95 protein-coding genes, 1 tRNA gene and 4 pseudogenes (2 of these 100 running past the window's edge) are annotated in these 115,343 nt (G+C 51.0%); 65 read left to right on the forward strand and 35 right to left on the reverse strand.

Annotated elements, in window-relative coordinates:
- From pspA to BZG72_RS04210, 7 genes are all read left to right on the forward strand, one after another.
- Positions 1-207, forward strand: the final stretch of a protein-coding gene (pspA, locus tag BZG72_RS04180) for a phage shock protein PspA (protein ID WP_077666150.1). It extends 462 nt beyond the left edge of the window; the window shows 207 of its 669 coding nt (coding positions 463-669); its start codon lies off the left edge, out of view; its stop codon occupies positions 205-207.
- Between the two features lie 20 nt (positions 208-227).
- Positions 228-458: an envelope stress response membrane protein PspB gene (gene pspB / locus BZG72_RS04185; RefSeq protein WP_046073483.1), complete on the forward strand. Its 231-nt coding sequence runs from the start codon at positions 228-230 to the stop codon at positions 456-458.
- Positions 455-844: an envelope stress response membrane protein PspC gene (gene pspC / locus BZG72_RS04190; protein WP_077579243.1), complete on the forward strand. Its 390-nt coding sequence runs from the start codon at positions 455-457 to the stop codon at positions 842-844. Before pspB ends, pspC begins: the two co-directional genes overlap by 4 nt.
- A gap of 50 nt (positions 845-894) precedes the next feature.
- The gene (locus tag BZG72_RS04195) at positions 895-2,286 is read left to right on the forward strand and encodes a YcjX family protein (protein WP_077666151.1); all 1,392 of its coding nucleotides are present in this window, start codon (positions 895-897) and stop codon (positions 2,284-2,286) included.
- Between the two features lie 11 nt (positions 2,287-2,297).
- Complete coding sequence (locus BZG72_RS04200; protein WP_077666152.1) at positions 2,298-3,320, forward strand: YcjF family protein; 1,023 nt, start codon at positions 2,298-2,300, stop codon at positions 3,318-3,320.
- 318 nt (positions 3,321-3,638) lie between these two features.
- Positions 3,639-5,180 (forward strand): transcriptional regulator TyrR, encoded by a 1,542-nt coding sequence (gene tyrR / locus BZG72_RS04205; protein ID WP_046073479.1) that lies wholly within the window; start codon positions 3,639-3,641, stop codon positions 5,178-5,180.
- Complete coding sequence (locus tag BZG72_RS04210; protein WP_241832514.1) at positions 5,161-5,784, forward strand: GNAT family N-acetyltransferase; 624 nt, start codon at positions 5,161-5,163, stop codon at positions 5,782-5,784. The genes tyrR and BZG72_RS04210 overlap by 20 nt, the downstream gene beginning before the upstream one ends.
- 134 nt (positions 5,785-5,918) lie before the next feature.
- On the opposite strand, the gene pyk is transcribed toward BZG72_RS04210, so the two are convergent.
- Positions 5,919-7,364 carry a pyruvate kinase gene (gene pyk, locus BZG72_RS04215; protein WP_077579246.1) on the reverse strand — a complete coding sequence of 482 codons (1,446 nt, stop codon included), beginning with the start codon at positions 7,362-7,364 and terminating at the stop codon, positions 5,919-5,921.
- Between the two features lie 157 nt (positions 7,365-7,521).
- Positions 7,522-8,376: a MurR/RpiR family transcriptional regulator gene (locus BZG72_RS04220; protein ID WP_046073477.1), complete on the reverse strand. Its 855-nt coding sequence runs from the start codon at positions 8,374-8,376 to the stop codon at positions 7,522-7,524.
- Between the two features lie 333 nt (positions 8,377-8,709).
- On the opposite strand from BZG72_RS04220, the gene BZG72_RS04225 reads away from it, so the two are divergent.
- Positions 8,710-9,564, forward strand: a complete 855-nt coding sequence (locus BZG72_RS04225; protein WP_077666153.1) for an NAD(P)H-binding protein — start codon at positions 8,710-8,712, stop codon at positions 9,562-9,564.
- A 330-nt stretch (positions 9,565-9,894) separates the two neighbouring features.
- Here BZG72_RS04225 and BZG72_RS04230 read toward each other — a convergent pair whose 3' ends face one another.
- Together BZG72_RS04230 and BZG72_RS04235 are read right to left on the reverse strand one after the other, a co-directional pair.
- Positions 9,895-10,317, reverse strand: coding sequence for a DUF2339 domain-containing protein (locus tag BZG72_RS04230; RefSeq protein ID WP_108743018.1), 423 nt, complete (start codon positions 10,315-10,317; stop codon positions 9,895-9,897).
- The gene (locus BZG72_RS04235; protein WP_077666155.1) at positions 10,214-12,607 is read right to left on the reverse strand and encodes a DUF2339 domain-containing protein; all 2,394 of its coding nucleotides are present in this window, start codon (positions 12,605-12,607) and stop codon (positions 10,214-10,216) included. The genes BZG72_RS04230 and BZG72_RS04235 overlap by 104 nt, the downstream gene beginning before the upstream one ends.
- A 499-nt stretch (positions 12,608-13,106) precedes the next feature.
- On the opposite strand from BZG72_RS04235, the gene BZG72_RS04240 reads away from it, so the two are divergent.
- The 4 genes from BZG72_RS04240 to BZG72_RS04255 all read left to right on the forward strand — a co-directional run bounded on the left by BZG72_RS04240 (position 13,107) and on the right by BZG72_RS04255 (position 17,905).
- Positions 13,107-13,793 (forward strand): TetR/AcrR family transcriptional regulator, encoded by a 687-nt coding sequence (locus BZG72_RS04240; RefSeq protein WP_077579249.1) that lies wholly within the window; start codon positions 13,107-13,109, stop codon positions 13,791-13,793.
- A 166-nt stretch (positions 13,794-13,959) separates the two neighbouring features.
- Positions 13,960-16,260 (forward strand): acyl-CoA dehydrogenase, encoded by a 2,301-nt coding sequence (locus tag BZG72_RS04245; RefSeq protein WP_077666156.1) that lies wholly within the window; start codon positions 13,960-13,962, stop codon positions 16,258-16,260.
- A gap of 212 nt (positions 16,261-16,472) precedes the next feature.
- Positions 16,473-17,675 (forward strand): enoyl-ACP reductase FabV, encoded by a 1,203-nt coding sequence (gene fabV, locus BZG72_RS04250; RefSeq protein WP_046073466.1) that lies wholly within the window; start codon positions 16,473-16,475, stop codon positions 17,673-17,675.
- 139 nt (positions 17,676-17,814) lie between these two features.
- A tRNA-Ser gene (locus BZG72_RS04255) sits at positions 17,815-17,905 on the forward strand.
- 195 nt (positions 17,906-18,100) lie between these two features.
- On the opposite strand, the pseudogene BZG72_RS16305 reads toward BZG72_RS04255, so the two are convergent.
- Positions 18,101-18,599 (reverse strand): annotated as a pseudogene (locus BZG72_RS16305) (phage integrase N-terminal SAM-like domain-containing protein).
- A 336-nt stretch (positions 18,600-18,935) separates the two neighbouring features.
- Here BZG72_RS16305 and BZG72_RS04270 point away from each other — a divergent pair.
- From BZG72_RS04270 to BZG72_RS04290, 5 genes are all read left to right on the forward strand, one after another.
- Positions 18,936-20,171, forward strand: coding sequence for a Shedu immune nuclease family protein (locus BZG72_RS04270; protein ID WP_077666157.1), 1,236 nt, complete (start codon positions 18,936-18,938; stop codon positions 20,169-20,171).
- A gap of 99 nt (positions 20,172-20,270) precedes the next feature.
- The gene (locus tag BZG72_RS04275; protein ID WP_077666158.1) at positions 20,271-20,897 is read left to right on the forward strand and encodes a hypothetical protein; all 627 of its coding nucleotides are present in this window, start codon (positions 20,271-20,273) and stop codon (positions 20,895-20,897) included.
- Positions 20,898-20,976: 79 nt separating this feature from the next.
- Positions 20,977-21,597, forward strand: coding sequence for a LysE family translocator (locus tag BZG72_RS04280; RefSeq protein WP_046073464.1), 621 nt, complete (start codon positions 20,977-20,979; stop codon positions 21,595-21,597).
- A gap of 73 nt (positions 21,598-21,670) precedes the next feature.
- On the forward strand, positions 21,671-22,225 hold the full coding sequence (locus tag BZG72_RS04285; RefSeq protein ID WP_077666159.1) for a DUF4145 domain-containing protein: 555 nt from the start codon (positions 21,671-21,673) through the stop codon (positions 22,223-22,225).
- 111 nt (positions 22,226-22,336) lie between these two features.
- On the forward strand, positions 22,337-22,837 hold the full coding sequence (locus BZG72_RS04290) for a GNAT family N-acetyltransferase (protein ID WP_077666160.1): 501 nt from the start codon (positions 22,337-22,339) through the stop codon (positions 22,835-22,837).
- Between the two features lie 665 nt (positions 22,838-23,502).
- Here BZG72_RS04290 and BZG72_RS04295 read toward each other — a convergent pair.
- Positions 23,503-24,524: pseudogene (locus BZG72_RS04295) on the reverse strand (IS110 family transposase).
- 33 nt (positions 24,525-24,557) lie between these two features.
- Here BZG72_RS04295 and BZG72_RS04300 point away from each other — a divergent pair.
- The 3 genes from BZG72_RS04300 (at position 24,558) to BZG72_RS04310 (ending at position 26,946) form a co-directional block, all read left to right on the forward strand.
- A complete protein-coding gene (locus BZG72_RS04300) occupies positions 24,558-25,580 on the forward strand; it encodes a hypothetical protein (protein ID WP_131828022.1) in 1,023 nt (340 codons plus the stop codon).
- A 137-nt stretch (positions 25,581-25,717) separates the two neighbouring features.
- Positions 25,718-26,506 (forward strand): hypothetical protein, encoded by a 789-nt coding sequence (locus BZG72_RS04305; RefSeq protein ID WP_077666162.1) that lies wholly within the window; start codon positions 25,718-25,720, stop codon positions 26,504-26,506.
- 104 nt (positions 26,507-26,610) lie between these two features.
- Positions 26,611-26,946, forward strand: a complete 336-nt coding sequence (locus BZG72_RS04310; RefSeq protein ID WP_131828023.1) for a hypothetical protein — start codon at positions 26,611-26,613, stop codon at positions 26,944-26,946.
- A gap of 236 nt (positions 26,947-27,182) precedes the next feature.
- Here BZG72_RS04310 and BZG72_RS16510 read toward each other — a convergent pair.
- Positions 27,183-27,287 (reverse strand): annotated as a pseudogene (locus BZG72_RS16510) (IS110 family transposase); the annotation flags it as partial.
- Positions 27,288-27,895: 608 nt separating this feature from the next.
- Here BZG72_RS16510 and BZG72_RS04320 point away from each other — a divergent pair.
- The 5 genes and pseudogenes from BZG72_RS04320 (at position 27,896) to BZG72_RS04345 (ending at position 31,560) form a co-directional block, all read left to right on the forward strand.
- Complete coding sequence (locus BZG72_RS04320; protein ID WP_077666165.1) at positions 27,896-28,387, forward strand: hypothetical protein; 492 nt, start codon at positions 27,896-27,898, stop codon at positions 28,385-28,387.
- A gap of 555 nt (positions 28,388-28,942) precedes the next feature.
- Positions 28,943-29,406 (forward strand): annotated as a pseudogene (locus BZG72_RS04330) (GNAT family N-acetyltransferase).
- Between the two features lie 27 nt (positions 29,407-29,433).
- Positions 29,434-30,075: a LysE family translocator gene (locus BZG72_RS04335; RefSeq protein ID WP_077666167.1), complete on the forward strand. Its 642-nt coding sequence runs from the start codon at positions 29,434-29,436 to the stop codon at positions 30,073-30,075.
- A gap of 120 nt (positions 30,076-30,195) precedes the next feature.
- The gene (locus tag BZG72_RS04340; protein WP_077666168.1) at positions 30,196-30,684 is read left to right on the forward strand and encodes a GNAT family N-acetyltransferase; all 489 of its coding nucleotides are present in this window, start codon (positions 30,196-30,198) and stop codon (positions 30,682-30,684) included.
- A 60-nt stretch (positions 30,685-30,744) separates the two neighbouring features.
- Positions 30,745-31,560 carry an arylamine N-acetyltransferase family protein gene (locus BZG72_RS04345; RefSeq protein ID WP_077666169.1) on the forward strand — a complete coding sequence of 272 codons (816 nt, stop codon included), beginning with the start codon at positions 30,745-30,747 and terminating at the stop codon, positions 31,558-31,560.
- An 84-nt stretch (positions 31,561-31,644) separates the two neighbouring features.
- Here the strand turns inward: BZG72_RS04345 and BZG72_RS04350 are convergent, their stop codons facing one another.
- Entirely contained in the window at positions 31,645-32,454 is an 810-nt protein-coding gene (locus tag BZG72_RS04350) for a sulfite exporter TauE/SafE family protein (protein WP_077666170.1), read from the reverse strand.
- Positions 32,455-32,707: 253 nt separating this feature from the next.
- Between BZG72_RS04350 and BZG72_RS04355 the strand changes: the two genes are divergently transcribed.
- Together BZG72_RS04355 and BZG72_RS04360 are read left to right on the forward strand one after the other, a co-directional pair.
- Complete coding sequence (locus BZG72_RS04355) at positions 32,708-33,370, forward strand: AraC family transcriptional regulator (protein WP_241832515.1); 663 nt, start codon at positions 32,708-32,710, stop codon at positions 33,368-33,370.
- Entirely contained in the window at positions 33,367-34,389 is a 1,023-nt protein-coding gene (locus BZG72_RS04360; RefSeq protein WP_077666172.1) for an alpha/beta hydrolase family protein, read from the forward strand. Before BZG72_RS04355 ends, BZG72_RS04360 begins: the two co-directional genes overlap by 4 nt.
- Positions 34,390-34,486: 97 nt before the next feature.
- Here BZG72_RS04360 and BZG72_RS04365 read toward each other — a convergent pair whose 3' ends face one another.
- Positions 34,487-34,753 (reverse strand): GrxA family glutaredoxin, encoded by a 267-nt coding sequence (locus BZG72_RS04365; protein ID WP_077577726.1) that lies wholly within the window; start codon positions 34,751-34,753, stop codon positions 34,487-34,489.
- Between the two features lie 247 nt (positions 34,754-35,000).
- Between BZG72_RS04365 and nfsA the strand changes: the two genes are divergently transcribed.
- The gene (gene nfsA / locus BZG72_RS04370) at positions 35,001-35,723 is read left to right on the forward strand and encodes an oxygen-insensitive NADPH nitroreductase (protein ID WP_046073117.1); all 723 of its coding nucleotides are present in this window, start codon (positions 35,001-35,003) and stop codon (positions 35,721-35,723) included.
- A 254-nt stretch (positions 35,724-35,977) separates the two neighbouring features.
- A complete protein-coding gene (locus tag BZG72_RS04375) occupies positions 35,978-36,565 on the forward strand; it encodes an acetate uptake transporter (protein WP_077666173.1) in 588 nt (195 codons plus the stop codon).
- A 101-nt stretch (positions 36,566-36,666) separates the two neighbouring features.
- Here the strand turns inward: BZG72_RS04375 and BZG72_RS04380 are convergent, their stop codons facing one another.
- The 4 genes from BZG72_RS04380 to pabB form a co-directional block, all read right to left on the reverse strand.
- Positions 36,667-38,028 carry an L-serine ammonia-lyase gene (locus BZG72_RS04380; RefSeq protein WP_077666174.1) on the reverse strand — a complete coding sequence of 454 codons (1,362 nt, stop codon included), beginning with the start codon at positions 38,026-38,028 and terminating at the stop codon, positions 36,667-36,669.
- Between the two features lie 243 nt (positions 38,029-38,271).
- Positions 38,272-39,540: a serine/threonine transporter gene (locus BZG72_RS04385; RefSeq protein ID WP_046073120.1), complete on the reverse strand. Its 1,269-nt coding sequence runs from the start codon at positions 39,538-39,540 to the stop codon at positions 38,272-38,274.
- Positions 39,541-39,777: 237 nt separating this feature from the next.
- Positions 39,778-40,542, reverse strand: coding sequence for an NUDIX hydrolase (locus BZG72_RS04390; RefSeq protein WP_077666175.1), 765 nt, complete (start codon positions 40,540-40,542; stop codon positions 39,778-39,780).
- Positions 40,539-41,954: an aminodeoxychorismate synthase component 1 gene (gene pabB / locus BZG72_RS04395; RefSeq protein WP_443508075.1), complete on the reverse strand. Its 1,416-nt coding sequence runs from the start codon at positions 41,952-41,954 to the stop codon at positions 40,539-40,541. Before pabB ends, BZG72_RS04390 begins: the two co-directional genes overlap by 4 nt.
- A gap of 238 nt (positions 41,955-42,192) precedes the next feature.
- On the opposite strand from pabB, the gene BZG72_RS04400 reads away from it, so the two are divergent.
- Positions 42,193-43,710, forward strand: a complete 1,518-nt coding sequence (locus tag BZG72_RS04400) for a fumarate hydratase (RefSeq protein ID WP_046073795.1) — start codon at positions 42,193-42,195, stop codon at positions 43,708-43,710.
- A gap of 123 nt (positions 43,711-43,833) precedes the next feature.
- Here BZG72_RS04400 and BZG72_RS04405 read toward each other — a convergent pair whose 3' ends face one another.
- Positions 43,834-45,663 carry an ABC transporter ATP-binding protein gene (locus BZG72_RS04405; protein ID WP_077666176.1) on the reverse strand — a complete coding sequence of 610 codons (1,830 nt, stop codon included), beginning with the start codon at positions 45,661-45,663 and terminating at the stop codon, positions 43,834-43,836.
- Positions 45,664-45,822: 159 nt separating this feature from the next.
- On the opposite strand from BZG72_RS04405, the gene BZG72_RS04410 reads away from it, so the two are divergent.
- The 4 genes from BZG72_RS04410 to BZG72_RS04425 all read left to right on the forward strand — a co-directional run bounded on the left by BZG72_RS04410 (position 45,823) and on the right by BZG72_RS04425 (position 51,880).
- Complete coding sequence (locus tag BZG72_RS04410) at positions 45,823-46,608, forward strand: ABC transporter ATP-binding protein (protein WP_077666177.1); 786 nt, start codon at positions 45,823-45,825, stop codon at positions 46,606-46,608.
- Entirely contained in the window at positions 46,599-47,528 is a 930-nt protein-coding gene (locus BZG72_RS04415; RefSeq protein ID WP_077666178.1) for an iron-siderophore ABC transporter substrate-binding protein, read from the forward strand. The genes BZG72_RS04410 and BZG72_RS04415 overlap by 10 nt, the downstream gene beginning before the upstream one ends.
- Positions 47,525-49,498, forward strand: a complete 1,974-nt coding sequence (fhuB, locus tag BZG72_RS04420; RefSeq protein WP_077666179.1) for a Fe(3+)-hydroxamate ABC transporter permease FhuB — start codon at positions 47,525-47,527, stop codon at positions 49,496-49,498. The genes BZG72_RS04415 and fhuB overlap by 4 nt, the downstream gene beginning before the upstream one ends.
- A gap of 165 nt (positions 49,499-49,663) precedes the next feature.
- Complete coding sequence (locus tag BZG72_RS04425; protein ID WP_077666180.1) at positions 49,664-51,880, forward strand: TonB-dependent receptor; 2,217 nt, start codon at positions 49,664-49,666, stop codon at positions 51,878-51,880.
- A 796-nt stretch (positions 51,881-52,676) separates the two neighbouring features.
- Here the strand turns inward: BZG72_RS04425 and BZG72_RS04430 are convergent.
- Positions 52,677-54,308 carry an ABC transporter ATP-binding protein gene (locus tag BZG72_RS04430; RefSeq protein ID WP_077666181.1) on the reverse strand — a complete coding sequence of 544 codons (1,632 nt, stop codon included), beginning with the start codon at positions 54,306-54,308 and terminating at the stop codon, positions 52,677-52,679.
- Positions 54,309-54,848: 540 nt separating this feature from the next.
- A complete protein-coding gene (locus BZG72_RS04435) occupies positions 54,849-56,204 on the reverse strand; it encodes a dihydroorotase (RefSeq protein ID WP_077666182.1) in 1,356 nt (451 codons plus the stop codon).
- Between the two features lie 203 nt (positions 56,205-56,407).
- On the opposite strand from BZG72_RS04435, the gene hinT reads away from it, so the two are divergent.
- From hinT to BZG72_RS04480, 9 genes are all read left to right on the forward strand, one after another.
- Positions 56,408-56,758 (forward strand): purine nucleoside phosphoramidase, encoded by a 351-nt coding sequence (hinT, locus tag BZG72_RS04440; protein WP_046073123.1) that lies wholly within the window; start codon positions 56,408-56,410, stop codon positions 56,756-56,758.
- A 28-nt stretch (positions 56,759-56,786) separates the two neighbouring features.
- Positions 56,787-57,164 carry a DUF1425 domain-containing protein gene (locus tag BZG72_RS04445; protein ID WP_077639079.1) on the forward strand — a complete coding sequence of 126 codons (378 nt, stop codon included), beginning with the start codon at positions 56,787-56,789 and terminating at the stop codon, positions 57,162-57,164.
- A 59-nt stretch (positions 57,165-57,223) separates the two neighbouring features.
- Entirely contained in the window at positions 57,224-57,844 is a 621-nt protein-coding gene (locus BZG72_RS04450) for a hypothetical protein (protein ID WP_077666183.1), read from the forward strand.
- On the forward strand, positions 57,837-58,700 hold the full coding sequence (locus BZG72_RS04455; protein WP_241832519.1) for a phosphotransferase: 864 nt from the start codon (positions 57,837-57,839) through the stop codon (positions 58,698-58,700). Before BZG72_RS04450 ends, BZG72_RS04455 begins: the two co-directional genes overlap by 8 nt.
- On the forward strand, positions 58,701-59,564 hold the full coding sequence (locus BZG72_RS04460; RefSeq protein ID WP_131828024.1) for a DUF6279 family lipoprotein: 864 nt from the start codon (positions 58,701-58,703) through the stop codon (positions 59,562-59,564).
- Positions 59,565-59,744: 180 nt separating this feature from the next.
- A complete protein-coding gene (gene ycfP, locus BZG72_RS04465) occupies positions 59,745-60,287 on the forward strand; it encodes an alpha/beta hydrolase YcfP (protein WP_077666186.1) in 543 nt (180 codons plus the stop codon).
- Positions 60,288-60,550: 263 nt separating this feature from the next.
- Entirely contained in the window at positions 60,551-61,840 is a 1,290-nt protein-coding gene (locus BZG72_RS04470; RefSeq protein WP_077666187.1) for an NAD(P)/FAD-dependent oxidoreductase, read from the forward strand.
- 179 nt (positions 61,841-62,019) lie between these two features.
- Positions 62,020-63,009 (forward strand): cytochrome-c peroxidase, encoded by a 990-nt coding sequence (locus BZG72_RS04475; RefSeq protein WP_443508076.1) that lies wholly within the window; start codon positions 62,020-62,022, stop codon positions 63,007-63,009.
- Positions 63,010-63,245: 236 nt separating this feature from the next.
- Complete coding sequence (locus BZG72_RS04480) at positions 63,246-64,634, forward strand: DEAD/DEAH box helicase (RefSeq protein ID WP_077577735.1); 1,389 nt, start codon at positions 63,246-63,248, stop codon at positions 64,632-64,634.
- 58 nt (positions 64,635-64,692) lie between these two features.
- Here BZG72_RS04480 and BZG72_RS04485 read toward each other — a convergent pair whose 3' ends face one another.
- From BZG72_RS04485 to BZG72_RS04505, 5 genes are all read right to left on the reverse strand, one after another.
- On the reverse strand, positions 64,693-65,022 hold the full coding sequence (locus BZG72_RS04485) for a hypothetical protein (RefSeq protein WP_046073132.1): 330 nt from the start codon (positions 65,020-65,022) through the stop codon (positions 64,693-64,695).
- Positions 65,023-65,024: 2 nt separating this feature from the next.
- A complete protein-coding gene (locus tag BZG72_RS04490) occupies positions 65,025-65,966 on the reverse strand; it encodes a hypothetical protein (RefSeq protein WP_131828025.1) in 942 nt (313 codons plus the stop codon).
- A gap of 212 nt (positions 65,967-66,178) precedes the next feature.
- Positions 66,179-67,054, reverse strand: a complete 876-nt coding sequence (locus BZG72_RS04495) for a peptidoglycan binding protein CsiV (RefSeq protein WP_046073134.1) — start codon at positions 67,052-67,054, stop codon at positions 66,179-66,181.
- Positions 67,055-67,082: 28 nt separating this feature from the next.
- Positions 67,083-70,547 (reverse strand): transcription-repair coupling factor, encoded by a 3,465-nt coding sequence (gene mfd, locus BZG72_RS04500; RefSeq protein WP_077666190.1) that lies wholly within the window; start codon positions 70,545-70,547, stop codon positions 67,083-67,085.
- Positions 70,548-70,551: 4 nt separating this feature from the next.
- The gene (locus tag BZG72_RS04505; RefSeq protein ID WP_077666191.1) at positions 70,552-71,145 is read right to left on the reverse strand and encodes a hypothetical protein; all 594 of its coding nucleotides are present in this window, start codon (positions 71,143-71,145) and stop codon (positions 70,552-70,554) included.
- A 194-nt stretch (positions 71,146-71,339) separates the two neighbouring features.
- On the opposite strand from BZG72_RS04505, the gene BZG72_RS04510 reads away from it, so the two are divergent.
- The 3 genes from BZG72_RS04510 to lolE are packed head-to-tail and all read left to right on the forward strand — an operon-like array spanning position 71,340 to position 74,444.
- On the forward strand, positions 71,340-72,527 hold the full coding sequence (locus BZG72_RS04510) for a lipoprotein-releasing ABC transporter permease subunit (protein ID WP_077666192.1): 1,188 nt from the start codon (positions 71,340-71,342) through the stop codon (positions 72,525-72,527).
- A complete protein-coding gene (lolD, locus tag BZG72_RS04515) occupies positions 72,520-73,209 on the forward strand; it encodes a lipoprotein-releasing ABC transporter ATP-binding protein LolD (protein ID WP_046073138.1) in 690 nt (229 codons plus the stop codon). Before BZG72_RS04510 ends, lolD begins: the two co-directional genes overlap by 8 nt.
- A complete protein-coding gene (lolE, locus tag BZG72_RS04520) occupies positions 73,206-74,444 on the forward strand; it encodes a lipoprotein-releasing ABC transporter permease subunit LolE (RefSeq protein WP_077666193.1) in 1,239 nt (412 codons plus the stop codon). The genes lolD and lolE overlap by 4 nt, the downstream gene beginning before the upstream one ends.
- A 204-nt stretch (positions 74,445-74,648) precedes the next feature.
- On the opposite strand, the gene BZG72_RS04525 is transcribed toward lolE, so the two are convergent.
- Positions 74,649-75,206 carry a DUF2062 domain-containing protein gene (locus BZG72_RS04525; RefSeq protein ID WP_046073140.1) on the reverse strand — a complete coding sequence of 186 codons (558 nt, stop codon included), beginning with the start codon at positions 75,204-75,206 and terminating at the stop codon, positions 74,649-74,651.
- Positions 75,207-75,322: 116 nt separating this feature from the next.
- Here BZG72_RS04525 and BZG72_RS04530 point away from each other — a divergent pair, with 116 nt between their 5' ends.
- The 5 genes from BZG72_RS04530 to kdsB are packed head-to-tail and all read left to right on the forward strand — an operon-like array spanning position 75,323 to position 81,288.
- Entirely contained in the window at positions 75,323-77,536 is a 2,214-nt protein-coding gene (locus BZG72_RS04530) for a DNA internalization-related competence protein ComEC/Rec2 (RefSeq protein ID WP_158075444.1), read from the forward strand.
- 43 nt (positions 77,537-77,579) lie between these two features.
- A complete protein-coding gene (msbA, locus tag BZG72_RS04535) occupies positions 77,580-79,334 on the forward strand; it encodes a lipid A ABC transporter ATP-binding protein/permease MsbA (RefSeq protein WP_046073142.1) in 1,755 nt (584 codons plus the stop codon).
- Positions 79,335-79,336: 2 nt separating this feature from the next.
- Positions 79,337-80,332 carry a tetraacyldisaccharide 4'-kinase gene (gene lpxK / locus BZG72_RS04540; protein ID WP_077666195.1) on the forward strand — a complete coding sequence of 332 codons (996 nt, stop codon included), beginning with the start codon at positions 79,337-79,339 and terminating at the stop codon, positions 80,330-80,332.
- A gap of 9 nt (positions 80,333-80,341) precedes the next feature.
- Positions 80,342-80,524: a Trm112 family protein gene (locus BZG72_RS04545; protein ID WP_046073143.1), complete on the forward strand. Its 183-nt coding sequence runs from the start codon at positions 80,342-80,344 to the stop codon at positions 80,522-80,524.
- On the forward strand, positions 80,521-81,288 hold the full coding sequence (gene kdsB, locus BZG72_RS04550) for a 3-deoxy-manno-octulosonate cytidylyltransferase (protein ID WP_077666196.1): 768 nt from the start codon (positions 80,521-80,523) through the stop codon (positions 81,286-81,288). Before BZG72_RS04545 ends, kdsB begins: the two co-directional genes overlap by 4 nt.
- 85 nt (positions 81,289-81,373) lie before the next feature.
- Here kdsB and elyC read toward each other — a convergent pair whose 3' ends face one another.
- On the reverse strand, positions 81,374-82,147 hold the full coding sequence (gene elyC, locus BZG72_RS04555) for an envelope biogenesis factor ElyC (RefSeq protein WP_046073145.1): 774 nt from the start codon (positions 82,145-82,147) through the stop codon (positions 81,374-81,376).
- A gap of 115 nt (positions 82,148-82,262) precedes the next feature.
- On the opposite strand from elyC, the gene cmoM reads away from it, so the two are divergent.
- Genes cmoM through mukB form a run of 4 tightly spaced genes read left to right on the forward strand, consistent with a single transcriptional unit; the run spans position 82,263 to position 89,593 of the window.
- The gene (cmoM, locus tag BZG72_RS04560) at positions 82,263-83,072 is read left to right on the forward strand and encodes a tRNA uridine 5-oxyacetic acid(34) methyltransferase CmoM (RefSeq protein WP_046073796.1); all 810 of its coding nucleotides are present in this window, start codon (positions 82,263-82,265) and stop codon (positions 83,070-83,072) included.
- On the forward strand, positions 83,069-84,433 hold the full coding sequence (gene mukF, locus BZG72_RS04565) for a chromosome partition protein MukF (protein ID WP_046073146.1): 1,365 nt from the start codon (positions 83,069-83,071) through the stop codon (positions 84,431-84,433). Before cmoM ends, mukF begins: the two co-directional genes overlap by 4 nt.
- Complete coding sequence (gene mukE / locus BZG72_RS04570) at positions 84,414-85,145, forward strand: chromosome partition protein MukE (RefSeq protein WP_077666197.1); 732 nt, start codon at positions 84,414-84,416, stop codon at positions 85,143-85,145. The genes mukF and mukE overlap by 20 nt, the downstream gene beginning before the upstream one ends.
- Complete coding sequence (gene mukB, locus BZG72_RS04575; protein WP_077666198.1) at positions 85,142-89,593, forward strand: chromosome partition protein MukB; 4,452 nt, start codon at positions 85,142-85,144, stop codon at positions 89,591-89,593. Before mukE ends, mukB begins: the two co-directional genes overlap by 4 nt.
- A 55-nt stretch (positions 89,594-89,648) precedes the next feature.
- Here mukB and BZG72_RS04580 read toward each other — a convergent pair whose 3' ends face one another.
- From BZG72_RS04580 to BZG72_RS04590, 3 genes are all read right to left on the reverse strand, one after another.
- Positions 89,649-91,964 (reverse strand): methyl-accepting chemotaxis protein, encoded by a 2,316-nt coding sequence (locus BZG72_RS04580; protein ID WP_077666199.1) that lies wholly within the window; start codon positions 91,962-91,964, stop codon positions 89,649-89,651.
- Positions 91,965-92,149: 185 nt separating this feature from the next.
- Positions 92,150-94,465, reverse strand: coding sequence for a methyl-accepting chemotaxis protein (locus BZG72_RS04585; RefSeq protein WP_046073150.1), 2,316 nt, complete (start codon positions 94,463-94,465; stop codon positions 92,150-92,152).
- A gap of 100 nt (positions 94,466-94,565) precedes the next feature.
- A complete protein-coding gene (locus tag BZG72_RS04590) occupies positions 94,566-95,063 on the reverse strand; it encodes a GNAT family N-acetyltransferase (RefSeq protein WP_077666200.1) in 498 nt (165 codons plus the stop codon).
- Positions 95,064-95,352: 289 nt separating this feature from the next.
- On the opposite strand from BZG72_RS04590, the gene BZG72_RS04595 reads away from it, so the two are divergent.
- On the forward strand, positions 95,353-96,213 hold the full coding sequence (locus tag BZG72_RS04595; protein WP_046073798.1) for an aldo/keto reductase: 861 nt from the start codon (positions 95,353-95,355) through the stop codon (positions 96,211-96,213).
- Between the two features lie 285 nt (positions 96,214-96,498).
- Here the strand turns inward: BZG72_RS04595 and BZG72_RS04600 are convergent, their stop codons facing one another.
- A complete protein-coding gene (locus tag BZG72_RS04600) occupies positions 96,499-96,996 on the reverse strand; it encodes a MarR family winged helix-turn-helix transcriptional regulator (RefSeq protein ID WP_046073151.1) in 498 nt (165 codons plus the stop codon).
- 413 nt (positions 96,997-97,409) lie between these two features.
- On the opposite strand from BZG72_RS04600, the gene BZG72_RS04605 reads away from it, so the two are divergent.
- From BZG72_RS04605 to BZG72_RS04625, 5 genes are all read left to right on the forward strand, one after another.
- The gene (locus BZG72_RS04605) at positions 97,410-98,666 is read left to right on the forward strand and encodes an imelysin family protein (RefSeq protein ID WP_077577750.1); all 1,257 of its coding nucleotides are present in this window, start codon (positions 97,410-97,412) and stop codon (positions 98,664-98,666) included.
- Between the two features lie 60 nt (positions 98,667-98,726).
- Positions 98,727-100,124, forward strand: a complete 1,398-nt coding sequence (locus BZG72_RS04610) for a di-heme oxidoreductase family protein (RefSeq protein WP_077666201.1) — start codon at positions 98,727-98,729, stop codon at positions 100,122-100,124.
- 25 nt (positions 100,125-100,149) lie between these two features.
- Positions 100,150-101,163 (forward strand): imelysin family protein, encoded by a 1,014-nt coding sequence (locus BZG72_RS04615; protein WP_158075445.1) that lies wholly within the window; start codon positions 100,150-100,152, stop codon positions 101,161-101,163.
- Positions 101,153-102,250, forward strand: coding sequence for a DUF1513 domain-containing protein (locus BZG72_RS04620; RefSeq protein ID WP_077577753.1), 1,098 nt, complete (start codon positions 101,153-101,155; stop codon positions 102,248-102,250). Before BZG72_RS04615 ends, BZG72_RS04620 begins: the two co-directional genes overlap by 11 nt.
- Before the next feature lie 150 nt (positions 102,251-102,400).
- Complete coding sequence (locus tag BZG72_RS04625; protein WP_158075446.1) at positions 102,401-104,173, forward strand: L,D-transpeptidase family protein; 1,773 nt, start codon at positions 102,401-102,403, stop codon at positions 104,171-104,173.
- Between the two features lie 73 nt (positions 104,174-104,246).
- Here BZG72_RS04625 and BZG72_RS04630 read toward each other — a convergent pair whose 3' ends face one another.
- Positions 104,247-105,995, reverse strand: a complete 1,749-nt coding sequence (locus BZG72_RS04630; RefSeq protein ID WP_077666203.1) for a GNAT family N-acyltransferase — start codon at positions 105,993-105,995, stop codon at positions 104,247-104,249.
- A gap of 210 nt (positions 105,996-106,205) precedes the next feature.
- On the opposite strand from BZG72_RS04630, the gene BZG72_RS04635 reads away from it, so the two are divergent.
- A complete protein-coding gene (locus tag BZG72_RS04635; protein WP_046073157.1) occupies positions 106,206-106,850 on the forward strand; it encodes an MBL fold metallo-hydrolase in 645 nt (214 codons plus the stop codon).
- Positions 106,851-106,905: 55 nt separating this feature from the next.
- Here BZG72_RS04635 and BZG72_RS04640 read toward each other — a convergent pair whose 3' ends face one another.
- Positions 106,906-107,592 carry a DUF2982 domain-containing protein gene (locus BZG72_RS04640; RefSeq protein WP_046073158.1) on the reverse strand — a complete coding sequence of 229 codons (687 nt, stop codon included), beginning with the start codon at positions 107,590-107,592 and terminating at the stop codon, positions 106,906-106,908.
- 263 nt (positions 107,593-107,855) lie between these two features.
- Here BZG72_RS04640 and BZG72_RS04645 point away from each other — a divergent pair, with 263 nt between their 5' ends.
- Positions 107,856-108,221 carry a hypothetical protein gene (locus BZG72_RS04645; protein WP_046073159.1) on the forward strand — a complete coding sequence of 122 codons (366 nt, stop codon included), beginning with the start codon at positions 107,856-107,858 and terminating at the stop codon, positions 108,219-108,221.
- A gap of 292 nt (positions 108,222-108,513) precedes the next feature.
- Positions 108,514-108,945, forward strand: a complete 432-nt coding sequence (locus BZG72_RS04650; protein WP_077666204.1) for a hypothetical protein — start codon at positions 108,514-108,516, stop codon at positions 108,943-108,945.
- A 35-nt stretch (positions 108,946-108,980) separates the two neighbouring features.
- Here BZG72_RS04650 and BZG72_RS04655 read toward each other — a convergent pair whose 3' ends face one another.
- Positions 108,981-109,397: a hypothetical protein gene (locus BZG72_RS04655; RefSeq protein ID WP_077666205.1), complete on the reverse strand. Its 417-nt coding sequence runs from the start codon at positions 109,395-109,397 to the stop codon at positions 108,981-108,983.
- A 189-nt stretch (positions 109,398-109,586) separates the two neighbouring features.
- Here BZG72_RS04655 and BZG72_RS04660 point away from each other — a divergent pair, with 189 nt between their 5' ends.
- A complete protein-coding gene (locus BZG72_RS04660) occupies positions 109,587-110,207 on the forward strand; it encodes a thiopurine S-methyltransferase (protein WP_046073162.1) in 621 nt (206 codons plus the stop codon).
- A 124-nt stretch (positions 110,208-110,331) separates the two neighbouring features.
- On the opposite strand, the gene BZG72_RS04665 is transcribed toward BZG72_RS04660, so the two are convergent.
- From BZG72_RS04665 to sbcB, 5 genes are all read right to left on the reverse strand, one after another.
- Entirely contained in the window at positions 110,332-111,231 is a 900-nt protein-coding gene (locus tag BZG72_RS04665; protein WP_198535221.1) for a DMT family transporter, read from the reverse strand.
- 98 nt (positions 111,232-111,329) lie between these two features.
- Entirely contained in the window at positions 111,330-112,220 is an 891-nt protein-coding gene (cdd, locus tag BZG72_RS04670; RefSeq protein WP_077666206.1) for a cytidine deaminase, read from the reverse strand.
- Between the two features lie 202 nt (positions 112,221-112,422).
- On the reverse strand, positions 112,423-113,157 hold the full coding sequence (locus tag BZG72_RS04675; protein WP_077666207.1) for an ABC transporter substrate-binding protein: 735 nt from the start codon (positions 113,155-113,157) through the stop codon (positions 112,423-112,425).
- Between the two features lie 91 nt (positions 113,158-113,248).
- The gene (locus tag BZG72_RS04680; RefSeq protein WP_052707982.1) at positions 113,249-113,752 is read right to left on the reverse strand and encodes a hypothetical protein; all 504 of its coding nucleotides are present in this window, start codon (positions 113,750-113,752) and stop codon (positions 113,249-113,251) included.
- A gap of 270 nt (positions 113,753-114,022) precedes the next feature.
- On the reverse strand, positions 114,023-115,343 hold the 3' portion of the coding sequence (sbcB, locus tag BZG72_RS04685) for an exodeoxyribonuclease I (RefSeq protein ID WP_077666208.1). The gene runs 101 nt beyond the window's last position; 1,321 of the gene's 1,422 nt are visible here — the last part of the coding sequence; its start codon lies off the right edge, out of view — the gene reads right to left on this strand; its stop codon occupies positions 114,023-114,025.

Genomic DNA, 115,343 nt, shown 5'->3' on the forward strand with positions numbered 1-115,343 from the left:
CACCTCGGCAGTGGGCGTGCCGATGAGGCAATGGCGAAATTTGAACAATATGAGCGCCGTATTGACGAACTAGAAGCGGAAGCAGACAGTTATCAAATGGGCAAAGGAAAAGGCCTAGAAGACGAGTTCGCTGACTTACAAGCGCAAGACGAGATTGAAAAAGAGCTGGCGTCTTTGAAAGCTAAAATGAAAGACAATCAATCGTAACGATACCTCAAGGAGCGGACATGTCATCATTATTTCTTGGTTTCCCACTGGCGATTTTCTTGCTGTTTGTCGCCCCATTGTGGTTATTTCTGCATTACCGCAGTAAGCGACAAGTGGCGCAAGGCTTGAGTGGGCAAGATTACGAAACACTGCAACAATTGGCTCAGCGTGCCGAAAAGCTGCAGGCACGGGTGGATAACCTAGAGCGTCTACTGGATGCAGAAGCCCCTCACTGGAGGCAACGCGCATGAGTAATACCTTGTACAGAGATCCAGAAAATGGCCGCATCGCAGGGGTGTGCGCCGGGCTTGCCAATCACTTTGGCATGGAAACCTGGTTAGTGCGCATCCTGACTGTTTCGGCATTTTTACTCGGTTTTGGGTTCTTTGTGGTGGTCGCTTATATCGCGGCGGTACTGATCCTGGATAAAAAGCCGTCAGAGGTGAGTCAAGAGCCGAGTGCCGCGCAGCAAGACCATCAAGTGAAGCAAAAACCTTGGCAATCAGGGAAGTCTGCCAGCCAATTGATCGCGGATCTCGACCGCGAGTTTAGCCACATGGAAGACAAGGTGACGCACATGGAGGCGTATGTAACCTCATCGACCTTTAACGTCGACCAAGCCTTCAAAAAACTCTAACCTCGCTGCCCTGTTTGGGCAGCTTGGCCAACTAGGAGCCATATCAACCTATGCCATCAGTGAAAAGGCGCGTGAAGCAGTGGGTGAGCCGTGGGGCTGACCGTCATGTTCGCCTCGCGGTGACCGGTCTTTCTCGTGCGGGTAAAACCGCCTTTATTACCTCTCTTATCAATCAATTGACGCACTTGGGCACAGAGCCCAACTTACCGCTGATGTCACTGGTGCAACAGGGGCGTGGGCTGGGCGCACGTCGTGAACCCCACCCGCATATGCACCTGCCAGCCTTTGACTACGACAGTGCTATGCAAGCGCTTCATCAAACTCCGCCAGTATGGCCGTCGCCGACACGTGATGTCAGTGAAGTGCGCCTTGCGGTGCGCTATCGACCGCAGTCGGCTGCCCTGAGAGCGATCAACGAAATGGCCACGCTATACGTGGATATTGTCGATTATCCCGGGGAGTGGCTGCTCGATTTACCCTTGTTAAGCCAAACCTACTCGCAATGGTCGGCCAAACAAGCTGGGCTACTCACCGGCCGTCGGGGCGAGCTGGCCTCCACCTGGACAACTAAGGCAGCGGCTCTTGACCCGTTTGCCCCTGCTGATGAAAAAAGGCTGGCGGAAATTGCTGAAGACTACACGGCGTTTTTACACCAATGCAAAGCACATGATGGCTTGCACTGGGTCCAGCCTGGTCGATTTGTGCTGCCAGGTGAATTAGCGGGCGCGCCCGTGGTGCAATTCTTCCCTTGGGTTGGTAGCCAAAATGAACACGATCTAGCCAAAGCCCGGAAAGACTCGAATTACGGGGTGCTAAAAGCGCGCTACGACTATTATTGCGAGCACGTGGTCGCCAAGTTCTACCGCGAGCATTTTGCCAAAATAGACCGGCAAGTGATCCTGGTGGATACGTTGCAGCCCCTGAATGCAGGGCCGGCGGCATTTCACGATATGCGTCTTGCCGTTGAGCAGCTGATGCAAAGTTTTAAATATGGCAAGTCAGGGCTGATGAAACGGCTGTTTTCACCACGGATTGACAAGGTATTGTTTGCGGCCACTAAAGCTGATCATGTGACGCCCGATCAACACCCAAATATGGTGAGCTTATTACAACAAATCGTTCATCAGGCGTGGCAGCAAGCCGCGTTTGAGGGCATTGATATGCGTTGTCAAAGTGTGGCCGCGATTGAAGCCACCACACCAGGCTATGTCACGGTAAAAGGCGATAGCCAGAGTGCGCTAAAAGGTGTGCTTGCAGACAACTCGCCAGTCACCCTGTATCCCGGCGATGTGCCAGCGCAGCTACCTGATGAAACATTCTGGCAAGCGCAAGGATTTGACTTTCCCTCTTTCCGTCCTCAGCAAGCCCCACTGGATGCGCCATTACCGCACATTCGTATGGATAAGGCACTGGATTACTTGCTGGGTGATAAATTTCGATAAGCGAGGGCGCTATGACGCACTACAAGCCAAAACAAACCTTTGCACAAAATGTGGACGTAGAACGTGACACGGAAAGCCAATTACAACAAGGAACCCAATTCGAATCGGAAACCGATTTTACCCCTGTCTCGAGTGAAGAGTGGGATGCGGATCTTGATGCGACCTTAAGGCCTTCGCCACGTAAACGTCGCCGCGTGTGGCCATTTTTGCTATTGGTGACTGTGCTGCTCGCCGTGTGGCAATCGGCGGACAGCGTCTATCAAAGCTGGCTCGAACGAGATTGGTTGAGTCTGGGTTGGCAGGGCCTGCTCGTCGCGGTTGCCACAACCGGACTGGTGATGCTGGGCAAAGAATGGCGGGCGATGCGTCGTTTGGTTCAGCGTGAAGCCGTGCGGGAGCAAGCGGAACAGCTGCTAAGCAGCGATGCGGTCGGGCAAGGAGAGCGGTTTTGTCAGCAATTGGCTGAGCAAACCGGGCAGGCCCAAACGGCAGCCTTTGCCAACTGGCAGCAGCAACTGGCGGCCACACATAACGACAGTGAAATTCTGAGCCTCTATGAGCAGCAAGTACTGAGTGCGCAAGATAAAGCGGCGCGTGACCTGGTAACCAAGCACGCGCAAGAGGCGGCACTCATGGTAGCGGTGAGCCCGTTGGCGGCGGCAGACATGTTGTTGGTTGCTTGGCGTAATTTTCATTTGATGACGCGTATCGCGCAGATCTACGGGATCCAACTGGGCGTTAAAGCACGTTTTCGCCTACTGAAAATGGTGCTCACTAACATGGCGCTGGCGGGTGCCAGTGAGGCGATGACCGATGTGGGCTTTGATGTGTTGTCCGTCAATATCGCTGGCCGAGTATCAGGCCGGGTGGCGCAGGGGCTCGGCATTGGCCTGCTCACCGCGCGGTTGGGGCTTAAAACCATGTCACTCATGCGGCCACTGCCTTGGCATGGTCAAGCCGCGCCTAGCCTGTCACAACTTCGCCGTGAGTTGGTAAAGCGGCTGGTGGGGAAGCGTCAACAAGACGCGTCATAGTCCACGCCGGTAAGGTGGCTGGTAGGTAGACTGACCAGCCACATTGGTATTCATTGAATAATCAGTGAGTTAATTGCGTGTTCTCTGTGCTACAAACGTGACGGCGTAAGGCAAAAATCGCATCAGGGCTTGACTGTTCCCCCCAACCCGCTCAAACTCCGCTTCAGTGTCAACTTATCCTGACAGCTAATGCAGCGCATGCAGCCGCGACGATGAATGCTTCAGTAACCCGTTGAAGCGGGCATAGTTTTAGGGTACTCATCGCAAAAAGGCTTGCTGCCGGTATTGGGTATCACTGTCAAGTTACAGGAATCCATTATGAGACTGAAAGTCTGTTGTGAAGATAGGATCGGGCTTACCCGCGAACTCCTCGATATTCTGGTGCGCCGCGACATCGACCTACGTGGTATTGAAATTGACCAGGTCGGGATCATATACCTCAACTGTCCGGAAATTGAATTCGACGCCTTTAGCCAGTTGATGTCGGAAATTCGACTCATTTCTGGGGTCACCGACGTACGCAAAGTACAATTCTTACCGGCTGAGCGTGAACATAAAGAGTTGCGAGCGTTAGTTGAAAGCCTGACCGATCCTGTGGTGTCGATTAACCTCGATGGCTACATTGATATGGCCAACAAGGCGGCGCAAGACTTGATTGGCTCGAGTGAACACCAGCTTATCGATGAACATGCAAACAGCGTGTTTCCTGACTTTCAGTTTGCCCATTGGCTGGAAAAAGAAGAAGCCAGCCAAAGCTGTCGTATGGTGGTAATGGCTGGGCTCGACTTCCTCATGGAAGTGATGCCAGTGCACATTAATGACGAAAGTGAGCAACCTGTATTGGTGAGTGCGGTGGTGCAGCTCAAGCAGGTGGCGATGAATAACACCTCGCAAACTGTGTTCCGTACCCCGAGCGATCACGGGTTTGATCATCTTGTGGGTCAGTCAAACAAGTTTAAGCAGCTTATTAGCCAAGCGAAAAAGCTGGCGATGTTGGATGCACCTCTCTTAGTACAAGGCGAAACGGGCACAGGTAAAGAAATGATAGCGCGTGCCTGCCACCGTCACTCCTTGCGCGCAGACAAACCTTTCCTACTCGTTAACTGCGTCTCTATGCCGGATAACGCCGCTGAAACCGAATTGTTTGGTATGGCGGCCGCCGAAGAAGGCGGTAGCGCCAAAAAAGGCATCTTAGAGCAAGCGGATGGCGGCACGGTATTCTTGTACGAAGTGGGCGAAATGAGCCGCCACCTGCAAGTGAAGCTATTGCGCTTTATGCAAGATGGTACCTTCCGCCGCGTGGGGGAAGAACGCGAGATGCAGGTGGATGTAAGAGTGATCTGTTCAACACAGAAAAACTTGCCTGAGCTGGTGGCGGCCCATCAGTTCCGTGAAGATCTCTTCTATCGTCTCAATGTGTTATCGCTCACTGTCCCACCACTTAGAGAGCGAACGGCCGACGTGATGCCGCTTGCAGAACTGTTCGTCAAACAATTTGCTGCCGATTTAGGGCAATCCAAGCCGCGCATCGATGAGGCGTTGGCGGACTACCTTACCCACTATGCGTGGCCCGGGAATATCCGCCAGTTACGTAATGTGTTGCTTCATGCGATGACCCAAATTGATGCAGAAGTGATGACGATTGATGACGTCCAACTGCCAGAAATTGAAAACACTCAGTTTATGAGTGAAGAATCGATGGATGGCTCGTTAGATGAAATCATGAAGCGTTACGAGTCGGGGATTTTGCATAACCTGTATCGAAGCTACCCTTCAACGCGTAAGCTGGCTAAACGGTTGGATGTCTCGCACACCGCGATTGCCAATAAACTGCGCGACTATGGGATTGGTAAAAAGTAAGCCGATGCCGGAAGCCAGTATGTATCAGACGTCGATTAGCCACTTCCCGCGTTTGTCCGTTGATGAGCTACGCATAGATGCCATCAGTCACGAAGACGTGACCCGGGTGGTGCAATACTTTCAGCGCAACCGTGATTTTCTCGCCCCTTGGGAGCCTGAGCGTGCGGCGGGCTTTTATACTGAACAGGGATGGAAGCGGCGCGTGCTGCAGCTGATGGAGTTACAAAAGCATCAGCTGGCTTATTATTTTTTGATCGCCAAGCAAGACTCGCCTCGCGTGTTGGGGGTGATTTCTTATACCAGTGTGATGCAATACCCGTCTTATTCGTGCACCGTGGGCTACTCGTTAGATGAAGCGGCACAAGGACAAGGGATCATGCGTCGAGCGCTCGCCGCGACCAATCAGTGGCTATTCGATAACGTCCATATCCATCGTGTGTGTGCTTCCTACATGCCGTGTAACCAGCGTAGTGCCAAAGTGCTAGAGGCGGTGGGGTTTGAATATGAAGGCCGAGCGCGTGATTACTTGCTGATTAATGGCCGATGGGAAGATCATATCCTAATGGCGCACATCAATCCGCACTGGCGACCTAAACCGGCCTGACCCGCGACCGTCTCACGGATGCTCCAGCAGTCACCCACAAGGCAATAATAAAGGCGACCCGATTAGGTCGCCTTTTGCGTTTCTAGTATGCGCTTTGTCCGCGAGTTATTTACATAGCAGGCGTGAGAGCACGGCTATTTCACTGTCAGCACACGCATAGTGTTGGTCGAGCCAATCACTTCCATCTGATCACCTTGGGTCATGATCACCTGGTCTCCCTCGGCCAAAAAGCCACCTTCTTTTAAGGTTTGTAGGGCGCGCTCTGCCACTTGCAAGCCGGCACCGCTGTCACTGTCAAAATACACCGGCGTCACACCACGATAGAGTGCGGCACGGTTAAGCGTGTGCTCGTGACGCGATAGCGCGAAAATCGGCTTACCGGATGAAATACGTGACATCATCAAGGCTGTGCGGCCCGATTCGGTCAGCGACACCATGGCTTTGACCCCTTTCATATGGTTCGCCGCGTACATGGTCGCCATAGAGACTGTTTCTTCTTGGCTATCAAACTGGCGGTCTAGGCGGTGATTCGATACGTTAACCGACGGCATCTTCTCAGCCCCGACACACACTTCAGCCATTGAGCGTACTGTTTCCAGCGGGTACTGACCGGCAGCGGTTTCTGCCGATAGCATCACTGCATCGGTGCCATCGAGCACCGCATTGGCCACATCCATTACTTCCGCGCGAGTAGGCATGGGGGCGGAAATCATTGATTCCATCATCTGGGTGGCGGTGATCACCAAACGGTTCATGCTGCGCGCGCGGCGAATGAGCTGCTTTTGTACCCCAACCAATTCTGGGTCGCCAATTTCCACACCAAGATCACCGCGCGCCACCATCACCACATCAGACGCTTCAATAATGTCGTCGATACTCTCATCACTGACCACGGTTTCGGCACGTTCTACTTTGGCCACCAAACGCGCATCCAAGCCAGCGTCGCGCGCCAAAGAGCGGGCATAGTGCATATCTTGGCCGTTGCGCGGGAAGGAGATCGCTAAGAAGTCGACGCCAATTTTGGCGGCAGTCAGAATGTCTTGCTTGTCTTTTTCCGTCAGTGCAGGGGCAGACAGGCCACCGCCTTTTTTGTTGATCCCTTTGTTGTTAGAGAGCTTGCCGCCTACCGTGACTTCGGTATGCACTTTGGCCCCTTCAACCGCCAGTACCTTGAGCTGTACGCGGCCATCATCAAGCAGCAGAATATCGCCATTGGTGACGTCCTGGGGCAGAGCTTTATAATCAAGGCCGACCGCGTCTTGGTCGCCCATGCCAGGCGAGAGCTCGCCATCTAACGTGAACTTATCGCCAACGGAGAGAGTAATGGCACCGTCTTTAAAGGTCGAAACACGGATTTTAGGGCCTTGCAAATCACCCAAAATACCCACGTGGCGGCCAAGTCGCGCCGCAATCGCGCGCACTTGATCGGCGCGTTTAATATGGTCTTCCGCACTGCCGTGAGAGAAGTTGAGGCGAACGACGTTAGCACCGGCGACAATAATTGACTCCAACACACTGTCTTTGTCGGTGGCAGGGCCTAATGTGGTAACAATCTTCGTTCTTCTCAGTTTTGCAGACATGATTAACTCCTATATACAGGGTGATGTTTTAAGGGATAGTGCAGAAAGGGCAACATCACCGCCAAGTCTGGATTCGACGACCTGCTGACATCAGTGTAGCGCATCAAAAACGTCGAAAAGATGACACAAAAAAGGAGTGCCAACGCACTCCTTTTAGTTAGGTCAGGGATTCTTTATGAAAGCGTGAATCGCGAATGGCTTCTTTGACACGCTTCAAGTTATCTCTAAATCCTGGGCCACGGCGAAGCGTGAAGCCTGTTGCTAGCACGTCGATAACCGTCATTTGCACGACCCGGCTTGCCATCGGCATATATTCGTCCGTGTCTTCCGGCACATCGAGCTGGATGGTGTGGGAACACACTTTATCTAGCGGCGAGTCGCGCTGCGTGATGCCGATTACAGTGGCACCGTTTTCACGGGCTAAATTAGCCACATCAACCAAGCTTTTGGTACGCCCTGTGTGTGAAATCATCACCACCACATCGCCATCATTACAGTTAATACAGCTCATTCGTTGCATCACGATGTCGTTAAAGCACACCACCGGAATGTTAAAACGGAAGAACTTGTTTTGCGCGTCATGCGCGACCGATGCGGATGCGCCCAACCCGAAAAAGGCGATTTTTTTCGCCTGGGTTAGCATGTCGACCGCGCGGTTAATTTGGTGCGTGTCGATGCTGTTTTTCGCTACATCCAAACAGGCCATGGTTGACTCAAAAATCTTCGCCGTGTAAGCATCCGCACCATCGTTCTCTTCAACGTTGCGGTTCACATACGGGGTGCCGTTGGCCAAGCTTTGTGCCAAGTGAAGTTTAAAGTCCGGGAAGCCTTTGGTATCTAGGCGACGACAAAAACGGTTAACCGTTGGCTCGCTCACATCAGCCATCTTTGCCAAAGTCGCAATACTCGAGTGAATAGCGGTTTGAGGGGAGGCGACAATGATTTCAGCAACTTTTCTTTCAGATTTGCTGAAGTTTTCAAGATTTTTTTGTATTTTTTCCAGAGTATTCATCTGAGTTACCGCTTACGTTCAAGACCAAAGTTAAAAACTGTCGCTCGATGAGAGCGAGCATCAATGAAGTGTTAAGTGCGTCATTCACCACGGCTTTTGACTGCCGTTTAGTAACAGATAGTCTATCCTCTCGCGGATTGTAATGACATTATTATGACTGTCTGAGCATAAAAACTTTGTCACCATTCACGCTTTTAGTTATTTCCTTACATAATTAAGGAATATATTTACAGCGCGAAATAAATAAATGGTCAAAAATCAGCCGAATTGGCTGGTGTTAACCATTACATTGAAAAATAATTACGTAACCCTAGGTAATCATAAGGAGCGCGTGTGTCAGGATTGAAAGTTGGAATTTGTGGATGTGGTTGGTTGGGCCAACCGCTGGCGTCACACCTACTTGGCGCTGGACACCACGTGGTGGGGACCAAACGTGAGCCAGCCTCGGCGCAAGCATTGAGCGAGACGCTGACGACCACCGTGGTGCCGTTTGATGTGATGGCGCCGGATTATCAAGCAGCGGCGGCATTGCTCGAGACTGACATCGTGGTGATCAATATCGCGGCGGGGCGTCGTCACGCCGACTTTGATGCATACCGCGATGCCATGTGCGCGTTTATCGACCGCCTGGCCCAAGCAGGCGTTGAGCATGTGCTCTTTATCAGCACCACCTCTGTATACGGGGAGCTTAAAGGGCAGGTGACCGAGCACACCGCGACCGCCGCCACCACGGCGTCGGGCAAAGCACACGAACATATCGAAGCGCATCTGCGCGAAACGTATGGAGAGAAAGGAACAATCATGCGGCTCGCGGGGTTGATTGGCGGTGCGCGTCATCCTTCAACTATGCTCGCGGGTCGACAAGGCTTATCAGGCGGCAATGAGCCGGTAAACTTGATCCACCGCAGTGACGTGATAGCGGCGATCAGTGCGATTATCCATCAGCGCCAATGGGGTCACATCTTTCATCTGTGCGCGGAGCTGCACCCAGCGAAAAGTGTGTACTACGGCTGGGCAGCGCGTGAAATGGGGTTAACACCGCCTGAGTATCAGCCAAGTGCAGGCGATGGTAAATGGATTGATGCCTCGCAGACGCTATCGCAACTGGGACTTAACTTACGTTATGCCTCACCGTATCAAATGATCGCAGATGGTCAGGTGACTTCGGACGACCCAGCCCCAAAATAAAAAAAGCCCACACAAGGTGGGCAAAAATAAAGGTAGAGACAAACAAACTCTAAAGTAAGTAGAAAAAGCAGCAGCAGGTCGGAAAGAAAGATGAATCATGCTCCCTCACGTTCTGAGGGGGATAAGGCATTTCTTACCGATGCACCCATTAGGACTGGGCGAATTTAAAGAAGTTCCTACAAATTAAAAAAAGTCGTGATATTTAATCAATAGGCGATGTAGATGTGATGCTTGTCTCATAAATGGCGGCAATTAATGTCGCCATCTCACGCTATTGCAACACAGCGATTGCAATAGCGTGAGATGGCCTAGCGTGTCACCGACGTCGGGCTAGGCGGCCCATTGCCGTTGCTTGAGCCATTGGAACAATCCACCCAACGCCACCAAGCAAAGCCCAAGGCCAATAAAGGACAATGCTCGCATCAGCCCCTCTAAACTTGCCATATCAACCAGGAACACTTTTAGGATTACTAGCGCCAACACCGCCATTGCGCCCTGCTGTACCCGTACCGATTGCTGCCAGTAGCCACCCAGCAAGCTCAAACTCCCTATTGCCAACCATACCAATGAGTAGGTATACAGCTCTGCATGTGAGGTCAATTGCGACAGGGCAATGGTATCGCCTTGCCAAGTCTGACGGATCAAACCGTTAACCAGCAAAAAAACAAACACCGCGGCACAGGTGCTGGCCGCTGTTTGCACTCGGGCTTTTGGCAAGGGTAGCGATGGATATCCCCATTTCGCTAACCACACACACGAGCAAAGGAACGCCCCACCAAGGCCAGAGTAAACTGGCAAGTGGCGAGTCACCAATCGAGACCCTCTCAACGTATGGGTTATGCTCGAAAAAGAGAATAAATTGGGTGAGTGCACTTAAGACTAAGAGGGCGATGCCGCCGATACGGTACAAAAACGCGAATGTCTGCGCGGCGCGAGCACGATAAAGATACACACACGCCAATAATAACCAGTTCATGCTCATGACCACCGCGCCAGAAACCGAGTGCATCACGCTGGTCAGCCCTTGAAGATCACATAGCCACAGTGTTGCACTTGTGAGCCACAGCGCGGCGAGTTGCAGTTGTGCGCCAGTGAGCCAAGCGGGCAGTGTGTGGTTTTGGACCCAGCGCTGACCAACATAAATCAACAGCCCAAGCGACGGATAAAGCCATAATGTGTCTGGCAGTGATGCCATATGATGGGTGGAGAGCAATAACAAGGTCGCGCGCGCGAGCACCACGCTGAGCAGTGCTTGGATCACCCAATTGGCGAGCGCTATCCGGTATTGATGGGTGAGCCAAAGCATCACCACTGCTTGCGCGGTCAAGGCCAAGGTCAGAGCGTAATCGCTCAGCAGCAACGTTAACGCGAGCGCCAGGTGGGCATTGACGCCACACCAAAGGCTCAATCGAGCCAGAACATGGGCCTGATCGGTACCTTTAAAATGACGAGTAAAGGCCGCTAACACCGCGCCGCCACCGGCGAGGCAAGCCGCCCATAACGGTGCGCTAGACGCGTACGCAAGCGTTCCCCCCCAAAACGCGCCTGTCACCTTCGCATTAAGGCTCACCATGAAGGGCGTGGCCAGGCACGCTAGCCAGATAAAATGGATACGTTGCGGTGACCGTTTACCTAGGGCTAAGCCATAGAGCAGGGTAATGACACCCATCCCCAAGCCAACCTGCTGGGCAAGTGGGTCGCGGGCAAGATCACCGAACCATAACCAGAGGGCGACCCAAGCTAAGCCCAGCACCGGCCACGCATCCCAGCGTGCGGAGAAAAGCGGCGCGAGATAAAGCCATGCCACCAACGCGGCCATCAATGGCATCCCGACCGTAAACGGTAAAGAAAACGCTGCAGTAGAGGCAATAAACATTATTGCCAGCATCAGCCAAGTATCGAGTGCGTGATGGTGCCAAGCTCGAATATCGACAAGGGTGCGCCAAGACAGTGGCGCGTCAGATGTTGGTTTGAGTAACCACCCCAACGTTGGCACCGCGACTAATAGGTACACAGAGCCGAGGGCAAACCCGGTAACGATAAGCAATGGCACCGAAAAATGCGCAAAAGCAAACAGCCAAGCAAGGTGCATCCCCCACAAGCTATACCATAGCCATCGGCGCTCGACGCGCTGAGCCACATAGGTGATGGCGGCGGCGACGAGCAAGAAATAACTGGCGAGCAACCCGTAGCTGGGGGTGGCACTGGTAGAGAACAATGGCGCGCCATACGCCCCGATGAGCCCGACCACGGTCAGTAACGGACCAAATCTAAGCCCGTAGAAGGTGGCAGCGAGCGAAATCAGCGCCAGCATCACGACGGCGACTGGCTCGGAAATAAACTGATAGGGCGTCGCCGCCATCAAGGTCAGGCCAAACAAGCTGATAAAGCCCGCGCTCGCAATCGCAGCCGGCACATAGCTCGGCCAATCAATTTGCGTATACCGGCGCAACTTATCGTGCAGCCATTCACTGCCAACAATCAAGCCGACGCCAAACAGCGCTCCCAAGCCAAGACGGGCTAACGGAGGGAAATAACCTTCACTGATCAGGTAGGAAATTAAGAAAAGTCCGCCGAGGGTAAAAATACCGGCGCCACTCCAAACCAGCCACTGTTGTTTCGCGCGCTCAAGCCAAGCGAGACGATGACGGTTATCGCCTGATGGTTGCGCGTCAGAGGCGGTATGGGCGGTGTTGGTTGCGACCGGCTCTACATCACTGGGCTCAGTGTTAGATGGCGCATGCCGGGTCGATGTGGTGAGGGTTTCCTGCGTTAATGGGTGGCTATCACGCGATACCATAGCCGCGTCTGTATCGCGACCAGCTTCAACCGGCTCTGTGTGAGCCTCAGCCGTGAGGTTGGCTTGAGTGGACGTCGGCACCGCGTCAGCGTCCGCTTTCGATTGCAACTGGGAAAGGGTATGGCGCACTTCCGAGAGCTCTCGATTGAGTGCGTTGACTTTGAATAGGGCCGAGAGGCCACAAATACCACCAATAAGCATCACCAAACTGGCGACAAACACTAAGAGGAGTAAGGATTCCATATCGCGTTAACCAAGCCCGCTGTCACTAAATGCGTGCACACTGTACAGCGGGGCCGAATGAATTGGCGTAATCGCGACAAGAAAAGTCAAAACTTGGGAGCAAGTGCATAAAAAAGCCCACAAGCAAACGGCGAGTGGGCATAGAAGAAAAGTCTTCTAGAAAAAGCAGTGGCACAAGGTGTGACTACCAGAAATGCGAATGGGTTCCCACTTTTGTTCAAAAAAAGCACAGCCATGGCTGAGAGCGTGGCAGAGCTGGCTGCTTAACCATTTTTATTCAACGCGTTACATAGTCAGCCAAGCGCGCAAAACGTCATCACGATTTACCAAACAATATACGGTCATGCAGCAAACGCGGGTGTAAACCCACCTGGTCGCTGTCTCGGCGAAATCACTCAATAATGTGATGTTACTCATGCGATGCGTGCGTGTTTCAGGCTTGTTAAAATCCATGTCTGGGTATAAAGTTAAACAAGCGTTTAATACAGGTGAATGAACAATGGCAGGACGAGGCGACACCAAAGCAAAAATTCTGGATGCCGCGGAGCAGCTCTTCGCCGAGCACGGGTTTAAAGAAACGTCGTTACGCACGATTACCAGCAAGGCTGGCGTTAACCTTGCCTCAGTGAACTATCACTTTGGCGACAAAAAATCACTGGTGCGTGCCGTGCTCGGACGCTACCTCGAAGCGTTTATGCCAGCGCTCGGTGAGCAGCTGCAAGCGCTCTTAGTGCGACCAGATTGCACGATGGAACAAGTGTTCTCATGCGCAAAACAGCCAGTGCTTGCGCTTGATGCGTATCGGCCACATGGTGCAGCCACCTTTATGCAACTGATTGGCCGCGGTTATACCGATGTACAAGGCCATTTACGTTGGTTTATCACCACCCGTTACGAACACGTGCTGTCGCTGTTTAACCAAGCGGTACGCAAAGCCAACCCCGCACTGACGTCAGAGGCGGTGTTTTGGCATTTACACTTCACCCTTGGGGCGGCCATTTTCACCATGGCGTCCAGCGAAGCGTTGCGTGATATTGCCGAAAACGATTTTGGTCGCACCCTTGATACCGAAGCGATCGTTGACCGCTTAATTCCGTATCTAGCAGCAGGGATGAACGCCAAACCCGCGGCAATGGCACAACAGGGGCAAGTGCTCGCCTTCGCGACGGAGTCACAAGCGGAGTAGGGCAATCAAAACACATCAAGCGAGGATGCGATGCGTCCCGCTTATTTGAACCACTCAGCGCAGCGACAGGTGTATCACGGTGCGTGAAGTGCAATGTAAAAACCCGTTCTGGTCGCACAATAACAGTAAAAAGAGTGCAACCATGATCAACAAAAGGACCTGAATCATGAGCTCTCAAACTTCATTACGTCGTTCACTGGTGAGTGATAAAGCGTTTACTTTCTTCAAAAAAGTGCTGCCACCGTTATCCGCCACTGAGCGCGAAGCGATGGAAGCCGGCAGTGTGTGGTGGGACGGTGAACTGTTTTCCGGATCGCCGAACTGGAAAACCTTGCACCAATATGGCAAGCCGGCGTTAAGCGCGGAAGAGCAATCGTTTATCGATAACCAGCTAGAAACCCTCCTGGCGATGTTGGATGATTTTAAAATTGTCCAAGAGCAAAAAGATCTGCCGGAAGAAGTCTGGGATTATCTGAAAAAAGAGCGCTTTTTCTCGCTGATCATTCCCAAAGAATACGGTGGCCTCGCGTTCTCGGCGCTTGCCAACTCTACCATCGTATCGCGCATTGCCACCCGTAGCTTAAGCGCAGCGGTGACCGTGATGGTGCCTAACTCACTGGGGCCGGGTGAACTGCTGACCCATTATGGTACCCAAGAACAGCGCGACTATTGGCTGCCACGCTTGGCCGATGGCCGTGAAGTGCCGTGCTTTGGCCTAACTGGCCCAGAAGCAGGCTCCGATGCTGGTAGTATTCCAGACCGCGGCGTGGTGTGCATGGGTGAACACAATGGTGAACAGGTGCTGGGGATCCGCTTAAGCTGGAACAAACGCTACATTACACTGGCCCCCGTGGCGACCGTGGTGGGCTTGGCGTTTAAACTGGGCGATCCAGACGGCCTGCTGGGGGACAAAAAAGAGCTTGGCATCACCTGTGCCCTGGTCCCCGCAGACCACCCTGGCGTTGAAATTGGCGATCGTCACAATCCGCTCAACATGGCATTTATGAACGGCACCACCAAGGGTGAAGATGTATTTATTCCGATTGATTGGGTCATCGGCGGCAAAGACTACGTTGGCCGTGGTTGGCGCATGCTGGTGGAGTGTCTATCAGCCGGTCGAGGGATCTCGTTACCCGCACTGGGGACGGCGGTAGGGCATCTCGCCACCCGTACCACAGGCGCTTACAGTTATGTGCGTAAACAATTTGGTATGCACATTGGCCGCTTTGAAGGGGTAGCAGAAGCCCTAGGCCGCATGGGCGGGTTGAACTACTTAATTGAATCGACCCGCACCCTGACCACCACCGCGCTTGATCAGGGAGAAAAACCGGCGATCATCACCGCGATTTCCAAATATCACATGACCGAAATTGCGCGCACCATCTTGAATGATTCGATGGATGTACACGCGGGTCGTGCGATTCAGTTGGGGCCCCTAAACTACATTGGCCATCATTACTTCGGTATTCCGGTGGCAATCACGGTGGAAGGCGCGAATATTCTTACCCGCAACCTAATGATCTTTGGTCAGGGGGCGACCCGTTGCCATCCTTACGTGCTTAAAGAGATGGAAGCGGCGGCGAACCCAGACCAAGAGGCCGGCGCCCAAGCGTTTGATAAATTACTGTTTAAACACATTGGCCATGCCACTAAAAACAGCGTGATGGGGCTGGTCAACGCGCTGACCGGATCGCTGACCAACCGTGCGCCGGTGAGTGGCGAGACGGCTAAATACTATCGTCACCTTACCCGCATGAGTCGTGCACTGGCGGTGACCACCGATGTCGCAATGTTGTCTCTTGGCGGTGAGCTGAAACGCCGAGAAATGCTGTCCGCGCGTCTGGGGGATGTTCTGAGCCATCTTTATATGGCGTCGGCAACGTTGAAGCGCTACGAAGATGAAGGCCGTCCGAGCCAAGATCTGCCGATGGTGCACTATGCGCTGCAATATTGCCTAGCCCAGTGTGCCAAAGCGTTTGATGGGGCCTTTAATAACTTCCCTGCCAAAGGGGTGGGCCGCAGCCTACGTGTGCTCTTGTTCCCGCTCGGCATGCACTACAAAATGCCCTCTGACAAACTGCTTAATCAGATTGCCGAGCAGTTAATGACACCGAGCGCAGAGCGCGACCGTTGGACGCACTTATGCTATGTGGGCGACAAAGCCGACGATCCGGTGGCGGTGATGGAGCGTGCGTTTACGGCGATGTGGGCGTGTCGTGACACCGAAAAAGCCCTGATCAAAGCGGTGAAAGCCAAGCAGATTGATGGCAAAGCCAGCTTGGCGGATCGCTCGCAACAAGCGGTTGAGCAAAACCTCATTACTGCCGAAGCGCGTGACAAACTGCTAGAGGCTGATGCGCTGCGTGCTTATGCGGTACAAGTGGATGACTTTAAAGCCGAATGGTTTACCTCTAGCCAGCTAGAAGGCGGTGCCATTGCCAAGCCCAATCCAAGCAAAGCGGCATAAAGGTCGCTAACTTGCGCGAAAAAGCGTCTGCACCTCGCAGGCGCTTTTTTATTGGCGCTGACACTTGGGGCCACAGTGCTGAGATCTTGCCCACTATTCTTGCCTGCAACACCTCCAACCACTGGGTATTTTTGCCCTTTTTCCGTAAAAGGGGATGCATAGGCAGGCGTTAGTATTTATCCTTAGCCTCAATTTTGTGAGGGACGTTGAATATGATCATCAAACCTAAAATTCGTGGATTTATCTGTACGACGACACATCCCGTTGGTTGTGAAGCCAACGTAAAAGAGCAAATTGACTACACCAAAGCGCAAGGCCCGATTGCGAATGCGCCTAAGCGTGTACTGGTTGTGGGTGCCTCCAGCGGCTATGGCTTGTCCTCACGCATTGCGGCAGCCTTTGGCGGCGGCGCCGCAACCATTGGCGTGTTCTTTGAAAAACCAGGTACCGAGAAAAAGCCTGGCACCGCAGGCTGGTACAACTCAGCCGCATTCGACAAGTTTGCCAAGCAAGAAGGCCTGTATTCAAAAAGCCTCAATGGTGATGCTTTCTCGCATGAAGCCAAGCAAAAAACGATTGATTTGATCAAACAAGACTTGGGTCAAATCGACATGGTGGTGTACTCGCTGGCCTCGCCAGTGCGTAAGCTACCTGACAGTGGTGAGTTGGTGCGCTCGTCGCTGAAACCTATCGGTGAGACCTACACCTCAACCGCCGTCGATACCAACAAAGACCAACTTATCGAAGCGAGCGTAGAGCCTGCCACTGAGCAAGAAATCCAAGACACCGTCACCGTGATGGGCGGCGAAGACTGGGAGCTTTGGATCAACGCCCTTAATGACGCCGGTGTCCTTGCTGAAGGCTGCAAAACTGTTGCTTACAGCTACATTGGTACAGAGCTTACCTGGCCAATCTACTGGGAAGGCGCGCTAGGTAAAGCGAAAATGGACTTAGACCGTGCTGCCAACGCGCTAAACCAAACACTTGCCGCCAAAGGCGGTAGCGCCAACGTGGCGGTACTCAAAAGCGTGGTCACCCAAGCCAGCTCAGCGATCCCGGTGATGCCGCTTTATATTGCCATGGTGTTCAAGAAAATGCGCGAAGAAGGCGTCCATGAGGGCTGCATGGAGCAAATCTATCGCATGTTTACTCAGCGCCTGTATCAAGCCGATGGCAGCGAGCCAGAGGTAGATAGCGAGCGTCGCTTGCGTTTAGACGACCTAGAGCTGCGCGAAGACATTCAGCAGCACTGTCGCGACCTGTGGCCACAGATCACCACAGAGAACCTCACTGAGCTGACCGACTACAACGAATACAAAGCCGAGTTCTTGAAGCTATTTGGCTTTGGCGTTGAAGGCGTCGACTACGACGCAGACGTGAGCCCGGTAGTGGAATTTGATGTCGAAAACATCTAAAACCGCCTAGCAAACACCCAAAAGAGGTCAGCCAAACGCTGGCCTCTTTTTTATTGGCTGAAAGCTAACCAAACGCACCCCAACTCATGGTTTTTTGCTTTACAAGCCAATCCCAACCCAATAATATACGCCGCGTTCCGGAGAGATGGCTGAGTGGTTGAAAGCACCGGTCTTGAAAACCGGCAAGGGTTAATAGCCCTTCTAGGGTTCAAATCCCTATCTCTCCGCCACATACCGAAAAGCCGCTGCGTAGTCAGCGGCTTTTTTGCGTTTATACTCCCGTAAATTTCTAAACTCTGACCCCGCCAACATTTTAGGCGATTCTGTCTAAACAGCTATTCTGCACTCTGGTACGCTAACCCTCAATATTTCTGCATCTTACATGGCCTTTTGGACGCCGCTAACCAACAGCGGTAGCGTGGGCGCTAAAGCAAATCCATTGGGCTTGTTGTGCCTGCAAATTGCTGACCAATCACATGGGTATAGATCTGCGTGGTGGAGAGATCGGTATGGCCCAATAAGGTTTGAATGGTGCGAATATCGTAACCCGCCAAAAGCATCTGTGTGGCAAAGCTATGGCGAAACGTATGACAGGTAACGTGCTTATGGGTGATGCCGGCCTTTTGCACTGCACGGTTTAAGGCTTTACGCAATCTTACCTAGCGGTTGGTTTAAAAACTGGTTGTATAGAAAGGCCAGTGCATTGAGTGCAACCTTTTGCGTATTCGGTGAAATTCGTTGCGCATTGGCCAAATAAGACAGAAACGTTTTTACGTCCTCATCACTGAGGTCTGTCGGATGTTGCTTATGATGGAAAAGGATAAATCGGCGCACCCAGTATAGGTAACTCTTCTCAGTTTTGATCGCATAGCCTCGCCGCCTGATCTCGTGCTGAAGGCTTGCCATAAACGGGCTTTTGGTCATGATCCTTTCCCTCCATCTAAGACTGTTTATTCATACAGCTTATTGGTAGAGAAAGCCAAATAGTGTGCACGCTTTTTCGAGGCACATTCACATTATCGCCGAAAGAGAAAACTTTAGTTCAATATAATCAGACGGTTATAACTTCGCCTTTGAGGATAGTGTGAACGCATTGTCCGGGATAGGCGGCATGCACACTTTCGCAGACAAGGTGATTGCTTCAAGCTTTAAAAATGTGTTTAATCATAAATAGTTAGATGAAAAAAGGCGCGTATAACGGTTTTGGAAAATCGAGCGCGCGGACTAATACAATGTTAACTCTCTTTAGGATTGGACTATATGGAAAAAGAAATTGAGCCGAATACAGAAGCCATTCATAAGGATACTGCCACTAAAACTGAGTGGCAGTATTATGATGAACATTGCAATCCTGTGCATTTATCCAAAGTAGTCCATAAAGATAAGCCTTTGATTTTCATATACCCATTTAGCTACAGCCGAGAAAGAGGGCTTAGTACCAAGAAGATTAAAACCATTGAGTTAAGAGGTTGGGAGAAAATAAAAGACGTTCCAACTCCTTTGCGTTCTGGAGATAAGATAAAGCTTACTGCAGGGTCACCTAAATACTTAATGTCCTTTTTATATAAGGCATTTCCTGATGTTGAAAAGCTAGTTATAGACAAAAGCGGGAAAAGTCGATTCTCACAAAAGAGCATTACATTTGGTTATCAGGATTTCGACAATGCAATTAAGGCAATTGGTAAAGAAACTCGCAGTTATGAAACAAGAAGAAAGACAGCTATTGCCAATTCCCTATCCAAAGTTACCTCAAAAGTTGAAGGTCGAAAAACAAAGCTATCTAAGGGCGGGATATCACATTATCTAAGCTTTTATTCAGATGATATTTCACTATCGAGTGAAGACCTAGATTCAATTCTATCGCTAATATCGCTTGCTCCGGCGGCAAATATCTCAGTAACAGAAAATTTCATACAAACAAAAGATAAGATAAACGTAGCTTATCTTGATGATGTTATAGAAAAATTCAAGTCACTACTTAAAGTTAAAAATGACAATGAAAAAGACTGGCAAGCTTTTTTTGAGAAACACGGGTGGATTCTGGCTAATATTTTCCCGTTTCAGGTTGTGATGAGAGAGCGAGAGGCCTATGTCGGTGGAAAGACTATTGGAAATAAAGAGGGGCGTGTTGTCGATTTCTTATTCCAGAATGGGTTTCGAGATAACTACGCGTTGTTAGAAATTAAAACCCACAATAAGTCACTAATAAAAAGTAGACCATATCGAGAACCTGACACTTATGCTATCCATGATGATTTGTCAGGGGCAATTAGCCAATGTCTTGACCAGAAAAACACTTTCTTAACAGATATGGGGCAAAAATACAGTGTACTAGACCCAAAAGTGATTTTGGTTTCGGGAATGAAAAGTAAGCTCAATGAAAGCCAGTCCAATTGCTTTGAGCTTACAAGGGCAAATCAAAAGAATGTGGAAATAGTTACATTTGATGAGTTGTTGGAGAAAATTATTGGCCTCAAAGATATTCTTAAGTCATAGAGTTAACAAGTTGCTGCACTCGGAAAAAATACTCGCTTCGCTCCTAATTTTCCGGTGAGCAAAGCGTTATAAGGCTCAAGGGAGTTCAGAGTAAATTCAATGATTGATAAAGAAGAAAGGGAAAGAAGAGCAAAAATTATTGCTGAAAGTAGCTCTGGAATTCATCCACCACTTGAAGCATATTACATTCACTCCCTTTTGTATTCTGCGGCAAGATCTCTTGAAGCATTTGAAAGGTATGATCATTATAAAAATTCAGATGTTCCGGCAAGTTATTTGATAAGCACAGTTCAAGAAGCCGTAGGTCATGCAGCTGCATTATCTCGTTTTTTTTGGCCCTCACCTCAAGGAAAAAAGAGCGAACCCTATACTCGAAAGTTAAAAGAGGCTAGAGGTAACAGACTTAGAAAAGCTTTTAAATTGGACGAGTCATCACCTCTTTACAATCGTGAACTTAGAAATGCATGGGAGCATTTCGATGAAAGATTAGATATGTATTTGCTTGAGCATGAGGCTGGAATGTTTTTTCCATCATGTATTGTAGACTCTCACGCACTTGCTGATGATCCCGTTGGACATGTATTTAAGCTTCTTGACCCAGAAGAAGAGTGCCTTGTTATAATGGGGTGTAAGTATTTCTTTAGCCCAATACGTGATGAGGTTTCACGTATTGCTAATGATTGCTTAAGGTACGATAAACAAGGCGCAAGATTGCCGTGTGAGTAATTCGCCTTATAACAAGAAATTCTAGGTGACGCCTACGGCGCACCTAAATTAGGCGTTAGTTCAAAAAGGAGAATCAATCGTGACCTTATCGACGATCCTTTTATTCATACCTGCGAGCTTTGCCCTGAACATGGCTCCTGGGCCAAATAATCTCCTTGCGATGGCGAACGCCAAACGATACGGCATCAAGGCAGCCTGTTGTGCTGGCATTGGTCGGCTTGTTGCTTTTGTCGGCATGATTACTCTTGCGGCTACAGGATTGGCAACAGTACTGTATACATCGGAGAAGTTATTTCTCGCCATAAAAATCCTTGGCGGTCTATATTTACTTTGGCTGGCTTTTCAGCTTTGGACAGCAGACCCTGGCGGTGCCGATGATGAGTCACCAGCGGGTAAAAACATGCTCCAATTGGCGAAACAAGAATTTCTTTTGGCAGCAGGTAACCCAAAGGCAATTTTGATTTTTACTGCCTTTCTTCCTCAATTCGTAGACCCTTCAGGTTCAATAGGGCTTCAGTTCTTGGTCTTGGGAGCTTTTTTTCTGATGCTTGAATGGATCGCGATAGGCTCCTACGCCTTCTTTGGTAAGGTTTTGCGTCATTGGTTTTCTCGTCCGGCAATGCGTCAATTGTTCAATAGGACCTGTTCAGGATTTCTTGGCAGTGCCGGGGTAGGGCTTCTTCTAGCTCGGCGTGAGTGAACTAACCAACCGCGTAAGGCGGACGTCCCTGACGGGCCGCCGCTTCGCTTAGCGTTAAAAGTAAGGAGAGAACATGGCGGAGTGGATCAACACATCTCAAATAGAGTCGGCATCCTACACATGTGGTTTTTGCGGCAATGTTGTGGCGTCCGCGCTCGGTTATGCTGATCGCAGATCAAACTTCCGCCGAATTAGAGTATGCCCCCATTGTACCAATCCAACCTATTTTGGCTCTGGCATACAGATACCTCAGGTTGCTCCAGGCAATGAAGTAAGCCATCTTCCGGATGGTGTGGATACTTTGTATAAAGAAGCAAGAAACTGTGTTTCAGTTAATGCTTACACCTCATCTGTTCTCGCCTCCAGAAAACTTCTAATGAACATCGCAGTGACGCAGGGTGCAGAGGAAGGAAAAAGCTTTTTTCACTATGTGGAATTCCTAGCAAACAATGGGTTCGTTCCGCCTAATGGTAGAGGATGGGTTGACCATATTCGGAAACGGGGTAACGAGGCTACGCACGAAATTGAGATCATGCCTAAGGAAGTGGCCGAAGAGCTTATTGCATTCATAGAAATGCTACTTAAATTTATTTACGAGTTTCCGGCTAAGGTGCCAACAGCAGAGTGACTTTTAACAAACGCATTAAGTCTGTTCCGGCCCGATTGGGCCTCCACCGGACGCCTAGTCGGGCGCCGCTTATGCAGAGCGTTATATGCTCTAGAGGAAATGGATAATTCGATGATCGAGACTGAAAGACTAATACTTAGCCCTGTAACCCCAGAAGATTCTGATATTTATACAAAACTTCTGACTTGCGCTGAAACAACAAGATATTTACCGGGTGGAAAGCCTTTTAGCTTAGAGTACATTCAGAATTACGTACCAAGCAAAGTGGCTCACTGGTCGAAAGGCTATGGTACTTTCATTGTTGCGTTAAAGAGTAAGCCATCTCAAAAAATCGGTTATGCTGGTGTTGAGTTAGTTCCTGACTCGAGTTTTTCAGATATCAGGTATGCATTGCTACCTCAATATCAAGGTAAAGGGTACGCTTTTGAAGCTTCAAAGGCAGTCTTAAATTTCACCTTGGAATCGGGTTTGGTGTCTGAAGTTTATGGTGTAGCGGTAATAGAAAATCTGGCATCAGAGAAACTACTCCGCAAGCTTGGTATGCAAGAATCCGCAGAACGTTTGTACGACAGTGATGACCTGGTTACTCTCTCTACTCAAACACGCATATAACAAAGCGTTTAAGAGGGATTTGGCACGCGTGGCATTTTTAGTATGCGTTGAGTTTGGTGATTAAGGTGCTTTGCAGAGGCTTATGTATTGCGTGCCTTCACCCCTTAACGCGGCTACATGGATTCCCCCGTTCGTCAAGCATCCGCGAAGCGTATTGAGTTTGGTTTGGACTGCCGCTCTACATTCGGCCTTTTACTGACTCACGTCATGGCCCTGATGACATTGCGCGGTTGCAGTGCCTAATTCGTTAGAAGGCATCAAGGTGCCCGCCGCATTAACAGGCTCTCTGCAAATGGTCTTCACCGATACNCAATGGGAAAGATAGGTAGGTGATTGGAAGCACAGAAACTAACAAGCGCATGTTGTCGGACTTGTTTTCCACTGCGCTCCAAACCAGCCGAAAATGCGGGCTACATGGATTCCCCCGTTCGTCAAGCATCCGCGAAGCGTATTGAGTTTGGTTTGGACTGCCGCTCTACATTCGGCCTTTTACTGACTCACGTCATGGCCCTGATGACATTGCGCGGTTGCAGTGCCTAATTCGTTAGAAGGCATCAAGGTGCCCGCCGCATTAACAGGCTCTCTGCAAATGGTCTTCACCGATACTCATCAACTTGCGTGTGCAATGACCCGGTTGGTGTATTTCTCCTTACGACAGCGACGAGTTAGGCCGCGTAATCTTGATAATCCGTTTGATGGTGCAATAATGCCCACACAATGCGTGCATTTTTGGCTGCGAGAGCGACAATGGCGCGATTCATGCCACGTCGCTCAAGGACATTTCGCCCCCAAACACTGAGCCTATCTTGCTTATCGCCTAGGTTCGTGATGACGGCTCTCGCGCCATGCACTAAGAGTGTTCTGAGATATTTATCTCCTCGTTTACTAATACGACCTAATCGAGGCTTTCCTCCGGTTGAGTACTGTTTGGGCATAATCCAAGCCAAGCAGCAAAATCTCTACCGGAATCAAACTGTTCGCCTTTTCCGATAGTGGCGATAATCGCCGTTGCTGTTTGTGGGCCAATGCCGCGAACATTAAGAATACGCTGGGCATTAGGACTGGCCTTGGTAACCATATCGAAACACTGCTCGGTATCGGCGATACGCTGATTAAGTGTTTGTAGGTGGTCAAAACAATCTGCCACGACAGCACGAGCAATATCAGGCAGGCCATTCTCTGCTGCCTCGAGAATGAGTGGTACTTCTCTGTGAATGGCGGCTCGTCCCGTTAGAATAATAATGCCGAACTCTGCCAGTAATGCACGAATACGATTAATGAGGGCGGTACGTTCATTGACCCAATGCTCACGTACACGATGAGTCGCGAGAATCGCTTGGCGTTCGGGTGACTTAACAGGAATGAACCGGCTGTTTGGACGCTGAACCGCGTCACAAATGGCAACGGCATCGTTCAGGTCATTTTTTCCTTTTGTGCGATAAGGACCGACATACTTTGCGGCCATGATGCGGGTATCGTGGCCGAGCTTGTTGAATTCTCTAGCCCAATAATGTGCCCCACTGCAGGCCTCAATGCCTATGCACATCGTGGGCATATTTGCTAATGTACCCAGTAGTTTAGCGCGTGAAACAGATTTATGGAGAATGAGTTTTCCGTGGTCATCCACCGCGTGAAGAGAAAAGTGGTGCTTGGCGAGATCTATGCCACAAAAGAATTGAGTAGACATGGTTACCTCCGGTATTAAAGGCCGCACCTAAGTGTGGCAGATCTTCAAGAGGGGGAATCCATGTCATTCGTTATAAAACAAGAAAAAATTATGAACAATGAAAAACGAAATCATCACTTTATAGCTCAGGTTGAACAGGTCTTTCACGCTCGAAGTGCTGAGGTTAAGGCCAAGAAAATCAATAGATTTGAGGTTACTAGCAAGGAAAAGCTGAAATTCAAGAAGACTAGTAAAAAGGGGACAGCTATAGCAAATAACCTTTCCTTTGAAGATCTTTATTGCTTTGACTTTTTGTCTAGGGAAGAGCAGTACAATTTTGAAGACACATTTGGTCGATATGAGTCAGTTTATATAGATTTAATTCAGAAAGTAATATACTTGGATGAGGACCCAGATAACTCATATTTAGACTTATTTACATATAAGTGGATGAATATCATAAGAAATCCATTCCTCATTAAAAATACTCTTTATATTTTTGGTAGTGCGTTAAAGTATGTACCAAAAGACCCTGAGTTACTTGCAGTCTACAACCGTTTAGAAAAGGGTAATAAACCGCAAGAACAACGAGTATGTGAGTATTTTGGTATTTCTAAATTTGAGTATACAAGTTGGCTAAAGTTGTTGTTTCTAATTCTGTTTGTGGGCGATGAAGGGTCGAACTTCCTAGAGTCTTTCACTCGAGGAATGTTTTATGAAAAAGATTCATCATTGAATATATTCCTCTTCAGTTTGAGTGAAAAAAACACTGTATTCTCAGATGTTGGGTTCTCATTTTTAAATCAAGACGCACATTTATGCTACGAGTTTCCGTTAACGGATTCCCACTACATTGTATATAGTTTTACAAATTTGGGTGCATTTACTGCGATACTTGAAAAAGAAAAAGGCGTTAGCTTGTCCCACATACCCGCTCTCTTTAAAAGCAAGCCGAAAGAAATTAAGGTGAACAAGGTCACTGATGATCTAGAGAGATTGAAATCATTTAATGTACGTATGGTAGAGCAAAGTAACCAGTATGTATTCAGTAAAGCTACGAAGCCATTTGTTTTATAGCAAGCGATTTAAGAGGGATTCTCAACGCTTGGCACTTTTGTTTCTACTTCAAATTTAGTGTTTACAGTACAATGCGTTAAGTTGGGTGGAGGCGTTGTTCACCCTTAATTGGGCGTTACAAAGCATAGGAGATATCGGTGTTATCTAAAGTTGAATCCATTAAAAAGGAAGTCCGCTCGCTTGTTGCCAGAGGCAATCACCTGTACCTAGCCATGCTTGACGATGTTTCTGGGTTGCCTGATGAGATAACTAAGCAACTCAAAGAGAACAAGATAAAACTTCCCAATTTCACGGACGAATATGATTCTTGGTATTCGGAGGCTCTCGCTTTGGTAAAGCAACTGTTGCCTGATCGCCTCGAAGATTTTAAACGCCAATACAAGGACGAGAAAAGAAAGGAAATTTCGTTTCTTACCTATGGTATATCGGATTATCTATATGGCCTCAGAACAACCAGGGGTTATCAGCAGGACGTAGTAGCAGACAAATCAGCGGCCATAGGAAAAATGCAGGTGCAAAATGCGATTTTAACTGCTGTGGAGAAGCGTCTGGATAGTTCGCTTTTTGATATTCAGGAAATACTGCAAGCGGATCTTTTTGATTCTGAACTTAGCGCAGCACAGGAGTTGGCAAAAAAAGGCTTTGTTCGTGGTGCTGGGGCAATTGCCGGTGTGGTTCTAGAAAAGCACCTAGGCCACGTTTGCGATATGCATAATCTTAAGTCTCGAAAGAAGCATCCGTCTATTTCCGACTTTTATCAGTTGCTAAAAGAGAACGATGTAATAGACACGCCGAAGTGGAGGTTCATTCAGCATCTTGGCGACTTGCGGAATCTTTGCGATCACAATAAAGATCGGGAACCTACAAAAGAGGACGTGCTTGAGCTCGTTGAGGGCGTTCAAAAAGTCATTAAAACGGTGTTCTGAGAATGTTTTGTAACAAAGCGCTGTTGTCGGACTGGTTTTCCGCTGCGCTACAAACCAGCCGCAAAGCGCGGCGTTATAACCTTCGAAGAAAAAGGAGAATATTGTTGGCAAAATTTACCAATGAAAGTGTTAAAGAACATTTGAAAATGGCTTTAAATCCGAATATTACTAAGCAAGATCATAAGAAAGCTTCGGAGTTTTTGATCGAGTACTATGGCGAGATTTATGATTCGCAGTCAACACACCTTAAACCAACGGTTGTGGCTTTGGAGCACTTAGCGAGAAACAAGCCAACAAAATTTAGAGAATGGTTTATTCGCCCTACGTTAGTTCGTTTGTTTATATTCATGCTAGGTCTAGGCGCAGGTATGCTTTTGAATCCAAGTGATAGTAATGTTTCGAAAGCTGAGCCTCAAATTGAGCAACCTACCAAGCAATAAACACGGTTATAACACATATGAGCCCTTCTCCGGGCAATAGGCAATAGCACTCTTCTGGCTGCGTCAGCAGCTAATGCTCTCGAACAACAAAGCCGTCTGCTTCGTTCTGTCATTTCCGCCATTAAGTCATTGCTTACGGCAAACACATATAGAAGGCCTCTTACTGCGTTCTCACCGCGCTGCCTGCCAATCATGTGACAGGACTATTAGACATTATTCCTCGTTCCCACGCTCCAGCGTGGGAACGAATTATGAAGAATGACTTTTCCGTGGTCATCCACCGCGTGAAGAGAAAAGTGGTACTTGGCGAGATCAACGCCACAAAAGAATTGAGTAGACATGTTTACCTCCGGTATTAAAGGCCGCACCTAAGTGTGGCAGATCTTCAAGAGGGGAAATCCATGTCATTCGTTATGCACTACACCGTCGAATATGAGTAGTAAATGAGAGTCCATTTGAGTACAGCAACGGTGACGTCCTATGAAAACAGGCGTCAGTCGATGAATTTGCACTTTAATCCGGTGGCGCTATTCGAGGATAGCCGGCCCTTTCCTATAGATCATTTGAAAAATATAAGTTGGAGCATAGAAGCCGATCCGATAGGGAGGCATGATTTTGAATTAACCACCGGTTACGATTCACCGTTTGAATTGGAGAATGACCGGAATTACATAGAGTTCTTTCTGAGCAGGGAGGGCGTGCCATTTCAATATGACGATTACCCGTGTCAGATACTCTTTTCGGCCACATTGGACTCCCCTCATTCTGGTCCGATAGAGATAGATTGTCGGTTTTTTGGTGTAGTTAAAACAGTGTGGTCCAGAGGGCTACGGTAAACTATATAACCATGCTAGGCACAGCGACGGCTTTTCCGTTGCGGCTTCGGCTCCACTACTGAGTCGCGCGTGCTGGCGGCGTTATACACCAATGAATACTTTTGGAGTAGGTAATGTCAGAGGTTGATCCAGACTGGGTTTCAGCAGGAGCGACAGTGTTCGCCGGAGTGGCGACATTGGCGGCAGCAGTTGCATCATGTTTCGCGTACAAACTTCAACGTGCTATCACTAAAGGTAGGCAACAGCTGCTGAAAGGAGACGATCTACTAAAGAATATGCAGTTATTGATTGCTACCTTTGCGGACGTCCACGCAACAGCAAAACAAGATTGGTCGCCAGAGAGAACAGAAAAGCTCAGGTCCCTTGATGAGAGGCTTCGCTATACCGAAACGGTTATAAAATCGCTTAATCCCCAAATAGGCGAACAGGTCGAACAGTGGCGGATTTCGTCAGATGCCAAAGGTGATAGCGTTACTCGTGTTGTGAGCCTCATCCTTGGTGGGACTGGTGCCATCATTGGAGCTAAGTATGACGATTTTCTTTTTTCAAAGGCGGCACAACTAAGAGAAATTCAGGACAGTATTTTTAACGAGATGAGTACATAACCAGGTAATACACGCGACAAGCGCGTGATTGCGGCTTTATGTTCTTGGAGGTTTATGGAAAACTTCAAAATTAGCAGAATCCACACAAAGTTAGGTATTTTCCGACTATCCGGAATCCTCAACAATGAAAGTGGTATTAAAGATATTAGCTATATTTCTGCTGAGTATATGGGAACTGACGGCTGGTGCGAACTTAATTTACAGTCGGAGCATACTCAAAACTTACTGAGAGACATCCAAATTGAAGTGTTACAGCACCTAGCTTGAGCAAGTCTGTTGCATTGGCCAGACGTAGTTTTGTAAATATCAGTGGCTTCAAATAGCTACGAACACAACAAACGTTTAAGAGCGATTCTGGACTTGAGCCGTTCTATTGGACACGCATCGACCATCTTATGAGATCAGTGGGCCTGCCGTGCAAAACGAGCTAAAAGGCAGGGTAGCATTCACCAAATTTAACACTGGACTTACCCCTAGTGACCAAGCAAGAATACAAACTCTTTACCTTCTTGACTTAATACATAGTCACTCGACCCACTCATACAAGGACGCGTTTTGATCACCATTAGAAAAGCTAACCAAAGCGATGCGCAAGCTATTTTTGATTTAAAAAGCCGAGCTATTTTGGCTAAGTGTTCGGCGCACTATACGGAAGAGCAGCTTTCACTTTGGACGCAGGGTAGCGTGTCTGAGCGCTTTATTACCGACGTGGTTGATACGTTTTACGTCTCTGAAATGGACGGGCAGGTTATCGGTAGCGGTAAGCTCAACACACAAACTGGTCTAGTCGATGCCATCTTCGTAGAGCCATATTACAGTGGCAGGGGCACGGCGAAAAAGATGCTTCAGTTTTTAGAGCACCTAGCGAAAGAGCAGGGCTTGCGATTGCTAACGCTCAAGTCCACGCTCAATGCAGCGCCCTTTTATCGCGCATGCGGCTTTGTGGGCGATGAGGTATCAACGTATCACTCCCCAAAGGGAGCCGTTTGGATTGCGTGCCGATGGAAAAACCACTTTAAACACAACATCGATAATAAGGAGCAAGGATGGCTGACGCTTTATCACTCGTTTCAATAGGGTTCGCATTTTTTGTTGTCGCGGTCTCCCCGGGGCCGGCGAACATCTCCAACGCAACCATCGCCATGAGTAAGGGCCGAAAAGTTAGCCTTGTTTACGGCGCAGGGTTATCCATTGGGCTGCTGTTTTGGGGCATTGTTGCCGCCAGTGGCTTGGGTGTGGTGCTACAAGGGTCGGTATATTTACTCATGCTGCTAAAAATCGTGGGTGGCGTTTATCTTCTATGGCTGGCTTACCTTTCTTTTAAATCATCCTTTAACGCCGCCGCGACGGTCTCCACAAACGATAACCAAGAAGTGGGATACCGAAAGTGGTTTGTTCGTGGCGTGGTTTTAAATTCCTCCAATCCCAAAACCGTGGTGGCATGGATGGCGGCTTTGTCGGTTGGGATGGGCTCAAGCAGCGATGGACTATTTCTTGTCGCTGCGGTGCTGACTTGTATGCTGGTCGGCTTTTTGGTGAATGGGATGTACTCTCTGTTGTTTTCAATCAACGGCGTGATGAACGTCTACCAAAAAGTGGCGCATTGGGTTGAGCGCGTCGTATCTGGGATCTTTGCGTTGGCAGGATTAGGGTTGCTACGTTCCGCCTTTAGCCGCAATCCTGCGTGAGTCGTGACACACAAGGCGCTAGAGTAACGTGTTATTGCTAGGTGCGCGGGACTCAGCCCTTTGATAAAGAAAATTGTCGCACTATTACTGACGTAATCATGAGTATCGGAACCTCAATAAATGACACTCAGAGCCTTCACTCAATCGGACTATGAGCGATTGATAAACTGGATCGACTCAGACGAATTAAACTACCAATGGGGCGGCCCAACCTTCGATTTTCCGTTAAACGCGCACCAGCTTAGCCAGCATTGTGCACAACCCGACGTGTGGCCTTTTATGTTTTCTGTCTCGGGGGAGAGCGCGGGATACGCAGAGTTGGTCAAAACCAGTGAGGATCACTTTCGCATTTGTCGTGTTTTTATCGCTAAGCCGTTTCGCGGTCAAGGCATCGCCAATCAAATGCTCTGGCAGCTTATCCAATTGGCTACGTCAGAATATCGTGCTGACGCGTTATCGCTCGCAGTGTTTGAGCACAACACCGCGGCTAAACGGTGCTATGAGTCATTGGGGTTTGTGGTCACTTCTCGAGAAAGCGGTATGCGTTCATTTCGCGGTGAGTCATGGGTATTGCTACGTATGGAAAAGTCGCTCCTATCATCCGATTAACGCTTTACCTCAACCCAACTTGAGGGATTAATCTGGTGCCACTCACATAAGGAGTCGACGATGACATCAGCACCCATGATTGAACAGTATTTACATCGCCTCGCGTTGAGTGAGGCGAAGGGCGTGGCACTGGTCACTGAACTTATTGAAAAGCACTTGGCGCGGTATGCATTCTCTAGCCTCAATGCCTTGGCAGGGCAGTCGCTTTCTTTGCAGACGGAAGCCTTGTTTGAACGGTTGGTGGTGAATCAACAAGGCGGCTATTGTTTTGAGCACAATAAAATTGCCTATCTTGCCCTGAAACATTTGGGGTTTGATGTGCGCAGTGTGCTGGCGCGGGTGATGCTTAATGGTAAACCCACCAATCCCCGCACTCACCGTATGAATGTGCTTGAGCTCGATGGTGAAACGTATCTGGTGGACGTTGGTTTTGGCAATAAAACCCCGCGCGGGTTACTCAATATCAATCAGTGCACCTGCAATATCGGGCACGATACCTATCAAATCACGCGCAATGGCGATGTAGTGACGGTGGTATTACACGAGCCCGAGCAACCGCCATTAACACTGTACGAGGTTGAGCTTTATGATGTGGTAGAAGCCGACTTTGAAGTGGCGCATTTCTATTCTCATCAACACTCCGATGCGGTTTTCGTCAATAACCTTGTGGTGTCGTTGATCACCGCTTCACACCGCTATTTGATTCGTAATCAGCAGTTTTTGGTCTGGGATGCGGCAGGGCAATTCATTACCGATAAAAGCATCGATAGCGTCGAGGCATTAACTCAGTTGGTTCATGAGGTGTTTTTATTGCAACCGCCGAAAGCGGTGTTGGAAACCGCGTTTGCACAGGTAGCGGCCAACGCGGCGGCGTAAAAAACGATACGCAACTTTGTGTATTAAGCCAAAAGCCAGCACATTGCTGGCTTTTGGGTTTGTGAACCGTTTATCGGTGTGACGTTAACCCTGCAAAACATGCATGAGCATTTTTATACTGAGCAAGAGGGATAGCACGCCTAGTGTCTTTTTCAGTTTATCGGCGGGCAAGCGTGCGGCACAGGCTACACCCAGTGGTGCCGAGAAGTAACTGGCGAGCGAGAACAACACCACCGCGGGCAGATAGATATAGCCAAATGTCAGTTGCTCCGGTGTGGTGTTTTCCCAGCCGTTGAGTAAATATCCCAAGGTGCCTGTGATGGCGAGTGGAAACCCAATCGCTGCCGAGGTGCCAACCGCGTTTTTTACTGCTAAGTTTTGGCCGATTAAATAGGGGACGATCATGCCGGCGCCGCTGACTGAGACGAGGGCAGAGACGGTGCCAATCAGTGTACCGACCGCGACATTGCCTGCCGGTTTGTGTGGCGTTAAGTTGGCTTGTGGGCGTTTGGGTTGGAACATTTTGTAAGCCACATAAAGCATAAACAGACTAAAAAAGAGAGCGAGTGCCACACCGTTGACGGCCGCGGCTATGGTGGTGGCGATAAAGGTGCCGGCCATCACACCTATCGCCATATTAAAGGCAAGCGATGTCTGGACGTGGCCTTTGGCATAATGGGCACGCATACTACTGAAGGTGGTGAACACCATCGCGGCCATTGAGCTCCCGAGCGCCATATGGACGACGTGTTGGTCGCCAATCCCTTGCGCGGCAAACAATAAGGTAAAGGCTGGCACCGTTAACCCACCTCCTCCCACACCCACTAAACCGGCAATAAAGCCAACTCCCATCCCTAATAACGCGTAATAAATGGCGAATGTTACGTCGATCATCGACTGTTCCTTTCTTTTGCTAACCACAAGGCTTCACTGTAGGGTGTTATTGCATTGGCATGTTAATGCGCTTTGGCCTAATAATAATGAAATATGGCCAAGTAGGGAGAGCGGCATGGGCGTTTGGGAGACAAGTGAAAGAGCGTCAGGCGCGGCGCTGATCACCTGTTCGTGGTCACGTGAGGCTGATAATGGTAAAAGAGACACTAAGCGGTATCACTGGCACAGGCACCATAGAGGGCAGCTTTTATGTGTGCAATCGGGACTGGTGCAGATAAAAACGGCCGAGGGCACATGGGTGTTGCCACCGTCTCGCGCTGGCTGGATCCCGCCCAACGCGAAACATAGCGTGCTTTTTTGTAATGCGGTGAGCGGCTATTCGGTGTTACTTTTACCTGCCGTATGCCAGTCGTTGCCGAATCGCCCCCAAGTGGTCGGGTTGAATCAAATGCTGGAGTCGATGGTGGTGCGAAGCGCTGAATGGGATCAAGCGCAGCTTACTGCGGAGAACCGACGCATTGCGGATGTGATCATTGATGAAATCCGCACCGCAGAGGCTGAAGCGCTTTATCTACCGATGCCAACTGATCCGCGATTAGTGCGCGTTGCCGAGGCGATTTTACGTCAGCCAGATAGCAAAAATACTGCGGAGCAGTGGGCTGAAGTGGGGGCTTTATCAGCCCGAACACTGCGGCGTTTAATGCCCGCCGAAACCGGCCTGACTTTTGTGCAATGGCGAAACCAAGCGCAGTTGAATCACGCATTAGCACTATTGGCGCAAGGTGAACGGGTGGGCGATGTGGCCTTTGCTTTAGGCTACGCGACCCCAAGTAATTTTATCGCCATGTTTAAAAAGGCAATGGGGCATCCTCCGGCCTATTATTTTTCTGGCTCACAGCGTAAGGACGTGCGATGAACATAAAACGATGGTTGACGGCAATGGTTGGGTTGGCATTGTCCTTCACTGTGAGTGCCAAGGAGTTTGCAACCAGTGGTTTGGCTTCACAGACGGTGTTTAACCCCGAGCGTGAATCGACGATCGAGGTAGATATTTGGTATCCCACCACATTGGATTCAACCCATTTTGAGTTCGGCAAAAACAAAGTATTTGTAGGGACGAAAACCAACCGGAATGCGCCGGTTGCGTCGGGCAAACACCCTGTTGTGCTGTTGGCACATGGCGGCATGCGTGCAGCGCCCTTCCACGCGGGGTGGGTGGCGTCCGGTTTGGCTAAAGCGGGATTTATCGTGGTGGTACTGCAGCAACTTGGGTTTTCGGCCGCGAATGTTACGTCGGCACCAAGCGAATTGTGGTTGCGGCCGAGCGATCTATCAATCAGTTTGACGCATCTCATAGATACCGAGCCGTTTAAGCAGGCGATCGACACTGACCATGTGTATGGGGTTGGGTTTTTCTTAGGCGGCACGTCCATGCTGTCACTGGCGGGGGCGAGATTTGAGCCGGCGCTTTACAAGCAATCTTGCGCACAGGAAGGGGTGAATATTGATTGCCAATGGCTAGAGAAAAACCAGGTGGATTTGAGCAAGGTGTCTGAGTCCATGCTTAGTCGTACCAATCACGATGATCGTGTCAAAGCCATTGTGGCGATTAATCCTGAATTAACCAAAACATTGGATGCGCAGAGTCTTGGTGACATCAAGATACCCGTGAAAGTAATGGATATTCGTGGCCGTCAGGCTGCGCTGCCGGAACTGGAGGTCGCTGAGTCTATTGCCGCGATTCCGAATATGACGCTAATGACAACGCCCCATACCACCATTTTTAGTGCCTTTAGTCGGTGTACGGCAAAAGGTGTGCAGATATTAGCATTGGAAGGGGAAGACAATCTTTGCCAAACGTCAGAGCAACAATCCCGAGAAGAGGTGCATAGGCTGATTATGAATGCGATTACCCGCTTTATTGATCACCAATGACGGGCTGACTGGTGTATATGTGCAAGGTCGTCACGAACACAGAACACAAAAAAACCAGCCAATGAGCTGGTTTTTTTTAAATCGGTCACTCGGCAAATTAGTCTTGGAAAAGGCCGAGGTTTTCTTTGGCGTAGGCTTCAAATTCGGTAAAGCCGCCAACGTGCTCTTGGTCAACAAAGATTTGTGGCACGGTTTCAACCGGCTTGCCGACGGTTTTTTCTAGGTCGGCTTTGCTGATGCCTTCTGCGTGGATATCAACATAACGGTAGTTGAAATCGTCACGGTTTGTTTTTAGCTCTTCCGCGAGGTCTTTAGCGCGAACACAGAATGGGCAGCCGGGGCGACCAAAAATCACGACGAACATATTCATCTCCTTTAGCGTTAATGTTCTTACTATGCCTGATGGGCGCGCGTTAGAAAAGATGAATTTCCCTCTCGCACCAATAGGAAAAACCGATGATAAGCGTCAAGGCGTGCCAGTGCGTGGGATCACGTGCTTGTGGGGTGAGTGGGACATAAAGCGCCAGAGCAGGGTGATTGCTTCGCTGAGTATAAAGGTGTAAAACCATCAAGTCCCGCTTTTACGGCTCAACGTCAAATAAGGAAGCACAATGAATCCAACGATTGAGACACTTCTTTCTCACCGCTCTATTCGCAAATTTACTCAAGATGCCATTTCTCCCGAGCAATTAACCCAGATTATTGATGCGGCGCGCGCGGTATCGAGCTCAAGCTTCTTACAATGCACCAGCATTATTCGTGTGACGGACAAAGAAAAACGACGCTTATTGGCAGAATACGCGGGCAACCAAGCGTATGTGGCCGATTGTGCGGAGTTTTTGGTGTGGTGTGCGGACTTCCATCGTCACGAGCAAATCAACCCTAATGCCAAATTGGGCTTTACCGAGCAGACGCTTATCGGTGCGATTGATGGCGCGATTATGGCGCAAAATGCGATGGTGGCAGCGGAATCGATGGGCCTTGGCGGCGTATATATCGGTGGCTTACGCAATCAGCCGGAAAAGGTGGCCGAGTTGTTGGCGATGCCGAATCACGTGATGCCTTTGTTTGGTATGTGCTTGGGTGTGCCGGCGCAAGACCCAGAAACCAAGCCTAAATTACCTGCACAGCTTTTGGTGCACGAAAACAGCTATCAAGCCATCGATGAGGCGGCGCTAAGCGACTATGACAACCAAGTGCGCGAGTATTATCAAACGCGCACGGGCGGCAATAAAGACATGAGTTGGAGCGAGCAGATCTCCGCCACGCTAGAAAAAGAAGCGCGTCCGTTTATGAAAGATTTTCTGCACAGTAAAGGGTTTAGCACCCGTTAAGAGAGCGCCTAAACGTGATGGATAAAAAAGCAGCGTTTTGCTGCTTTTTTATTATTTATCGCCTCATTTTGTCCAGTTTGCTATCTGATTTGATGGATTTATTGTCTAATCCTGCCTCTAAGCGCTAAAACCTATTTACATCTGTCCTGTAAACCGTAATATTGCCGCGTTTTTGCGCGTGATAATCACTTTTATCTGACACTATCCGCGCTCATTTTCAACATTAAATTGTTTTTATACGAAGTAGGGCTCTGATGGAAAACAAACTGGCAAATCCTGCCCCTTTGGGGTTGATGGGTTTCGGAATGACCACGGTATTATTGAACATTCATAATGCGGGTTTTTTCCCTATCGATAGCATGATCTTGGCGATGGGCATTTTTTATGGTGGCTTGGCGCAAGTGATTGTCGGCATCATGGAATTCAAAAAGGGCAATACCTTTGGTACCACGGCATTCACCTCTTATGGCCTGTTTTGGCTGACGCTCGTAGGGCTAATCGTCATGCCAGAAATGGGGATTGCTCAACCGAGCCCAGCGGGCTTTATGGGTTGGTACTTGGTGATGTGGGGTGTGTTTACCGGCTTTATGTACATCGGTTCACGCCGTTACTGCCTGGCTAAGCAGTTTGTCTTTGCTAGCTTGACCGTACTTTTCTTCTTGCTGGCAGCGCGCGATTTTACCGGCAGTGCACTGATTGGCACCATTGCAGGCTTTGAGGGCATTGTGTGTGGTTTGAGTGCGATTTACTTCGCGATGGCGCAGGTGCTTAACGAAGAGTACGGCCGTACTGTGTTGCCCGTTGGTGAGCAAAAAGCAGCGCTAGCGCCGCAAACGGCGTAAACGTCTGATACTAAAAGCCTGGTACATTGTTGAGATCTAAAAAAGCTCGGCCATCAGAGGCCGAGCTTTTTTTATCCGCGATTAAGCCTGACAGTGAAGGATTAACACATCACTTTCACGGCTAACCCACCTTGTGAGGTTTCGCGGTATTTGGCGTTCATGTCTTTGCCGGTTTCCATCATGGTTTCAATCACTTTATCCAGTGATACACGCGGCTCGGACGAACGCTGAAGTGCCATGCGTGAGGCATTAATGGATTTCACCGCGGCAATGCCGTTGCGCTCAATGCAAGGCACCTGTACTTGCCCGGCAACCGGGTCACAAGTGAGGCCTAAGTTGTGCTCCATAGCGATTTCGGCCGCCATACAAACTTGGTGCGGGCTACCGCCCATCAGCTCAGCGAGGCCAGCGGCGGCCATAGAGCAGGCGACGCCCACTTCGCCTTGGCAACCGACTTCGGCACCTGAGATAGAGGCGTTTTGCTTGTACAAACCACCAATCGCGCCGGAGGCGGCAAAAAAACGAGTGTAGATTGACTTATCAACCGGCTCGATAAATTTGTCGTAGTAGGCCAGCACCGCAGGAATAATGCCACATGCGCCATTGGTGGGCGCGGTCACCACGCGGCCACCGGCAGCGTTTTCTTCGTTAACGGCAAAGGCAAACATGTTCACCCAATCGACCACGGCCATGGGATCAATGTTATATTTTTCGCTGGTTTTTAGTTGATGACGTAAGGCGGCAGCACGGCGCGGCACACGCAGCGGGCCGGGTAACACGCCTTCGTTTTCCATCCCGCGCGCCATACACGCCTGCATGGTTTTCCAAATGTCAGCGAAGTAGGTATCAATCTCGTCCTGGCTGTGCATGCTGCGCATGTTGGCCATCACCAAGCCGCTGATCGAAAAACCGGTTTCTTGGGTGAGTGTCAGTAGGCCGTCAGCGCTATTGAAGTCGTAAGGGACTTGCACCGCTTGCATGGCAGGCTGACCAAATTCGGCTTCTTCAACAATAAAGCCACCGCCAATCGAGTAATAGGTTTTACTCAGTACACACTCATCGCCTTGCCAGGCATGGATTTGCATGCCGTTCTCGTGCAGTGAGAGGTTAGAGGTATGAAAGTTCATCCCTCCATCACGCGGGAAGGCGACGGCGTGCTGTTGCTCACCCAGTGGCAATTGCTCTGTCTCTTCTACCCGCTTAATAAAGCTGGGAATCGAATCGATATCAACGGTTTCAGGGCTGTTGCCTGCTAAGCCCATAATCGTGGCGATGTCGGTGTGATGGCCTTTACCGGTGAGTGACAATGAGCCGTATACGTCAACCGTGACGCGATCGACGTCGGTTAAACGCTGACTGGCGGTGAGCTCATCAACAAAGCACTTGCCCGCTTTCATTGGGCCAACCGTATGAGAACTGGATGGGCCAACGCCAATCTTAAAAATGTCAAAAACACTGATCATGTGTTTACCTCAGTCAATGCCCTAAGGGCAATGGATTTAGTGTTTACGCCATCCGTCCATGGTATTGACTGTGATGGCAAGCGCACGCTCGCCATAATGAAAAGGAGCAGCCTTCACTGCTCCTTGTTAGCCGCAAACATCGATGGATGCGGTGGGCATAGAGCCCAACGCAGCAGTCCTATAGCGCCTGCTGCGCGCGCTGTGTTCGATTAAGCAAAACGGCTGATTCAGAATCGTTAGTGATTAAGAGATCATGCTGTACGTAATCGCGGAAATTGCCACCAGCCCCATAATCAGAACAAAGGCGTTGCTGATTGTACCTGAATATTTCTGCATTGCTGGCACGTTTTTCACGGCATACATTGGCATAATAAACAGGATGGTGGCAATGATTGGGCCGCCAAGTGATTCAATCATCCCCAAAATGCTTGGATTTAGGGTGGCGACTAACCAAATGGTCAGGATCATGAATACCACCGTGAACACGTCGATTTTTTTGCGATCAACGGGTTTCCCCATGCTGCGCAGCGCTTTGGTGGCAATTCCGTTCAGGCCTTCACGTGCGCCTAGGTAGTGACCAAAGAACGAGGACACAATCGCGACAAAGGCCACCAATGGACCCAAGAAGGAAATGAACGGGCTTTCATGCTTGTTGGCCAAATAAGAAAGGATTGCGATGTTTTCCGCTTTTGCCGCTGCCAGATCTGCTGGCGTGAGGGACAGCACGCAAGAGAAGACAAACAGCATCACGAAACCGACCAACATGGCGGCCGAGCGCATCAAGATTTGACCAGACTTGTATTCCGCTTCGTCGCCATGGTCACGACGCTGTGCCAATGAGAAAGACGAAATGGCCGGGCTGTGGTTAAACGCAAAAACCAGTACCGGGATCGAAATCCAAAGGGTAATGGCAAAGTCACCGGCAGATGGCACTTGCGATAGCGCCGCGGTGTTCCACTCTGGGATCAGGTAGATGGACATAAAGACCAAAATACCAACCAGCGGATAGACCAAAAACTGAGTGACACGCAGCATCATTTTTTCGCCCAGTAGCATCACCGACATCATGCCGAGAATAAGCGCTAGCGAGAGGATCGCACGTGGTGGCGACGCCATGCCAAGCTGGTTGACCAAGAAGGAGTCGACGGTGTTGGTGATCCCGACGCCGTAGATCAACACAATCGGATAGATTGCAAAGAAGTACAGCAAGGTGATCAGTTTGCCCGCGCCAACACCAAAGTGCTCTTCAACCACTTCGGTAATGTCGCTGCCTGCATTTTTAGAAGATAAAACAAAACGAGAGAGGCCGCGGTGGGCAAAGAAGGTCATTGGGCCAACAAGCAAGGTCATGACCACGAGAGGCCAAAAGCCGCTCATGCCTGCGTTGATCGGAAGGAAAAGAATACCCGCGCCAACCGCGGTGCCAAAAAGGGAAAGCGCCCAGGTTGTATCTTGTTTGGTCCAGCGCGGGCGCGACGTTGCACTGGTACCAGTCGTCGAGGTTGTTTGCATAACAATACTACTCACATTGTAGGGAACAGGAATCAGGGAAGGCGAATTCTGGCGATTTCCACAGAGAAAACCAAGAGCTAGATCGCTATATGAAAAGCAGTGCGCAGACTATTGCACCAAAATGTGATGACTATCAATAACGGAGAGCGGATTGCGCTTCTATATAGGCATGAATGTATAGATATTTGTTGGATAAATATGCATCAAAGTGCGTCTAAGTCCCTATTGATTACATGGTTATGGGCGGGTTGACGAGTGGTTACCCGAGGGTGAAAACAATGTTAGCTGGCTGATTAATGCGCGAAGTAATTGCGCAGTGGCACCCCAAACCAGTCTGTCTTGGTGATAAAACGCACACACAGGGTGCCACTGGCCATACAGTAGGAAAGACTGTTCGCGAATATGCCCGGGACGGCAAAGGGTATCTAACGGTACTTCAAAGCAGGCAGCGACTTCATTGTCATCAAGATAAGGCTGGTAATCCGGTGCTACCCACGCGAGGACGGGGTGAATGTAGTAGCCGGTGACGGTGGGAAGCGGGCACAGGTGGCCAATAATCGCGTCAGGGGCAACGCGAATCCCGGTTTCTTCCCACATTTCCCGCGTGGCGGTGTCGGTATTATCTTTATCGGATGGCTCTCGCTTGCCGCCAGGGAAACTGACTTGGCCAGGATGATGTTTTAGGTGACTCGCGCGCTGGGTTAGCACCAGTTGAATCCCGTTTTCGCGTGGCACTAAGCCAATCAATACCGCGGCAGGTTGAAAATCGGCGCCTCCCAATATCCTGGGTGAGAGGCGAACGCGGTTTAAAATGCGACTGTCGTGGCGCGCCAGCGGGGTTAACGAAAAAGCCCGGGTGACATCCGCGGGCGATAAGGGGTGGCCTGGCGCGTCACTGATGGGTTGAGGATGAGTCGAGGACGCAGACCAAGAGGCGGCTTTCGCGCGTAACGTACAGCGGATAGGCGTGAAATAAGCATGCTCTTCGGCGATTAGCGTCATCGTGACTCCGTTAAATCAGTTATAGGGGCAGCCAAGCTGTCATCGTCTGCCAGCACGGGGAGAATGTGGCTGACTTTGTCGAGCGTCTCTTGGTACTCGGCCTCTGCCTTGCTATCAGCAACCAAGCCACCGCCCGCCCACACGTGCAGTTGACCTTGATGACCGACCAGGGTGCGAATGGTAATACTTGAATCCATGCGACCACAGCGGCTTAGGTAGGCAAAACTGCCGCAATAAATATGGCGACGGTGTGGCTCAAGTTCTTCAATTATTTCCATTGCGCGTACTTTGGGTGCCCCGGTAATCGAGCCACCGGGAAACGCCGCGCGAAGCAGATCGAGGCCAGTTTTGTCTTCGGGGAGCCTACCTGTGACCGTACTCACCATATGGTGCACGGCAGGAAAACTCTCTATATCAAAGAGTTTAGGCACAGAAACCGAACCTGGCGAGGCAACTCGGCCAATATCGTTCCTGAGCAAATCGACAATCATCAAGTTTTCAGCACGATCTTTTTCCGCCGATTTCAGTGCCTGAGCGCTGTCTGCATCTTGTTGCGGATCGGTATAGCGAGGGCGCGTGCCCTTGATAGGTTTGGTTTCAATCTGTTGGTTGTGTAGCGAGAGAAAGCGCTCGGGCGAGACCGATAAGATGGCGCTGTCTGCCAAGCGGATAAAGCCAGAGAAGGGGGCACCATTGCGGGTGGCCAGTTTACGATAGGCGTGCCATTCATCCCCTTGATAGTGGGCGGAAAAGCGTTGAGCTAAGTTGATTTGGTAGCAATCCCCGGCATGTAAATAGGCTTGCACTTGAGCAAATTTTTGCTGGTATTGTGCCTCGGTCATGTTCGCGCGCCAGCGTTCGGTGAGTGCAAACGATGGACGGGACGGTGCAGCTTGATGAGTGAGCCATTGCCAGCGCTGATCGCTATCAGGGGCAATCACCACCGCTTGATGCTTGTGATGATCAATCACCACTGCCCAGTCGTAGAGGCCAACCGCCATGTCAGGGACATTGAGCTCGTCTTTAGCCCGCGAGGGTAGGGTTTCAACACAGCGCCCTAAGTCATAACCAAAATAGCCAAGGGCACCGCCGGCAAACGGCCAGGGGGCGATTTCAGAAACCGCCGGTAACAGCTGTGCTTGTAATTGTGCGACCCAGTGAAAGGGATCGTGATCGTCAGTGGTGGTGTGCCCATCGGGATAACGCGTGGTCACTTGGTTGTGGCGCGCGGTCACCGTGGCGATGGGATCGGCGACCAGGATATCGAAGCGACTATCTGGATGTGTCCGTGTGGCCGAGTGGAGCAACATCGCCCAGGGTTGATGAGCTATCTTATCAAACAGGGTCAACGCAAGATCCGGGGCGTAGTCGATTGGCGTGGTAGTGAGCTTCATGGCGTTTTGTGGTTGCATTCTTCTTTTTGTGATCACGGTTAAGACGCCGTGTGGCGCGCAGATAGCGCTAAGCGTATCATAGCTAGGCCTTTTCCGGCACGAGCAACAATAAAAGACGAGGCGAGGTTGCTGTCAACCATCGACTTCTCTCATCACAGAGCAGTAAAACTGCCTAGCCAAACGATAATAACGAGGGGAAGGCTTCCCCAACACTGGATACCCGCTTTGGGTCCTGCAAATGACACCAGAGGCAATGATGACCACTATTAAACAGCAAGACGTGATCGAAAGCGTTGCAGATGCCCTGCAATATATCTCTTACTACCACCCTCTTGATTTTGTTCAAGCCCTTGAAAAAGCCTACAACAAGGAGCAAAGCCAAGCGGCGAAAGATGCCATCGCGCAAATTTTGATTAACTCGCGAATGTCGGCCGAGGGCAAGCGCCCGATTTGCCAAGACACGGGTATTGTCACCTGTTTTGTCAAAGTAGGGATGGCCGTACAGTGGGACCGCCACGATATGACGGTGCAGCAAATGGTGGATGAAGGGGTGCGACGTGCGTACACCAATCCTGACAACCCGTTGCGTGCCTCTGTGGTGGCTGATCCGGCAGGTAAACGCCAAAACACCCGTGATAACAGCCCTGCGGTGGTGCATATTGATATGGTGCCAGGCGACACCGTGGATATTCAAATCGCCGCGAAGGGCGGAGGCTCTGAAAACAAAACCAAAATGGTGATGCTCAACCCATCGGATGATGTTGCCGAGTGGGTAGAAAAAACGTTGCCTGCAATGGGCGCGGGTTGGTGTCCACCGGGCATGCTGGGTATCGGCATTGGCGGCACGGCAGAAAAAGCCGCGGTGTTAGCCAAAGAGTCACTGATGGAGCACATTGACATTCAAGCGCTTATCGAACGTGGTCCAAGCAATGCCGATGAAGCGCTGCGCCTCGATATTTTCAATCGTGTGAACAAGCTGGGCATCGGTGCCCAAGGGCTGGGCGGTTTAACCACGGTGGTGGATGTCAAAGTGAAAACGGCTCCGACCCATGCGGCGTCTAAACCTGTGTGCTTAATCCCGAACTGTGCCGCCACACGTCATGTTCACTTTACACTTGATGGTACCGGGCCTGCCGAGTTGGCACCACCAAAATTGGAAGAGTGGCCGCAAGTCACTTGGGAAGTCGGCGAGAATGTACGTCGTGTCAACCTGGATACGGTCACCAAAGAAGACGTGCAAAGCTGGCAAACCGGTGAAACCGTGCTTTTATCAGGCAAGATTCTGACTGGACGGGACGCCGCACACAAACGCTTGCAAGAAATGCTGCGCAATGGCGAAGGCCTTCCCGAAGGCGTCGACTTTAACGGTCGCTTTATCTATTACGTGGGTCCTGTTGATGCGGTAGGCGATGAAGTGGTTGGCCCTGCAGGCCCTACCACGTCGACCCGTATGGATAAGTTTACCGATATGATGCTCGCCGAAACCGGCTTGATGGGCATGATTGGTAAAGCCGAGCGTGGCCCGGCGGCGGTCGAGTCAATCAAAAACCACAAAGCCGTGTACTTGATGGCGGTTGGCGGCGCGGCCTATTTGGTTTCAAAAGCGATTAAGCATGCACGTGTGGTGGCGTTTGAAGATTTGGGAATGGAAGCCATCTACGAATTTGACGTGGAAGACATGCCGGTCACGGTGGCCGTCGACGCGCAAGGACAAAATGCGCATCAGATTGGCCCAGACACCTGGAAGGTGAAGATAGCCGAAATGGATGACTAATCCGTTAATGGTGCCTGTTTGGCTTAACGCCTGCTTGCGTTAACAAGAAGGCGTTGAGTCGGGCAGCGTTTAACGGGGTCACAATCATAGAGGCTTTTTGCGTTTTAATGTGCTGATATGGGCCTACATTTCGCCGATAAAACCACCGGTCTGATGCGCCCATAGCTGCGCGTAGACGCCGTTCTTCTCCAGCAGTTCCTGATGTGAGCCCTGTTCGATAATCCGGCCTTTATCCATCACGATAAGGCGATCCATGGCAGCAATGGTCGACAGGCGGTGTGCAATCGCAATAACCGTCTTGTTGTCCATCAGTTGGTTCAGGTTATCCTGAATCGCTGCCTCTACTTCTGAATCGAGTGCCGAAGTGGCTTCATCCATAATAAGGATTGGCGCGTCCTTGAGCAAAACGCGTGCAATCGCGATGCGCTGGCGCTGACCGCCGGATAGTTTCACGCCGCGCTCGCCGACCTGCACGTCATAGCCGCTGTGGCCGCTTTCATCTTTCAGCAGTTCGATAAAGTCATGCGCTTCGGCCTGACGACTGGCGTGTATCAGGGCTTCTTCACTGGCGTGCGGGTTGCCGTACAGGATGTTTTCCCGAATCGAACGATGCAACAGAGAGGTATCCTGCGTGATCATGCCAATCTGCTGGCGCAGCGATTCCTGAGTGACCTGACTGATATCCTGACCGTCAATTTCAATCTTGCCTGCATTGAGTTCATAAAAACGCAGCAGCAGGTTGACCAGCGTGGATTTTCCCGCGCCGGAGCGCCCGACGAGCCCGAGTTTTTCGCCCGGTTTAATGTATAATTCGAGCGCTTCAAATACCGCTTCCTGCTCGTTGTAGCGGAAATCGACCTGTCGGAACCGAACCTCGCCCTGAGAAACGGCCAGTGGTTTGGCCTGATGGCTGTCCTCTATTTCGATGTCGTTGGCAACGGTGTTTATGCTGTCGATTACCATGCCGATGCTTTCAAACATGCCTCGGATTTCCCACATGATCCACTTCGACATACCTTGCAAGCGAAGCACAATGCTGATGCCAATCGCAATCACACCGACGCTGACGCTCTCGGCCAGCCACAGATGAATCGCCAGAGCCGCCATCGAAAACAGCAGTAGATAGTTAATCAGATCCACGCTGTACAGCAGGCTGGTCAGGGTACGCATCTGTTGATATACGGTCGCAAGATAAGCTTTCATCCCGGTTTGTGCGTATTCGGTTTCCCGCTCTGAGTGAGAGAACAGCTTGACCGTAGTGATGTTGGTGTAGGTATCGACAAATCCGCCGGTCATCGAGGACTGGGCGTTGGCCTGTTCGGTGGAGATGCGTTTCAGGCGCGGAATAAACAGGACCTGAATCAATACATACAGGCATAGCCAGGCCAGGATCGGCAGCACCAACACGTCATCAGCACTGGCAATCATCACTAGCATGGAGACAAAGTAGACCGAAATATACACCGATAAGTCAACCAGTTTCATCACCACTTCACGCACCGACTGAGCGCTTTGCATCACTTTGGTCGCCACCCGGCCGGCAAAGTCACGCTGGAAAAAGCCGACACTCTGTTTAAGCAGGTAGCGGTGCACCAGCCAGCGGATCGACATCGGGTAATTGCCGAGAATAGCCTGATGGAGCAGGTTGGAATGAATAAAGGCTAGGATAGGCATGACGACAACGACCAGCAGTGCCATCGACAGCAGGGTATCGCCGTTCTCAGCCCAGAAATTGGCGCGTGAGCTATTGCTCAGCATGTCGACCAAATCACCCATATAGCGCACCAGAGTGACTTCGGCAATCGCGACACAGGCACTGAGCAGTGACATCACCAGTAACGGCTTTTCAAAGCCCCGGGTGTAGTGGCGGCAAAAGCCAAATAGAGTTTTAGGTGGTTTCTGCGGATCGTGATCCGGAAACGCATTGGTGAGATTTTCAAACCAGTGAAACATGACGATGACCTTGCTTGTCGCAATAGTTGCAATAGGAATGGGGTTACTGACTTTTCATTGAGTGAATAATCAGTAAAATGGTAGAAGTGGTATAGTAATGATAATTAAAATGGTTCTCAATAATCTTTGGTATGTATGCGAGAGCCGGGAGGTAACCCAATGTTCACCCTATCTGGTGTGGAGATGGTTCGCGGCGGTCGCACGATTCTTGCGATTGAGCAGCTGGACATCCCCACGAATGCGCTGACTGTCGTGCTGGGCCATAACGGTTCAGGTAAATCCACTCTGGTCAGTTTACTGTCCGGACAGCAGGTGCCTGACACCGGAACGGTGCAGCTTGATGATGTGCCTCTGGCTTCGCTGGGCAGTAAAGCTCTGGCCAAAAAGGTCGCTTTTCTGCCGCAGAAATTGCCGGCCAGTGCTGGTCTGACGGTGCGCGAACTGGTACGCATGGGACGTTTTCCATGGCGCGGTGCATTGGGATTCTGGCGTCAGCAGGACAGCGATATTATGGCGGCGGCGATGGAAAAAACCGGCGTCAGTGCCTTTGCCGACAGCTATGTGGATGAATTGTCCGGCGGTGAACGCCAGCGTGCCTGGGTGGCGATGCTGCTGGCTCAGGAGTCGCCGGTGCTGATCCTTGATGAACCGACTTCTGCGCTCGACGTGCAGCATCAGTATCAACTGATGGCCCTGCTGGCGGAACTGAATCAACAACAGGGGTGCGGCATCATCGTCATTCTGCATGATCTTAACCTCGCGCTGCGCTATGCCAGTCATATTGTTGCCCTCAGACAAGGGCGTATCGCCTTTGACGGCTCGGCAGCCAGCCTGGCTGATGAGCAGCGTTTATCTGAACTGTACCAAACACCGATTCGCCTGATTGATCACCCGAATGCTGCCGAGCAGGCGGCTACTAATAAGGTCGCCGTTGTATGCGCCTGATATCGAGAATAAAATCATCTTTTGTCCTGTTTGGGCTGGTGATCAGCTGTCTTTCTTCTGCCTGGGCCGAATTTCAGGTGTCCGATTCAGTCGGGCAGCATACATTGCCTGCTGTGCCGAAACGAGCGGCTGTGCTCGACTGGAACCTGCTTGAGCAGGTGATGGAGCTCGGCGTGACTCCGGTAGCGGTTACCGATGCGGATGCGTATCGCGACTGGGTGGTCAAGCCGGCAATTCCGGCTACCGCGCAGAATGTCGGTACCCGTGGTGAGCCGAACCTGGAGAAGATTGCGGCGCTTAAGCCGGATATCATCTTAATCAGCGCCACTCAGCGTGATCTTAAGTCGCGTCTGGAGCAGATTGCACCGGTGCTTTTGTATACAAACTTCACTAAAGGTGACGATCAAGCCGTAGTCGCGATTGAGCAATTTCGCCAGCTGGCGCAGCTGTTTGACAAGCAGGCGCTGGCGGAACAAAAGCTGACCCGGATGCAGCAACGCTTTAGTCAGTTGAGCGCTAAGCTCAAAGCGCACTTTGGCGGCTCTCTGCCTCAGGTACTGGTGATGCGTTTTGCCGACACCAAATCGACTTTTATCTATACCGAAGATTCGATGATTGACTATGTGCTGCGCCAATTGGGCATGAAGCAGGTGATGGTTGAACCGGCGGCACAGTGGGGCATAGTACGTAAACCGATTACCGACTTGCGGGTGATTCAGCAGGGGTATGTGTTGTATATCGAGCCGTTTAATGAAGAGAAAAAACTCAAAAAATCGGCCCTGTGGAAAGCGCTGCCGTTTGTACGCACTCACCGAGTGAACTCGGTGGACTCGGTGTGGACTTATGGTGGTGCAATGTCGCTGCAGTATGCGGCTGAGGCGATCACTGCTAGCTTGCTGGAGATGGAACCTAAATCATGACCTGGAGACACCTGATCCCGGTAAGCGTGCTGCTGGTGTTGGCGGCGCTGTCCAGTCTTCAGTTGAATCAGACTCTGGATTTAGGGACACAATGGCGCCTGATTGGCGACCCGCATCTGGCGCAGTCGTTTGATGATTTCAATTTTGCTTATGCTCAGTTTCCCCGCCTGGTGATCACTCTGCTGGTGGGAGCGGTACTGGGGGTGGTCGGCAGCCTGATGCAGCAACTGACCCAGAATTCACTGACTTCACCGCTGACCATGGGAACCTCCTCCGGTGCATGGCTGGCTCTGATCGTGCTCAATATTTGGTGGCCGCAGGCGATTGCCGATTACAGTGCACTGGCGGCGATGGGTGGCGCGCTGCTGGCGTTCGGCCTGATTGTGCTGATCGCCGGGCTGGATAATATGACCGGTCTGCCGATGGTGATATCAGGCATGGTGATCAATATTCTGCTCGGAGCAATTGCTGCGGCGATCATTCTGCTGCATCAGGATTATGCTCAGAATGTGTTTATGTGGGGCGCCGGTGACTTAGCGCAGAACGGCTGGGACCAGATTGCATGGCTGCTGCCGCGACTCACTCCTCTGCTGATACTGCTGCTGATTGCACCGCGTATTCTGACCCTGTTGCGCCTTGGCCATCAGGGGGCTCAGGCGCGGGGTTTGCCGGTCATTCCTGCTTTCTTCCTGTTGATGATGTTCGGTATCTGGTTGGTGTCGGCATCGATTACCGTGGTCGGCCTGATTGGCTTTATCGGCCTGTTGACCCCCAATATTGTTCGTGCTCTGGGCGCCCGCACGCCGCGTATCGAACTGGTTGCCAGCCTGGTGTTCGGTGCGCTGCTGCTGTTAGCGACCGATGTGCTGGCGCAATGGCTCAGTGTGTGGGCCGGTCAGGTGGTACCGAGCGGCGTGACCGCAGCGGCGATTGGCGCGCCCGCGCTGATCTGGTTCAGCCGTCGTCAGCTCAAAGCTCAGGACGGCATGGCTGTGGCCTTACCCGGTTCGCGGCCGCGTATTTCCGTGCCGCTGACGGTTTCAATTGGTGTTCTACTACTGCTTGGCGTTGCGCTATATATCGGCTATCAATCACAACAGGCTGGCCTGGCTTTGGCCTGGCCGAATGAGTTCCAGTGGGCACTGCGCTGGCCGCGTTTGCTGACCGCCCTGTTTACCGGAATCGGCCTCGCTCTGGCCGGTACCATTCTGCAGCGTCTGATTTACAACCCGCTCGCCAGCCCGGATATTCTTGGCGTGTCGTCCGGCGCCACGTTTGCGTTGGTCTTCTCCAGCCTGTTTCTGGGACAGTCGCTGCAATCCACCCAGTGGGGCACCGCGTTGCTGGGCAGTCTTGCGGTGTTGCTGGTGCTGATTGCGCTCGGGCGCAAGCAACAGTTTGCGCCATCGAGCGTGATTCTGACCGGTATTGCCATGACTGCACTGCTACAGGCATTCGTGCAGTTTTGTCTCGCTAAAGGCAACCAAGACAGCTACAAAATTCTGCAGTGGCTGGCCGGATCAACGTACCGGGTGACCGCAGAGCAGGCATTGTTACTGGTCGCGCTGGTGGGGGCTATGCTGGGGCTGAGTTTAATGAGTAGTCGCGCGCTGACGCTGATCTCCATCAGCCGTTCTTTCGCCCAGGCGCGCGGATTGAGCAGTTCACTGACCTCGTTCAGCCTGCTGGTGCTGGTAGCGATTTTGTGTGCGGTAGTGACCGCCACCATGGGACCGATATCATTTGTCGGTCTGATTGCACCGCATTTGGCACGCATGCTGGGTGCCCAGCAGGCCAAATCACAGTTGCTTCTTGCCAGCCTTATTGGTGCTACCACTATGTTATGGTCCGATTGGCTGGGTCAGGTTGTGCTGTATCCGAACCAAATTGCCGCGGGTACTTTGGTCGCTATTCTCGGTGCACTCTATTTCCTTGTTTTGCTGGTGTTCAACCGCCTGTTCCGCCGCTAATCCGTTATGCATGACCGTGCATTAAATTGGGGCACTACATAAGTATCTGACTTTATTGCTATTTCCTCAATGCTCATCCTCTTTGTTGATGTTGCAAATCGTTCTCAGTCGTAATACTATTTATAAATTGTTATTGATTATTTTATAAGTAAAGCAGGGGTATTTATGAAGTTGTTCCGTCTGTCTCCGGTCGGACTTGGCGTGATTGTCGCGTTAACCACAGGACAAGCCAGCTATGCACTAGCAGATGACACAGTCGTTGAGGATACTCGCCTTAACCAAACCGCTACTTCTTACGAGGGCATACACCCCGACGAAGTGGTCACCATTGTCGGTTCGCAAGTAGACCTGGGTGGTGAGTACCAAGGTGGACAAGTTTCTCGTTCGGGCCGATTTGGTATTCTCGGTAACCAGGATTTCATGGATACTCCGTTTTCCTCCATTAGCTACACGTCCCAATTGATCGCCGATCAGCAGGCGAAGAGCGTCGGTGATGTGCTGAAAAATGACCCGGCGGTACGTCAGTCGGTCGGCTTTGGCAACTTCCAAGAACTTTACATGATTCGCGGTTTCCCGGTTTATTCCGACGACATGACTCTGAACGGTGTGTACGGCATTCTGCCTCGTCAATATGTAGCGGCATCAATGCTTGAACGGGTTGAAGTGTTCCGTGGTGCCAACACTTTTGTGAATGGTGCGGCGCCGGGTGGCAGTGCAATTGGCGGCTCTATTAACCTGATACCGAAACGCGCCGGTAGTGAACCGCTAACACACGTCACGGTCGGAACTCAGTCCGATGGCCAGAGCTATGGCGCGCTGGATCTGGGTCGCCGTTTTGGTGATAACCAAGAAAGTGGGCTACGTGTTAACCTGGTTGCCCGTGACGGCGATGATGCGGTCGATGATCAGGATACCCAGCTTGGCGTGCTGAGCCTAGGCTTTGATCACCTGGGCGACAACTTCCGCATGTCGGCGGATGTCGGCTATCAGGATCATCATATTGGCTCACCACGCCCGAGTGTGACGCCGGGCAGCGCAATCCCATCCCTGCCAAGCAGTGATACCAATTATGCTCAGGACTGGACCTATACCGATGAGAAGCAGTTGTTTGGTGTGGTACGGGCAGAATACGACTTCAGCATCCAGACGACTGCCTGGGTGGCGGCGGGTATGCGCCGCGGTAAAGAGCATAACCTGCTGGCCAACCCAACCGCTGACGGTAATGGTAATCTGACCACTTATCTGTTTGATAACGTGCGTGAAGATACCGTGATGTCAGCAGACAGCGGGGTAAGGCACGAATTCTCAACCGGCAGCATTGGACATACTGTTGTTGTGTCCGGCTCTCTTTATCAGTCACGTTCGAAAAACGCGTACGAGATGTCTGACTGGTCCGGCGTTAGTGTTGGAACTCTGACCGACTATGATCAGATCAGTATTCCTGTCGTCACATCAAGCGCCGGTAATATGAGCGATCCGACTGAAACAGAGCGAGTGACATACAGCAGTGCGGCTTTGGCAGATACGCTATCGCTGTTCGATGACCAGGTTAAACTGATGCTGGGCGCGCGTCTGCAAAGATTGGAAACCAAGAGCTTTGATTACAATACCGGTGATCGAACTGGCGGCTACAGTAAAACTACTCTGACGCCGTCGCTAGGTGTGGTGTATCAGCCAACGCTGGATGTCTCTCTGTACGCGAACTATGCTGAAGCCTTGCTGCCAGGTGAAGTTGCACCTGAGTCCAATAATGGTGTTACAGTGGCGAACAAAGGTGATGTACTGAAACCAAATCGATCAGAGCAGTATGAAGTAGGTGCCAAGTACGATACAGGCAGCTACGGCGCCGTGGTCAGCCTGTTCGAAATCAGTAAGCCGACGTACATGTACGACAGCAACAATAACTATACCGACAACGGTGAGCAGCGTCATCGTGGTATCGAGCTGTCGGCGTTTGGTGAACCGATTGAACAAGTGAAAGTACTGGGTGGTGTTACTCTAATTGATGCTGACATTGTGAAAAGTTCCAATATTGATGCAGAAGGCAAGAATGCGATCGGTGTGCCGAAAGTTCAGGCTAACTTGAACCTGGAGTGGGAGACTCCATTTGTGGAAGGCCTGATCTTGGAAGGTCGCACTGTCTATACCGGTTATCAATATGCCAGCTCGGATAACTCACTCGAACTGCCTTCCTGGACTCGCTTTGATCTGGGTGCCCGCTACGGTATGAAAGTCGGCGATAACGCGCTGACTCTGCGCGCCCGAATTGACAACGTTACCGATAAAAATTATTGGGCATCTGCTGGTGGTTACCCAGGCAGCAATTACCTGGTGCAGGGCTCACCGCGTACGGTCGTCCTCTCAGCCAGCTACGATTTCTGATTTAGCAAAACAAAAAACAACTTCGGCAGGTGTTAGATCGTGGACGAACCCCGCCTTTTTAGGTGGGGTTCTTTCAACCTGAACGCCCCGACTGAGCGGAAGATAATCCGACTCGCAAGGGTGTTGCTGGCCAACGGCAAGGTCTGAAGGAAGCGATAGGAAGTTAGAGGCACACAACGCAAGTGAACCTCTCGGTTTGATAGTTGAGTAAGCGTGCGAAATAACTCGAAGCCTAGTACTCAGTCAGACTTATCAAGAGATTGAGGATGGCGCCTCTGACAAGGAATCAGTGCAGTAACTGGGTAATCCTAGCACTGATCCAGAGGAATACGGGAATCGGGCACCAAGAGGTAACTTTAGGTGGGCGTTGATTTGAGGTGGCAGCGGTCCGACGTCTCGGTGAATCCGTAGTAGTAATGAAAGCTCGGCCTAAGAAAGCCAGTAATGGTGTGGATGAGAAAACCGAGGCGACCATCAGCATAGCATCTGATGGAGCACTGTTTAGCCAAAAGCAAATAAGTGCTGCGAAAGGAGAAAGTGCCCTTTAACTCTTTGATAAAAAGATATTTTTTGATAGTAACCAAATCGATTGTCTATCGAGGTGTTCCGAGCCGGTTCGCACACAGCGCATAACTTAACTAGGGAATGTGTTTGTTTAGTATTCATGCTGAATGGAAGTGTGTATGAGTCTTATACGATGCCCGGATATAAGGTCATGTGAGCAGGGGAGGCGGCGGCAACGCCTCACCCTACCCGATGTTTAACAATGTTGCCCGTTTGGGCATCACTGCGTGGGCTAGGCCACTTCCTCTTCTGCAAGGTCGAACGAGGCAGCAATCAGGTTACGCGTGTACTCGTTTTGTGGGTGATGGAAGATTTCCTCTGGGGTACCGGCTTCCATGACTTTCCCTTTTTGCATCACCATCACGCGATCGGAGAGGGCACGAACCACACTCAAATCGTGGCTGATAAACAGGTAACCGATGTTATGGCGTTTTTGGATATCTTTCAGCAAGTCGATGACCGTCAGCTGTACGGAGCGGTCCAGTGCCGACGTTGGCTCATCCAGCAAGATAAACGCAGGGTTCAAAATCAGTGCTCGGGCTATCGCGATACGCTGACGCTGACCGCCGGAGAACTCGTGCGGATAACGGTTGATCGCTGAGGTATCTAGACGTACCTCATACAGTGCATCTTTCACCCGCTCGAGACGCTCTTTTTTGCTCAACTCGGGGAAATGCGTGCGCAAGCCTTCGGCAACAATTTCACCGACTGTCATGCGTGGCGACAAAGAGCCAAATGGGTCTTGGAACACCATCTGCATATCGCGGCAAAGCGCTTTGTTCTCGCTGTTTTTGATCCCGTGAATATCTTGGCCTTTAAAACAAACGCGACCTTCAGCGACGGGTAACAGGCGCATAATGGCGCGGCCTAGGGTTGATTTCCCTGAGCCAGACTCACCGACAATGCCCAATGTCTCACCGCGTCGCAGTGATAAGCTGATATCACTGACCGCCTCGAAATAGCGTTTGTTGCCACCAAAGAAGTCTGCCCCCAAGAAGTACTTGATGGTGACGTTATCCACGGTCAGCAAGTTTTCTGCATCGTCCTGCGGAGCTTCTTTGCGGCCACGCGGCACGGCGTCGATCAGCATCTTGGTGTAATCTTTTTGTGGATTTTCGAACAGGGCTTGGGTGTCGTTGGTCTCGACCACTTCACCCTTGCACATGACCACCACACGATCGGCCAGGTGTTTCACCACGCCGAGGTCGTGCGAGATAAACATGATGGCCATGCCCATTTTTTGCTGGAGCTCGCCAATCAGATTAAGCACTTCCGCTTGCACCGTGACGTCAAGGGCGGTGGTTGGCTCGTCGGCAATCAACAAATCCGGTTCGTTAACCAGTGCCATGGCAATCATGATGCGCTGAAGCTGACCGCCAGAAAACTCGTGCGGATACTTCTCTAGCGCGCTGGTAGGGTTAGGCAAGTGAACCAGGTTTAACAAGTCGATGATGCGCTGTTTTGCCTTATCAGCTGTGGTGCGATGGTGACATTGAATCGCTTCGGTTAACTGCTCGCCAACACGCATGTAAGGGTTAAGCGAAGTCATCGGCTCTTGGAAGATCATGGCGACACGATCGCCGCGCATCTTCTGAATTTGCTTGGTGGACAGCGTCAAGACATTGGTGTCATTAAAGGTCACTTTAGAGGCCGGCTTAACTAATGCGTTATTGGGGAGCAGCCCCATCACGGCGCTACTAGAAACCGATTTTCCTGACCCTGATTCACCAACGATTGCCACGGTTTCACCGGGCATGATGTCAAAACTAACATTTTTAACGGCATCGACCATGCCGTCGTTGGTCGTAAATGACACACTCAGGTTTTCGACACTGAGAAGTGGCTTAGAAGCAGATGAAGACATCATCACCTCACTGGTTGATTATTCGACGTCACGAGTTCACCGATAGCCATAGACGCTGAATGCGCTCAGTATCGTTGGCACGGCAGATACTCGATGATTTGGATGGTCGCCTGCGATTTATGCGCAAACGCCCGTCATTCGTGTTGGGTTGGTCATTGTTGGCCGGAGCCACAATGCACGCCCTGATGCGGATATCAGCCAGCTGGAGCGTTTCATCAAAGGCCAAAACAGGCATGATGAACAGCTTGCGCCAGTGGAAGAGGTAGGATACGAGTGTCGCGATAACCGAAAGACGCTTAAGGTTACCTCTCCTTGCGAACACAGCTTTTCAACATCATCCGGTGTTGAAACCAAGCAGCGTGAATATCCATATATCACCCACACAATATACGATTCGGATATAAAAGCAAATCGTTATTGTGCGCAAGGTTTGTGATGCCAGAGTTTGACCTGTCAGACAAAAACACCCTTGTTGACGCGTTATACAGTGAAATATCTGTCTTGTGCGCGCGACACATAGTCGCGCGCCTATGCAATGACTTACTGACGGTCGAACTCAAGGCGCGTTGAATAGCGTTCGTCGCTGTGTTGACCGTGCTCAAAGGCAATTTGGCCATTGACGATAGTCATATCAATGCTAGAGCCGAAAGTGTGGCCGTCAAACGGTGACCATTGGCATTGGTAGAAGAGGTTATCTTGACCAACCGTCTGGGTTTGGTTGAGATCCACCAGCACTAAATCGGCCCAATACCCTTCACGGATAAAGCCACGATCTTTCACCTGATAGCGAACTGCAGGGGCGTGTGCCACTTTTTGCACCACCAAAGGCAAATCGAAGATACCACGATGATAAAACTCTAAGGCCACTTGTAACGCATGTTGCACAAGTGGCAGGCCAGCCGGCGCGTTGAAGTAGCTGTTTTGCTTTTCTTCAAACGTATGGGGGGCATGATCGGTGGCAATCACATCAATCACGCCGTCTTTGACCGCTTGAATCAGTGCCTGCTGATGGTGAGCTTCTTTGATCGCTGGGTTACATTTGATCAACGTGCCTTTTGTCGCGTAATCATCTCGGTTGAAAAACAGGTGATGGACACAGGCTTCAGCAGTGATCTGCTTTTGCTGCAGGGCTTCGAGCGTTTTGGCTGGCTCAAACTGATACAGTTCATCTTCGGTGGTCAAGTGCAGCACATGCAAACGGGTGCCGTGCTTTTTAGCGAGGTTAACCGCCAACTGGGATGATTTAAGGCACGCTTCTTTAGAGCGAATGTGCGCGTGGGCATCAATCGGCACATCTTCACCATATTTCTCGCGATAGATGCTCTCGAGTTCGCTGATCATGGGAGTGTCTTCGCAGTGGGTGGCGATGAGCGTGGGACAATCAGCGAAAATGGCGTTGAGTGTCTCTGGATCATTCACCAGCATATTGCCGGTGGAGGCGCCCATAAACACTTTTACCCCGCAGGCGCTATTGGGGTCTAAACGACGAATTTCGTCAATATTGTCGTTGGTCGCGCCGAGGTAAAATGCATAGTTAGCATGGCTGGATTGCGCGGCGCGTTGGTATTTTTCTTCCAGCGCGTCTAGTGTCGTGGTGGGTGGGTTGACGTTAGGCATTTCCATATAGGTGGTAATGCCTCCCGCGACCGCCGCTTTGGATTCGGTGGCGATGGTGCCTTTCTTCGGAAAACCGGGTTCACGAAAGTGCACTTGGTCGTCAATCATCCCTGGAAGAAGGTGCTTGCCAGTGGCATCAATCACGCGGCAATCGGCCGCGGCGGGCGCGCTGATATCTTGGGCGATTTGGCTGATTCGGCCATGCTCAATGAGGACGTCCGTTTCAACAACTTGTCCTTCGTTGACAACGGAGACATTCTTAAATAATAGGGTGGTCATGCTGTGATCCTTACATGTCAAGGCATTGTCGCTATGGTAACGCAATCGATTACTTGATTCAGCCCCTGATTGTTTRGGGAGATTAACCAAGTTTTAACCGGATGTTGACGCAATTGTTGTACATTAGCACCGTCAGCGTATTGCCCTTCAAGTAGGGCTGCCGCATACTTGGCGCGGTAAACAACAATAAAAGGGAGTGAACCATGGCGGAAGAAACAATTTTTAGCAAAATCATTCGTAAAGAAATCCCCGCGGATGTTTTGTATCAGGATGAACTCGTGACCGCCTTTCGCGATATCAACCCGCGTGCCCCTGTGCATATCTTAGTCGTGCCCAATAAGTTGATTCCGACCACTAACGATGTGGATACCGATGATGAGCTTGCGCTGGGACGTATGATTACGGTGGCGAAAAAATTAGCCGCTGACGAAGGGATTGCCGAAGACGGTTACCGCTTGATCATGAATTGTAATCAGCATGGTGGGCAAGAGGTTTACCACATTCACATGCATCTAGTGGGTGGCCGGGCGTTGGGGCCAATGGTGGTTGGCTAGTCGAGACAAGCGTTAAGAGGGTAAGAGTATGGGTAAATGGTTGTGTTTACTGGCAACCCTGAGCCTGTTGGCTGGATGTGCCACCGGCAAGCCATCTCTTTCGATCACGCCAGGACAATCTGTGGTGTATTCGGATAATACACTGGCGCAGGTACTCGACGTTAAACGGCGGGCGTGTGCCGGTGCGAAGACCATTCAACAAACCTGTTTAACGCTTATTAATCGTAGCCAGCACTCCCAGTGGATGCGTTACCGCTTTTATTGGTACGACAAACAAGGGCTGCAAGTGGAGGCCTCGCCGTCTGAGTGGCAGCGTATTTCGTTGCCTGCGAAGGCCTCTAAACGTATTAATACTCGGGTGCCGACCGCGAGCGCGACCCAGTACCGCATGGTGATTGTCCACTAGCGTGCCTCCTTACGTCGAGATCAACAGCCAGGCTCATACTTATCCTTGAGGAAATAACAATGGCACTTGTCCGCTTTGCTTCTTTACCCATGCCGTCGGCGGGGCGACAGTATTCACTGCGACAGCCTTCACTGCGACAGCGTTCACTACTTATCACTCTGCTCATGGCGTTTTTCTTACTGACCGTGGTTGGCTGTGCGCCACGCACACAACCGGTTTATCAACCGGGTGCGCAGAGCCCATCGACAACGACTCCCTCTCGTCGGCCTCATCCGAGCTTAGATCAGGCAATGCACGCGGCGGTAAGTGGACTACTTGACAGCCAGCCGTTGCAATCGTCACCCGTCACCCTGGTGCAGCCCATTCAAAACCTGAGTAACCACTACTTTCCGACACAAACTTATTCCGAGCAGCTTAAAGCGGAGTTAGTCACTGCTGGCCGCATTACGCCAGTGCCTGAGGCGAGAGTGCAAGCGGTGCGTCAGTCACTTGGGCTTGCGCAAAATCAAGCATTGGTCGACCCGTCTACCATTGTTCAATATGGTCGAATGCTGGGGGCTGAGTACCAGCTGAGTGGCAAAATAACAGCGGGGAGCCCCTATCATCTGCGCCTGCAACTGATGGACTTACACTCTGGTGTGATTGCGTGGCAAGGGGTTGAGACGTTTGTCAGTGAATGATTGGTCTCCGGCACTCGACGCGCCAATTAACACGGCACTGAGCCGCTTTTACGCCAAGCCGACAGAGATAATCCACACTGAGCCACTGGCCGCCGGTTTGACCAACCGTTGTTGGCGCGTTACCGATTCACAAGGTGGACAGAGTGTATGGCGTCCTAATAGCCAAGCCGTCAGGGCGTTTGACATCGATCGGGCGCGCGAAGCAAACGCACAATCCTTGGCTGCCAATCATGGGTTGGCACCTCAGCCGATTGCGCTGTTGGCCGAAGGCTTACTGGTGCCCTGGGTGCCAGGTCAGCCGCTTGATCAATGTAACGATGATCACACAGCGATCTTAATCGACCTGTTGGTTCGTATACACCAATTACCGGTTGAAATTGAAACTGCCTCGGTTGATGCACAATGCCAGCATTACGAGCGGCAGCTATCAGCCGCGAGCGTGCATCGTCTAGCGGATATTAAAGCCTGGGCAATCGCGCAGCGGCCTGCCGAAGAGGGCGATATTCCGGTGCTGTGTCACATGGATCTGGGCGCTTACAACGTTGTGATGACGCCCCATCGTGGCGCTGTCGTGCTTGATTGGGAATATGCACGTACGGCCGATGCGCACCTTGATATTGCGCTGTTTTGTCGTGCCAATGTCCTACAGCCTGATGCGGTGATTGAAACCTATTGTGCGCAGCAACAGATAAAAGCGACGGAGGCGGTGCGCAGGCGCGTGTTGGCGTGGTTGCCGTTTGCCGACTATTTGGCGCTATGCTGGTATGAGGTAGGTGCGAACTTGTATCGGCTACCGGCCTATAAAGAGGCGGCTAATCAGCTTTTTGAACAGCTGGCGGCACAAAGGCGAGGCTAATTGAACACGGAGGAAGGGATGGTCAAACAAGGTTGTCGAACAGGGTGGGTAGTTGGCTGTTTGCTTTTGCTGGTAGGCTGTACCACAGAGCTGGCCTATAACACCTTGCCGTTTTGGATTCATTACTACATTGACGATATTGTCAATTTGCGCCCCGAACAGTCCCGCCAAGTCAAAGCCGACCTCGACAAGATTCAACAATGGCACCGCACACACGAATTACCGGCGATTGCTGAGCGCTTAGGACTGATCGCCACACAAAGTACCGAACGGCAAACCATGGCGCAATTACGCGCGCATCAAGACGCGGTGAAAGAGAGAATTCGCGCGACATTACAGGCTTTTGTGCCCGCCACCGCACGTTTACTTGATAGTTTTGACGATGAGCAAGCGCAAGCACTGACGCAGTGGATGGAAGAGGAAATTGAACAAGCCACCCAGCGCCGCGCTAAGCGTTCTGAGGACGAGCAATTTGCCTATCAACGGGATGACTTGGAAGAAGATACCGAAGAGTGGGTGGGTGATACCGACCGCGATCAGCAGCCGCTCTTCACCGAAATGGCGCAATACCAACAAGCGGCGATGCCGACATTCCGTCAAGTACGTGAGCGGTTAGTCAGCCGCCTGTTTAACATTATCAATAACAGACAATCGATTGATACCGAAGCGGCGTTGTCGCAATGGGTGAATGATGTGGTGGCGTGGCGAGCCGGGCCAGATACGGAAACCGAAATGGCAATCTATCGTTCTCGGCGGCTGGATTGGCTGCTGCGCCTGGATCGCAGCCTGGATGACGAACAACGCAACCGCTTAGTGGAAAGTCTTAATGAGTGGCAAACGCGCCTTAGTGACATGAGCCGTTGAGCCTTGCCTAGCGCAATGTCTGCTGGAGGGGGCGCGTTATCTTATTATCGGGACGAGGTGTGACATCGTGGCGGGTCAAATACCCTGATTATTTCTAGGGTGATCTTGCTCATTTTTCTGTCCGGAGGGCTATGCTATTGATAACGGTCTCTGCTCCGCGACAACCAAGGATGGCTTTACATGATCATATATCTTCACGGTTTCGATGCCACGAGCCCAGGCAACCATGAAAAGGTGCTGCAGCTTCAATTTGTTGATGACGATGTGCGCACCATCAACTACAGCACCATGCACCCCAAGCACGATATGCAACACCTGCTGAAACAAGTTCAGACGCAAATTGAAGCAAGCAGTGATCCAGCCCCTTTGATTTGCGGCGTGGGGCTTGGTGCTTATTGGTCTGAGCGCATTGGCTTTCTGTGTGGCATTAAGCAGGTGATCATTAACCCCAATCTGCATCCTTATGAAAACATGGAGGGCAAAATCGACCGTCCGGAAGAGTATGAAGATATCGCCACGAAATGCGTTACCGATTTTCGCCAACGTAATCAGCAGCGCGCGTTGGTCATTTTGTCGCGAGAAGATGATGTGTTAGACAGTCAACGTAGCTACCATCTGCTGTCTCCGTTTTATCCCGTACGTTGGGATGAAAAACAAAGCCACAAATTTAAAAATCTCTCCGCCCACCTACAAGCCATTGCCCAGTTTAAACAATCGGCCTAATGCCATGCTCGTAACCACAGTGTTGCGAGCATTTGGTGTAATTTTCCTACATGTAATCCATTAATTAAGCGCAGACAAGGCTCGAAGTAATTGTCGTTTTACGGCAAAATAGAGCCTTGCGTTGACGAACAATCCAATAAAAAAGAACGCAGAATACGCAACAGATGTTGTTAGTTACTGACAAAATGCCAATGAGTGCCAGTTTTAGCCAGTCGCCGATGGGCGGCTAGCGTGTATTTTTTTAGTTAGGTAAGGATGTAGAAGTGACCAAAATTATCGTTGTCGGTGGCGGTGCAGGCGGGCTTGAGCTTGCAACCAAGCTGGGCCGCACGTTAGGCCGCAAGCGCCGAGCAGAGATTACCTTGGTGGACAAAAATAGCAGCCACCTTTGGAAGCCGTTGTTACACGAAGTCGCGACAGGGTCGATGGACGAAGGCGTCGATGCGCTTAGTTACCGTGCGCATGCTAAAAACCATGGTTTTGACTTTCAAATGGGCACGCTGTGGGACATTGATCGTGACCAGAAAGTGATCACGCTAGCGCCCATGTATGATGAAAACAACGAACTGTTGATGCCTGAGCGTGAGTTGGATTACGACATCTTGGTGATGGCGATTGGCTCAACGTCGAATGATTTCAATACGCCAGGGGTACGGGACAATTGCATTTTCCTCGATAACCCTAAGCAGGCGCATCGTTTCCGTCGTGAAATGAACAACGAATTCATGCGATTGCACGCCAAACACGGCCAAGGCAGTGTCGATATCGCCATTGTCGGGGCCGGTGCCACCGGGGTGGAGCTGTCTGCCGAACTACACAACGCGATTAAAGAACTGCGGAACTATGGCTTCCGTGATTTAGATAACTCGAAACTGAACGTGACCTTGGTTGAAGCCGGTGAGCGGATATTACCCGCATTGCCGCCACGCATTTCTAGTGCCGCACATCAAGAATTATTAAAGTTAGGTGTGAAGGTGAAAACCAATACCTTTGTCACCAAGGCCGATGAAGAAGGGCTGGAAACCAAAGAAGGCGAGCGCATTCATGCTGATATTATGGTGTGGGCCGCTGGCATTAAAGCGCCTGACTTTTTGAAAGAGATCGCCGGGTTAGAAACAAACCGTATCAATCAGTTAGAAGTGAAAAATACCCTGCAGACTACCCGTGATAACGATATCTTTGTGATCGGTGACTGTGCGGCGTGCACGCAAGAAGACGGCAGCAAAGTACCGCCGCGTGCACAATCTGCGCATCAGATGGCCAGTCGCTGTTTTAGTAACATTGTGGCGAAGTTGAATGGGCGTGAACTGAAGCCGTATGTGTTTAAAGATCACGGTTCGTTAGTCTCACTCAGCCGCTTTTCTACCGTGGGTAGCTTGATGGGTAACCTGACCAAAGGCTCGATGATGATTGAGGGCCGGATTGCTCGCATGGTTTATATTTCCCTATACCGGATGCACCAAATTGCGTTGCACGGTTATGTCAAAACCGGTTTGATGATGCTGGTTGGGCGGATTAACCGCGTGTTGCGTCCGAGTCTAAAGTTGCACTAAACGTTGCGCCTGAATCAGGTACCGCGAAATCAAACGATAAGACCGGGGCATGCCTCGGTCTTTTTGATCGTAGTCAATAAAGGTAGACATTATACTCGCACAAGTCTTGATGGGTGACTATTTTACATTAGTGGTGACTAAATAAAAAAATATCATCAGGAGGAGCAATGCGTTCAATCATTAAGACGGTTATTGTCGCTACCGGACTTATAGCGAGTCAGGTTGCATCAGCATTACCCCGCAACGAACCCGTCTCGCCGATTACCCCGCCAGAAGAGATCCATATCGGAAAAGCCGAGCTTGGTAAGAAACTGTTTTTTGATCCACGGCTATCTAAGTCTGGCTTCATTTCGTGTAATTCCTGCCATAACCTCAGCATGGGTGGCAGTGATAACCTAAAAACGTCGATTGGTCATAATTGGCAACAAGGCCCGATTAATTCGCCTACCGTTTTGAACTCTAGCTTGTCTATTGCTCAATTTTGGGACGGTCGCGCGTCTGATTTGCAAGAGCAGGCCGGCGGGCCGATCGCGAATCCAGGAGAGATGGCGTCGAATCATGTGCTCGCCATCGATGTTCTGCAGTCCATTCCGCAATATGTGCGTGAATTCAATCAAGTGTTTGGTGTCACGGAGATCACGATTGAGCACGTGACGGATGCTATTGCCGAGTTTGAGCGTACCTTGGTCACGCCCAACTCTCCTTTCGATCAGTGGTTAATGGGGGATGATTCTGCGATTAGTGATTATAAGTTGGCGGGTTATCGTCTGTTTGTCGAGTCAGGGTGCGTAGCATGCCATAACGGCAGTGCGTTAGGTGGTACCTCGTTCCAGAAAATGGGCTTGCTTGAACCTTACCAAACTGAGAATCCCGTCGAAGGGCGTATTGCGGTGACGGGTAAAGACGCGGATCGCTTTATGTTCAAGGTGCCGACGCTACGTAATGTGGAATTAACCTATCCGTATTTCCATGACGGTGAAGCGCAAACGTTAACAGAGGCGGTCGACATTATGGGACGTCTGCAATTAGGTCGTAAGTTTACCGATGATGAAAATGCGAAGATTGTGGCGTTCTTGCTCACATTGACTGGCGATCAGCCGAGCTTTGACTTGCCGACACTTCCACCTTCCAACGCTGATACCCCAGTGCCTCAGCCGTTTGACGATTAAGTGATGTTGCCAGCTCGTGCCGGTTAGCACTGGAATGAGCTGGCATTTTGCATGATAGTGGTTGCCGCCTGACATGAAAGGCGTCACAATAGCCCCGCAATCAAGATTATTGATATCACTTCTAGAGCAACCCTCCTGACGCCGAGTTTTTCTCATACCACGATATTGATATTCATGACCCTAAGTGATGGGCCATGCGGCCTGTGACGACATTTTTAATTTATTGAGATCAATTGATGAGTTTCTCCTCTTTAGGACTATCTGCACCACTATTAAAAGCCGTAGAAGAGCAAGGCTATACCACACCCTCACCGATTCAGGAAAAAGCGATTCCAGCGGTGATTGAAGGGCAAGACGTGATGGCGGCCGCGCAAACCGGGACGGGCAAAACCGCAGGCTTTACTTTGCCTATTTTAGAGCGTTTGCAAGCAGGTAAACGCGCGCGCCCTAACCACGTGCGCACCCTGATTCTGACCCCAACGCGTGAGCTTGCCGCCCAAGTGCATAAAAATGTTGAGCAGTACAGCCAGCATACATCGCTGAGCTCTATGGTGGTATTTGGCGGGGTGAAGATAAACCCGCAGATGATGAAGCTTCGCAAAGGCGCTGATGTGCTGGTGGCGACGCCAGGGCGTTTATTGGATCTGTATCAGCAAAATGCGGTGCGTTTTTCTCAGCTGGAAGTGCTGGTGCTGGATGAAGCTGATCGCATGCTAGACATGGGGTTTATTCGTGATATTCGTAAGATCTTGGGACTGTTGCCAGCCAAGCGTCAAAACTTGCTGTTCTCTGCCACTTTCTCGGCTGACATCCGCCAGCTAGCGAAAGAGCTGGTGAATAATCCGGTTGAGATCTCGGTGAGCCCTGCGAACCAAACCGCGACAGGGGTGGAGCAGTGCATTTATCCGGTTGATAAAAAGAAAAAGCCCGCGATGCTGCTTTCTTTGATTGCTGACAATAACTGGCAACAGGTGCTGGTGTTTAGCAAAACCAAGCACGGCGCCAACCGCTTGTCGCGTTATCTGGATGAGTACGGCGTAAGTGCCGCCGCCATTCATGGTAACAAGAGCCAAGGCGCGCGCACCAAAGCCCTTGAACAATTCAAAACCGGTGACGTGAGAGTGCTGGTGGCAACGGATATCGCAGCGCGTGGTATTGATATTGCCCAATTGCCACAAGTGGTGAACTTCGATTTACCTCATGTGGCGGAAGATTATGTTCACCGTATTGGTCGCACCGGTCGCGCGGGGGCGGTAGGCAATGCCGTGTCTTTGGTGTGCGCTGATGAAGCCAAAGATTTGTTTGCCATTGAACGCTTGATTAAACAGGTTCTCCCGCGCCATAGCTTGGCGGACTTTCCGGTGGCGAATCCAGTGCCAGAGTCGAAACTCGACACGCGTCCGATCAAGCCCAAGAAGCCGAAAAAGAATAAACCGCGTCAGGATGGTCAACGCTCTGGTGACAATGCACGTGGCCACAAGCCGGTAGGGAAAAATCGTCGCCATACCGACAAACCAAGCGGCGGTAAGCCAGGGGCGGGTAATACGTCGCGAGCGCGCGGTGAGGCCAATTCGGCTAACAAACCCCGTCGTGCGCGACCAACGGGTACGAAAAACAGCGCATAATGCGGTACCTGTTTGCTGAAGGTTAATGAGAAAACCGGCTGTTGGCCGGTTTTTTGTTTTAGATTACCTTAGCCAACTGCGCCAATACCTTATCAATGGCGTTACCGATTTTTGCCACGTGCTCTATGGTCTCTTCTGCCTCATCAATCACTTTTTGTGCTTGGCGTGCATGGGTGATAAGGCGATCCAGCGCGTGCGCATCCTGCTCAAACTGGTCGCTATGCAAGGCAATCATGCTGGTATGATAGTGATAAAGTTGCTCGCCTAGCTGTTCTCTTTTTCGTTGCAATGGTTCCAGTTGTGGCCCAATCAATGTTTGACTCAAAAACCGGTCGAGGCTGTCGTAATTCGATTTCAGTAGGTGATAGCTTGTTTCGTTGGGGCTCATGGTCACTCCTCTAGCTGCTGTTGAAAGTCGTTAAGCGCATCAAGGTGGTGCTTGGTGGTCTCAATCGCACGGCGGGCGCCTTGCAAAGAGGCGGTATTATCTAGACGGAGTGAATCAATGATTGCGTTATGCATGGCCATATAGTCCGATAAGGTACGATCTAAGCGTGCAAAGTAGGCATTCAGTCCCAGTAGCTTTTGTTTGGTGTGATAAGCATGGCGGTAGGCTTTAAGCCGCTGATCATAAGACGTATGGAAGGTGATGCAGCGAGTCTCGCGACGTTGCTGGCAGCGATTCGGGTTGTTTAGCAGTTGCATACGAATCGATAGGGCTTGATTTAAAGCGACCCGGGTTGCCATTTGCCAATGGGGGAGATCTTGACGAAGACGCGCAATAGTTTGCTGTATCACGGGTTGTCCTGCGTCCATTACGGCCAGCAATTGTCGATGACGCGTTGTATCGCTCATTGCGCGGCCGAGTGCATTGATACCGGTCGAGACAATCGCGATATCAGCGTCTTCCACCGACTTAATGTCGTGAACAAAAGGATTGTCGCGAAGAGAGCTCAGGGTGTCATGTAGTTGCTCAGATGCCTGGTCGATTCGCGCATTGTGATCCTCGGTGGCGAGTGCGGAGAGAAGCTGGCTGTATCGGACGAGATCGGCGAGGGCTTGTTGTTGTCCGGTATCGGCAATTGGTGTGATCTTGAGTTTGGAAGCCGGAAGCCCATCGCGCACTGCACGCGATAGAATCGCGTCAACACGCGCCTGTTTCGCGCTAACGTAGACAGATTCAACGGTGTGATGCACCTTGATGGACTGTTGCGCATAGTCTTTGACCAGTTGCTGAGAGGGTTGGGACGTGCAGCCAGCTAAGATAAGAAGCGCAACCAAAGTGACTGTATTGCGGTATTGAACGAGAGCAGGCGGGAAACACATATTCATAGGCCAATTCACCGATAAATGAGACTTAATCAATGAGTGTGGCTGCCGGGCGGCGATTATAAATAGCAATAAAGGCTTTTTAATTGAATGTGGCATCAATAGCCACAATTGATGAAATTGATATCTTTATCTTTTACATGAAAGTGACGAATAGAAAAGCGCCTTGTCATCGTGAGTGATGACAAGGCGTGAGCGGATATCTGGTGAGCAGGCTAGTTCGCTTTGCGTACTTGAATAATCATTCCCATCATGGGGTTATCCAAATAGTGAATTTCGCCACTGCGCATCCGTCGTTTGTGCGTGAATGCATAGGGCTGCAAAAAGCGCTCGATGTGGTACTGCTTCTTCACCTTTTCTAGGCCCGCGACTTGCACGTTATTCGTGTTTGATGAGGCCCCTTGCTGCGCATCTGTGGTTTGCAGTGGCATATTGACCACGTCTTCCACCAGTGCGCGCCGCTCGCTTGGCTCTCGTAGCACCATGTCGGCCTCGACGAACAAGTAATGCTGGACGTAGACGCGCAGTGTGCCATCTAGCTCATAGAGGGGCTGGCGAGGGGGCGGAGGGGGCGCGGTTTCAAGCGCCTGCTCATCCCACGCTTGTTCGCTATCTGACGCTGTATTGCTTGACGGGGTGGCTTGCGCTGTCACTGGCGTACCGTCTGGATTAAAACGGTCGCGATAGTCTTTTCCGGCACTGACACGCAGCAAAGGCAGGGCAGCGCGGCCACTGTCATCTTGACGCCATGCAACATGCACCATGGGCGTAAAGCCCGCATGGTTAGACAGTTTATTGTAGGCATTTGTCAGCTGCCATTGACTACGAGGTAGTGGGGTCAGTCCTGCATTTTGTAGTGCGCTGTTGTTCGTCACAGGCGTTGCACGACGTACCGATCCCATATCGGTTTGTGCTGGCCAGCTTTCCTCCACGCTAGCAGGGTCTTGGTTGCGCTTAAACACAATCAATTCGACATCATAAAGTCGCTTAGCTAAAACCGGTTGGCTAAGTGAGATCAGTAGCAACGCCCAAAGGCTCTGCTTGGTATAGCGTACTAGCCAGCCTGGTGGGTGACATGAATGATTTTTCACAGGTTACTCCGTTTTCTTTGGCAAGCCATTATGCGACCAGTTGGTGACTTGCAAATTGAGTCAACAGCTCATCAATAAAGTTCATCCGCTCCCGTCGATCGGTGAGACTTTCGATAAACTTAATTTTGGTTGGCCCGTCAAATTTATACTTGTCTGGCCGCGATTGTAACAGCCCGACCAAGAATCCGGGATCAATTTGCGCGTCCTCATGAAACTCGACCATGCCGCCACGATCACTGGCTTCGATCTTTTTCACCCCTAATGCCGCGGCGCGTATCTTGAGCTGCTGGATATGAAGAAGGTTTTTGGTGGCGTCAGGCAGCAGACCAAAGCGGTCTATCAGCTCAACTTGCAGCTCATTAATATCATCGTTGGACTTAGCGCTGGCAATGCGTTTATACATCGATAAACGCATATTGATATCGGGAATATAATCATCCGGTAACAGCGCAGGCAAACGCAGCTCAATGTCGGTTTGTTCATTCAGCAATACATCTAAGCTCGGCTCTTTGCCTTCTTTTAGTGCCTCGACAGCCTGCTCAAGCATATCCATGTACAGGGTGAAACCGACCGATTGGATTTGACCACTTTGCTCGTCACCGAGTAGCTCACCGGCGCCGCGTATTTCTAGATCTTGGGTCGCGAGGGTAAAGCCAGCGCCAAGGTCTTCGAGCGAGGCAATGGCGTCCAGTCGTTTCACCGCATCTTTGGTCATCCGTTTTGGATGGGGGGTCAGCAGATACGCATAGGCCTGGTGATGCGAGCGACCGACACGGCCACGCAGTTGGTGGAGTTGTGCGAGGCCAAAGTGATCGGCGCGATCAATAATAATGGTGTTGGCTGAGGGAATATCGATACCGGTTTCGATAATAGTGGTACATACCAGCACGTTGTATCGTTGATGGTAGAAATCGCTCATGATCTTTTCTAGCTCACGTTCGCGCATTTGGCCATGGGCCACGGTCACGCGTGCTTCTGGGATCATTTCACTGATTTCATTCGCCGTTTTTTCTATGGTCTCGATATCATTGTGTAAAAAGTATACCTGGCCACCGCGCATAATCTCACGCAGCAATGACTCTTTAATCAGGCTGTCTTCGCGTTCACGGACAAAGGTTTTCACCGCGAGGCGGCGTGACGGTGGGGTGGCGATAATCGAGAGATCGCGCATGCCACTCATCGCCATATTCAGTGTTCTGGGGATCGGCGTGGCGGTTAATGTGAGAATATCTACGTTGGCTCGCATCGCCTTAATTTTCTCTTTCTGGCGAACCCCAAACCGGTGCTCCTCATCAACAATCAATAAACCGAGGTCGCGTAGCTTCACATCCGATTGCAGTAACTTATGGGTGCCAATCAGAATATCGACCTTACCCGCTTCACAATCGGCCAAAATTGCTTTTTGCTCTTTTGCAGACTTAAAGCGGGACAACACCTCCACCCGGACGGGAAGGTTAGCAAAGCGGTCGCGGAAATTCTCGAAATGCTGTTGCGCCAGCAAGGTGGTGGGGACTAACACGGCAACTTGCTTGCTGTTATTGACCGCTAAGAAGGCGGCACGCATGGCCACTTCGGTTTTACCAAAGCCGACATCGCCACATACCAAGCGATCCATGGCAATGGGGCGACACATATCGGAAAGCACCGCGTTGATCGCTTGTGATTGATCACTGGTTTCTTCAAACGGGAAAGTCGCCCGGAAAGCGCGATAGGCGTCTTTGTCATGGCTAAACGCAAAGCCAGGCTTGGTCTCTCGTTTGGCATACACATCGAGTAGCTCAGCGGCGACATCACGCACTTTCTCTGCGGCGCGGCGGCGTGCTTTCTCCCAGGCTTCTCCGCCAAGCTTATGCACGGGAGCGGCATCTTCTGCGCCGCCAGAATAGCGACTAATCAGGTGTAAGGCGCCAACCGGAACATATAACTTGGCGCCTTGCTGGTATTCGAGCGTCATGTACTCGGTTTTGAGCCCGCCCGCTTCCAGAGTTTGTAAGCCTTGGTAGCGACCAATACCATGCTCGAGATGGACAACAGGCTGGCCGGGTTTTAGCTCCGCCAAGCTTCTGATCACCGCATCGCTGCTGACACTTTGCTTGCGTTTATCGCGCCGGCGCTGCTGCACCGCGCGCTCACCAAACATGTCGCTTTCACAAATTAGGGCAAATTGTCGGGTGTTATCAATAAAGCCTTGGTCAACCGGGCCGATGATTAAGCCAAATCGACCGGGTTGCGACAAAGCTTCTTGCAAGCCGTCGGCCACCATGGGACGAATTTTGGCTTGGGCGAGAAGATCCAGCAGAGCCTCGCGTCGTCCTTCCGATTCGACCGAGAAAACCAGGGTGCCGCTAAATTGCTCACTAAATTGGCGTAGCGCCGCGAGGGGCTCCTTGGCTTGGTGATTGACCGTCAACGTTGGCAGCGGCGCAATGTCGAGGTTTTCTCGCCCCGCTTTTTCTGTGACGCTGTCACTTTCTAGCTTTAAGCGAGGGTACTGCTTTAAGGTGGTGTGTAAGCGCTCTTTACTGAGCCACAACGCCTCGGGGGGTAACAGTGGGCGAAGCGGGTCGACACGTCGTTGATCATAGCGGGTTGCCACGTCGGCTTGGAAATGGTCAATCGCACTGTCAATATCCCCGACCGATAAAACCAAGGTGTTGTTCGGTAAGTAATCAAACAAGGTTTCGGTGTGTTCAAAAAACAGTGGCAGCCAGTATTCAATCCCAGCCGGCCAGGTTTTCTTACTCACTTGTTGGTAAATAGATTCTGGCTCTCGGCGCGCCTCAAAATGCTCGCGAAAACGGCCTCGGAAATATTCCACCGCCGCGTCATCGGTGGGGAATTCATGCGCGGGTAATAGCTGGATCTGTTCTAGCTCACCAGTGGACCGTTGGTTTTCTGGATCAAATTGGCGAATGGTATCGACTTCATCATCGAAAAAATCGATCCGGTAAGGTTCGTCACTGCCCATTGGGAACAAGTCGAGAATTGAGCCTCTGCTCGCAAACTCGCCATGCTCCATCACTTGGTCAACGTGGCGGTAGCCGGCGTCTGTCAGCTGATCACGCAACTTCTCAAGCGATAAGATATCGCCTTTTTTCACCATTAAGGCATGTTGATGGAGAAAATGTCGCGGCGTCACCCGCTGTAATGCGGTGCTCGCGGGCGCAATGAGTACCCCGTCTTGTTGATGAGGAAGCTGATACAGGCAAGACAAACGCGCGGAAATAATATCCTGATGGGGAGAAAAACTGTCGTAAGGCAGGGTTTCCCAATCAGGCAGGAGGTCGCAGTTACCCTGGGTAAATTGACGAATGGCGGGTTGCAAACGCACCGCAGTCTGGTTGTCGGGCACCAAAAGGAACACCGGACCGGCGTGTTGCTGGGTGAGCGTCGCAATGGCTAGCGGTAACGCAGCCCCTGATAAATTGCCAAGATGTTTGACGTCGCCTGGCCCTGAGGGCAGGGTAAAAGCATAGAGCGGTTGTTGGGTCATGAGTTTAACTGCTTGATTGTTTTCGGTTTCGTGCACGCTTTTTTAGTAGTTTTTGCTGATGATGCAGCGCCGCACGAATGAGCGTGTCGCGGTCTTCTTCCAATAAACGCGTGTACTGAATTTGGATCACATAGTCAGGGTTTTCTTGATCGCTGTCGGTGTGAGGCTCGCATCTCGTCACGACGCCGTAGCAATAGATGGCCGTTGGCGGATAATCGAGAAACAACTTCACGCGCGCGTGCACGCCTTTGTTAAGCGGCGAATGACTATGATAAGAAAAACTGCTCGCCCCAAAGGCGTGTGTCACAAAGCGATGGTCGGGCTGATCTTCGTGGCTGAGCATATAGCCCATCATCAGTGTCATTTTTTCGTTTTGAGCCTGCAGCACCCGGAATAACGCAGAGGCATCCTCCGGATCGATCGCTTTAAGATCTTTTTCTACGTCGCTATCGAGCTGGCCGCATTGACTCGCCAGGCGAAAAGGTGCCGGGATTTCGGCGGTAAAAGCCTGCGCATCTGGCTGGGCTTGATTGTCAGCAAGAGGCTCAACATTAATGCGAATCGCCGCTCGCACAGAAAAATATTCGTCTTGGCTCATCACTGTGCCTTAGATTGCAGTTGTATTAATGATTATCACGCACCCTTGGCAAGAGGTAAAGATCAGTCGCAGTTTCTGGGGGCGGTGAGGCGTTAATTGGGGTGACAATGGTGCCTTTCGTACAAGGTCGGCTTGGCGTCCCCCCATTGGACAGGTATGCTTGCAGCGAATCAAAACAATAAGCTAGGTGCGCTATGTTTCAACCCTTGTCGGTGTTTATTGGCTTGCGATACTTACGCGGCCGCTCAGCCGACCGTTTTGGACGCTTCGTCTCCTCGATGTCGACGGCAGGCATTGCCATTGGCGTGATGGCGTTGATCACCGTCTCGTCGGTGATGAATGGCTTTGAAGCTCAGCTGAAAGGCCGAATTCTCGGCGTGTTGCCTCACGCGATTATTGCCAACGGGCAAGCAAACCCAGATCAAACCGCGATTGAGCGTTGGCCTCACGTGATTGATACGGCACCGATACAAACCACGGATGCCGTGATTCAAAGCCGCAAAGGCTTAAGCGCCGGATTGTTAGAGGGCATCGACCCCAGTGCGCATGAGCCCTTGGCTTCCCACCTATTGCAAGGTGAACTGTCGGCACTGGCAGCCGGGCGCTATCAAGTGATCATTGGGCGTAGCATGGCCACTGAGTTACAACTTCGCGTCGGGGATGCTGTCCGCGTGATGGTAACCAGTGCCAGTCGCTTTACACCGATAGGTCGGATCCCCGCACAGCGCTTATTTACGGTGGCGGGTATCTTTCACACAGGGACGGATGTCGACGGGCAATTAATGCTGGCTAACATCGACGATGTGGCGAGACTCAGTGGGGTGTCACCGTCTCAAGCCAACGATTTACGCCTGTTTTTAGATGATCCATTTGCCATTACCCAATTAAAGGCACACGCCGATCCCGATACGTGGACGGATTGGCGTGTTTGGCGCGGCGAGCTGTTTCAAGCGGTAAAAATGGAAAAGAACATGATGAGCTTGATGCTCAGCCTGATTGTGATTGTCGCCGCGTTTAACATTATTTCCGCGCTGATCATGGTGGTCATGGAGAAACAATCTGAGGTCGCGATTTTAAAAACTCTTGGGATGCAAGATAAAGACATTGTTGCTGTCTTTATTGCCCAAGGCAGTTTGAGTGGTGTGCTGGGCGCTGCAGTAGGTGGCGTGCTCGGTGTGCTCCTATCGGCATACATCAATGAAATAATGTCTATTTTTGGTGTGAGTCTGCTGGGTAACGGCCTAGCGTTACCTGTGGTTATTAATCCTTTTCATGTGGCGATGGTATTAGGCTTAGCGGTCGTGCTAAGTGTGCTAGCCACGCTATTTCCTGCGTTTAAAGCGGCATCTGTTCACCCTGCTGAGGCACTGCGTTATGAGTAAATCTTTGTTGTCCTGTCACCGCGTCAGTAAAACGTATCAAGAGGGCGGACAGCCGACCTGCGTGTTAAACGATGTTTCCTTGACCATTGCCCCGGGAGAGCTGGTGGCGATAGTGGGCTCCTCTGGCTCGGGGAAAAGTACATTATTACACACCTTGGGGACGCTCGATTTGCCCTCGGAAGGTGACGTGTGGATTGAGGGTGAGGCGGTCAATGCGATGACGGCCAAGCAGCAAGCAAAGCTGCGCAATCAAACGCTTGGGTTTGTTTATCAATTTCACCATTTGCTCGCCGATTTCACCGCGCTGGAAAATGTGATGATGCCGCTTTTGATCAACAAAATGAGCCACAGCGCCGCGTCTGAACGTGCGACGGCCATGCTCAACGCGGTAGGGGTCGGACACCGGCTCAGCCATCGCCCGGCAGAGCTATCAGGTGGCGAACGGCAGCGTGTGGCCATTGCACGTGCATTAGTCAATGAACCCAAGTTGGTACTGGCCGATGAGCCGACCGGCAACTTGGATCATACCACTGCGCTCGAAATCTACGATTTGATGCGCCAGTTAAATGCCCAACATGGCACGGCCTTTTTAGTGGTAACCCATGACGGTGAGCTGGCAGCAAAATTGGATCGTCAACTGACCATGCAAGACGGCCAGTTGCTGGGGCAGGAGGGAGCATGAAGCCTTTATCGTTGGCCATCGGTCGTCGTTTTAGTCGCGCCAGACAACGCAATCGCTTGGTCTCTTTTATTTCCTTATCGTCAGTGATCGGGATTGCGGTGGGGGTGATGGTGATCATTGTGGGTCTGTCTGCGATGAACGGCTTTGAGCGCGAACTGAATCAACGTGTGCTGTCTGTGGTACCGCATGCACAAGTGTTTGGTGTCAATGGCCCTATCGATAACTGGCAACAGGTCAAACGTCAGACTGAGCAGCATCCCAATGTCGAGGCTGCGGCTCCCTATGTTGAGATGACGGTGTTGATGGAGCATGGCTCTGCACTGCAACCTGCGCAAATTCGCGCCGTCGATCCGGATGATGAGCAAACCGTGAGTCGCATTGGTGATTATATTGAAGGTGGCTGGGAGAGCTTGCCAGCTGGGCAGTCGCAGATTGTGTTGGGACAAGGCGTGGCGGCGAAGTTGGGCGTCAGTCAAGGAGATTGGTTAACGGTCATGGTTCCCGCGACGGATAGCCAACTTGCATTGCGCGCCCCGAAGCGAGTGAGAATGCAAGTGGCTGGACTGTTGCGTCTCGGTGGACAAATCGACCATTCATTGGCCCTGATGCGACTTCAGGACGCGCAAACTATTATGCAAATAGGACAGTCAGTGACCGGTGTGTCTCTAAAGGTGTCTCCGGTGTTGCAGGCCCGTCAGATTGTGCATGAAGTCGGCCAAACGCTAACCACCTATGTGTATCTAAAAGACTGGACGAGTGAGTTCGGTTATTTATATCGGGATATTCAGTTGGTGCGAACCATCATGTATTTGGTGATGGTGTTAGTGATCGGTGTGGCCTGTTTTAATGTGGTTTCAACCTTGATGATGTCGGTAAAAGACCGAGCTGCTGACATTGCTATTTTGCGCACCATGGGGGCGGACGATAGACTGATCCGCCGCATCTTTATTTGGTATGGGCTCTTTTCTGGTGCCTTAGGCAGTGTGTTGGGCAGTCTATTGGGGGTCACCCTCGCCACTCACCTCACGGCGATATTGTCTCAGGTCGAACAGTGGCTCGGGCATCGCTTTTTATCAGGGGATGTGTACTTTATTAATTTCTTACCCAGTGAGCTGCATGTCGCCGATGTCATACTGGTGAGTACCACGGCCATACTGCTTAGTTTGCTTGCCGCTTGGTATCCAGCCCGAAGAGCCTGTCAGCTCGAGCCAGCCGCGGTGTTGAGTGCCAAATAGTGGCCATATCGCTTGGTATGCTTTGGTCACTGATACGCTTTATTTTATAAAAACCAAGAGCCCGACAATGGGCTCTTTTTGATCTGCCTCGTTGAACCCTGCAGGGAATATCATGTGTATACGCGGCGCTGACGCCTGAATCGCACTTCTGCCTGACGGCGTTTGGACGCGTTTGATGCCTCGCGTAGATTAAATCAGGACGATTTAAGAGGGCTTGTTTGGGTTAGGCAACACTTCTTTAATTTTCTTAGGCAAGCGTAACTTACGCTTTTCCCAGCTTCTGACCACAGAATAGCGCCAGATGCCACGTACGGTGAAATAGCCGATGACAGCCATCACCAGTCCGCTGGTGGCGCAGCCTAATAAAAACGGTGGGCCGATGTGGCTCATTTGCTCCGCCAAGTAATGCCACGATAGTTCAAAGTGGAACGGGTATGGGGGACTGTTCATCATCCAGGTGCCGAGCTTATAAGCAAGATAAAAAAGCACCGGCATGGTGATGGGGTTGCTTACCCATACTAACGCGACGGCAAGCGGCAGGTTGACCCCAAACAGAATCGCTAGGCCGGCAGCCATGATCATTTGGCTTGGTAGGGGGACAAATGCCATAAACAGGCCGACGGCAAAGGCACCGGAAGCCGACCGGCGGTTAAGGCACCATAAGTTGGGATCATGCAACAGGCTACCAAACACCCTGAGTGCCTTATTGTCGCGCAATGTTTCACGCTTGGGCATATAGCGTTGGAAAAACTTCTTAGGCATACCTGTTTACATTACCTGGAAATTACGCAATGACGCTGACCTTTACATTGACTGCCGCACTGGCCGTGCTGTCGCTACCTTGGTGGCCAATATTACCGCCAATTTGGGTCTGCATCATGACAGTGATCGTCTTCTTTGTTGGGTGGAAAAGACGTTGGTGGTGGCTTGCTGGAAGCGCGTTAGGACTCACTTGGACTGTATTATCCGCAAACTTGTATCAAGCCGACGTGATCCACGTCATTTCACACCAAGAGGATACTACAATCAGTGGGACAGTGGGCACCCTTTTCAGCGCAAAAAAGGGGGCGCAAGCGATTATTTTTGACGCCGATAAAATTAATCACACAAGATTGCCGCCTTTTCGCTCAGCCCGAGTGCGTGTTTATTGGCAATCTCCCCCGTATCCTAAGCAAGGCGAGCGCTGGCAATTGGTGGTAACGTTTAAGCCGCCTTATGGGCGATTAAACGAGGCAGGTTTTGATGCTGAAAAATATTATGTTGCAAGGCGAGTACATGCCAAAGCTCGGCTAAAAGAAGCAACGCAATTGACTGAGCAAGTGAGTTGGCGTCAACAACTACTCGATGCGCTTAGTCCCGCTTTATCAACACTGTCCTATGGGCCGCATTTATTGGCATTGAGCCTTGGCGAGCGAGGGTGGTTAACCCCAGCGCACTGGGACACGCTGACGCACAGTGGTTTGGCGCATTTGATGGCTATTTCAGGATTGCATATTGGTTTGGCCTACGGGATAGGGTGGCAAATCGGCCGTTGGGCGCGTGTCTTTCTCCCGGAGCGACGCGTGTTTTTATGGCTGCCTGTGTACGTGGCGATGGGGGTGGCCTCGCTCTATGCGGCATTGGCCGGGTTTGCACTGCCCACTCAACGCGCGCTCATTGCCTTGATGCTGGTCTCAATCAGTAAACGCTTGGGAGCGCGGATTTCCCCGCTTAATCTGTGGCAGTTAACCTTATTATTGGTATTACTCCGCGACCCTTTCGCCGGTTTCTCAATGAGTTTTTGGCTCTCGTTTGCCGCTGTGGGGGCCTTATGCATGGCGCATTACACGCTGACCCATGCCGCCTCTGATGGTCGAATACAAACACGGCCTTGGCTTCGTCCTATCAAGCAGCTTATCGGCATACAATTGATTCTATTGGTAGGAATGCTTCCTTTGCAATTAGGATTATTTGCAGGGATCAGCGCCGCTGCCACGCCCATTAACCTCGTGGCGGTGCCTTGGGTGGGTATGGTGACCGTGCCACTGGTCTTTGTCGGCCTGCTGAGTGAGAGTCTATCGCTTTCCCGTGTCGCAAATTGGGTGTGGGACGGGGCAAATGCGAGCCTTCAACCTGTTATGGCACTGGCCGATCAGGCGGCGGACACCTGGTTACCCGCCCCAGTCGCTTCGGCAGGCTGGGCAATATCGGCGATGGTGCTCGCTTGGGGACTCTACGGGTGGCGTTGGCATCGTTTAAAGACGGTGATGCTGGTCCTTGTCGCAGCCGTGGTAGCTTGGCGAGACCCTAAACCTGTCAACTGGCAAATTGATGTGTTGGACGTCGGGCATGGGTTGGCGGTATTGATCAGTAAGAATCACCGCGCGGTGCTTTATGACACGGGCAACCGCTGGCAGGTGGGCGGTATTGCACAAGCGGTGATCGCGCCGATTCTGACCCATCGGCAAATCAGGCAGTTAGATGGCCTCATTCTCAGTCATGGCGACAGTGATCATGATGGTGGGGCGACGTTTATGTCTGATACCTATTCACCACAGTGGCGACGTGCCAGTGAGCGTCGTGCTGGGTATCAAGCCTGTGTGGCCGGCGAGCGTTGGCGCTGGCAAGGACTCACCTTTTCGGTACTCTGGCCTCCGGCACAAAAGCGGCGTGCTGATAATGATGATTCCTGTGTGATCCGAGTGTCTGGCGATGGGCGTAGCGTGTTGCTCACTGGCGATATAGAAGCCAGTGGGGAGGCTGATTTGTTGGCGTCTCTGACCGACAAAAAGGCACTTGATAGTGACATCATTTTGGTGCCCCACCATGGTAGTGCGTCTTCGTCTTCCTCCGCGTTTATTCGCGCCGTTGATCCCGTTTGGGGCGTAGCGTCAACCGGGCTCCTTAATCCATGGCAGCTTCCGTCACCAGAGGTGAAATTGGCCTATCAAAACGTCGGTATCACCTGGCTTGATACGGCGGCGAATGGCCAAGTGCGTTGGCAGAGTGTCGGCTCTGGTTGGCAGTTAACACGTTGGCGGCAGGATCGCAGCGATTATTGGTATCGTCAGATGTTTAAACGTCGGCCAGTATATTTGGACGCGGACTTGTAAAAGAGTAGAATGCCCGTCTGTTTAACACATCTAAACGATTTTAATGAGCGAATATCAAGATAAAACGACCTGGCAGACGTTTAAGCAGCTGTGGCCCTACATTGCCAACTATAAAGTAGGGCTCATTGTTGCCATTATCGCCTTGGTGATTAATGCCGCCAGTGACACCCTGATGCTCTCAATGCTGAAGCCGTTGCTTGATCAAGGCTTTACCTATGATGATGTCAAAGGCGATTTCCTCAAATGGATGCCTGTCTATTTGGTCGCACTCATGGTGATACGTGGCTTGTCGAGCTTTGTGTCCGCTTATTGCTTATCTTGGGTGTCGGGTCATGTGGTGATGACCATGCGCCGCCGGATGTTCAATCACTTTATGAAAATGCCCGTCAGCTTTTTTGACCAAGAGTCGTCCGGGGCACTGCTTTCTCGGATTACGTATGACTCAGAACAAGTGGCGTCAGCGACCAGTAGCGCGTTGGTCAGTTTGGTGCGCGAAGGGGCATCCATCATCGGTTTGATGGCGTTGATGTTTTGGTCAAGCTGGCAGCTCTCCGCCATTCTTCTGGTGATTGCGCCCGTGGTCGCGATTTCTATCCGCATCGTCTCTAAGCGCTTCCGTCGCATTTCTTCCAATATGCAAGATGCAATGGGGTCGGTGACTAGCTCCGCCGAGCAAATGCTCAAAGGGCACAAAGTGGTGCTTAGTTACGGTGGACAAGACGTTGAAAAGACACGTTTTGAGAAAGTCAGTAACCGTATGCGTCAGCAGACCATGAAGCTGGTGTCCGCACAAGCGATTGCCAACCCAGTGATCCAGTTGATTGCGTCAATGGCATTGGTGGTGGTGTTGATTTTGGCCAACACAGAGGCGATTCGCTCTGAGCTAACTGCAGGTACCTTTGCGGTGGTGTTTGGTGCCATGTTTGGTCTGATGCGCCCACTTAAATCCTTGACCAACGTGACCTCTCAGTTCCAACGCGGGATGGCGGCTTGCCACAGTTTATTTAATCTGATGGAGCTGGAGACCGAAAAAGACACCGGGACACACGCGGTGGAGCAAGTGAGTGGCGACATTAAGGTTGAGGATGTGGTCTTCACCTATCCCACTCGAGATGCGCCGGCCCTCAACCATGTGAGCTTTGAATTGCCAGCGGGGCAGACGCTAGCCTTGGTAGGGCGTTCAGGGTCAGGAAAAAGCACCATTGCTAACCTGTTAACCCGTTTTTATGAACTAGACAGTGGTGTGATTACGCTCGATGGCGTACCGATTGAGGACTATACCCTAGGTAATTTGCGTCAGCATGTCGCGGTGGTGTCGCAAAACGTTCATCTGTTTAATGACACGGTCGCGAATAACATCGCGTATGCCGCAGAAGACAAATATAGCCGTGAGCAAGTCGAGCACGCCGCGAAACTTGCCTATGCCGATGATTTTATCCGCGGGCTCGATCATGGCTATGACACCATGATTGGTGAAAACGGCGTCAGCCTGTCTGGCGGACAACGCCAACGTTTAGCCATCGCACGTGCCTTGTTACGTAATGCACCCGTCTTGATCCTGGATGAGGCAACGTCGGCACTGGATACAGAGTCGGAGCGCGCTATTCAGGCGGCGCTGGATGAATTGCAAAAAAACCGTACGGTGTTGGTGATCGCCCATCGCCTGTCGACCATTGAAGATGCTGATCAAATTTTGGTTGTGGATGAAGGTGAGATTGTCGAACGAGGCAGTCATCAAGCGCTTCTTGAACGTGAGGGGGCCTATGCGCAGCTTCACCGTATTCAGTTTGGTGACTGAGCATGCTAGAGCAACTGTGGTTTGGTCATCAACGCCCGCTATGGTCGGTATTATTAAGACCGTTTAGTGCGTTGTTTGGCATGATAGCGCGCCATCGTCGGCGTCAATATCTGCGCGGCAAAACGCAGCGCTATTCGGCGCCAGTGCCGGTTATCGTGGTGGGGAACATCATGATTGGCGGCAATGGCAAAACCCCGTTTGTGATTTGGTTGGTGGAACAACTAAAAGCGAATGGTTACCGTCCAGGGGTGGTGTCACGCGGGTATGGCGGTAAATCTGAGCACTATCCACTCTTACTCAGCCAAACCACGCCACCGCGCACGGCGGGGGATGAGCCGGTTTTGATAGCACGTCGCACCCAAGTTCCTGTCTGTGTCGACCCCAACCGTAGCGAGGCGGTTAAACGTATCCTGCAAGAAGGTGTCGATATTGTGATCACAGATGATGGTCTCCAGCACTACCAGCTTGAAAGAGACATAGAGATCGTGATCATTGATGGCCAGCGTCGGTTTGGTAACGGTCATTATCTACCTTTGGGGCCGTTGCGCGAATCACTCGATAGGCTTGAGAGCGTCGATATGTTGGTCACTAACGGTGGGACACCACAAGGGCAAGAGTGGGGGATGCATCTGGTGCCTGGCTTGGCCGTGAACCTACGTACGGGACAACGCTGTCAAGCCTCAATGCTACCGCAAGTGGTGGCAGTCGCCGGGATTGGCCATCCACCACGCTTTTTTAATACCTTGCAGCAAATGGGCGTAACACCCGTTCACAGCCAAGGAATTAATGATCACCAAACCCTCAAGGCCGACGAGCTGGACAGGTTGAGCAAGAAGGGGCAACATTTGCTGATGACAGAAAAAGATGCGGTAAAATACCAAGGGATCGCACAAGATAACTGGTGGTATTTACCGGTAGAGGCACGGCTGCCTGACGAGGTAGCTCAGGCCGTATTCACCAAGATAGAACATTTGCAAACAAACGCGAATAAAAAATAAAGGAATGCTATGGATCACCGCCTGCTTGAAATTGTGGCCTGCCCATCATGCCAGGGCAAACTCTATTATCAACGCGATAACAATGAGTTAGTTTGTAAGTTTGATCGTGTTGCCTATCCGATCATTGATGGTATTCCCGTGCTGCTTGAATCAGAAGCTCGCGATATGTCATTGGAAGAGGTCCAGGGATGAGCCCATTTTATGTGGTGATCCCGGCGCGGTTTGGCTCGAGCCGCTTGCCGGGTAAACCGTTGGCTGATATTGCTGGCAAGCCGATGATCCAACACGTTTATGAGCGCGCCCAAGCGGCCGGTGCCAGTCAGGTGATTGTCGCAACGGACGATCAACGTATTGAAGCGGCAGTACGGGCGTTTGGCGGTGAGGTGTGTTTAACACGTGCCGACCATGAGTCTGGCACTGAGCGCTTAGCCGAAGTGGTTGAACGCTATGGCTTTGCTGAAGATGACATTATCGTTAATGTACAAGGCGATGAGCCGCTGATCCCCTCTGCGGTGATTGGTCAAGTGGCGGAGAATCTCAGTCAGAATGACCAGGCACCGATGGCTACCTTGGCAGTTGCAATTGATGACAAAGAGCAAGTGTTTAACCCCAACGTGGTCAAGGTAGTGACGGATCATAAAGGGTTTGCTTTGTACTTCAGCCGCGCCACCATCCCTTGGGATCGCACCCATTTCGAGGCTGACTCTCCCGACATCCCACAAGCATTGTTGCGGCACATTGGTATTTATGGCTATCGTGCGGGATTTATTAGCCGTTACATCCACTGGACACCGAGCCCGTTGGAGAAGATTGAATCGTTAGAGCAGCTGCGCGTATTGTGGCATGGCGAGAAAATCCATGTGGCGGTTGCCACACAGACGCCCCCACATGGCGTCGATACCCAAGCAGACTTAGAGGCAGTGCGTGCTTATTTAGCCGCAGATAGCAACGCATAGGCGCGGTTTTACGTCTACTGCGAATGGTAATAACAAAGCCGCGAATCAATCGCGGCTTTTTTGGTGGGTGATGTGCTGTGGGACCTTAATTGGCCGGCTGAGCGATAAAATCACGGAGACGTTGCCACGCTTGTCCCAATCGCTCGTGCCAATAGCGTTCGAACTGCTCGAGGTATTGCGCACGTGGGCCGTATTTTATCCATGGTTGCTTAATTTGCTTTTGCGCCATGAAGTTAGTGGGAGCCGGGATGGGATCGAGTCCAGCGCTTTGAAACTCGTAGACGGCACGATCCATATGTGCCGCGGATGTCACGAGCACTAGGTTACTACTCCCAACCACCGATGCGGCTTGGTAGGCTTCCTCCCACGTATCCTTGGCGGTTTCAAGCAACAGGATACTGTTTTTATTGACACCCAACGCCATTGCGACGCGTGCCAACATACGCGCATGGCTGACTTCATAACCATGGTCATAGCCCGACAAAATTAGCTTGGAGGTGGGGTACATTCGGTGAATACGGATGCCTTCTGCGAGGCGCATTAACGCCGCACGAGAAAGCTCTGAGGTTGGGGGTATGGCGTCATCTACGACATGACTGTTGCCCAGTACCATTACAAAGTCTACCGGCTTTTCCGTGGGGAGAAACGCGGTGTATTGACGCTCAAGTGGACGAAGGAGCCCAGAGGCGACCGGTTGAAACGAAGTGAGAAAAATCCCAGCAAACGCAACGAAGATAACAAAAGATGCCAGCCTTTTACGCTGAGAGAACCAAAGCAGGCATAGCCCGAAAAGACCCAACAATAACAGCGCGGGCAAGGGCATTATCAAGGTTGAGATAAGTTTTTTTAATTCAAACATGCAATGTCGCCCGAAATATAGTCAAACGAGGCACAAATAATGCCATAAACCTTTATTAACGTAAGGCTTGTGACAGAATATGCCTTTCTACCACTCAATGATAACGAATGCCATTGTGACTGAGGATAAAAATTTCGACGACATTGCCCACAAATTTGTTAAAAACATTTATGGATCGGGCAAAGGCGAAATCCGCCAGGCGGTCGTTTGGCAGGACATCGAGCAGATCCTGCACTGTTTTCCGCCTGAGCAGACCCTGCATATTTTAGATGCCGGCGGTGGGGTTGCCCCTATGTCTCGGCACTTGGCGGCGCGCGGTCACAGGGTCACTTTATGTGATCTTTCTTCGCAAATGCTCGACTTAGCCCGTCAGGAGATTGAACAACAGGGCTTACTTGCGCAGTATCAGCTGGTTCATTCGTCGGTGCAGACAATTGGCGACCATTTGAGCGATCCGCCGGATGTGATTTTATTTCATGCGGTACTGGAGTGGACCGCGGAGCCGGAGCAGGTGTTGAAAGACTTGCTTAAGCAACTGCGCCCGGGGGGGATCGCATCGGTGATGTTCTATAACCAAACCGGGTTGCTCTTTAAGAACCTCGTGTGCGGTAACCTCACGCATGTTGAGGAAGGTATGCCGCATCGTAAGCGGTTTAAGCTTCAGCCACCTAAAGGCTTGCAACCAGAGAGCGTGTATCGATGGATGCAAGACAGTGACATTATCCTCAAAGGTAAAACAGGCGTACGCACCTTTCACGATTATATGCGTGATACCAATATTGGTGATTTTACCTTTGAGCAGGTCATGGCGTTGGAGCAACAGCTTTGCCGCCAAGAGCCATTTGTGTCTCTGGGGCGATATATCCATGTATGGGGACAGCACAGTGCCCCAAGCAATCAAGATAAAAACAAGGACAACGGATGAGTGATCAGGCTCAGTCTTCCCAGTCGTGGACAGACGACGCTCAGACAGTACCTGAGTTGGTTAGTTGGGTAAAACAAAGTGACTTAGGGTTAAACCTGCCGCCAGAGCGCTTGGCATTCTTGCTGGCAATGGCGGTGATGAGTCAAGAGCGGTTGGAGGACGAACTGAGCGAGCATGAGCTCGTGGATGTCTTTCGACTGGTCAGTGAGCAGTTTGTTAGCGGTGAAGGTGCCACGCTTGGCAATGTTGCTTTTCGCGCCAACAATGCGATCAACGAAATGGTGCAAGCGCGGTTGCTAAGCCGGTTTACCAGTGAAATGACCGATGGTGATAGCATTTACCGCCTCACGCCATTGGCGCTAGGTATTGCGGACTACTACGCCCGTCATCGTGAATACTCAACGCTAAAGCTGTCGGTACAACTGTCTATGGTGGCTGACGAAATCGCTAAGGCGCGCCGTGCGGCGGAAGAAGATGGGGATGCGACCTTTTGGCGTCATAACGTCTATGGTGTGTTGAAGTACTCGGTCGCTGAGATTTTTGACCGCATCGATCTTAATCAGCGCGTGATGGATGAGCAGCAACAACAGGTAAAAGAAGATATTGCTGCGCTCCTCACCCAGGACTGGCAAGCCGCAATCGCTAACTGTGAATACTTGCTCAACGAAACCTCGAGTACTTTGCAAGAGTTACAAGAAACGCTGCAGGCCGCGGGGGATGAGCTTCAGAGTCAGCTGCTTGAGATTCAAGAAGTGGTGCGGGGGCGTGATGATCTTGAGTTCGTCGATCGCATGGTATACAGCTTGCAAATGAAGCTGGATCGTATCGTGAACTGGGGACAGCAAGCGATCGACCTATGGATAGGTTACGACCGCCATGTGCATAAATTTATTCGCACCGCGATTGATATGGATAAAAACCGTGCATTCAGCCAGCGTTTACGTCAGTCGGTATCGGACTACTTTGACGCGCCATGGTTTTTAACGTATGCCGATGCTGAGCGACTGCGTGATACGCGAGATGAAGCCTTGGTGTTACGTGACGATGAAGTCACCGGAGAAATGCCAGAAGAGGTGGCGTTCGAACAATTAAGTGTGGTTGACGATGGCCTTTCACAGAAAGTGTCACAGATGCTCAACCGCCATCGAGAAACCGGACAAGCGATCGACTTAGGTCGTGTCCTGAAAGATTACTTAGCCGAGCACCCACAAGCTCGCCATTTTGATCTCGCGCGCTTAGTGATTAACCAAGCGGTCCGCATGGGCTACTCCCAATCTGATCTTAACGCGATTCAGCCTGATTGGCAGGCGATTAACGACTTCGGAGCTAAGGTACAAGCGAATGTCATCGATAAATACTGAACAGCCAATGCCAGAAGGGCTGGCCAAAGCCATTGCTAACCCTTTGTTCCCGGCGTTGGACAGTGCACTGCGTGCTGGCCGCCATATTGCCAGCGACGATCTGGATAACCACGCCTTGCTGATGGAATTTGAGCAAGAGCTGAATATTTTCTACCAGCGTTATAACGCTGAATTGGTCCGCGCGCCAGAGGGCTTTTTCTATCTTCGTCCTCGCTCAACCAGTTTAATTAGGCGCAGCGTGCTGTCTGAACTGGATATGCTGGTTGGCAAAGTCCTTTGTTTTCTGTACTTAAGCCCTGAGCGCTTGGCCCAAGAGGGGATCTTTACCACCCAAGAGCTTTTTGATGAGCTATTAGCGTTGGCTGACGAGAAGAAACTGATGAAGTTGGTCACGCATCGCGCAACAGGCTCAGATCTTGACCGTGAGAAGCTTTTCGACAAAGTGAAAACCTCGCTGCGACGTTTGCGTCGTCTCGGGATGATCTTACCCATTGGTGAGGGAAGTAAATTCCGTGTCAGTGAAGCAACGTTCCGTTTTGGTGCTGATGTACGAAGCGGTGACGATCCACAAGAAGCCCAATTGCGTCTGATTCGTGATGGGGAAGCCGTGGTGCATAGCCAAGCGCACATTCAATCAAGCTTGCTCGATGAGAACTCGGATGAAGACGCAGACAATGCCGATACAGAGACAACAGAGGAGCCGACAGTATGAGCCAGCGCGGTAAGTATCACTCACTCACCATGGTGAACTGGAACGGCTTTTTTGCACGAACCTTTGATATTGATTCCCTCGTCACCACCTTATCAGGCGGGAACGGCGCGGGTAAGTCGACCACCATGGCGGCGTTTATCACCTCGTTGATCCCTGACCAAACCCTGTTGCATTTCCGTAACACCACAGAGGCCGGCAGCTCAAGTGCTTCTCGTGATAAGGGGTTGCACGGTAAATTGCAGCCAGGTGCCTGCTATGCCGCCTTGGATGTAGTGAATTCACGCCAACAGCGGGTGCTGTTTGGTGTGCGTCTTCAACAAGTGGCAGGGCGTGATAAGAAGGTGGATATCAAGCCGTTCGTTTTACAAGGCTTGCCTTCTTCTGTGGCCCCAACCGATGTGTTGGTCGAGACCTTAAATAACGGTCAAGCGCGTGTACGCCAGCTGAACGAGGTAAAAGAGGCGGCGAGCGCCTATGAAACCGCGCACTTTAAAGCTTTTAACTCGGTCACCGACTATCACGCGCAAATGTTTGAATTTGGCGTGCTACCGAAAAAGCTGCGCACCCAGCAAGATAGAGGCAAGTTTTATCGATTAATTGAAGCGTCACTCTACGGCGGCATTTCTAGCGCAATCACCAAGTCGTTGCGCGAGTATTTGTTGCCACAAAATGGTGGTGTGAAAAAAGCCTTCCAAGATATGGAAGTGGCGCTGAAAGAAAACCGTATGACGCTTGAGGCGATTAAGCTGACGCAGCGCGATCGTGACTTGTTTAAGCATTTGATCACGGAAGCGACCCATTATGTGGCCTCGGACTACATGCGTCATGCCAATGAGCGCCGAAGCAAGCTGGAACAAGCGCTGTCGTTGCGGGCGGAGCTGAACGGCGCACAACAGACATTGCAGCAAAAGCAGCAGCATGCGGAAACCATGCGCGCAGAATTAGCCGAGCTGGAAGCCGGACAAGATCATCTCGAGCAAGATCACCAAGCGGCGGCCGATCATCTGCAGTTGGTGCAATCGGCGATGCGTCAACAAGAAAAAATTGAGCGTTATGAGGAAGATTTGCTCGAGTTGTCGGAGCGACTCGAAGAGCAAATCATGGTGGTGGAAGAGGCCACAGAGCAGCTTGCTGACGCCGAATTGCGCGCGGCGCAGAGTGAAGAGGAAGTGGATAGTCTGAAGACTCAGCTTGCCGACTACCAACAAGCGCTCAACACGCAACAAACGCGCTCCCTGCAGTACCAACAAGCCGTTAATGCCTTGGAGACGGCCCGTCGCCTCACTGACGATGAGACCCTCAGTGCAGACGAGGCCACGACACGCTTACACGCGTTGAAAACGCAAGAGTCAGAACAAACGGATCGGGTTTTGTCTCTCAAACACAAACGCGATCTTGCTTCGGCCACGGCCAATCAGTTTGAACAGGGCTTGCGTCTTTTGCACCGTCTTGATCCATCCGTGCACCGTGCTGAGGCTGGCAAGGCCGCCAAGCGTTGGGTTGAACAGGGTAGAGAGCGCCGTTATCTGGCCGATAGCCTGACGCAGCGCCAGTATGAACAGCGCGAATTGAGCCAACGGGCTGAGCAGTATCAGCACGCGAGCCAGTTAGTGTCGGAGTACCAGACGTTAACGGGCGAAACGCTGGCTAACAGTGAAGCGGTCGAGCAAGCCGTGGCGCTGCAGCAAGCACGACGCGACGCGCTACAAGAGGAAAAAGACACCCAAGCTGAGCAACTGCGTGAGCTTGCGCGGACACAGGATGTGGTTGACGCGCAAATCCAAGATCTTGAGCTAAAAGCACCGACTTGGTTTGCGGCCAATGACGCCTTGACCAAACTGGAAAGCCAAACTGAAAAAACCTTGGTGGACAGTCAAGCGGTGATGGAGGCGATGCATGCCACGCATGAGGCGGTACGCACGCGCACGCAGCACCAAGATCAGCTGAGTAAACAAAAAACAGAGATTGAACAAGCGATTGAGCAATTAGCGCAGCCAGGTGGCAGCGACGATGCGCAATTACAAGGTCTCGCCGATACCCTTGGTGGCACCTTACTCTCTGAAATTTATGATGATATCACTCTAGATGACGCCCCTTACTTCAGCGCACTCTATGGCCCGGCGCGGCATGCCATCGTGGTGCCCGATCTCAAAGGCGTAAAGGATAAGCTCACGGATTTGGACGCTTGCCCTGATGACTTATACATCATTGAGGGGGATGCCGACGCGTTTGATGATAGCGTGTTTGATGCACAAGAGCTGTCGGGTGCCGTGTGTGTACATCTAAACGATCGGCAAATGCGTTATTCTCGCTTCCCGGCCACGCCACTGTTTGGTCGCGCTGCCCGTGAGCACCGCCTTGAGCAGCTACGTGAACAACGGGAGGCCTTGGTCGAAGAGCACGCCAAAGCGTCCTTTGATGTACAAAAGTGGCAACGCTTGTCACACGCATTTAGCCAATTTATTGCCGAGCATCTCACGGTGGCGTTTGAGCCCGACCCTGAGCAGGCGATCGCCGCTTGCCGCGAAAAACGCGCACAGACTCAGCGGGCGATAAACGATGCCAAGCAAGTGTTGGCACAACACGAGGCGGAGGTGGCGCGCTGTCAGCAAGCGCTACAAATCCTCGATAAGCTTCGCTACTGTGCCGAGGCGCTCACAGAGGAGAATCTCGACGCGCGCGTGCAAGCAGCGGTTGAGCGCGTAGAGGCCGCCAAAGAAGCACAAGGCTTTATCCTGCAACATGGAGAAACCTTAGCGGCATTGGAAACCAGCCTGGCAACACTCGACAGTGATCCTGAGCAATTTGATAAGCTGGAGCAAGCCTACCAAGAGGCGGATAACACCTTGCAGGCGATTAAGCAGCAAGTGTTTGCTGTTGCCGATTTAGCGGAGCGTCGTCCGCATTTTGCCTATCAAGATACGTCAGACATGCTGACGCAAAGCAGTGAGCTTAATGAACAGCTTAAAGCCAAACTGAAAGATGCCGAGCAGGTGCGCCAACGTGAACGCGAATCGCTCAAGCAAATTCAGTCGCAGACGAGTCAATATCACCAGGTGCTTGCCTCACTCAAAAGTGCCCATCAGTCTAAGCAAGAGACGCTGAACGAGTTTAAGCGAGAGCTCGGTGAGTTAGGTGTGCAAGCGGATGAAGACGCCTTAATGCGCGCACAAAGCCGCCGTGATGCCTTGTACGAGCAAATGCATCAGGCCCGGCAGCGTCACAGTGAACTCTCGCGTGGCATTACGTCACTGGAAATGGAAACCAAGTCGCTCACCAAGGAATTGCGTAAACTGCTCAAGCAGTACCAAGCGCTTCGTCAGTTTGTGGTCAACGCCAAAGCGGGTTGGTGCAGTGTCCTGCGTATTGCGCGCGATAACGGGGTGGAAAAACAACTGCATCGTCGAGAAATGGCATACATGTCAGCTGACGAGCTCCGCTCTTTGTCGGATAAATCCTTGGGGGCATTGCGCCTTGCGGTCGCTGACAATGAAACCTTGCGTGATGCCTTGCGCGCGTCCGAGGATGTCGGACGACCTGAGCGTAAAGTCTTGTTCTATGTGGCTGTGTATCAGCATTTGCGCGAGCGTATCCGTCACGACATTATTCGCACCGATGATCCGGTCGAAGCGATTGAGGAAATGGAAGTCGAGCTGGCGCGGCTCACTGAAGAGCTCACGCAGCGTGAACAACGTCTGGCGATCAGCTCCGAGTCGGTAGCCAATATTATTCGCAAGACCATTCAGCGCGAGCAAAACCGGATCCGTATGCTCAACCAAGGGCTACAGAACGTGGGCTTTGGTCAAGTGCAAGGCGTGCGCCTCAATGTGTCTATCCGTGAAACCCATGCACAGTTGCTGATGGGCTTGGCTGAACATGCTGACCAGCACCAAGATTTATTCGGCAATCCAAATCTCACGTTTTCAGAAGCGATGGCCAAGTTGTTCCAACGTTTGAACCCGCATATTGAAATGGGACAACGTGCCCCGCAGACACTGGGCGAAGAGCTATTGGACTACCGTAACTATCTGGACTTGGGCATTGAAGTCAACCGTGGAACGGATGGTTGGCTGAAAGCGGAATCCGGCGCGTTGTCGACCGGTGAGGCGATTGGTACCGGCCAAGCAATCTTGCTGATGGTGATCCAAAGCTGGGAAGAGGAGTCACGCCGACTGCGTGGCAAAGATGTGATCCCATGTCGCTTACTTTTCCTTGATGAGGCGGCCCGTCTGGATGCCAAATCGATCTCGACCTTGTTTGAGTTGTGTCATCGTTTAGATATGCAGCTGTTGATTGCGGCACCAGAAAACATCAGCCCAGAGCAAGGCACGACGTATAAACTGGTCCGTAAAATCTTCAATGACCGCGAGCACGTTCATGTTGTGGGCTTGCGCGGGTTTGGTGAAGAGAAGCGTCGGGAGCTAGAGCGTGAGCCGGTGATGGAATAATCGTCAGACAAGGCGAAAACGAAGGGGTCGACCTTGAGGCCGACCCCTTTGGGTTTTAGTCGGTTTTAAAGTGACTGATCCGCGCTTCCAGGGTACGGGCATGTTCACGTAAGTGATTGACGGTTTGTTCAGTGTTGCGCGTACGCTCTGAAACATGGTCGGCCGATTGTGCCATCGTGTTGACATTTTGGCTGATTTCATCGGTCACCTGCGTTTGCTGGTTGGCTGCGGTGGCAATTTGCATGTTCATCTCGTTGATTTGCTCAATCATGGTTTTGATTTGCCCCAGCTTGTCGTTGTTTTCGTGACAATGCTCAACGCTTTGGGTCACCGCGTCATTGGCTTGGGTCATCCCATCGGCGGCACCGCGCGTCTCCTGTTGCAAGGCGTCGACCTTGGCACGAATTTCCTCCGTAGAGGATTGGGTTCGTGTCGCCAAAGAACGCACTTCGTCAGCGACCACAGCAAATCCGCGTCCTTGCTCACCAGCACGGGCCGCCTCAATCGCCGCATTGAGGGCTAACAAATTGGTTTGCTCGGCAATTTCTTGAATCACATCCAACACCGACCCAATGGACTCACTCTCGTGTGATAGCTTCTCCATCGAGCGGGTGGCTTTGTCCATATGATCTTTGAGTGTTTGCATTTGGCTGACCAAGGCTTCGCCTTTTTGGCTGCCTTCATTGGCGGTTTGGGTAATCGTGTCAGACGCTTCAGAGGCATTGCTCGCATGCTCTGATACTTCGCTGATGGAGGCGGCCATCTGTGTGGCAGCGGTAGCGACCTGGTTCGAGCTTTTGGCTTGCTCGTCCACTTGCCCACGTACAGCCACTACGTCATCACTGATATCGTTGGCTGATGACAACAAGGTTTTTGACGCGTCGTGTGTTTTTTGAATCACGTCTCGGAAGCTTTGGAACATTTCATTGAGGCTGTCAGCCAACGTCGAGAGCTCATCTTTACTGGTATGGTGCAACGTGATCGTCAAATCTTTACTGTCTGCCACCTGTTTGATACTGGTGGCGAGTTTTAAGATAGGCGCGCCAATGCTTTTACCCAACCAATACGCTGCTAGTGCGGCGAGACTGCCTAGCAGCACTGCCGTAAACGCGGTCACAACGCCGATGTCTGTGCGTAATTTGGTAATGGCTGTAAAGACTTCATCGGTGTCTTGCTGACTGATCACCGCCCATGTCACCCCGTAAACGTCAATGGGTGAATAAGAAGCCAGTACCTCAGTATTACGATAGCTCGTTTGCGTGACAAACCCTTGCTCTCCCCGTAGCGCTCTTTTTACCGCAGGGTTATCGAGGGGTTGGTTACCAGCGGCGGAGTTTTGATAATCAATACGGTGAATGGTATCGGCATTGAGCCCTTGGCTTTCTAGTGCACTGAGGTAGGCGTCTTTATCGTCACTCAACAGACGTGGCTGCGTGCGTAATAGGTTATCGGGACCAACTAATAATATTTCACCACTGGTGCCCATCCCTGACTCTGCCCATTGACCATTATTACTAATGAGCTCACTGATACGATCGATCGGCATTTGAAATATCAACGCCCCGATCTGCTGACCATTTTTATAAACTGGACTCGAAATAAATGAAGCCGGACTGTCGTAGGAGGGATAGTAAGGGCGAAAGTCTATAAAGCCCAGCTCACCCTGAGGCGCTTTGCGTACCGCTTTATAGGCATCAGCCAAGCCACTGGTTGAATACGGGCCGGTTAACAGGTTGGTCGCGTAATCTAGCTCTTTGTAAACGCTATAGACAATATTGCCCTGATTATCGACCAGGAAAATATCGTAGTAGCCGAAGGTCTTTAAATAATGCTGAAAGTTGGGATGAAAGACGCTGTGGATCTCACTGTAGACACTGCCGTCGTTGGCTTTCGCCATGGCATCTTTACTTCCTAATGGATGGGGGTTGCCGCTGATATACGCGTGTTGCAGCCGTTTAGCTACATCAGGTAACTGATTGTACCTTCCCATTACGTCGGTGGATGTATCGTTAATCTCTTGATAGGTCGCGCCGAATTGATTGCGATAATAACTGGCCAGTTGGCTCTCTTGGCTAGGGGAGTTGGCAGTGTCTGCGGCGATGGTTTTAAACGCTTGTGCCAATTGTGCCAGTGCATCTTCTGTCATGGTGGAGTCTGACAGCGTATTAATTTGATCACCAATGAACTTGAAGTAATTACTTATTTCCGACTTTTTCGACGCTTTCACCGCCGTTAGTTGCGATTTTACTTTCTTATCAAGTGCTTGTGATGATAAGCCGATGGTTCTAAACGCTAAGATAGCCGCAATAGTTAAAACACAGGTTAATGATGCCGCAACGATTGCGAGCGTGATCTTATTACTGATTCTCATCGTGACACTCCTTCCTACCTCATGTTTTGAATCTAGTCACGGCGGATAAAAAGTGCGTAGAAAAGGGGATGAAATTTGAACAAATGGTGAGCGGGTGTCTAGCTAGTCAGTCGTAATGGGTGGTTTCTAGACAGACAGCGAGAAAAGCAGGGAGGTGCGATGACCTCCCTAGGTAGCGTGAGTATTTACTCAGTTTTGAAATGACCGATAGTATCAGCCAGACGTGCTGACCGTTGGCTTAAGCCGGTGACGGTTTCTGCGGTGTCATGCGTGCGTTGTGAGACGGTTTCAGCCGATTGCGCGATATCAGAGATGCTTTCGCTGATTTCTGTCGTCACTTGCGTTTGCTGCTGGGTGGCATTGGCAATGTGTGAGGTCATCTGATTGATTTCGGTGACCATGTTGGCAATATCAACCAGTGCGGCGTTATTTTGCTGACAATAATCCACACAAGCGTCGACGGTTTGGCTGGTGGTATCCATATCTGCCACCGCTGACTGCGTCTCTTGACGTAATGCGGCAATTTTATCGCGGATACTTTCGGTCGAGTCTTGGGTACGTGAGGCGAGGGTGCGCACCTCTTCGGCGACCACGCTGAACCCGCGGCCTTGCTCGCCCGCGCGCGCCGCTTCAATCGCCGCATTCAGTGCCAACAAGTTGGTTTGCTCGGCAATGGCTTGAATCACATCCAGTACGGTACCGATTTCTTCGCTCTGTTGCGATAAGCGACCCATGGTCGCTGTTGCAGCATCCATGCTCGATGACAAGGTGCGGATTTGCTCAACCAGGTCGTCACCAATTTTTGAGCCCGTGTTGACGGCTTCTGTGATGTCATCAGACGCGGTGGAGGCTTGGTCTGCATATTGGGCAACGTCCGTGACGGAAGTGGCCATTTCTGTCGCTGCCGAGGCAACTTGATGGGTATGCTTGACCTGGTCGGCGACCCTATCGCGCATAGTGACCACGTCTTGATTAATGTCGTTAGAGGCTTGGCCGAGTAACCCAGAAGCTTGGTGCGCCTCTTGAATCACCTGTTGGAAACTGGCGAACATGTCATTGAGCGAGCGGCCGAGCAGTGCCATTTCGTCTTTACCGCTATCAGGTAAGCGTTGGGTTAAATCTTTATTTTCTGCAATGGTTTTGATCCGTGTAGTGACCGCAATCATTGGTTTGGCAATATTGCCACCGAGAATATAGGCAATTACGATCGCCACGCCAACAAGTACCAACGAGGTAATAACCGTCGCTTTTAAAATAGTGTCTTGCATGGCAGCGACTTGTGATAGCGCCTCTTGCTGACTGATTTGATTGACCAGTGCCCAGCGCTTGCCGAAGACATCAATCGGTGAGTAAGCGGTATAGACGGTTTGGTTGCGATAACTCTGCTCTTTGCCAGTGCCCGTTTCGCCCGCCAGCGCTTGCGCAATGCTTTGGGATGCCATCGGCATTTGGCCCGCTGCGGTATCGGTGAACTCAATGCGGCGAATCAAGTCGGGTTTGACGCCATTGGTGCGCAACAAGTGTAAATACTCAGATTTGTCCTCTTGTAAAGCGCGCGCTTCGGTGCGGAGGACTTTATCAGGCCCCACCATAAACATTTCGCCGCTTTGTCCAAAGCCTGCGGATTGCCATTGGCCTTGACCGCTGATCACGCCACTTAAACGCTGAATCGGCAATTTAAAGATAAGTACACCCTGCGTTTCGCCGTTTTCGACGATAGGGGTGGCGATAAATGAGGCCGGTTCATCGTAGCTGGGAAAGTAAGGGCGATAATCCACAAAACTGATGGTGCCGGCTTTTGCATCAATCGCCTCTAAGAAGGCGTCACCCATGCCGCTGGTAGCGTAGGGGCCAGCAAATAAGCTGGTTCCAAAGTCAATCTCTTTGGCCACTGAATAGACGATACGGCCATTGGCATCGGCTAACACGATGTCTTGGTAGCCAAACGTTTCGGCAAAGCGATGGTAGTTGGGGTGATATTGAGTGTGCACCTTGTCATACGTGGAGCCATCATTGGTTGTCACCAACTTGTCTTTCTCGCCCAAAGGATGGGGGCTGCCGCTGATATAAAATTGCTGCAGTGTCCGCGTGGCAGGGGCAAGCGCTGCGAGGTTGGAGCGTGCATTGGCGTTGGTATCATTGCGCGCTTTGTAAACATCGCCGAAGGTGTCGGTGTAGTAGTCTTGCAGCGCGCGCCGGGCCGCTCTATCGGTGCGGACTTCCCGACTGTAGCGTCGATAAGCTTGGCTAAAAGACGTCACCGCATTTTCGGTCATGGTGGAGTCGGCCATTGAGGTTAATTGCTGGCCGATAAATGAAAAATAACTGGTTAATTCAGAGTGCTTGGCTTCGCGTACGGCTTTAAGCTGGCTAATCGCCTGCTCTCGCATTTCATCGCCAAACAGTGTGGTGGTTCGGTTTGCCAACACCGCGGCGGTGGCGACAATACAAATAACACAGGCGGAGATGATCGCCGCAGAAACCTTGGTGCGAACTTTCATACTACTAAACTCCTGAAACGTCGTTATGACGGCATCAAATCAAGGCACCTTACTGGCGTAAAGTGGAGGTGGGGGCTTATTCGATAGGGAAATACCATGCTCAAACCGTTAGGTCGCACTCTAGCATTGCCACACTGTGGTATTGGCCAAATTTTTCACCGACATCATTTAGCTGTCCAACTTGTTGGAAGCCAAAGCGACGATGCAATGCCAATGACGCTGGGTTGGGTAGCGTGACGAGAGAATAGGCGCGGCGCAGGGCCTTATCGCGCATTCCGTCGAGCAAGGTTTGCATTAATGCCGAGCCAACCCCACGGCCACCGGCATCGGGGGCCGCATAAATGGTGATTTCTGAGGCGATGTGGAAAGCCTGCTTGGGATTGAACGGCGTATTGTAAGCAAAGCCAAGGATTTGTTGGTCTTGCTCTGCCACCCAGGCTTGATAGCAGGAGGACGGATCAAACTGAGCGAACCATTGTTCACGTTCAGCTAATTGCCATGGGCACAAGTCAAACGTAATGGCAGTGTGTGTAATGTAATAATTATAAATCGTATTGATCGCGTCACAATCACGCAATTCCATGCGTCGAATAAGCATTTTCGCTTCCTTTTCGCTTTTTTTGCGCGACATAAGATAACGAAGTTCACCGCATTCGCCAAGTGTTGGTGATAAATTAAACACTTATCGTACATTTAACACCCAAACAGTGCTGTCCTTTGCGCGAAAACAAACGAACGCACTGTTAGGCTAACAAAATGCTCGATAAGGCATTGAGGGTGGCGGGAGATAGGATTAGCATGATAGCTCCACTTCTCGGCATAAAGGATCCGTTTTGTCAGAGTTTAAAGCGACATCTATTTCTCCGGTCGGTCCGTTTTTCTCGCCCATGGTGCAAGGTTACTGGCGACTGGATGATTGGCAAATGACACCGCAGCAGCGTTTAAGCTTTCTTAAGGCGCATATCGATTTGGGGGTGACGACGGTCGACCATGCGGATATTTATGGTGACTACCGCTGTGAAACACTGTTTGGCCAAGCGCTGAAGCTTGATCCCAGCGTGAGGGACGATATCCAAGTGGTGTCGAAGTGCGATATCAAGTTGGTCAGTGAGGCGGCTCCAAACCGCAAAATCAACCATTACGATACCAGTTACCGGCATATTTTGGAGTCGGTAGATAACTCATTGTCTCGTTTGGGCGTGGAAAAACTGGATGTGTTACTGATCCACCGTCCTGACGCGTTGATGGATGCGGATGAAGTGGCTGAAGCATTCACCACGTTGCGTCATCATGGCAAGGTGGCTCACTTTGGCGTGTCTAACTTTACGCCTGCACAGTTCGACCTGCTTCAGTCTCGTTGGGATGAATCCTTGGTCACCAACCAAGTTGAAATCAACCCGCTACGTTTTGATGTGGTCCATGACGGGACCCTGGATCAGTTACAGCGCTTGCGTATTAAACCGATGGCGTGGTCTTGTCTTGCAGGCGGTGAGATGTTTAACGGCGAGTCTGAGCAGGCTGTGCGGGTACGTGATACCTTGCATGCTATTGGCGAAGAGCTCGGTGGTGCGACGATCGATCAGGTGATTTATGCTTGGGTGATGCGTCATCCGTCTCAACCTTTGCCGATCATTGGCTCGGGCAATATTGAACGTGTCAAAGCAGCCAAAGCGGCTTACGACCTCAAACTCACGCGCGAGCAATGGTATCGGATATGGGTAGCGTCAAAAGGACACAATGTACCTTAAATAACAGCGTGTAACCGACTGACTCTCAATCCATAAGGCGGCTATTAGCCGTCTTTTTTTGTTGATTGTCTGGGGACGGAATAGGGGCAATATGGCGCATTGATAACGGATGAGTGGAAACTGCTATACGGTAAATGGTGCGACTGGGTGTCGCATGCAGAGCCAGTGCATGACTGATGGCGACAAAAAGCGAACGTCCTTTGCTTTTAATACGCCACTTTCTTTTAATACGCCGTAGTAGGCAGGTGGACCGGTGGAGACATCCTGTTTACCCGCCGGAGACCATTATTTTTTTGCCTGGAATTGCGAATTATGTGAGGTGAGGGCAGACACTTCTAGCATCGGTGCCGCATCAATATCATCGGCGTTCATCATCGAAGAGATACGTTGTACCGATGACAACAATAACGATTGCTCCCACTCATCTAAACTTTGAAAGCGTGAAATAAAGTTTTCTTGTAGGGGCTTGGGTGCTTGTTCTAACGCCGCTTCCCCTTGCTCGGTCAAGTGGGCATGCACTTTACGCTTATCAAGCTCACTGCGAACACGCAAAATCAACCCGCGCTTTTCTAGACGATCAAGAATGGTCGTTGCCGTTGCCTGACTCATATTGGTATGGGTCGAGAGCTTACGAATGGTCACTTGGCCCAGCTCTTTAATCGCACGCATTAGGACAAGTTGGGGGCCAGTGATCCCGGATACTTTGTTAAGTTTTCGTGAATGCAGGTCTATTGCGCGGATGATTTGCCGCAGCGCAACCAGTACTTCTTCGTGTTTTTCCATTTACTCACCTCCACCAGAAAAAATCGCCAACGAAACTTACAATACCCGCGGTTGGAGTGCAAAGGCATCGAGAGAAAAATCGACTTTTTATGGTTTTTTTCACTATCAAATAATCAATGTGCTTTCAGTCTATTATAACCCTTAGAGTTCAAATTAAATCTAATTTATTGTTATTTTTAGCTGTTTCAGTGAGCAGGCGCAAAAAGTGCCACATAGTCATCAATTTAAGCAGTCAAGAGGTCGGATCAGCGTTGCAACAAGTTGCATTAAACCATGCTTAGAGTGTGGAGATCACAGCTTTGATAATAGCCTCAATTCTTTGTTGCATTTAGTAACATAATGCTTAGAATTCCTCGCATACAAACGATAATAGTTCTCATAACTGTTCATATCAAAGCGAAGGACAAAGTACTATGGAAATGACCCCTTTTAAGCGTAACCTTATCGCGCTTTCCTTATTTGCCGCACCTCTGGGTGTTAATGCGGCGACGCAAGAAGACGTTGTTGAACATTACGCTGATATCGCGCATGCGGTATTCGCAGACTCCCACGCGACAGCGGTCGCGCTCGATGAGGCTATTGAGGCTTTTACTGCCAGCCCCTCTCAAAAAACCTTTCAGGCAGCAAAAAAAGCATGGTTAGACGCGCGAGTCCCTTATCAGCAGTCAGAAGTGTTCCGTTTTGGCAACGCGATTGTTGATGATTGGGAAGGACAGCTGAACGCGTGGCCATTGGATGAAGGTTTGATTGATTATGTGGCAGACGGTTACCAAGCAGAGCTGGGGAATGCCGGTGCGACAGCAAACATTATTGCCAACCAGAGTATTCAAATTGGTGCGACCGATTTAGACGTGGCTGACATTACGCCAAAACTGTTGGCAAGCCTTAATGAGGTAGGCGGGTCAGAAGCCAACGTTGCTTCCGGTTATCATGCGATTGAATTTTTGCTGTGGGGGCAAGACTTAAATGGCACTAACCCAGGTGCGGGCGAGCGCCCATACTCTGACTTTGCTTACGGGGAAGACTGCACGAACGGCCACTGCGACCGTCGCCGTGAGTACTTGAAAGCGGCCGCCGATCTTTTGGTGGATGATTTAGCCTGGATGCGCGACCAGTGGGCGGAAGGTAATAAAGATAACTATCGCGCGACGCTGTTGGCGGATTCGAGCGAGAACGGTTTACGTAAGATGTTGTTTGGTATGGGGTCACTCTCGCTGGGTGAGTTGGCTGGCGAGCGCATGAAGGTGGCATTGGAAGCCAACTCGACCGAAGACGAACACGATTGTTTCTCTGATAATACCCACAATTCGCATTTTTATAACGAGCAAGGCATTTATAATGTCATGATGGGAACCTATCAGCGTGTTGATGGCAGCAAATTGACCGGGCCATCAGTGCTCGACTTGGTCAAAGACAAAGATACTGACGCAGCAAGCGCGATCAAGACAAGCTTTGACCAAGCGCGTGAGCAAGTCAAAACGCTGGTTGTGTCAGCGGAAGAAGACAATGTGCATTTTGATCAATTGATAGCGGCGGGCAACAATGACGGTAACCAACTCGTCAATGCATCCATTACCGCACTGGTTGACCAAACCAAACACATTGAGAAAGCCGCTCAGATCATCGGCATTGATAATCTCAACCCAGATACCGCGGACCATCAATTCTAATTGTCCGCTAATGATGTTAAGCCCCGTGCCGCGGGGCTTTTTGCTTTGTCAGGATACAACATGAAGTCCAAAGTCATTGTTTACCTCGGTGCAATCGGCATCAGTGCCTTGGTGAGCGCGTCAGCGGTTGCTTTTGAACGCACCTCTGGTGGCCGCACCACGGTGATTAAAGAAGGTGCCAACGCTTTCTCCCAACCTGCCGCTAACCTACCCATGAGCGAGCGCATCGACTTCAGTGTCGGGAACAGTTTTTTTCGTAATCCTTGGGTGAGCTCGCCGGCTTCAACCGATGCGCGTGATGGGCTTGGCCCTTTGTTCAATACCAATGGCTGTCAAAATTGTCATATTAAAGACGGCCGTGGGCATCCGCCTTCTCCTGGCGATACCAACGCCGTGTCTATGTTGGTGCGATTGAGTGTGCCGGCAATGAGCGAAGCAGAAAGGCAGAAATTGATCCAATATGGCAATATTCCCGAGCCAAATTATGGGGGTCAGTTGCAAGACTTTGCACTGCCAGGCGCGAAGCCAGAAGGAAAGGTCGCCATTACCTATTCTGCGGTCCCCGTGACCTTTGCCGATGGTGAGACTGTCACTCTGCGTCAGCCACATTTAACGATCACCGATCTTAATTATGGGCCGATGGCAGAAAATGTTCAGATGTCGGCGCGGATTGCGCCTCCGATGATTGGATTGGGGCTGTTGGAATCCATTCCTGCGGAAGACATTTACGCCTTGGCTGATCCTGATGATGCCAATGGCGATGGGATCTCAGGACGACCAAATCAAGTGTGGGATATCGAAAAACAACGCACTGCGCTTGGCCGGTTTGGTTGGAAAGCAGGGCTACCCACGGTTAACCAACAAAACGCCGCGGCCTTCAATGGCGATGTGGGATTAACCACCTCCATGTTTCCTCATCACAATTGTATGCCGTCACAGTCTGTGTGCGACGAGATGCCCAATGGTGGTGATCCAGAAGTCAGCGACAATATCCTCGGGTTTGTAGAGTTTTACGCCCGTCATTTGGCGGTGCCAGCACGTCGCAATATGCAGGATCCGGCAGTGAAAAAGGGACAAGATACCTTCGTTCAAGCCGGCTGCAATGCGTGTCATGTGGCGTCTTTTACCACTGCAAAGCGTCCAGCGCTTCAGGCGCTCAGCGAGCAACGTATTCACCCCTATACAGACTTGCTTTTGCATGACATGGGAGCGGGGCTAGCGGATCATCGTGGAGAGTTTATCGCCAACGGCAGAGAGTGGCGCACACCGCCTCTATGGGGCATTGGGTATACCAAAGAAGTGAATGCGGATGCCACCTATCTACACGATGGTCGCGCGCGTACCCTCATGGAAGCCATTTTATGGCATGATGGCGAAGCCGCCAGTGCGAAACAGCGTGTGCTGGCGATGCCGAAAGCTGAGCGTGACGCCTTGATCGCGTTTTTACGTTCATTATAACAACAATATGCTGGAGTCTTGTCGCATGCGTTTTCGACTCAATCCTATCGCCGCGCTCTCTCTGAGCGCCACGGTATTACTCGGTGGGTGTTTATCTCAAGCCGAGACTGGGCCTAATCACGGCCTATGGCAACTACAAAAGCAGCGAAGTGAGCAGTTCCTTTCTGCGACCACGGATCTGGCTAAGACCACGCAATCGGTCTGTACTCAGGGTACGCCCATTGATGATGCGCGCCAAGCGTGGAAGACGGTGATGGCCAATTGGATGCCGTTACAAGGGGTAGAAAAAGGGTCTGAGGACGCCTTGGCGCAAAGTTGGCGTATTCAGTTTTATCCTGACAAAAAAAATACCACAGGGCGAAAAATTAATGCCTTGCTGGCCAGTGATACACAGTGGACCGCGGAGGCATTGGCCGAGCAAAGTGTGGCCGTGCAAGGCGTCGGCGCGATGGAGTGGTTGCTTTATGATCAGCAAGCTGACTTAAGTCAACCGAAACACTGTGAAGTGGCGATGGCGGTCAGTGCTCGCTTGCAACAAACGGCATCTGCGCTCAATGCGGCTTGGCAGCAAAATCCTTGGCATGGCATGCCGCCTTCGATGGCGGTATCAGAAAAGCTCGGTGCGTTGACCCATCAGCTGGATTATGTGCTGAAGAAACTGTCTGGCCCTCTGGGTAAACCGGGCTTTCCTAACCCTTACCAAGGTGAAGCGTGGCGCTCACGGCACTCTCTCACATTGTTACGCCAAAGCATCAAAGCGATGCAAACCCAATATCACGCTGAGGGTGGCATTGAACAATCCCTCCGTGAGCGAGGTTATGATGAGGTCGCGGATCGTGTCAGCGAGCATTGGCAGTTGGCATATAACAGCGTGCCACAAGATGGCGAACCCTTATTTGACAGGCTAAATAGCGTCGCAGGGTATCGAGACATGCTCACCGTCTACAACAATCTAGAATATCTCAAGTTGGTGCTAGGCGGTCAGGTCGCGCAAGATTTAGGTATTATCGTCGGGTTTAATGCATCAGATGGAGACTAGTTTAAAGCGACGCCGTTTATTAAAAGCGGCACTGATGGGAGCGGCGCTGCCTACAGTGGTGAATGCGTTGAGTGGTTGTCGTGGCAACAGCACGTCAGCGCGTTGTGAGCTACTCGGCTGCGCGCTGAGCAGTGATGGAACGTTCGCGGTTGTCGGCGCTGACCGTATGGGACAGCCCGTCTTCCGTCTTCCTTTACCCGCGCGCGGTCATGGTGTCGCCGCCCAACGTCGAGAGGTTGGGACACTGGGTGTGGCCTTTGCGCGTCGGCCCGGTCATTTTATGCAGGTGTTTGATTATCAACGTGGCGTGACGTTGTCACAGGTAATGGCCAGCGCAGAACGCTACTTTTACGGCCATGGTGTGATTTCTGATGATGGTCAATGGTTATATACCACTGAAGGAAAACGTCAAACCAGCGAGGGCGTGGTCGGTGTTTATCGACTGAGCGAGCACGGCCAGGTGAAAAAAGTGCGTGAGATAAGCGGCTTTGGGATTGGTCCTCATGAAATCGCGCTGGCGGATGCGAACACACTGGTGGTGGGGGTCGGTGGCATGCATACCGATGGCCGCACCGTGCTAAACATCGATTCAATGTCACCGGCGTTGGTGTACATCGACATCGACACGGGTGAGGTGGTTGAGCGTGCTGAATTAGCCAATAAAAAGCTGAGTATTCGTCATTTGATGGTGTCAGATGAGGGCTATGTGGTGACGGGGCAGCAATACCATGGTCAGGATAATGCCCCCTTGGTGGCCATTCACCGTCGTGGTGAGCCGATGAAAATGCTCAATGCTACCCCTGAGCAATGGGCTCGATTTAACAACTATGTGGCGAGTATCGCGACACTCAATGGCTGGGTGGTGGCGACCTCACCCAGAGGCAATTGCTACGGTGTCTGGTCATTAGACACGAAAAAAATGATAGGTTTGCATCCATTAGTGGATGCCTCTGGTGCCAGTCGTGACGGTGATGTGATCAACTTAAGTTCAGGGGGCGGCAAAATGGTGACCCTTGATAGCGCACATCATCCCGATTATCAGATGACGCCAGTACGATGGGATAATCATTGGATAACGCTGGTGTAATGAAAGCATGGTAGCGTGAAAAGCGGTAGTCTGGAGAGGCTGCCGCTTTTTGTTTCATTGCGGGTTGGGGGGCGAGAAAAAATCAGGCGATGATTTTGTCGAGACGGGGGCAAAATTTGCCATAATTAAAGCATGGATGAGGAGGGGCGTATGGTGAGAAGGCACGGTGCCTGGTTGGCTAACCTTCTGATAGGATATTGTTTTTGGGTAAACCCCGTTGTGGCAAATGAGGCGATCGAGGCCGGTGGCATGCGATTTCTGGCACCATCCACCTCGGCGCATTCGGCCTCAGATCAAGCGGCGTCGGTTGAGCAAACCCTGTCGGCTGACGATCATCGTCAACGCGCCTATCAGTATGCGCGCGACTGGCTGGAGTCGGCCGCCCCCGATGCCACTGTTTTGGCCTATCCCTCAGCGCTGACTCAAGATTATCTCGATAATGGTTTTTCTTTGCTTTGGACCCAGGATGCAGCGCGGGACGAGCTTGCAACGCAAGTTAATGTGATTTCATTAGCCAGCTTCAGTCCGGAATTTGAGTGGCGCGCGTGGCAACTTCGCCAACTCCGCCAGCAGGGTAGCGACACCGCGTATGATATTTTTGCTACCGACACCGCGTATGCCTTGATGAGTTACCTGGATGCGGTGTCCGATAAAGGTATGCGTTGGTTTTTTGGCTCTTTGCATCACACGCCACTGCCCGAGCCCTCCGAGTCTCAGCGAGCGTCCTTTTTTCAAGCAGGTTTGGGGCCGGCGTTGCCCGCTTTTCTGCGCAAGCTTCGGCCTCAGCATCCGCAATATACCGCGCTGATTAAGCAGATTGTTCGCTTGCAACGTCAAGCCCGCTCAGTGTGGCCCAGCGTGACCAGCGATGGATTGATTTACCCTGACCAAGCGGTAGCGATCCCCTTGGCGCTCAACTTAGTTGATAATCTGCGGGTGCAGGGATATTGGGGGGACAGTCAACGGTTAGAGGCACTGGATGGTAAAACGGTGCAATATGGTGGCGATCTACTCGATGCCGTTAAACGGTTTCAGTCACAACACGGACTCAGTGTGGATGGCATCATTGGCCCGTCAACGTTGAAATGGCTTAATTTAGATGCGTCGGCGCGGATCCGGCTGCTGGCGCTTAATGCGGAGCGGTTACGGTTATGGCCCCAGCAACAACCGGATCGCATTGTGGTCAACATCCCGGATTATCGTATGCGCCTGTGGTCTAACGATCAGAATGTGTTCGAGAGCAAAGTGGTGGTCGGACGCCAATCTAGACGCACGCCCCTGTTCTCGTCACGACTCGACTCTGTGGTACTCAATCCAAGCTGGAATGTGCCTCGGAGCATAGTGCAAAAAGATATCTTGCCCAAGCTGGTTGATGGGCACGAGTATTTGTCTCAACATCAATATCGTATTTTGCCTAATTGGCAAAGTGACACCCAGATTGACCCTAGCTCGATTGATTGGCAAAAAGTGTCAGTCGACGGATTTCCCTACCGGCTTCAACAGGCACCAGGTCGAGGCAACGCCCTCGGAAAATACAAATTCAACACGCCCAATCGTAATGCTATCTACTTGCATGATACGCCAGCGCAAAGTTTATTCAGCCGGTCACGGCGTGCATTTAGCTCCGGCTGTATCCGTGTCGAGCAAGCGGAGCAACTGGCGGACTTATTATTGGATTTATCGGGTAAGCAGCTGACCGACTACCAGTACTATATTGATAAAACCCAGACCAAGTGGGTACCGCTCAAAAAACGTTTAGCGGTACAGACCATTTACCAGACGGCTTGGGTCACTGATGAAGGGGAATTGGCCTTTCGTGATGACGTGTATGCCTATGATGTCCCTGCAAAACGTAAGATCACCACACAAGAGCCTAGTTATTTAACCCAGCAGCGTCATTCTGTGCAGATGCAAGCGCAATAGTCACTAGGAAGCCGCGTATAACCGCGGCTCTCTCTTCATGTCGGTATAGGCGAGTCACGCCATTGTCGTTAGCTCAACGAGATGTATCAGCGTTAGGCTGGTGGCTCAGGTGAGGGGCAATGTAGCGTTGATAACGTTTGGGTTTTAAGCGCTTAAGATCGACCAAAACAAGACCATCAATACAATCGGCAAAGTCAGGATCCACGCCGAAGTCCAGGAACTGGACACCACCTGGTTCACATAACTCACTATACTGTTTGTACAAGGTCGGGATCCCGACGCCCAAGTGATCGAGTAGCATTTTAAGTTGTTTAAGGTCTTTGGCGTAATCGTTCCCGCAGAAGTGACCCAGAAGCTCACTTTCTTTACTGTCTGCCAGTTCAAAGGGGCGTTTAGAGCGTGCACACTCGCTCTCGCCAGTAAAGTAGGTACGGTAAAAGAAAATGAGCAATTCTTTAGCCGCCTGTGGCATGGCGTTGCTGATGGTGACTGGACCAAACAGATAACGGTATTGTGGCTTCTGCGCGAGCAGAGCGCCAATACCAAGCCATAAATAGTCCAAACTCCGTTTGCCCCAATATTTAGGTTGCACAAAACTACGTCCCAGCTCCAGCCCCTGTGCAAGATACGGCTGCATGCCTTGCTCAAAATCGAATAAGCTCGCGCTATAGATCCCATCAAGCCCTTGGGCGGTGAGCGTCGCTTGGGTGTCACATAAGCGGTAGGCGCCCACAATATCGAGTTCGGCAGGATCCCAAAGGACCAAATGCCAGTAGTGCTGATCATATTTATCGAGATCACGTCGCTGACCTGTGCCTTCTCCCACAGCACGAAAAGCGACTTCACGTAATCGTCCAATCTCGCGCATGACAGGGGAGTCTGCTTGATAGTCGAGTAAATAAATCAGTTTACCATCCGGTGTTTGTCCGAGTTGCTGGCCAGCATTGAGGGCTTGTTTAAGCGCTAAACGAGGCTCGGGAGAGGCGATGGCTGTCTCTGTGGGAAACAAGCCAGGCTTGCGTTTGGCAATACGATACAAGTGCTTATGGAATAACTTAACGCGTGTTTTGACGGGCAGGGAGGCAGTAGCACTGTAACTGTGGTGTGGGATTAATTCGCCGACGGTAAAAGCAATGGTATTGTTCTCTTGGCGAAACATTTCCTCGACGAGCAACAGGGTAGAGAGCGGCTTATATACCATGGATGCGCCATAAAAACGGGCTGAATTACGGCCCTGGACGTGAATCGGGAGAATGGGCGCTTTTGATTTGGTTGCCATGCGTAAAAAGCCAGGGTGCCAGGCGCCATCACGGATCCCGGTTGGCGCAACCCGTGACACTTCACCGGCGGGGAAAATGATGATTGCTCCGTCATTTTCCAGCCACTGAGTGATATTTTGTAGGTTCTGTTTCGGGGTATATCCCCCCATATTGTTGACGGGCAACAAGCAACCGTGGAGCGGTTTTACCTGCATCAATAAATCGTTGGCAATCACTTTGACGTCCGGTCGGACAGAGCGCACCAGTTTTAACAGCGCTAGTCCATCCAGCGAGCCGATAGGGTGATTGGCGATAATCACGACACGTCCTGATTCGGGAATCCGCTCTTTCTCGCGATCACTCACCCGATAGCTAAAGTTAAAGTAGTCGAGCACTTGCTCAACAAACTCAAACCCTTGCAGATGAGGATACCGCTCAGCAAAGGCTTGAAACTCCTGCTCATGAAGTAACCGTTTAAGGGTTTTACTGACGGGACGTTTTAGCCAGTCACGCTGTTCTAGTTGGGGATAATGAGACGATAGAACTTTATCAACATCTAACATAAGCAACCCTGCATGCAAAAATGCGCATCTGATTTATCCAGATATCCTGACGTTAGCCTAGATAGTAAAAGTGACACCTCCTTGGCAGCATAGTTGCAAACTGATGACAGCGTGGCATAGTGAGGCGCATATTGACGATTCAAAACCTGAGGGCGTGTCACGGATTACGTGTTATTGCGTCACTGAACAGACAAAGAGAAGGTTAACTCCATGGCGTTGCATTATGAAATTGTGCCAGTCACGGCATTTCAGCAAAATTGCTCCATTATTTGGTGCGACCAAACGCAACAGGCGGCTGTCGTGGATCCCGGTGGGGATATTGCTAAAATTCGCCAAGTCATTCATTCGCTCGAAGTGACGGTGACGAAAATCCTCCTAACGCATGGCCATTTAGATCATGTTGGCGGCACTGTTGAGCTTGCTAGCGCGTTGAATGTCCCTGTGGTGGGACCGCACAAGGAAGATGCTTTCTGGCTACAAGCGTTGCCGGCACAAGCCCAAATGTTTGGTTTCGCGCACGCTGAGCCGTTTGACCCTGATCAGTGGCTACAACAAGGTGACACCGTATCCGTAGGCAATAGTACGCTCTCGGTGTTGTTTGCCCCTGGACATACCCCTGGCCACATTGTGTTTGTCGATTTGGAAGGGCGAACCGCTTGGGTAGGAGATGTGCTATTTAACGGTGGTATCGGGCGAACTGATTTTCCCAAAGGGGATCACGCCACCTTGATCAACGCCATCAAACACACCTTGCTGCCGGTTGGGGATGATGTGACCTTTATCCCTGGCCATGGCCCTACATCGACCTTGGGTCACGAGCGGAAAACGAACCCCTTTTTAACGGGAGCGTTCTAACCTACCGTTGAGAACAGCCGGCCTTTTGCTGCTACCTGATGCTAAAGGCGGGTCTTTAATCATCACCGCTGGCAGCGGCCAAATAGCGCCGGGCGACGCCAACAAAGTCCTCGAGGGGTCTATCGAGCAAGTCTTCGCTGACAAACAAATCGTACCCGAGTAACTCTCTGGTATAGCGCATACGGTTTGCCAGCATGGCCATCAATCCTTTGTATAGCACGCCGTTGCTTCCCCGATACGGCGTGTCATCAAACATCATGTCTTCTAGCGGTTTACTGGGTTTATGGTCTCCACGCCGATACGCAGTGATGAGTAACGCGCGTTGCGTCATAATAATGTGGGTCACCATTCGCAAGCTGATACTGTCTAAGAGCGCATCGTAACGCTTAATTTTTATTCCAACCCATGGAAGCGGTTCACCTAACCCTTGCCGGTGGAGGTGCGGGATGCCAATGGCTTCAATGTTTCGCCACTTAAGCGCCCAGCCACCACGAAAACTATGGTGCTGTAAGTGCATAAATGACAATGAAAAAGAGAGCTGAACACGTTGAAGCAACTGGTTAACGGCATAAAAAATGGCAATTATGGCCGCCAAGCCCAATAAGCCCTGGCCAAGCGAGAGCGTCGGTTGGACGAGGAAAAAGCAGATCAAAAGAAACGCCACCGCCATGGCGGCTAACATGCTCCAGCGCGCCGCTTCAAATTGAGGAGGATAGATTTTGATCGTCTTTAAAGCATCCATGATCATCCATTCTTCGCAAGAGGTGGCAAAACCGCCCCGTCTTTTTTACAAACTACCCGTTAAATATACGCGCATAGTGTCTGATTAGTTTGCCTAAGAATCACTGGATTGGTARACATTTATCGCTGAATATCACGATCTTTGCGCCTATTAGGGGGCGGTTACCTACAAAAGTGGCTGGAAATTTGGTATAATACGCTCTTTGTTTTTCACCCGCTGCATTCAGCAAGCCTGAACGTAGTGCGTCGGAGTAGGATGATTGAATGAAAATCTCTCACAAGCGTAAGGTACAACTTAAACTCAACAAGCGTGTTAAGGCATCATCGCCAGCACGTCAGCGTCCGGTTAAATCAAAACCGGTTGCCGCTGCGAAACCAGCAGCAAAACCAGCCGCTAAGGCACCGGTGGCGAGCTCAGCCTCTTCATTGACGCCAAAGCAACAGCAAGTACTAGAGATTGTTCAAGCAAACCCTGACGGCATTAATCCAAAAGGGATTGGCCTTGCGGCTGGTCAAGAAGACACGAAAGCGGCTTCTTGGGCGACAGGTGCATTGAAAAAATTGACTGAAGAAGGCGCCGTTGAGCGTGTTCAAGTCGCCGCCAACAAGGTGATTTACAAAGCTTGTTGATCCCTTTGCGCATCCGCTTACGTGTTTGATGATGGTATTTGATACGTAAGCGGATGTTCACTCGACTCACCAATATTCTTGTCTGATTTTCTCCCCGCATTGTGATGCTAGGGTAAACAAACTTTTCTATTATCAACTATTTGTTTTTATTGTGTTAATAAAGTTTGTCTTTATTGCGCATTCCCTTAGCTAAAGCATGATCAAGCGCAAAATACTGTACGATCTTCCAGACATACGTTTAAAACTGCCTATAGTGGGAGTGTCTATTTCATTTTCTGTCTGGAGGTAAGCCATGGATGTGCTGTCAACCCAGCTGAAAGCGCCCACAGAAGTCGTTTTCGACTACACCCACTTTTTGTGTGAGAGTCAGCAACCAAACTGGACGTTTACCGATATTTTTCGCAGTTTATTACCCATCTTTACGACTGTGCTTGAACACCAAGCCAGTGATGGAGGGTCTCCGCTTTCTGCACAAGAGCAGCTATACCAGCAAGCCACTCGCGTGATGTCGGTGCGTAACACCGATACGGCCAATTTGGTGCAGCTGGCACGTCTTGCGCGTCAACAAGGCATTGAAGAGCTAACGATTTTAATGCCTTATGCCCTTGAATATCGACAAATGGAGGCGATTAGCCAGCAAACCGATGCGCAAATTGAGTACAGCAATGAGAACCGTGAATGGGTTCGCCTAACGCTACCCTCAGGTCTCAACTCTCAACCCTAACCAGCCATGCTCCCAACTTATTGATACTGCGTGAATTAATGACGCTGGATAAAGGCGGGATTGACGCGCGCGATCCCTTGTTTGTTTTGCTCACAGTAATTGAACGGCTCGTCTGTTGGGGTAAACGCGATAATGGCACATGAGGTGTCAGCCGCTAACGCCGCATCAATAAGCGCTTCATCATCGTACCCTGCTTGGCGATGGACCACGCGTACCTGATTCGCATTAATGCCCCAGAGGCTAAGCTGTGCCGCATTTAAAGCGCGAGGTGGATTAATGATCGTGACCCACTTGGGCTGGCGTGCTTGCAGTGCAATCGCGCGTAAGGTCGCTTGCCAGTGTGCGTTTACCTGTGTGGCGGCGGTAAAAGCAGCATGATAGCAAGATGATGGCGTGACACGCGCGGGAGACTGAACCTTAGCTTGATTTGACACATTAGACGTCACGTACATAAAACACCTGTATATATAATCAATACTGTATGCTTAAACAGTAATGTTTTGTGGCGTCACTCGCAAGTCACTTAGTGGCTAGTTTGTGATCAAGATCGATAATAGCGTCTAACGCGCCTGAGTCTCGACGTTAGTGAGTTTGGGGAAATAACTTGCTAAAATCACCGTTTTCATCACGTTGGAGAGAGCATGGAACAAGCGTTCTGGCATCAGCGCTGGGCTGAAAACCAAATAGGCTTTCATCGCGATACGGTACACCCGATGCTTATCCGCCACTGGTCATCACTGGCCCCACAAAGTGACGAAACGGTTTTGGTGCCCCTTTGCGGAAAGTCGATCGATCTCAACTGGCTTGCTGAAAAACATCAGCATGTTATTGGCGTCGAGCTTAGTGAGATCGCAGTGCGTGCCTTTTTCTCGGAAAACTTATATACCCCTCAGGTTTATCGCGCACCGTCAGGGCATATGCACTATTGTTTTGATGAACTGGAGCTGATCAATGGCGATTTCTTTACCGCGCGCCTGAGTCCTATGCCATTGATTTATGATCGCGCCGCCTTGGTGGCCATGCCGCCTGCTATGCGCGCGCAGTATGTCAGCCATATTCGAACCTTGCTGGCACCTGGAGGGCGTTTGCTGCTGATTACCTTATTTTATCCGCAAACGGATGACACGCCGCCATTTTCCATTGATGCGTCGGTGGTAGAAGAGGCGTTCCAAGGCTTAGACATCAGTTTGCTCGAGACACACACGGAACCCGACGGCGAGCGTGGTGAACAAGTGTGGTTAATCAAAGCAGCGGCGTCGTAGTGGCCGATGTGGGTGAGAATGTGTCAAGGGGCCATGACGGCCCCTTTTCTTTGACGTCGCACGCTCTTTGACGGCGTAAGCAGCCGTCTTAGTGGGCAAGAAAGCGTAGAAACTGGCAAACCGACTATGCGAGCTTATTTTGTGCCTGCGTGTATTGGCGTGATTCCCAGTGAGTAATAAAAAAGACCGCTGCAATAATAATACCTGCCCCTAACCACAGTCGGCCGGGTGGAACCCAACTAAACACCAGCCAACCAAAGAGGACGTTAAGAGGGAGTTTAGCGTGATCAAAAGGCTGCACAAAAGAGGCATCGGAAACAGCATATGCCTTGGCAATGGCCCACTGTGCGAGGGCGGTCAGTATGCCGGCGCCAAATAACATCCACCAAGCAGTGGATGTCTGAGGGAGCGTCCAATCAGGCACGGCGAGTAGCAAATTAAAGGGCGTGATCAACAAAAGTAGATATACCACCATGGTGGTGGGCGGGTCATAAGCGGATAAACGTTTCACCATCAGCGAGTAGGTGGCCCAGAAAAACGCCGCACCAACAGGCAATAACGTTGCCCAAGTGAACGCATTTGACCAAGGCTCGAGGATAATCATGGCGCCGCAAAACCCAGCGAGCGTCGCAAGACCGCGCGCGATCCCCACTCGCTCTCGTAAAAACAGCCCAGAGCCTACCGTTGCGAATAGCGGTGAGGTCATTAATAGCGCAATCCCTTGCCAAATGGGCACTGGGTAGGCCAGCGCCCACAGCCACAGTTGAATGCCAATCACGGAGATAAACACCCGCAGACAATGCTGACCAAGGTGTTGGGTTTTGAGTGCTTGACGGATCCCGAGTTGCTTCAACCAGGGGATCATCGCAACCAAGGCGATGGCGTATTGAATGAAGGCAACCGTGGTAGAGGGTAAGCCCATTTTAAAACTAACGTACTGAGACAGGCTGTTAACGAGGGCAAAACACAGGCCTGCGGTCAGCATCCAGGCTGCACCTTGGAGTGGATTATGAATCTGTTTCATTGCCGTGACTATCCGAAAAAAGACGCACGGATAGTAGCGCAAATCCGACCTCAGGGCGACCTGAAATCCCCTGAGGGCCGGACAAATAAGGAGGGCGCTTAGCGGGTTGAATACACTAAGGGAATATCTGGGTCAATGACATCCAGTGTTGCCTGGGTATCGGCAAGGTGACTGACTGTACTCGTTGCCATTTCGGCCAACGCAACAGAGCGAATGTCTGTCCAATGGTAGCCCGCCATATTGACCGCAATTAATGCAACCTGAAGAGGCGGAAGACTTGGGTTAAAAGCCGCATTCTCGGCATACATGCCAGAGAAAAATTCGCCATCATTGGTTTCAACCGCGGCCCCGCTATAGTTACCTGAGTAGGGCGCGTGACTGCGGTTAGCGGCGTCAGCGGCGGCTTTTAGCAATGGAATATCGATATCATCCGTTGATAATTGATTGGACTCGTCAGTCAATAAGCGAGAGTCAATCCCCAAATCGGCAGGACCAAACGGCTCGGGTAGATAGGTGTGCAAATCTTTCGGTTCGGATTGTGGCAGCTGGATGATCAAGGACTCAGCGCCATTGAGCTCATTCATGAACTGCCGACAGTGACCACATGGGCTGTAATTGATCGTAATATCGGTGAGGCGTTTTGCCCCTTTTGTCCAAGCATGGCTGATAGCGCATTGCTCGGCATGCACTGTCTGCCCTAGCTGCACCCCGGTGAATTCAATGTTTGCGCCTAAATACAGGGTGCCACTTTCATCACGGACAATAGCACCAACATTAAACTGAGAAATGGGGGTAACCGCATAGGCCGCCGCCAAAGGCAATAAAGCAAGACGCAGTGCGGCGCCGTTAAGGCCACTGGCGGATTCCATCTGCGCCACCTGCTCTGGTGTGAAGGTAGCACCAAAGTTTGCGTCATTTATCCAATCAGAGACAACGCTTTGTAGGGCGTCGGGTAATTGTGTCAGTGCGTCAGTTAGTGCGGTTCGCATAGCATCTCTTCTTTATCGTTAACGGGAGGACAGTGTAGAGAAGCCTTTTCAATAATTGTGTGAGTAATGTCACGCATGTTTTGCAAGAGCGGATTTGTTGCTGAAAGTTAGAGTGACATCAATATTTTTATGCCTCTTAATGTGGCCATCATGACGACGTGCGTAGGCAGACACGTCCGCGAGCCGAAAGACGGTTGATGCATTATGGCTGCCAATCGACATAGGGGCGATGTACCTTACGATACTCACGCGCGAGATCGCCCTGGTCACGCAAGCGAGTAATCAGTCGTGTGAGATACGCATCGATTTCTCGGCCCGCTTCGCCCTTAGGAATGATGAAGACATCGTGGAAGTCAGCAAAGTGTGCGCGTTTGATCATGGTTAAACCTAGCTCTTTAAGTGCCATGTCAGCTTCCTCTTGCGCCCAAACGAAACCATCAATTCTCCCCGCGGCCAAGCGCAATAAAGATTGTTTAATACTGTGCGAGCGTTGCACCTTAAAGGGCATATAGTAGGGGACGGCTTCAATGGTATAGCGCGAGGGGTTCGCCCACAGCGCTTTGACCGAGAGCGGGAGCGCTTTATTGGTGTAAAGGACATGTGTGACCTGGCCAAATGACACCTCGCTAAAGTCGAAAGGCAAGGTGGACACTTCCCGCGTCGGACGCACCGCGGGTAAACCAAAGTCGGCTCGCCCTTGTGCGACACTGTTTATCGCGCGATGAATAGGGAAAACCTCGATAATAATCTTGGTGCTAGGGTCTTGCGCATCAAGATAGCGGACGAAATCGACAAACGCGCCGCTACCATCCAAATTGATCAAGCTAGGTAGTTCGCCAAGGTGTGCGACATAGGTTTGTTCAATGGTGGCTCGGGTAGGGGTGGAGAGGCTGAGCAGCGTGATAAACAACAGAAGCGGTAAATAGCGGCGTGGCATTATCTCTCTCTCAGATTTTAAAGCCAATGGACAAAGCAAAAACGACGACCTAATACGACACGCCCGTGGCGCACCACGGGCATCAAACACGCTAAGCTTGAGTCAATAATGCTGTCATGCCAATAATGACCGCCGCTGCCGTGACCAGGATCGTGAGTGGTTTAGCGATACTAAACGACGACTCTTCAATGGTCGTTGAGTGCGTTAAAGACGGTGGAGGTGTCTGCGATGCAGCGTTTGCTGCTCGTCCTGGACGCTTGGCAAGTGTTTGCTGCGGAAGCGACACACGAAAACCAAATTCACCGACTACTTCAAAGGGAAGGCATTTTTTGCCGTTGCGGTAGGATTTGGCCATTAATGATGTCACCACACTTTGATGCTGGGCAAATGAGCTGTCGGGCAAGGCCACTTGTTTGAATAAGGTGCGGCTAGAGAGTACCTCTCCGGCATAGTAGCAAAGCATCTCGAGTAAACGAGACTCTTCGTAAGAGAGAACCGTCATCGTGTCATCGGCCCAATATAACGTACGGCTTTCTGGTTCAAAATCAACCTCGGGAAAGCGGTAACAGCGCGTATCTACTTTTGTTGTCATCATTGCCCACACTCCAAACAACATCCTTTTTAAAAGTGTGGACTCAAATCACAGAACTGCAACTGGTCAAGCTATCTTTTTTTTGGTAGGACAAAGTGGGCAGTGTGTCAGCATTGCTAGTTAATAACTTAAAAAACATGACGTTAAAAACAAAAGGCGACCAAACCTGTCCACCACCGCTACCTGATAGGTAGACTAAGGTCGGAGTGATGATCGGTCGCCTTACTGACCGGACGGTGTATTCGCGATACGTCTTTAGCAACCGTGTCAGTGTTAGCCAACCAGTGATTCCACATAGTGGTAAATCGCTTTTAAAACGCGAACTTTATCCTCCTCAGCTTGGTGCTGTTCAGCGAGATGCTGCAGGTTATCCATATAAGCAGGAAGGTGTGTTTCAAAGTAATCACGTCGATGCATAAACCATTTTTGCTGCTCGGCTTCGGTGAGTGTCCACGGGTAATTGCGCGCGCGATAACGGAATAACAGCGGCTTGATGCGCCAGTCATCAACGCTGAGATCCAGGGCTGCAAGATTCTCAGGATCGCGTGCACGGATGATGTCCATCGCACTGCGGTCGCTTTTCGAGAAAAAGCCCGCGTACAGGGCCGTATCCACGTCCTGATCGTTGAAAGGCTTGGCATCGGCAAACACGGCAACGAGCTTTTCGCGTAATTCTGGCGCGGCTTTCAATGCTTTTAGGTGTTGTAAGCACGCTTCGCGATCCACACCGAGTCGGGCAGCATCCTCTGGTCGTAATGTTTTTGCATCGGCGAGAACGGGGCATTTATTGATATGCACCAGTTTAAGTGGTGCCGGTAACTGTCCTTCCGTGAGGTCGTGGTGCGGGGTATACAGGCGCTCGCGTAACGTATCAGCGTCCAATTCAAACAAAGGGGCCGGGTCACGGGCCAGATCGACAGTAATCACGGCATTAGGGTTATCAGGATGCCAAGCAACGGGCACAATCCAGCTGGTGTTGCCTCGCTCGGTGCCGAACATGCCAGAGACATGCACGAGAGGCGTCATATTCACCACATCGATCAGGTGCTTGATTTTGTTTTTATTCCGATGTTTTAACAAATAATCAAATAGCCGTGGCTGTGCCGCCTTGACCTTTTTCGCCAGCTCTATGGTCGCGTGCACATCCGCCATCGCATCGTGTGCGTCGCTATGTTCTATACCATTGGCAACAGAAAGATTTTCTAGTTTAAAGCTGGGTTTACCGTTGTCATCGTGGGGCCATTCAATACCATCCGGACGCAGTGCGTAGCAGGCGCGCATTACATCGAGCAAATCCCAGCGCGAATTACCGTTTTGCCAACTCCATCCGTATGGGTCAAAAAAGTTGCGGTACAGCGTGTAGCGCGTGACTTCATCATCAAAGCGCACGTTGTTATACCCGACAATGCAGGTATTGGGTTGCGAGAAGGCTGTATGGATCTGCGCGACGAACTCCGGCTCGGATAAGCCTTTTTTCAGTGCCAGCTGCGGTGTAATCCCGGTGACCAAACAGGCTTCCGGAGCCGGTAAGTAGTCATTGGGTGGTTGGCAGTACAGGACTAAGGGTTCACCGATGACATTAAAGTCACTGTCG

This window comes from Salinivibrio sp. PR6 (genome assembly GCF_001995955.1).
Lineage (GTDB): Bacteria > Pseudomonadota > Gammaproteobacteria > Enterobacterales > Vibrionaceae > Salinivibrio > Salinivibrio siamensis.

What these genes read in the sequence shown, in the direction of transcription:
- BZG72_RS04220 (WP_046073477.1), bottom strand. Translation starts at nt 8,376, where the DNA reads ATGAATACTCTGGAAAAAATACAAAAAAATCTTGAAAACTTCAGCAAA.
- BZG72_RS04405 (WP_077666176.1), bottom strand. Translation starts at nt 45,663, where the DNA reads ATGTTTCACTGGTTTGAAAATCTCACCAATGCGTTTCCGGATCACGAT.
- BZG72_RS04665 (WP_198535221.1), bottom strand. Translation starts at nt 111,231, where the DNA reads ATGAAACAGATTCATAATCCACTCCAAGGTGCAGCCTGGATGCTGACC.
- BZG72_RS04605 (WP_077577750.1), top strand. Translation starts at nt 97,410, where the DNA reads ATGGAAATGACCCCTTTTAAGCGTAACCTTATCGCGCTTTCCTTATTT.
- pabB (WP_443508075.1), bottom strand. Translation starts at nt 41,954, where the DNA reads ATGCAACCACAAAACGCCATGAAGCTCACTACCACGCCAATCGACTAC.
- BZG72_RS04210 (WP_241832514.1), top strand. Translation starts at nt 5,161, where the DNA reads ATGGGATTGGTAAAAAGTAAGCCGATGCCGGAAGCCAGTATGTATCAG.
- BZG72_RS04660 (WP_046073162.1), top strand. Translation starts at nt 109,587, where the DNA reads ATGGAACAAGCGTTCTGGCATCAGCGCTGGGCTGAAAACCAAATAGGC.
- BZG72_RS04390 (WP_077666175.1), bottom strand. Translation starts at nt 40,542, where the DNA reads ATGACGCTAATCGCCGAAGAGCATGCTTATTTCACGCCTATCCGCTGT.
- BZG72_RS04235 (WP_077666155.1), bottom strand. Translation starts at nt 12,607, where the DNA reads ATGGAATCCTTACTCCTCTTAGTGTTTGTCGCCAGTTTGGTGATGCTT.
- BZG72_RS04525 (WP_046073140.1), bottom strand. Translation starts at nt 75,206, where the DNA reads ATGCCTAAGAAGTTTTTCCAACGCTATATGCCCAAGCGTGAAACATTG.
- BZG72_RS04320 (WP_077666165.1), top strand. Translation starts at nt 27,896, where the DNA reads ATGTCAGAGGTTGATCCAGACTGGGTTTCAGCAGGAGCGACAGTGTTC.
- BZG72_RS04270 (WP_077666157.1), top strand. Translation starts at nt 18,936, where the DNA reads ATGGAAAAAGAAATTGAGCCGAATACAGAAGCCATTCATAAGGATACT.
- BZG72_RS04425 (WP_077666180.1), top strand. Translation starts at nt 49,664, where the DNA reads ATGAAGTTGTTCCGTCTGTCTCCGGTCGGACTTGGCGTGATTGTCGCG.
- mfd (WP_077666190.1), bottom strand. Translation starts at nt 70,547, where the DNA reads ATGACCCAACAACCGCTCTATGCTTTTACCCTGCCCTCAGGGCCAGGC.
- fhuB (WP_077666179.1), top strand. Translation starts at nt 47,525, where the DNA reads ATGACCTGGAGACACCTGATCCCGGTAAGCGTGCTGCTGGTGTTGGCG.
- BZG72_RS04595 (WP_046073798.1), top strand. Translation starts at nt 95,353, where the DNA reads ATGGTGCAAGGTTACTGGCGACTGGATGATTGGCAAATGACACCGCAG.
- elyC (WP_046073145.1), bottom strand. Translation starts at nt 82,147, where the DNA reads ATGTTTGAATTAAAAAAACTTATCTCAACCTTGATAATGCCCTTGCCC.
- BZG72_RS04585 (WP_046073150.1), bottom strand. Translation starts at nt 94,465, where the DNA reads ATGAAAGTTCGCACCAAGGTTTCTGCGGCGATCATCTCCGCCTGTGTT.
- pyk (WP_077579246.1), bottom strand. Translation starts at nt 7,364, where the DNA reads ATGTCTGCAAAACTGAGAAGAACGAAGATTGTTACCACATTAGGCCCT.
- BZG72_RS04435 (WP_077666182.1), bottom strand. Translation starts at nt 56,204, where the DNA reads ATGACCACCCTATTATTTAAGAATGTCTCCGTTGTCAACGAAGGACAA.
- BZG72_RS04640 (WP_046073158.1), bottom strand. Translation starts at nt 107,592, where the DNA reads ATGGATGCTTTAAAGACGATCAAAATCTATCCTCCTCAATTTGAAGCG.
- BZG72_RS04410 (WP_077666177.1), top strand. Translation starts at nt 45,823, where the DNA reads ATGTTCACCCTATCTGGTGTGGAGATGGTTCGCGGCGGTCGCACGATT.
- BZG72_RS04580 (WP_077666199.1), bottom strand. Translation starts at nt 91,964, where the DNA reads ATGAGAATCAGTAATAAGATCACGCTCGCAATCGTTGCGGCATCATTA.
- BZG72_RS04275 (WP_077666158.1), top strand. Translation starts at nt 20,271, where the DNA reads ATGATTGATAAAGAAGAAAGGGAAAGAAGAGCAAAAATTATTGCTGAA.
- mukE (WP_077666197.1), top strand. Translation starts at nt 84,414, where the DNA reads ATGTCATCGATAAATACTGAACAGCCAATGCCAGAAGGGCTGGCCAAA.
- BZG72_RS04610 (WP_077666201.1), top strand. Translation starts at nt 98,727, where the DNA reads ATGAAGTCCAAAGTCATTGTTTACCTCGGTGCAATCGGCATCAGTGCC.
- BZG72_RS04360 (WP_077666172.1), top strand. Translation starts at nt 33,367, where the DNA reads ATGAACATAAAACGATGGTTGACGGCAATGGTTGGGTTGGCATTGTCC.
- ycfP (WP_077666186.1), top strand. Translation starts at nt 59,745, where the DNA reads ATGATCATATATCTTCACGGTTTCGATGCCACGAGCCCAGGCAACCAT.
- BZG72_RS04480 (WP_077577735.1), top strand. Translation starts at nt 63,246, where the DNA reads ATGAGTTTCTCCTCTTTAGGACTATCTGCACCACTATTAAAAGCCGTA.
- mukF (WP_046073146.1), top strand. Translation starts at nt 83,069, where the DNA reads ATGAGTGATCAGGCTCAGTCTTCCCAGTCGTGGACAGACGACGCTCAG.
- BZG72_RS04365 (WP_077577726.1), bottom strand. Translation starts at nt 34,753, where the DNA reads ATGTTCGTCGTGATTTTTGGTCGCCCCGGCTGCCCATTCTGTGTTCGC.
- BZG72_RS04350 (WP_077666170.1), bottom strand. Translation starts at nt 32,454, where the DNA reads ATGATCGACGTAACATTCGCCATTTATTACGCGTTATTAGGGATGGGA.
- lolD (WP_046073138.1), top strand. Translation starts at nt 72,520, where the DNA reads ATGAGTAAATCTTTGTTGTCCTGTCACCGCGTCAGTAAAACGTATCAA.
- nfsA (WP_046073117.1), top strand. Translation starts at nt 35,001, where the DNA reads ATGAATCCAACGATTGAGACACTTCTTTCTCACCGCTCTATTCGCAAA.
- BZG72_RS04625 (WP_158075446.1), top strand. Translation starts at nt 102,401, where the DNA reads ATGGTGAGAAGGCACGGTGCCTGGTTGGCTAACCTTCTGATAGGATAT.
- msbA (WP_046073142.1), top strand. Translation starts at nt 77,580, where the DNA reads ATGAGCGAATATCAAGATAAAACGACCTGGCAGACGTTTAAGCAGCTG.
- BZG72_RS04615 (WP_158075445.1), top strand. Translation starts at nt 100,150, where the DNA reads ATGCGTTTTCGACTCAATCCTATCGCCGCGCTCTCTCTGAGCGCCACG.
- BZG72_RS04245 (WP_077666156.1), top strand. Translation starts at nt 13,960, where the DNA reads ATGAGCTCTCAAACTTCATTACGTCGTTCACTGGTGAGTGATAAAGCG.
- BZG72_RS04195 (WP_077666151.1), top strand. Translation starts at nt 895, where the DNA reads ATGCCATCAGTGAAAAGGCGCGTGAAGCAGTGGGTGAGCCGTGGGGCT.
- pspC (WP_077579243.1), top strand. Translation starts at nt 455, where the DNA reads ATGAGTAATACCTTGTACAGAGATCCAGAAAATGGCCGCATCGCAGGG.
- kdsB (WP_077666196.1), top strand. Translation starts at nt 80,521, where the DNA reads ATGAGCCCATTTTATGTGGTGATCCCGGCGCGGTTTGGCTCGAGCCGC.
- mukB (WP_077666198.1), top strand. Translation starts at nt 85,142, where the DNA reads ATGAGCCAGCGCGGTAAGTATCACTCACTCACCATGGTGAACTGGAAC.
- BZG72_RS04510 (WP_077666192.1), top strand. Translation starts at nt 71,340, where the DNA reads ATGTTTCAACCCTTGTCGGTGTTTATTGGCTTGCGATACTTACGCGGC.
- BZG72_RS04620 (WP_077577753.1), top strand. Translation starts at nt 101,153, where the DNA reads ATGGAGACTAGTTTAAAGCGACGCCGTTTATTAAAAGCGGCACTGATG.
- BZG72_RS04530 (WP_158075444.1), top strand. Translation starts at nt 75,323, where the DNA reads ATGACAGTGATCGTCTTCTTTGTTGGGTGGAAAAGACGTTGGTGGTGG.
- BZG72_RS04340 (WP_077666168.1), top strand. Translation starts at nt 30,196, where the DNA reads ATGACACTCAGAGCCTTCACTCAATCGGACTATGAGCGATTGATAAAC.
- lpxK (WP_077666195.1), top strand. Translation starts at nt 79,337, where the DNA reads ATGCTAGAGCAACTGTGGTTTGGTCATCAACGCCCGCTATGGTCGGTA.
- BZG72_RS04290 (WP_077666160.1), top strand. Translation starts at nt 22,337, where the DNA reads ATGATCGAGACTGAAAGACTAATACTTAGCCCTGTAACCCCAGAAGAT.
- BZG72_RS04675 (WP_077666207.1), bottom strand. Translation starts at nt 113,157, where the DNA reads ATGCCACGCCGCTATTTACCGCTTCTGTTGTTTATCACGCTGCTCAGC.
- BZG72_RS04375 (WP_077666173.1), top strand. Translation starts at nt 35,978, where the DNA reads ATGGAAAACAAACTGGCAAATCCTGCCCCTTTGGGGTTGATGGGTTTC.
- tyrR (WP_046073479.1), top strand. Translation starts at nt 3,639, where the DNA reads ATGAGACTGAAAGTCTGTTGTGAAGATAGGATCGGGCTTACCCGCGAA.
- BZG72_RS04635 (WP_046073157.1), top strand. Translation starts at nt 106,206, where the DNA reads ATGGCGTTGCATTATGAAATTGTGCCAGTCACGGCATTTCAGCAAAAT.
- hinT (WP_046073123.1), top strand. Translation starts at nt 56,408, where the DNA reads ATGGCGGAAGAAACAATTTTTAGCAAAATCATTCGTAAAGAAATCCCC.
- cdd (WP_077666206.1), bottom strand. Translation starts at nt 112,220, where the DNA reads ATGCGAACCGCACTAACTGACGCACTGACACAATTACCCGACGCCCTA.
- BZG72_RS04655 (WP_077666205.1), bottom strand. Translation starts at nt 109,397, where the DNA reads ATGTACGTGACGTCTAATGTGTCAAATCAAGCTAAGGTTCAGTCTCCC.
- BZG72_RS04415 (WP_077666178.1), top strand. Translation starts at nt 46,599, where the DNA reads ATGCGCCTGATATCGAGAATAAAATCATCTTTTGTCCTGTTTGGGCTG.
- BZG72_RS04490 (WP_131828025.1), bottom strand. Translation starts at nt 65,966, where the DNA reads ATGAATATGTGTTTCCCGCCTGCTCTCGTTCAATACCGCAATACAGTC.
- BZG72_RS04650 (WP_077666204.1), top strand. Translation starts at nt 108,514, where the DNA reads ATGGATGTGCTGTCAACCCAGCTGAAAGCGCCCACAGAAGTCGTTTTC.
- BZG72_RS04645 (WP_046073159.1), top strand. Translation starts at nt 107,856, where the DNA reads ATGAAAATCTCTCACAAGCGTAAGGTACAACTTAAACTCAACAAGCGT.
- BZG72_RS04600 (WP_046073151.1), bottom strand. Translation starts at nt 96,996, where the DNA reads ATGGAAAAACACGAAGAAGTACTGGTTGCGCTGCGGCAAATCATCCGC.
- BZG72_RS04445 (WP_077639079.1), top strand. Translation starts at nt 56,787, where the DNA reads ATGGGTAAATGGTTGTGTTTACTGGCAACCCTGAGCCTGTTGGCTGGA.
- BZG72_RS04240 (WP_077579249.1), top strand. Translation starts at nt 13,107, where the DNA reads ATGGCAGGACGAGGCGACACCAAAGCAAAAATTCTGGATGCCGCGGAG.
- lolE (WP_077666193.1), top strand. Translation starts at nt 73,206, where the DNA reads ATGAAGCCTTTATCGTTGGCCATCGGTCGTCGTTTTAGTCGCGCCAGA.
- BZG72_RS04630 (WP_077666203.1), bottom strand. Translation starts at nt 105,995, where the DNA reads ATGTTAGATGTTGATAAAGTTCTATCGTCTCATTATCCCCAACTAGAA.
- BZG72_RS04590 (WP_077666200.1), bottom strand. Translation starts at nt 95,063, where the DNA reads ATGCTTATTCGACGCATGGAATTGCGTGATTGTGACGCGATCAATACG.
- BZG72_RS04505 (WP_077666191.1), bottom strand. Translation starts at nt 71,145, where the DNA reads ATGAGCCAAGACGAATATTTTTCTGTGCGAGCGGCGATTCGCATTAAT.
- fabV (WP_046073466.1), top strand. Translation starts at nt 16,473, where the DNA reads ATGATCATCAAACCTAAAATTCGTGGATTTATCTGTACGACGACACAT.
- BZG72_RS04450 (WP_077666183.1), top strand. Translation starts at nt 57,224, where the DNA reads ATGGCACTTGTCCGCTTTGCTTCTTTACCCATGCCGTCGGCGGGGCGA.
- BZG72_RS04380 (WP_077666174.1), bottom strand. Translation starts at nt 38,028, where the DNA reads ATGATCAGTGTTTTTGACATTTTTAAGATTGGCGTTGGCCCATCCAGT.
- BZG72_RS04200 (WP_077666152.1), top strand. Translation starts at nt 2,298, where the DNA reads ATGACGCACTACAAGCCAAAACAAACCTTTGCACAAAATGTGGACGTA.
- BZG72_RS04345 (WP_077666169.1), top strand. Translation starts at nt 30,745, where the DNA reads ATGACATCAGCACCCATGATTGAACAGTATTTACATCGCCTCGCGTTG.
- BZG72_RS04285 (WP_077666159.1), top strand. Translation starts at nt 21,671, where the DNA reads ATGGCGGAGTGGATCAACACATCTCAAATAGAGTCGGCATCCTACACA.
- pspB (WP_046073483.1), top strand. Translation starts at nt 228, where the DNA reads ATGTCATCATTATTTCTTGGTTTCCCACTGGCGATTTTCTTGCTGTTT.
- BZG72_RS04400 (WP_046073795.1), top strand. Translation starts at nt 42,193, where the DNA reads ATGACCACTATTAAACAGCAAGACGTGATCGAAAGCGTTGCAGATGCC.
- BZG72_RS04680 (WP_052707982.1), bottom strand. Translation starts at nt 113,752, where the DNA reads ATGATGACAACAAAAGTAGATACGCGCTGTTACCGCTTTCCCGAGGTT.
- BZG72_RS04485 (WP_046073132.1), bottom strand. Translation starts at nt 65,022, where the DNA reads ATGAGCCCCAACGAAACAAGCTATCACCTACTGAAATCGAATTACGAC.
- BZG72_RS04335 (WP_077666167.1), top strand. Translation starts at nt 29,434, where the DNA reads ATGGCTGACGCTTTATCACTCGTTTCAATAGGGTTCGCATTTTTTGTT.
- BZG72_RS04385 (WP_046073120.1), bottom strand. Translation starts at nt 39,540, where the DNA reads ATGCAAACAACCTCGACGACTGGTACCAGTGCAACGTCGCGCCCGCGC.
- BZG72_RS04430 (WP_077666181.1), bottom strand. Translation starts at nt 54,308, where the DNA reads ATGTCTTCATCTGCTTCTAAGCCACTTCTCAGTGTCGAAAACCTGAGT.
- BZG72_RS04545 (WP_046073143.1), top strand. Translation starts at nt 80,342, where the DNA reads ATGGATCACCGCCTGCTTGAAATTGTGGCCTGCCCATCATGCCAGGGC.